Raw genomic sequence first — 111907 nt, forward strand, 5'->3', positions numbered from 1 at the left:
ATCTGATAGATGCCTGGCTGGATCGCCCGCAACCCTACCTGCGCATACTCGACCGGAATACCGGCGCCGTATGCGTTTCACTCGAAGGGGATGCACTGGAAGAGTTGCGAGAACAAGGTGATCTCGATGTGCAGGAGTTGAGCACGAGTGAACCCTGCGTGCTCAAGGAACAGGTTCGAAACCTGTTCCTCTTCAGCTATGCCCGCGCGCTGCGGCCCTGACCAGTACGCAATACCTAGATCGAGAGCCGCACACGGGCAAGGCGGTCAGGGCTCACCAGCAGCTTGTCGGTAACCGATTAGTCGCCGACCACAGACGCTACGCCCCAGCAGCCGGACTCAGAGCACGTCCAGCAGTTCGACGTCGAATACCAGCGTGCTGTGCGGCGGGATACTGCCAACGCCCTGAGCACCATAGGCCAGCTCGCTCGGTACATACAGGCGCCACTTGCTGCCGGCATTCATCAGCTGTAGTGCTTCGGTCCAGCCGGCGATCACGCCGCCTACCGGGAACTCGGCAGGCTGGCCACGCTGGTAGGAGCTGTCGAACACACTGCCGTCGATCAGCGTGCCGTGGTAATGCGTGCGCACACTGTCCTCGCGGGACGGTTTGGCGCCCTCACCGGTCGTCAGCACTTCGTATTGCAGACCCGACTCCAGCACCACAACGCCTTCGCGCTTGGCATTCTCGACAAGGAAGGCGCGACCTTCGGCGGCGGCGGCTTCAGCCTTCTGCTGCGCTTCAGCCTGCATGCGCTCGCGGATCACCGCGAAGCTCGCATTCAACGCTTCCGGGCTGACCTGGCTGGCGATGCCGGCGAAGGCATCACGGATGCCGGCGATGACTGCATCGAGACTGACGCCCGGCGGGGGATTGTCACGCAGCTGGTCGCCCAGCTGGCGGCCGATGCCGTAGCTCACACGGGTTTCGTCAGTGGATAGATTGAGGTCGGTCATGCCGGGCTCCGAGAGGAAAAAAAGGTCGGCCAGCCTAGCACAGCTGAAGCGAGCGGACGCAGCCACCCACGCCGCATTGCCGCCGGCAGTGCCTCCATTACCTGCCCTGCCGATTGCACCGACAGCGTTCGGAGCAATAACGCACCTCATCCCAGCAGCGCGACCACTTCTTTCGCCAGGCAAACGGCAGGTTGCAGGCGGCACAGCACTTGAATGGCAGGTCCGCTTTCCTTCTCACAGCGCGTCCTCGGCATCCAGCCGCGCCAGCAGCGACTCGCCACGCTCCCACAGCGCCTGCTGCTTGCTGCCTTCCATGCGCGCGAGGTTGCGATAGACCATGCTCATCCGCGGATTACCCTGCAACTGCTCGCGGTGGCGCATGAGAAAGTGCCAGTACAACGCGTTGAACGGGCAGGCATCGTCTGTCGTGCTCTCGCGCACCTTGTAAGAGCAATCCTGACAATAGTTGGACATGCGTTTGATGTACTGGCCACTGGCACAGTAGGGCTTGGAGCCCAGGTAGCCGCCGTCGGCGTGCAGCACCATGCCCAGCACGTTGGGCAGTTCCACCCAGTCGAACGCATCCATATAGACCGCCAGGTACCAATCGCACAGCGCGGGCGGCGCGATGCCGGCGAGCAGCGCGAAATTACCGGTCACCATCAGCCGCTGGATATGGTGAGCGTAAGCATGCTCCAGCGTCTGCCCGATCACCTGGCGCATGCAGTTCATGCGCGTCTGCCCGGTCCAGTAGAACTCCGGCAGCGGCCTGGAATTGCCGAGGGCATTGCGTTGCGCATAGTCAGGCATCTGCAACCAATAGATACCGCGCACATACTCACGCCAGCCAATCAACTGGCGAATGAAGCCTTCGGCAGCGTTCAGCCCGACTCGCCCCTGCCGGTAGGCCGCATCCACGTCATCACACAGGCGGCGCAGGTCAAGCAGGCCGACGTTGAGCGCGGCGCCGACGCGCGCATGGAATAGGAACGGTTCGCCGCTGGCCATGGCGTCCTGGTAGTCACCGAAAGCGGCCAAGCCGAAATCGAGAAAATGCAGCCAGAGCTGTTCGGCCTCGGCGTGGGTGACGGGGTAATCGAAGCCGTCCAGACGGCCGTAGTGATGCGCGAAATGCTCGCTCACCAACGCCTGCACAGCGCGCGTGGTTTCGTCAGCGGCGAAGCGCAAGGTGATCGGGCCGTGCAATCCGCGTGGCAGCGGCTTGCGGTTGTCCGTATCGAGATTCCATACACCGCCCTCCGGTGTACCATCCGGATTCAGCAGAAGGCCCGTTTGGCGACGCATCTCGCGATAGAAGAACTCCATGCGCAGCTGTCGCTTGCCACTGGCCCAACTGGCGAACCCGGTCCGCGAGCAGAGGAAGCGGCGGTCGGCATGCCAGGTGATCGAAAGTCCACTGCTCTTGAGCGCCTGTTCGACCCGCCAGTCACCGGCCTCGGTGACGTGGATTTCGTCAGGTCGATACCATGCGGCGAAGCGCGCCAGCTCCCCGGCCAGCGAACCGCTGTTGGCAGGATCGTCGAGTGTCACGTAATCCACCGTGATTCCGCGTTTGCGCAATGCCTCAGCGAAGTGCCGCATGGCGCTGAACAGAAAGATGATCTTCCGCGGGTGATGCGGAACGTGCCCGGCTTCTTCAGCGACCTCAGCGAGCAGCACTCGGTCACGCGTCGGATCGAGTCCATCCAGGGCGGAGAGCTCGAAGCTCAACTGGTCGCCGAGCACCAGGCGCAGTGCGGCGACGCTCACGACCAGTTCTCTTGATGCTTACCGAACAGGGCGCTACCGACGCGCCTGCCGCCGGCCGTCACCACTGGGACCGCATGCCGACCGGCACGCGCAACGGCTCGCGGACGCCCTCGGCAAGACCGCACATCTCGTCGTACGGTGATTGCTGCACCAGATGAAAGGGCAGCTCCGGTAGCTCGCGTAACAGATCACGAGCGTGCTCGACGGACCGCAGATGCCACACATCGCCGCGCGCGTCGATCAGACTATGGCGCTGACCCTGCAGGTAGATGTCGAGAAGATAGATGCCGCCCTCGAGCGAAATCAGCTCGAGAGCGTCGATACGCCCAGCGTGGGCATGAGTGGTGAGATTCTGAAGGTTCATGGCGCTTGCCCATTTGAAAAGCAGTACAGAATATTTAACAAAAAACCAATTCTGTACAGCTTTTCAGCTTTAGCACCTGCGGAGGGACGCTCAGTGCTTGGTGAGCTTGTCGAGATAGCCCATGGCGAACGCCGAGACCACAAAGGTCAGGTGGATGATCACGTACCACATCAGCTTTTCGCTATCGAGCTGCTGGGCATCCATGAACATGCGTAGCAGGTGAATCGACGAGATTGCGACGATGGAGGCAGCGACCTTCATCTTCAGCGATCCGGAATCCATCTTGCCGAGCCAGTCGAGCTTTTCCTTGCCTTCCTCTATATCGAGCTGAGAAACGAAGTTCTCGTAGCCGGAGATCATCACCATCACCAGCAGCCCGCCAACCAGCGCCATGTCGATCAGCGACAGGAGCTTGAGAATCAGCTCGGCCTCACTGAGCGCGAGAATCGCCGGGAGGATATGGAAGATTTCCTGAAAGAACTTGATCGCCAGCGCCAGCAGCGCGAACGCCAGACCGAAATAGATGGGCGCCAGCAGCCAGCGGGCGGCGTACATGGCATTTTCGAGGATGCGCTCCATGAGGTCTCACAGCAGAAATGAGGAAGGCGCGAGTATACGCAGCCGCGCCGAGCGCACCAAGGCAGGCCAAGGTGCGTTCGGCGCATGTGGATAAGAAATTCATCGGCTCCGGTGAGGCCCCGCTGCAGCCAGCCAGAAACGCGAAAGGTTTGCAATGAGGCACGCTTAGGGGCGCGACTCCCAGCCACCGAGAAAGCGCGCCTGGTTGGCGTTCACTCGACGCAGCTCAGCCTGCATGTGCAACTGCCAGATGGACGGGTCATCGGATTCGCAGTAGCCCTGCCCCATCAGGTTGTCGGCGATCGCCGCCAGCACCGATTCGGCCATCGCAGGCCCGTGGAATGGGCCCTGGACCTTGATTGCCGTGGGCTGCCCGTCTGCCAGTCCAGCCGCACAGAGCAACGTCCACAGCCCATTGCCGCCGGCAAGCGGGCGTATGACGCATTCGATTCGGGTAACCAGGCCCAGGCACTGGCGGTTCAGACAAAGATTGTGTGGCATGACGGCAGTCCTCGCGTCGGGCCGACGCGGGAACATCCTGTGCGGATGTAGCGCGAGAGCCTGTTTATCCCCTGAAGCTGTGGATAATCCTGTGGATGGAGGGTGGATGCCCTCCTCCACTGCAGACCCGCCGCGCGCGCTATCGTTCCGTTCAAAAACCGCACAATGGCGAGCGTTACTTGCTCCCCTCGGACTCGGACGTTCCTTGCTCCGCTTGTGCCGGCTCGCTCTTGCCTTCTTCCACGAGCTCGATCTCGGCAATGTCGCGCAACCGCTCGACCACCCGGGCATTCACGCTGCCCTTGGGGAAATGGCCCTGCTCGTTGGTTGCACCCACATCTTCACCGACCAGCAGCGACAACGCTTCGTCCACCTGCCTGACAGCATAGACGTGGAACTGCAGCTGGCGTACGGCCTCCAGCACGCGTTCGTCGAGCATCAGCGTGGTGACATTGGCGAAGGGAATGATCACCCCCTGCTCGCCGGTCAGCCCGCGTGCCTCGCACAGGCGGAAAAAGCCCTCGATCTTCTCGTTGACCCCGCCGACCGCCTGCACTTCGCCGAACTGGTTGATCGAGCCGGTGATGGCGAAGCATTGCTTGAGCGGCGTGCGTGAGAGCGCCGAGATCAGCGCGCAGCACTCGCCCAGCGAGGCACTGTCGCCGTCGACGTAGCCGTAGGACTGCTCGAGCGCGATGCTTGCCGAGATTTCCAGCGGAAACTCCTGGGCGTAGCGGCTGCCGAGGTAGCCGGTGAGGATCATCACGCCCTTGGAGTGAATCGGTTGACCGAGATTGACCTCGCGCTCGATGTCGACGATCCCTGAACCGCCGGGATAGACGGTGGCAGAGATACGCGCCGGCATGCCGAATGCCGAGTCGCCGACTTCCAGCACGGTCAGCCCGTTGCACTTGCCGATCGCCGCACCTTCGCTGTCGATCAGAATCACTCCGGCCAGAATGTCTTCGAGAATCCTCGCCGAGACGCGACCGGTGCGCGTGGCCTTGGCTTTCAGTGCACGCTCGATATGGCCGACGTCCGTCACTTCGTCCTTGGCCAGCTGGCGAATGAAATCGGCTTCGCTGACCAGCTGGAACAGATCGCCGATACGCGCCGACAGCCGCCCCTGATGTTCAGCCAGGCGCGCGCTATAGGTCGCCAGACGCGCAACGGCAGCGGCAGTAAGCGGCGCCATGCCCTCTTCGGAGGTGCGGGTCTTCATCAGCTGGGCGAACTGTTCGAGGCTGTCTTCGGCCAGCGGGATGTCCTCGTCGAAGTCCACCAGCACGCGGAACATTTCCTGGAAGTCCGGATCCAGGTCCTGCAGCGTGTAATAGAGCTGGCGCGAGCCGATGATGATCACCTTGACGTTAAGCGGGATCACCTGCGGCGTCAGCGTCACGGTGGCCAGGCGGCCGAGCTCGGCGAGTGGCGACTCCATCTTCAGCTTGCGCGATTGCAGGGCGCGCTTGAGCGCTTCCCAGACAAATGGCTCGCTGAGCAGCTTCTCCGCCTCCAGCATCAGAAAGCCGCCGTTGGCGCGGTGCAGCGCACCGGGGCGCAATTGCCGATAGCTGGTATAGAGCGCCCCCTGGTCGGTGTTGTACTCGATGCGACCGAACAGATTGTCATAGGTCGGGTGCGGCTCGAACACCACCGGCGCGCCACCATCGACCGGGTGACCGACCACCAGGCTCGGGCTGTATTGCTCTTCCAGCAATACACGGTTCTGCGCTTCCGGACGGTTTTCGTCCACCAGCTGCTCGACCACAGTCTTCAGCAGATTGACCTGCACGGCCTGCAGGTACGCTTCGATACCGGCGTTCTCCGCATACTTCTCCGACAACGGTGCCAGCAGCGGCTGCAGTGCCTGGCTGATGGTCTCGTCATTGAGCTGGCGCAGCTGGTTGGTCGACTCACGCTTCCACTGCGGCAGGCTGGCGAGCTCCTCGTTCAGACGCACTTCCAGCGCGGAAATGTCTTCGTGATAACGCTCGCGCTCGGCTTCGGGCAGCTGGGCGAACTCGGTTTCGTCCAACGCCTTGCCTTCCTTCATGGGCGTGAAGGCGATGTTTGTGCTGTCGCGATAGAGAGCGATCTCCTTTTCCAGGGCGAGCTTCTCGATCACATCCAGCGCCTTGTCGTAGCGCTGATTGAAGCCGCGGTCGATGGCGCTCTTCTTCTGCTGGAAACTCGGATGCTCGAATACCGCCGGAAAGGTCGCCAGCAGGTTGTCGATCAACTGATTGATATCGGCGATGAACGCCGTTGCGCCGCCGTGAGGCAACTCCAGCACACGCGGCTCGCGAGGCTCGTCGAAGTTGTTCACGTAAACCCAGTCCGACGGAGTATCCAGACGCTTGCCTTCGGCCTTGAGGTAGCGCCGTACGAACGAGAAGCGCCCGGTGCCCGGCTCTCCCATCACGTAGACGTTGTATCCCGGACGCGGCATGGCCACGCCGAACTGCAGCGCCTCGACCGCGCGCTCCTGGCCGAGCACACCGAGAAACGGCTCCAGTTCAGAGGTGTCGTTGAAGTTGAATTGGCTGGGCTCGAAGGGACGGGTCAGCGCATCGGGTGCCAGGCGCAAGCCGGCAGCGACAGTTTCAGGCATCGGGAATCCTTGCTGGGGTGGCTCGTTGGCCACGATTGATGCCGTCATTCTGGCGCTGCGCCGGTCGCGCCGCAAGGCTGATACCCGGCTAACCCAGCCTCGCAACGACGCTGCATAGCCGAGCCACATGGATGGAAATCGCGAGCCGGCTGCGAATCGACACAAGCAGAAACATTTCGTCGCGCCCACTACGCCCGACCGCCTTGATGCAGGTCAAGCGGTCGCTTGACGAAAAGGCGCCTCCTAGAGCCAGCCAACACAAAAGGAGCTTCCGTGATGCACCCTTCTATTCCGCTATTGCTTAGCAGCCTACTAATGACCAGCGCAGCGAACGCTGATGAGCTGCGTGAGCGCGCCAACGCGATGTTCAAACCGATTCCCGACAAGGTCACCGAGGTCCGCGGTCAGAAGGTCAGCGAAGATCAGGCAATGCTCGGTCACAAACTCTGGTTCGATCCGCGTCTGTCCAGCAGTCACGTCATCAGCTGCAACACCTGCCACAACCTGAGCATCGGCGGCAGCGACAACGTGCCAACCTCGATCGGTCACGGCTGGCAGAAGGGCCCGCGCAACTCGCCCACCGTGCTGAACGCCGTATTCAACGCCGCGCAGTTCTGGGACGGACGCGCCAAGGATCTGCAGGAACAGGCCAAGGGCCCGGTCCAGGCAAGCGTGGAAATGAACAGTACGCCCGAGCGTGTCGTCTCGACGCTGCAGAGCATTCCGGAGTACGCCGCCGAGTTCAAGAAGGCCTTCCCCAACGACAAGGAGCCGGTCAGTTTCGACAACATGGCCTACGCCCTGGAAGCCTTCGAAGTCAGCCTGACCACGCCGAACTCGCCGTTCGACCGCTTCCTCAAGGGTGAGGACGGGGCGCTGGACGACAAGCAGAAACAGGGTCTCGCCCTGTTCATGGACGCCGGCTGCTCTTCCTGCCACAACGGCGTCAACCTTGGTGGCCAGGGTTACTTCCCCTTCGGCGTGATCAAGAAGCCCGGAGCCGAAGTGCTGCCGACCGGCGACAAGGGTCGCTTCGCGGTGACCAATACCGCTAGCGACGAGTACGTCTTCCGTGCCGCGCCGCTGCGCAATGTCGCGCTGACCCCGCCGTACTTCCACAGCGGTGAGGTCTGGGAGCTCGAACAGGCCGTTGCCATCATGGGTGACAGCCAACTGGGCCGTAAACTGGACAAGGACGAAGTCAGCGCGATTACCGCGTTCCTGCACAGCGTGACCGGCGAGCAGCCGCAAGTCGCCTATCCGGTACTTCCCGCCAGCACCGCGAACACTCCGAAGCCCGAGTGATCGCTCCCCGTTACCCGGCGCCAGCCGCCGGGTAACTGCCCCCGTTTCAGCTTCCCTTCTGCTCCTTGAGCAGGTCGCGTATCTCGGTCAGCAACAACTCTTCCTTCGAGGGCGCAGGCGGTGCGGATGGCGCCTCGGCTTCCTTGCGCTTGAGATGGTTGATCGCCTTGATCGCCATGAAGATGGCGAAGGCGATGATCACGAAATCCACCACGGTCTGAATGAATGCACCGTACCGCAGCACCACCGCTGGGGCCTCGCCGACGGCGTCCTTGAGCACTATGGCCAAATCCGAGAAGTCCACTCCGCCGATCAGCAGCCCCAGCGGCGGCATGATCACCCCGTCGACGAACGACGACACGATCTTGCCGAACGCAGCGCCGATGACGATACCCACGGCCATGTCGACGACATTTCCCCGCACGGCAAACGCCTTGAATTCGTTGATCAGACTCATACGTAGATTTTCCTTTAGTGGATGACCGGGCCGCCCGCCATGCCCCCGCGGACATGGCGGTGAACGCCGTGGTAGAGCATAGGCGAGCTTGCCGGCGCAGGCCACGACAGAACGCCTTTCATCGACCGGTTATTGCGAATGAGGTTCGCTTGATCGCCGTCAACCGGTTCTCGGAGGAAGGAGACTAAGGTGAACGCCTTCCTGACAAACCGGAGCGGTTTCCATGCACGTCGAACATCACCCACTGATCAAGGATTTCCCTGAGAAACGCGAGCAGTTGCAGAAACTGCGTCAGGAAGATCCGGCGTTCGCCCGCAAAGCGGATGAATACGAAGCGCTGGACAAGCGCATCTGCCGCGTCGAAGACGGTGTCGAAACTCTAGACGACAGCGCGCTCAATGCCCTCAAGCAGGAGCGCGTGGCGATGAAGGACGACATCGCCCGCGACATCAAGCGCGCCTCGGGCAGCTGCTGCGGCGGTTGCTGCGGCTGATAGCGCCTACCCGTGAAGGGAAGCCCGCCATGTGCGGGCTTCTTGCTGTCTGGCCCGCTAGAACAATCCACCGAAGCGGAACCCGGAGCCGACCCAGACGAAGGCAACCGCAGTCAAGGTGATCAGCACGATGTGTAGCCCCAGTTGCGGCAGGCGCTGCGCATCCAGCTTGGGAATCAGTGCCAGCCGCGCATGCACGCCGAGCAGCGCGGTAAATCCGAGCAGTACCAGCTTGGCTTGCACCAGATGCGCCATGGGCGACGAATCGAACCATTGCCCATGGGGCAGCCAGAGGCTGGCCAGCCAGAGCCCGCTGACGATCTGCACCAGCAGCGCAGGTATCCCGACGCGCTCGTAGAGTTGTTCGAACTGGCGTACCGGTTGCACATCGCGGCGACGCAGGGCACCCGGCAGCACACTGAACAGCAGTACCAGATGCCCGCCAACCCAGACACTGGCGCCCAGTAGATGCAGAAACAACAGATGTCGCATGGCGCTCACTCCTGTTCGATTTGTTTACAGTCTGGCCGCTGCCTCGCCGCTTGTGGCTGATGGCGATCAAGTCAGCCGTTATCATGCGACACCACCAATCAGACCCGGAGTTTCCCATGGCCAAGGCCAAGCGCATGTATGGCTGCACCGAATGCGGCTCGACCTTCCCGAAATGGGCCGGCCAGTGCGGTGACTGTGGCGCCTGGAATACGCTGGTGGAAACGATCATCGAGGGTGCGGCACCGCCATCCGGCCGCGCAGGCTGGGCCGGGGAGCAGGCCAACATCAGGACGCTCGCCGAGGTCAGCGTCGAGGAAGTACCGCGCTTTTCCACCGCTTCCGGCGAGCTGGATCGCGTACTCGGAGGGGGGCTGGTGGACGGCTCGGTAGTGCTGATCGGCGGTGATCCGGGTATCGGCAAGTCGACGATCCTGCTGCAGACCCTCTGCGCCATCGCCCAGCAGTATCCGGCACTCTACGTCACCGGTGAAGAATCCCAGCAGCAGGTGGCCATGCGTGCGCGTCGTCTGGACCTGCCGCAGGACCGGCTCAAGGTGATGACCGAGACCTGCATCGAATCAATCATCGCTACCGCGCGGCTGGAAAAGCCCAAGGTGATGGTGATCGACTCGATCCAGACCATCTTCACCGAGCAGCTGCAGTCCGCGCCGGGCGGTGTGGCTCAGGTGCGCGAGAGCGCGGCGCTGCTGGTCCGCTTCGCCAAGCAGAGCGGCACGGCAATCTTCCTCGTCGGCCACGTGACCAAGGAAGGTGCACTGGCCGGCCCGCGCGTGCTTGAGCACATGGTCGATACGGTGCTGTATTTCGAGGGCGAGTCCGACGGTCGCCTGCGCCTCTTGCGCGCAGTGAAGAACCGCTTCGGCGCGGTCAACGAGCTCGGTGTTTTCGGCATGACCGACAAGGGCCTGAAGGAAGTCACCAACCCCTCGGCGATCTTCCTCACCCGCGCTCAGGAAGCGGTGCCCGGCAGCGTGGTCATGGCCACCTGGGAAGGCACCCGCCCCATGCTGGTGGAGGTGCAGGCGCTGGTGGACACCAGCCACCTGGCCAACCCGCGCCGCGTCACCCTGGGCCTGGATCAGAACCGTCTGGCCATGCTGCTGGCCGTACTGCATCGGCATGGCAGCATTCCCACCTACGATCAGGACGTTTTCATCAACGTGGTCGGCGGCGTGAAGGTGCTGGAAACCGCGGCGGACCTGGCGCTGATGGCCGCGGTGATCTCCAGCCTGCGCAACCGGCCGCTGGATACCGATCTGCTGGTATTCGGTGAAGTGGGCCTGTCGGGCGAGATCCGCCCGGTGCCAAGTGGTCAGGAGCGTCTGAAGGAGGCCGCCAAGCACGGCTTCAAGCGCGCCATCGTGCCCAAGGGCAATGCGCCGAAGGAGGCCCCCGCCGGTTTGCAGATCATCGCCGTGACGCGCCTGGAGCAGGCGCTCGACGCGCTGTTCGAGTGATCGTTACTGGCCGCCAAGTGCGGCCAGCTCGCGTTCCAGCAGTGCCTCGTCGCCGAGGTTGAGTTCGACCAGGCGCCGCAGGTGGGCGATCGAGTCGAGATCGATATGCTGGCAGACGAAGCCGATCAGATCGCCCTCTTCATGGGTCATCGCCACCTCCATGCGCAACTCGGCATCATCGGCCAGGCGCACCCGCGCTTCGAACGACTGTTCAGCATCGGCATCCCAGCCTTCCGGGCGGCGAACCAGCAGGCCTTTCAGGGACAGGTCATGCAGCTCGACCGGCCAGCGCCGGTCACCCTGCACCAACTCAGTGGCGGCATCGAACTCGATACGCTGGAAGCGCCGGCGATCACTGGGGGAATCAGTCATGAACATCACTCCGCGGTGTCTGAATTCACTATAGGACAACAACTCTCGACATCGCCGTTACAACCAGCGGCGCACCCGTCCACAGTACGCCAGATAGTCGTCGCCAAACAGCTGGGTCAGCAAGCGCTCCTCGTGCACGATCACGGCGCGCTGCATGGTGAAGATCAGGGCGGGCAGCAACAGCCAGGGCCACAGCGTGCCCCAGAGCAGCGCGATGCCACAGTAGATCAGGCTGTCGGCCAGATAGATCGGGTTGCGCGAGAAACCGAACGGCCCCTCTTCCAGCAGCTTCGCGGGCTTGCCGTAGGGATTGACCGTGGTCCTGCGCCAGAGCATCAGCAAACCGGCCCAGAGCATCAGCAACACGCCCGCGTCGATCAGCCCCCAGCCCAGGTAGTGAGTCCAGAGATTGCGCGGCAAGGCGATAGGCAACACCGACTCCAGCAGCCAGGCTGCCGCGAGAAACAGCAGATAGATGACCGGTGGCGGAAGGATTACACCCGTGGCGCGCTTGAACATTTCGGACTCCGGAGGAACAGGACACGGCAGTCTAGCGCGACGCGTCGCCGGGGATCAGGAAGATGTGTCGCGACAACCGCCAGACAGCAAAAAGCCCGCTTTCGCGGGCTTTCGATGCAGCGATGTAACGTTTTTAGTTGCCGTATACCGGGAACTTGGCGCAGACCGCTTCGACCTTGCCACGAACCGCTTCGATCACCGACTCGTCGCCCATGTTGTCGAGGATGTCGCAGATCCAGCCGGCCAGGTCGCGGCACTCGGTCTCCCCGAAGCCGCGAGTGGTGACGGCCGGGGTGCCGATGCGCAGACCGGACGTCACGAACGGCGAACGCGGGTCGTTCGGCACGCTGTTCTTGTTCACGGTGATGTGGGCGTTGCCCAGGGCAGCGTCAGCATCCTTGCCGGTGATGTCCTGCTTGATCAGGCTGAGCAGGAACAGGTGGTTCTGAGTACCACCGGACACCACGTCGAAGCCGCGCTGGATGAACACGTCGGCCATGGCCTGAGCGTTTTTCACCACCTGCTGCTGATAGGCCTTGAACTCAGGCTGCAGCGCTTCCTTGAAGCACACAGCCTTGGCGGCGATGACGTGCTCCAGCGGGCCACCCTGGGCACCGGGGAACACGGCAGAGTTGAGCTTCTTCTCGATCTCGGCGTTGGCACGCGCCAGGATCAGGCCGCCGCGGGGGCCGCGCAGGGTCTTGTGGGTGGTGGTGGTGACGACGTCAGCGAACGGAACCGGGTTCGGGTAAACGCCTGCGGCAACCAGACCGGCCACGTGAGCCATGTCGACGAACAGGTAGGCACCGACCTTATCAGCGATTTCGCGAAAACGGGCGAAGTCCAGGATCTGCGAATAGGCGGAGAAACCGGCAACGATCATCTTCGGCTTGTGCTCGACGGCCAGGCGCTCGACTTCGTCATAGTCGATCAGGCCCTGGTCGTTGATGCCGTACTGCACGGCGTTGTACAGCTTGCCGGAGGAGGAAACGCTGGCGCCGTGGGTGAGGTGGCCGCCGTGGGCCAGGCTCATGCCGAGGATGGTGTCACCGGCCTGCAAAAGCGCGAGGTAGACGGCGCTGTTGGCTTGAGAGCCAGCATGCGGCTGGACGTTGGCGTAGTCGGCGCCGAACAGTTCCTTGGCGCGATCGATGGCCAGCTGCTCGACCACGTCGACGTACTCGCAACCGCCGTAGTAGCGCTTGCCCGGATAGCCTTCGGCGTACTTGTTGGTGAGCACCGAACCCTGGGCTTCCATCACCGCCGGGCTGGTGTAGTTCTCCGAGGCGATCAGCTCGATGTGGTCTTCCTGACGCTTGGCTTCCTGCTCCATGGCAGCGAAGAGATCGGCGTCGAAACGGGCGAGGGTCAAATCACGGCTGAACATGGCAGTCCTCTGAGATCAGCTGGCGGTATAAAAGAGAGGCGCGGATTCTACCTCATCCGACCGGTTGCGGGTATGAGCGATAGTCATGCACAAGATGAACAGCCGCCGCTTCCGCAGCCGCGACGGCGCACTGTCGCGGTTTGCCCTGACCGGTGCATTCGGGTAGCTTTGCGCCCTTTCCATGCCACCCCATTTTCGGCCCCCCACGGCCTGGGTCAGGCATCATTCACCACTGTCACGGGCATTCGTTTCCATGGCTCAATACGTCTACACCATGCACCGGCTGAGCAAGGTCGTTCCGCCGAAGCGTGAGATCCTCAAGAACATCTCCCTGTCGTTCTTCCCCGGCGCCAAGATCGGCGTGCTCGGCCTGAACGGCGCGGGTAAATCCACCCTGCTGCGTATCATGGCCGGCGTCGACACCGAGTTCGACGGCGAGGCCCGCGCCATGCCGGGCATCAATGTCGGCTACCTGCCGCAGGAACCGCAGCTCGATCCGGAAAAGACCGTGCGCGAAGTCGTCGAGGAGGCGGTTGGCGTGATCAAGGACGCCCAGGCCCGCCTGGATGCTGTCTACGCCGCCTATGCCGAGCCGGACGCCGATTTCGATGCGCTGGCTGCCGAGCAGGCCAAGCTCGAAGCGATCCTGCAGGCATCCGACGGCCATAACCTGGAGCGCCAGCTGGAGGTCGCCGCAGATGCACTGCGTCTGCCGGCCTGGGATGCCAAGGTCGCGCACCTGTCCGGCGGCGAGAAGCGCCGCGTCGCCCTCTGCCGCCTGCTGCTGTCGGCCCCGGACATGCTGCTGCTGGACGAACCGACCAACCACCTGGACGCCGACTCGGTGGCCTGGCTGGAGCGCTTCCTCCACGACTTCCCCGGCACCGTGGTGGCGATCACCCACGATCGTTACTTCCTCGACAACGTCGCCGGCTGGATCCTCGAACTCGACCGCGGCGCGGGCATCCCGTACGAAGGCAACTATTCCGGCTGGCTGGAAGCCAAATCGGCGCGTCTCGCGCAGGAATCCAAGCAGCAGTCGGCCCATGAAAAGGCCATGAAGGAAGAACTGGAATGGGTACGTAAAGGCGCCAAGGCCCGCCAGTCCAAATCCAAGGCTCGCCTGCAGCGCTTCGAGGAAATGCAGTCGCAGGAATTCCAGAAACGCGCCGAGACCAACGAGATCTACATCCCGGCCGGCCCGCGCCTGGGCGACAAGGTCATCGAATTCAAGAACGTCACCAAGGGCTATGGCGACCGCGTACTAATCGACGACCTCTCCTTCAGCGTGCCGAAAGGCGCCATCGTTGGCGTGATCGGTGGCAACGGTGCCGGTAAGTCGACCCTGTTCCGCATGCTGATGGGCAAGGAAACACCGGATTCCGGCAGCATCGAAATCGGCGATACCGTGCAGTTGGCCTGCGTGGACCAGAGCCGCGACGACCTGGACGGTGGCAAGACCGTATGGGAAGCGGTCTCCGATGGCTTGGACCAGATTCGCATCGGCAACTACGAGGTGCCATCGCGCGGTTACGTTGGCCGCTTCAACTTCAAGGACGCCGACCAGCAGAAGTTCGTCAAGGATCTCTCCGGCGGTGAGCGCGGTCGTCTGCACCTGGCGCTGACCCTCAAGCAGGGCGCCAACGTGCTGCTGCTCGACGAACCATCCAACGACCTCGACGTGGAAACCCTGCGCTCGCTGGAAGAGGCACTGCTGGACTTCCCCGGCTCGGCCATCGTGATCTCCCACGACCGCTGGTTCCTCGACCGCGTCGCCACCCACATCCTCTCCTACGAGGACGATGGCGGTGTCGTGTTCTTCGAAGGCAACTACACCGAGTATGAAGCCGATCGCAAGAAGCGCCTCGGTGACGCGGCCTCCCAGCCACACCGCGTCAAGTACAAGAAGCTGGCGCAGTAAGCGGTAGATCACAACAACGGAGCCGGACAGGCTCCGTTGTCGTGTCTAGAGAAAGCACCCACAAATAGTGGCACAATGCCGCCTGCGTGAATTACTGATCCCTCCGGCAGGCGCGGCAATCGCACCATGCCGACCCCCGCGACCGACAAAGGACAATTCGCATGGCGGCACTTGGACTGCGCGGCAAATCACTGCTGGCATTGTTGCTCAGTTGCCTGCTTGCTTTCGTCTTTGCCGGTTTCATTGGCCGAGAGGCGTTGCTCGGCGTGCAGAGTCGCTTCGGCGAGGCCTATGCGCGCAATGTGGTCCAACTCAACCGCGAACGCCTGTTCGCACCGGTTTCACGCGAACTGGCACTGGCTCAACGGCTGGCGGCTTCGCAGCTGACGCTGGCCTGGTTGAACGACGAGCAGGACCCGGCCAAGCGCAAGATCTTTTTCCAGGAAGCGGCCGGCTACCAGCAGGCCTTCGGCGACCACGCCTACTTCGCCGCCTCGGCGAGCAGCAACGGCTACTACTCGAACGGACCCGACCAGCCACCCAGCGATGCGCCTCGCTATGTGATGGCCCCAGACGCCCCGCGCGACGAATGGTTCTTCCAGACACTGCAGGCCGATACCCCCTACGCCATCAACGTCGACCGCTCGGTGGTCACCGAGGAGCTCAAGGTGTGGTTCAACGTGCAGGTGCGTGACGGCGATCGACGCCTGGGCCTGGTCGGTTCCGGCATCAGCCTGCAGGCGTTTCTGGATGACTTCATCGAGGCGAACAAGGTCGGCGTCGAGTCGATGGTGCTCGATGCCTACGGCTCCATCCTCGTTCATCCTAATCAGAATCTGGTCACGCTCAACGCCGAAACCGCGCGTGGACGCTCCTTGTCGACGAGTATCCTCGGCCAGCTCGACGACCTCGGCGCGGCCTCGGCAGTGCGTCAGACCATGGCGGAAAGCCGCGAGAACCCCGGCACGGTGGCGACGTTGCGCGTCACCCTGGATGGCGCGCCCCGCTTGCTGGCGCTGAGCTGGATTCCCGAGCTGCAGTGGTTCGTCGCCAGCGCCGTGGACCTGGGCACCGCACAGGTCGTCGAGGTGCGTCCGCTGCTGCCGGCCATCGCCCTGTTTCTGGTGCTGTTCCTGCTGCTGATCGGTGGTGGTGCCTGGCTGGTCGAGAAACGTGTGCTCAAACCGCTGCGCCAGCTGAGACGCAGCGCCCAGGCCCTGGCTGCGGGACAGTACGATGCCCCCCTGCCCCTGCACCGGCAGGACGAGATCGGCGAACTCAGCGCAGCCTTCGGTGCCATGGCGCAGCAGGTTCGCAGCCACACCAGCGAGCTGGAGAATCGTGTGCGTGAGCGCACCCGCGACCTGGAACAGGCCAACCTGGAAATGGCCGCCGCGCACAAGAAGATCGACGACTCGATCGACTACGCCAGCCTTATCCAGCGCTCGATCCTGCCCAACCGGCAACTGGTCACCGCCATGGGCGATCGTCATGCGGTGCTCTGGCGGCCACGTGATGTCGTCGGCGGCGACTTCTATGTGTATCGCGCCGACGAGCATGGCTGCCTGTTCGGAATCGTCGACTGCGCGGGTCACGGCGTGCCCGGCGCGTTGATGACGATGCTGGCCCACGCCGCCATCGATCAGGCGCTCGGCGCGACCGGTCTGGACGACCCCGCCGCCGCGCTCGCGCGTACCGATGCGATCGTGCGCAACATGCTGCGCGAAGAGCAGGACTCCCATGCCCTGGCGACCAACATGGATATCGGCCTCGCCTATGTCGATTTGCGCCAGCGCAAGGTGCATTATTCCGGCGCGAAGATTGCGTTGTACTACTGTGATGGCGAAGAGGTGCACGAGATCAAGGCAGCGCGGCGCGCCATCGGCGATAAACGCATCGGCGACTACCGCAACACCAGCGTCAACCTGCAACCGGGGCGGACCTTCTACATGACCACCGACGGTTTCCTCGACCAGGCCGGCGGCGACGACGGGTTCGGCTTTGGCAACAGCCGCTTCGCCAGCATGATCCGCGAGCATGCACGGCTTCCCCTGGCCGAACAGGGCGAAGCCTTCAGCCTCGCACTGGCGCGCTATCAGGGTGAATTCCCACAGCGCGATGACATCACGATGTTATGTTTCCGCTTCGATTGAGACAGGGAGTTGGCCATGGCCCCCATTGACATGTTCGCGATGCGCGAATGCTACAACCAGCAACAGATCATGCTGTGCTTCAACGGCCCCATCTCCCGCAGCCTGATCGAAGAGATCGGCAATGCCCTGCGCAATTACATGAGCGAAGAACAGGCGCACCCGTCCTCGGCCATGGACGTGTTCGCCGTGTACATCGAGATGACGCAGAACATTCGCCACTACACCCGCGAAAAGAACTGGTCCGATCAGCAGGCCGGCGCCACAGTCGTGGTCGCACGCGATGACCAGGGCCGCTACGTGGTTTCGGCCGGCAACCTGATCGAAACCGCCGACGGCCAGCAACTGCTTACCGCCGTCGCCGAACTGGCAAAAAAGGACAAGGCCGGCCTCAAGGCCCTGTACAAGGAACAATTGCGCAGGCCGCGTGACGAACACGTGGCAACCGGCGCCGGACTCGGCCTGATCGATATTGCCCGCAAGTCCAGCGAGCCGCTCAAGGCTTCGTTGCAGCCGGTCTCCGACGAGCTTTCCTTCATCAGCCTGAGCGCCGTCATCTGAAACTCAAGAGCATCCCCATGAACGATTTTTCAATCCCCGGTAGCCAGTCCACTCCCGCCATCCAGTCCGACTGGGAAAAGGGCATCGTCTCGATGCAGGGCGACTCGTACCCGGAAAACTCCTACGAGCTGTTCCACCAGGTCTACGAATGGATCGAGCGCTTCCTCGGCGAAGCCGCACATCCGCTCAGCCTCGAACTGCGCCTGCTGTACCTGAACACCAGCAGCATCAAGGCGATGATGGACATCTTCGACCTGCTCGAAGCCGCCTATCAGGAAGGCCGGCAGGTCGCGGTCAACTGGTACTACGACATCCGCAACGAGCGCGTCGTGGAGTTGGCCGAAGAGTTCAAGGAAGACTGCACCTTCCCCTTTTCCATCCAGAGTCACGACTGACAGAAGGTCGATATGCGTGGGCCATCGCCGCTAGAGCAAGAGGTCATCAATCTCCTCGCCGATCCGCAGTTCGAGGGGCACCCGCTGAAGGAAGCGCTGAGCCAGCTGTGGGGAGCGCACCATGACCTGCTTGGCCGAATCGAACGCATCGCCCGCGTATCGGACGGCTACCAGAGCATCGCCCGCGAGCGCGAACTGAGCCTTTCGGCGCGCTTCGACAAGCAGTTGCGCCAGCTGGAAAAGGTCGCACGCATCTCCGATCGCTACCAGATGATGATGCAGGACCTGAATGCCTCGCTGCGCGAGGCCTCGACCCTCGACACCCTGACCGGCATCGCCAACCGCCGCCTGCTGACCGAGCGCCTGCGTGAGGAAAGCGAGCGCGCCAAACGCTACGGCCGCCCGCTGGCCGTGGTCATGCTGGACATCGACCGTTTCAAGGTCATCAACGACGAATACGGCCACGAAGTCGGCGACCGCGTGCTCATCGAAGTGGTGCGCGTCATGGAATCGGAGATTCGCGAGCACGACCTCTGCGGTCGCTGGGGCGGCGAGGAGTTCCTCATCCTGATGCCGGAGAGCAGCGCCGAAATGGCCTGCACGGTGATACGCCGTCTTGGCGACAGCATTGCCGCGCTCGGCGTGCGGGTAAACGATGACCTGCTCGGGGTAACCGCCAGCATGGGTATCGCCGAGCTGCGCGCCGACGAAACCTACTCGAGCACCATCAACCGCGCCGACATCGCGCTGCTGAGAGCCAAGCGCAGTGGTCGCAATCGCTGTGAGCTGGCCGACTAGCCATCACCCCACCTGGCACAAGAATGACGCACCCATCGCTCCAATTCCGTGCAAATCGAGCAACGCCTCCGCCCTGTGAAGTCTGAAGCATCGGGAAACATAGAAACCAGACGCCACGCGCGGAGCCGAGACCTTCAGCACCACAACCCTCAAACGCACCATTTGGCGGCATGCCAGACTCATATCGCACTTCCGCGGTGCAAATCAGGTTTGCTACAGTCGCCGGCCAAAATTATTAATGACTGCCGACACGCGGTCGCCGAGGGCCTACCTGATGATCGAAACCGTTGATGCCTTTCTCGCGCGGTTGAAGCAACGCGACCCCCACCAACCCGAGTTCCACCAGGCGGTGGAAGAAGTGGTTCGCAGCCTCTGGCCCTTCCTCGAAGCCCATCCGCATTACATGCAGGCCGGCATTATCGAACGCATGGTCGAGCCGGAGCGCTCGATCATCTTCCGCGTGCCCTGGGTCGACGATCAGGGCCGTGTGCAGGTCAATCGCGGCTTCCGCATCCAGATGAACAGCGCCATTGGCCCATACAAAGGTGGTCTGCGCTTCCATCCGTCGGTGAACATCGGCGTCCTCAAGTTCCTCGCCTTCGAACAGGTCTTCAAGAACTCCCTGACTTCGCTGCCCATGGGCGGCGGCAAGGGTGGCTCGGACTTCAACCCCAAGGGCAAGAGTGACAACGAAGTGATGCGCTTCTGCCAGTCGTTCATGACCGAGCTGTACCGCCACATCGGCGCGGATCTCGACGTGCCGGCCGGTGACATCGGCGTCGGCGGCCGCGAGATCGGCTTCCTCTTCGGCCAGTACAAGCGCCTGTCCAACCAGTTCACCTCCGTCCTGACCGGCAAGGGCCTGGCCTATGGCGGCAGCCTGATTCGCCCGGAAGCCACCGGCTACGGCTGCGTGTACTTCGCCGAGGAAATGCTCAAGAGCAGCCACAGCAGCTTCGACGGCAAGCGCGTGGCGATCTCCGGTTCCGGCAACGTCGCGCAGTACGCGGCGCAGAAAGTCATGGAACTGGGTGGCCGGGTCGTCTCGCTGTCCGACTCGGGCGGCACCCTGCACTTCGCGGACGGCATGACCGCCGAGCAGTGGACATACCTGATGGACCTGAAGAACGTCCGTCGCGGTCGCCTCGAGGAGATGGGCACGCACTTCGGCGTCACCTACCTGGCCGATCAGCGTCCGTGGAGCCTGCCGTGCGATATCGCCCTGCCTTGCGCCACGCAGAACGAACTGGATGGCGAAGACGCCCGCGCGCTGCTGAAGAACGGCTGCATCTGTGTGGCCGAAGGCGCGAACATGCCGTCGACCCTGGAAGCCGTCGACCTGTTCCTCGAGGCCGGCATCCTCTACGCACCGGGCAAGGCATCCAACGCCGGTGGTGTGGCCTGTAGCGGACTGGAGATGAGCCAGAACGCCATGCGCCTGCACTGGACCGCCGGTGAGGTGGACACCAAGCTGCACGGCATCATGCAGTCGATCCACCACGCCTGCGTCGCCCACGGCGAGGAAAACGGTCGGATCAATTACGTGAAGGGCGCCAACATCGCCGGCTTCGTCAAGGTTGCCGATGCCATGCTGGCCCAGGGCGTCGTGTAACGGCTGCGCCCGCCGCCAAGCCTCAGCCAGAAAGACAAAGCCCCCGTCGGATCGTCCGGCGGGGGCTTTTGTTTTGTTGCGCGAGACTCCGCGCGGCAATCGCCTACCAGTAGTTCTCCACCGCCACCTGGCCGGGCCTGCGCGTCATCGCCAGGTTCAGATCACGCGCTTTCAGCACCGCTCGGGTGTCCTCGATCATCTGCGGGTTGCCGCAGAGCATGATCCGCGAATGCTCGGGCGTCAGCTGCAGATCGGCGGCGCGCTCCAGTTCGCCGTTCTCGATCAGCGTGGTGATGCGTCCGTGCAGCGCACCGGGTATCTGTTCGCGCGTTACCACCGGCAGGTACAGCAGCTTCGAGCCCAGACCATCCAGGTAGTCGCGTTGCGGCAGTTCGGCGATCAGCTGCTGATAGGCCAGCTCACGCGCCTCGCGCACGCTGTAGACCAGAATGATGCGCTCGAAGCGCTGCCAGGCCTCGAAGTCCTGCAGGATCGAAAGGAACGGCGCGATCCCGGTGCCAGTTGCCAGCAGCCAGAGGTCGCGGCCGTCGGGAAAGCGATCGAGGGTGAGAAAGCCGAAGGCCTGCTTGTCCACCAGCAGCTCGTCGCCGACTGCCAACCGGCTCAGCTCGCTGGTGAATTCGCCGTCCGGCACGACAATGGAAAAGAAATCGAGAAACTCGTCGTGCGGCGCCGAGACCATGGAATAGGCGCGCCAGACGATGCAGCCGCTTGGCTTGCGCACACCGAGGCGGGCGAACTGCCCGGCGGTGAAGCGAAAACCGGGATCGCGGCTGGTACGCAGGGTGAACAGGTTAGGCGTCAGCGTCTGCACCTCTAGCAGGCGCTGGCGGGTGAACTTCTCTTCGCTGGCGGTCATACTTCGCTCCCTCCGGGCATCTTCGGGCCCACTGCACGCAGCGCCCGCATGGGTCCTTGATACTCCTTTACGCAGCCGACAAACACCGCCAGTTCTCATGCCTATTCTCGATACCCCCTATGCAAGCCTCGATCTGATCCGTCAGCCGGAGCAGCCCAACGAGCCGCTGCAGGCCTTCGATGCCGCCGACGAATACCTGCTGGCCCAGCTGCATGAGCAGGGATTTCCAGCGGCCACGCGAGTGCTGATCCTCAATGACAGCTTCGGCGCCCTGGCTTGCTCGCTGGCCGCACACGTCGCGGTCACCAGCAGCGGCGACTCGCACCTCGGCCACCTGGCATTGCAAAAGAACCTGGCACGTAACGAGCTGCCCGCCGAGCGCGTGCGCTTCGTACCTGCCAGCGAGGTCACCCAGGGCCCGTTCGACCGGGTGCTGATTCGCGTACCGAAAACCCTTGCCCTGCTGGAAGAACAGCTGATCCGCCTGCGCGGCCAGCTGGCGCCCGGCGCGCAGGTGATCGCTGCGGCGATGATCAAGCACCTGCCGCGCGCCGCCGGTGATCTGCTGGAGCAGTACATCGGCCCGGTGCAGGCCTCGCTGGCGGTGAAGAAGGCACGTCTGCTCAGCGCAACGCCGAGCGCGAAACCGGCGCCGCAGTCACCCTACCCTACCCGCTACCAGCTCGATCAGCCGAAGCTCGAACTGCTCAACCACGCCAACCTGTTCTGCCGCGAAGGCCTCGATATCGGCACCCGCGCCTTCCTGCCACATCTGCCGCAGGCACTCGGTGCGCTGCGCGTCGCCGATCTCGGCTGCGGCAACGGTGTGCTCGGCATCGTCTACGCGCTGGGCAACCCGCAGGCGGAACTGACACTGGTGGACGAGAGCTACATGGCGGTGCAGTCGGCGCGCGAGAACTGGCAGGCAATCCACGGTCAGCGTCCGGTCGAGATTCGCGCCGGCGACGGCCTGGCTGAGCAACCGCCTGCCTCGCTGGACCTGGTGCTGTGCAATCCGCCGTTCCACCAGCAGCAGGTGGTCGGCGATTTCCTCGCCTGGCGCATGTTCACCCAGGCCAAGACGGCACTGGCCAAGGGCGGCGAGCTGTGGATCGTCGGCAATCGCCACCTTGGCTATCACCTCAAGCTCAAGCGCTTGTTCGGCAACGCCGAGCAGGTGGCCGCCACACCGAAGTTCGTCATTCTGCGGTCGATCAAGGCATGAGCGAGGCGCCGGTCCGCCTCAGCATCCGGCAGTTCGCCGCGCGCTGCGGCCTGTCCGCCGATACGCTGCGCTACTACGAAAAGATCGGCCTGCTACGGCATGTCAGCCGCGATGCAAGCGGCTATCGCGTCTATGGCCCACGCGACCTGGAGTGGATCAGCTTCATCCTGCGCCTGAAAGACACCGGCATGGCGCTGGACGACATCATCCGCTATGCCGAACTGCGCGAATGTGGCGACGCAACCCTTGCGGCACGTCAGGCGCTGCTCGAGCAGCATGCTGCCAGGCTGCACGAACGCATCCAGCGCGACCATCAGCATCTCGACGCGCTGCGGGCGAAGATCGCGCTGTATCGCCAGCAAACTTCCGCTTGACCTGGAGTCGACTCCAACCCGCAGGCTTTCCTCTGACCTATTGAGAGGAACGCTCCATGTCTGTATCAGCCCGCTATACCGAAGGCCTGGCCAAGCTCGACGAGATCGACGGCGAGGCCGGGCGCAAGGTCATCGACAGCCTGCAAGCCATTGCGCCGGACCTGGCGCGCTACGTGATCGAATTTCCCTTCGGTGACATCTACCAGCGCCCCGGCCTCGACCTGGCCCAGCGTGAGCTGGCAACCGTGGCGGCGCTTACCGCGCTCGGCCACTGCCAACCGCAGTTGGCCGTGCACGCTCACGGCGCGCTGAACGTCGGCTGCACGCCGGAACAGATCGTCGAGGTGGTCATTCAGATGGCGGTTTACGCCGGCTTCCCGGCCGCGCTCAACGGCATGCACACGGTCAAGGCGGTGTTTGCCGAACGGGGCCTTTTGCCGGATGCGTGATCGGCAAACCAGCACACCACGTGGCTAAGCCGGCCGACAACAGGTTCTGTGCCCTGGCGCAGGGGCGGTTGGCGGGAGCCCACCAACCGTACGGACATCGCAGCCGCCGTCGAAGGCGCGTTACAGCACCTTGTCCAGGGTGATCGGCAGATCCCGCACGCGTTTGCCCGTCGCGTTGTAGATCGCATTGGCCACCGCCGCCGCCACGCCGACAATGCCGATCTCGCCCACGCCTTTGGACCCCAGGTCGTTGACGATCTCGTCGTGTTCCTCGACGAAGATCACGTCGATCTCGGGAATGTCCGCGTTCACCGGGATGTGGTACTCGGCAAGGTTGTGGTTCATGTAGCGGCCGAGCCGGTGGTCGATCAGCGTCTCCTCGTGCAGCGCCTGGCCGATGCCCCATACCACGCCGCCGACGATCTGGTTGCCGGCCGTCTTCGGGTTGACGATCCGTCCAGCGGCGATCGCGCTGACCACACGGCTGACCTTGATGGTGCCAAGGTCCTCATCGACGCGCACCTCGACGAACACCGCCGAATGGGTCGCGGTCGCCCAGGCGTCGCGCTTCTCGTCGGGCTTGACGCTGGCTTCAGCGTCCAGCGCCCCGCTGACCTGGACGATGTCGCGCAGCGCCACGGCATGTTCGCCGGTTTTCAGCCGCAGCTGCCCATCGACGAACTCCACCGCGTCCAGACTCGCCCCGGTGAACGGCGAGGCCGGCGACTGCTGCACGGCGTCCAGCAGCTTCTGCCGCAGGCCGGCGCAGGCGCGCTGCACGGCGCTGCCCACCGATGACACGGTGGCCGAACCGCCTTCCAGCGGCGCCTGCGGCAGGCTGGAGTCGCCGAGACGGAATTCCACCTCGCTCATTGGCAGGCCCATCGCGTCGGCGGCGATCTGGGTCATCGCGGTGTAGGTGCCGGTGCCGATGTCGGCGGTGGCGCTGGTTACCAGCAGCCTTCCGTCCGCGTCGAGACAGGCGCGAGCGGAGGCTGGCATCTGCATCGCCTCCCAGACCCCAGTGGCCATGCCCATGCCGACCAGCTGATGACCGTCGCGCAGGCTGCGTGGCTGCGCCGGGCGCCGCGACCAGCCGAAGCGCTCGGCGCCCTGCTGGTAGCAGGCACGCAGCTCCTTGCTGGAATAGCGCTTGCCCTCGTTGCCGTTGATGTCGGTGTAGTTGCGCAGGCGTAGCTCCAGCGGATCGATACCGACTTCATACGCCAGTTCGTCCATCGCGCACTCCAGCGCATAGACGCCGATGGTCGCCCCCGGAGCGCGCATGTCCAGCGGGGTATAGACGTCCAGCGGTGCCAGACGGTAGCCGAGGCGCACGTTGTCGCAGGCGTAGAGCATGCCGGACCACTCCACCTCGTGCTCGGTGAAGTCCTCGAAACGCGAGGTCTGGCCGATGGCCCTGTGCTCGATGGCCTGCAACCGCCCTTCGCCATCGGCGGCGAGCTTGAGCTGCTGGACGGTCCGCGGGCGATAGCCGAAGGTGAACATCTGCTGGCGGGTCAGCTCGACGCGCACCGCGGCCTTGAGCTTGAGCGCGGCCATCACCGCCAGCGGCAGCTGGTATTGCGGGCGCAGGCCGGAGCCGAAGGCACCGCCGACGAAGGGCGACAGCACGCGGATTTTGCCCTGCATGTCGAACACCTGTTCCAGGTAGCGTTGGCAGTTCTGCACGCCCTGGGTCTTGTCGTGGATCAGCAGCTCCCCGCCCGGCTGGTACTGGACGATGGAAGCATGCGGCTCCATGGGGTTGTGGTGTTCCACCGGGGTTTCGTACTCACGGTCGATGCGCTTTGCCGCCGCCGAGAACGCCGAGTCGAAATCACCACGCGGCTCGGGCAGCTCGGCAGGCGCATCGTGGGCCTGGTCGCGCACGACCTGCAGATCGGTCTGGTGCGCCTCGACGTCGTATTCGATGCGCACCAGGCTCGCGGCGTGGCGCGCCAGCGCCTGGGTCTCGGCGACGACCAGCGCCAGCGGCTGGCCGCTGTAGAGCACGCGGTCGTTGTACAGCGGGCGGAACGGCGAGCCGTCGGCGGCATCGTCGTCCTCGTAGGGCTCGTCGTAGCTGGCCACCGGCGGGCGGTTCTGATGGGTCAGCACCAGGCGCACGCCGGGCAGTGCCTCGGCCGCGGCGGCATCGATGTGCGTGACTCGGCCACGGGCGATGCGGCTCGAGACCACCGCGCCGTAGAGCAGCCCCGGCACCTCGGCTTCGGCGGCATAGCAGGCCTTGCCGGTGACCTTGAGCGGGCCGTCGACGCGGTCCAGCGGCTTGCCCAGTGGAGAGTTGGCGCTGTTCATCGGACGGTTCCTCCGGCGGCTTCGGTGAGCGCGCGCACGATGGCGCGATGGGCCAGGTCGATCTTGAAGGCATTGTCGGCAAGCGGTTGCGCACCTTGCAGCAGGCGATCGGCCGCCGCGGCGAAACATTCGGATTCGGCACGCTTGCCGCTGAGCAGTTCTTCGGCCTCCTCCAGGCGCCAGGGTTTGTGCGCCACGCCACCGAGCGCGATACGCCCGCGGCGAATGATGTCGCCATCCATCTCCAGCGCCGCCGCGACGGACACCAGGGCGAAGGCGTAGGAGGCGCGGTCACGCACCTTGAGATAGGCGCAGTGGCTGGCAAAACCTTCCACCGGCAGCTCGATGGCGGTGATCAGCTCGCCCTCGACGAGTACGTTGTCCTGCTGCGGCTGGTCGCCGGGCAGGCGGTGGAAGTCCACCAGTTCCAGGCGTCGCTTGCCGTGCGGCCCCTCCACATGCACCCGGGCATCCAGCGCCGCCAGCGCCACGCACATGTCCGACGGATGCACGGCGACGCAGTGTTCGCTGGCACCGAGAATCGCGTGGATGCGATTGCGCCCGTCACGCGCACTGCAACCGGAGCCCGGCTCGCGCTTGTTGCAGGGCGTGGCGGTGTCGTAGAAGTAGTAGCAACGGGTGCGTTGCAGCAGGTTGCCGCCGGTGCTGGCCATATTGCGCAGCTGCGGCGAAGCCCCGGCGAGAATCGCCTTGCTCAGCAGCGGATAGCGCTGTTCGATCTGCGGGTGCCAGGCCAGGTCGGCGTTGCTAACCAGCGCACCGATGCGCAGGCCGCCCTCGGCGGTCTGCTCGATCTCGCGCAGCGGCAGGCCGTTGATGTCGATGAGCTGGCCGGGTTGCAGCACATTCTCTTTCATCAGGTCGAGCAGGTTGGTGCCGCCGGCGATGTAGCGGCTCTGCGGCCCGTGCAGGGCGATGGCCTGGTCGATACGTTCGGGGCGCTGATAGCTGAACGGCGTCATTGCGCACCCTCCTGGCCGCGCAGCGTCGGCAGTGCGTCCTCGATGGCGGCGAGGATGTTGGGATAGGCGCCGCAGCGGCAGAGGTTGCCGCTCATGTGTTCGCGAATCTCGTCGCGGCTGCTGGCACGGTTCTCCGCTACTAGCCCGGCCGCCGAGCAGATCTGCCCCGGCGTGCAGTAGCCGCACTGGAAGGCATCGTGCTTGACGAACGCAGCCTGCAGCGGATGCAGCGTCGCATCGCTGGCCAGGCCTTCGATGGTGGTCAGGCTGGCGCCGTCGTGCATCACCGCCAGGGTCAGGCAGCTGTTGATACGCCGGCCGTCGAGCAGCACCGTGCAGGCACCGCACTGGCCGTGATCGCAGCCTTTCTTGGTGCCGGTCAGGCCGAGCTGGTCGCGCAGCAGGTCGAGCAAGGTGGTCCAGGGTTGCACCTGGAGCTCACGGCGTTCGCCGTTCAGCTCCAGGCTGATGGTGCAGGTCTGGCCTGCGGCTGAAGAATTTTCGCTCATGGCGGCCTCACGGTTTGGGCGTTGGTATGCGCTGTCCGTGCGTCTTGGGGTACGACTGGCGTGCCGCGAAAATCGTTCAGCCCTGCCGGTCGAGTGGCTGCCGCTGGCTGAGGGTCATCTCGCCGCGAACGGCGTGGCGCTGCGCGGACCGGCCAATTGATTCGTGCCGGTTTCCGGTAACCGCCACGGCGATTGGCGTTCAGGCCTGCCGGCGATCATCGGGATGGTCGATGTCCTGCAGTACACCGGGATCGTTCAGGGCGAGCTCCAGTACCGGGTGCGCCGCGAAAAGCACCTGGGCACCGCGATCACCATCCAGCTGCAGCAGCGCATCGCGATGGGCGCTGCCGATGCCGCGCGGATGGCCGGGGCGGCCGTCATAGGTCGGCACAACCAGGTTGTCTTCGCGGATTGCCGCCGCGATCTCGCGCAGGGTCCGCGGCTGCACATAGGGCATATCGGCCAGCGCCACCAGCCAGCCACGTCCTGCCGGCGCCTGGGCCACGGCCTGCGCAAGGCTGTGGCCGAGCCCGCGGGATTCCAGCGCAAGCACCTCGCAGTCGGCAGCGTTGGCGCTCAGCCAGTCGCGCAGAGGCAGATTGTCTGCACGGGTCACCACCAGCAGCGGTTCGGCGACACCACGAAGGTTGGCCAGCGTGGCCGCCAGCACCGGCGGCGAAGACGCAGCAGCCAGGCTGGCCGCCAGCAGCTTGTCCGCCCCACAGGCCGCGCGATAACGGCTGCCCTGCCCCGCGGCGAGAACGATGGCGCAGACGCCCGGTTCAGGCACAGCGCTGTTGTTCCGGCAACGCCTGGCTGACCAGAGCGCCGTTTTTCAGCGCAACCACCTCGGCCATCAAGGACAGCGCGATTTCCGCCGGTGTACGGCTGCCGATGGGCAAGCCGATGGGTCCGTGCAACCGCTGCACCTGGCGCTCGCCGAGGCCCAGCGACAGCAGTCGCGCCTTGCGCTTTTCGCTGTTGGCCCGCGAGCCCAGCGCGCCGACGTAGAAAGCCTCCGATTGCAGCGCGGTAAGCAGTGCCATGTCGTCCAGCCGCGGGTCGTGGGTCAGCGCGACGATGGCGGTGTGCGCATCCGGCTCGATGGCCAGCACGGCATCGTCCGGCATGCCGGGGACGAAGCGCACCGTCGCCGCATCCCAGTCGTGGGCATAACCTTCGCGCGGGTCACAGATCAGTACTTCGAAGCCAAGGCCATGTGCCAGGTCGGCGACATAACGCGACAGCTGCCCGGCGCCGATCATCAGCAGGCGCCAGGCCGGGCCGAATGGGGCGCGCAGGGTATGGCCATCGAACTGCAGCGCGGCGTCGCGGCCGGCGGTTTGCAGCGTTACGTCACCACTGGCGATATCCACGCAGCGCAGCAGCCGCTCGTGTGCGGCGCAGCGCCGCAGCAGCTCGTCGATCCAACCGGCATCGCGCAATGGCTCCTGCAGCAGGCGCAGGGTGCCACCACAGGGCAGACCGAAACGCGCGGATTCTTCCTTGCTCACGCCATAGGTGATCAGCTGGCAGGTCGACGGTGGCTGGTCAGCCATGACCCGGGCGAGCAGATCGTCCTCGACGCAGCCGCCAGACACCGAGCCTTCAACGCGGCCATCGCCGCGCAGCGCCAGCAGCGAACCCACCGGACGTGGCGCACTGCCCCAGGTTTCCAGCACCGTGTAGAGCACCACCGCGTGGCCGTCGCGCAACCAGTCGCGGGCGCGCCGCAGCACCGCCAGATCGACACTGTCCATCGTTCTCCTCGGCTCTAGCCAGTTGCCGCCGGGACTTCCGGCAATGCAAGGAGTGACCGATCCGGGACGAGGTTAGTTCGTCGCCGGCACCAGCATGGCGTCGGCCACCTCGCGCCGCTTGCCCCGTCCGGCCAGGCGCTCCACCAGGCTCAGGGCGAATTCCAGGGCGGTCGCCGGGCCCTGACTGGTGATGCAGTTGCCGTCCACCACCACCGGCTGGTCGAGGAAATGTGTGCCGGTGAGGTTGTCGCTCATGCCCGGATAGCAGGTCACCTGGCGGCCTTTGAGCACGCCGTAGGGATGCAGCGCGACCGCCGGTGCGGCGCAGATCGCGGCGAAATCGAGCCCGGCACGGGCCTGCTGGCGAACACGCTCGGCCAGCGGCTCCAGCTCGCCGAGGGTCTTCGCGCCCGGCATGCCGCCGGGCAGCACGATCAGGTCAAAATCCTGCGCCAGCACGTCGAGCAGCATGGCGTCGGCGGTGATCCGGGTACCGCGCGCGCAGGTCAGCATGCGCCGCTCTTCGGCACTGGCGACCAACACCTCGAACTCGGCACGCCGTAGCACGTCGATCAGGGTGACGGCCTCCAGGTCTTCGGAACCGTCGGCGATCGGAATCAGGACTCGTTTGCTCATGGCCTTCACCTGCTCAATGGAAATTCAACCGCGCTGCCGCCCGGTGTAAGATGCGCGGCTTTTGCGATGACACGCGAATCGCCCGCCAGAGGCGACAGCCCTCACACTGACCGGCACATAGAGGATCGACCATGCTGGAAAAGCTATTTCAACTCAAGGCGCACAACACCACGCTGCGCACCGAGGTCCTGGCCGGTATCACCACCTTCCTGACGATGGCCTACATCCTCTTCGTCAACCCGAGCATCCTCGCCGAAACCGGCATGGATCACGGCGCGGTGTTCGTTGCCACCTGCCTGGCCGCGGCCATCGGCTCGGCGATCATGGGCCTGGTTGCCAACTACCCGATCGCGCTGGCGCCGGGCATGGGCCTGAACGCCTTCTTCACCTACACCGTCGTGCTGACCATGGGTTACACCTGGCAGACCGCGCTGGGTGCGGTGTTCCTCTCCGGCGTGATCTTCTTCGGCCTGTCGATCTTCAAGATTCGCGAGTGGATCATCCACAGCATTCCGCTGGCCCTGCGCGCCGGCATTGCCGCGGGTATCGGCCTGTTTCTGGCGATCATCGCGCTGAAGAACGCCGGCATCGTCGTCGATAACCCGGCCACCCTGGTCGGCCTCGGCGACCTCAGCGCCGGCGGCCCGCTACTGGCCTGCCTGGGCTTCTTCCTGATCGCCGCGCTGGCCTACCGGCAAGTCACCGGGGCGGTGATGATCGGCATTCTGGTGGTCACCGGCCTGTCGATCCTGCTCGGCCTGTCGCAGCTCAACGGCGTGGTGTCGATGCCGCCGTCGCTGGCGCCGACCCTTATGCAGCTGGACATCATGGGCGCGCTGGATATCGGCCTGATCAGCGTGATCTTCGCCTTTCTCTTCGTCGACCTGTTCGACACCTCCGGCACCCTGATCGGCGTGGCGCAGAAGGCCGACCTGCTGGACAAGGACGGCAAGATGCCGCGCCTGGGCCGCGCCCTGCTGGCTGACAGCACCGCGACCATGGCCGGCGCCGCACTGGGCACCTCGACCACCACCAGCTACATCGAATCCGCCGCCGGTACCGCCGCCGGTGGCCGCACCGGCCTGACCGCCTGCGTGGTCGCCCTGCTGTTCCTGCTCAGTCTGTTCTTCGCCCCGCTGGCCGGTGCCGTGCCGGCCTATGCCACCGCCCCGGCGCTGCTGTTCGTCGCCGTGCTGATGATGAGCAGCCTGGCCGGCATCGACTGGGACGACCTCACCGTCGCCGCGCCGGTCGTGGTTGCCGCGCTGGCCATGCCGCTGACTTTCTCCATCGCCAACGGCATCGCCTTCGGCTTCATCGCCTGGACCGCGATCAAGCTGCTGGCCGGCCGCTGGCGCGAGCTGAGTCCGGCGATGTGGATTCTCTCCGCACTGTTCGTGGTCAAGCTGGGCTGGTTCGCCGGCTGATCGCAGCGTAGGGTGGATGTGGCTTTTCTCATCCACCTTCCGTGCGGCAACGGTGGATGGATGAAGCGTCAGCTGCGCGCACCGATCCACCCTACGATTTACCTACCATTCCAGAGTCTTCATGAGCGCTCCGCAATTCGACCCCGCCACTTACGACGCCCAACTCGCCGAGAAAGCCGCGCGGCTGGGGGAATTGCTGGCGCCCTTTGACGCACCCACCCCGGAAGTCTTCGACTCCCCACGGGAACACTATCGTCTGCGCACCGAGTTCCGCCTGTGGCGCGAAGACGGCCAGCGCCACTACGCGATGTTCGAGCAGGGCGAAAAGCACAAGGCGATCCTGATCGACGACTTCCCCATTGCCAGCCGTCGCATCAACGAACTGATGCCGCAGCTGAAAGCCGCCTGGCAGGCGTCGGAAGTCCTCAGCTTCAAGCTGTTCCAGGTGGAATTTCTCACCACCCTGGCCGGCGATGCGCTGATCACCCTCGCCTATCACCGCCCGCTGGACGAGGCCTGGCAGGCCGAAGCCGAGCAGCTCGCCGCCAACCTCGGCGTCAGCCTGGTCGGCCGTTCCAAGGGCAAGCGCATCGTCATCGGGCGCGATTACGTGGAAGAAGAACTGGTAGTCGCCGGCCGCAGCTTCCGCTACCGCCAACCGGAAGGGGCCTTCACCCAGCCAAACGGTGAGGTCTGCCAGAAAATGCTGAGCTGGGCCTTCGAGGCGCTCGGCGAGCGCGACGACGACCTGCTCGAGCTCTACTGCGGCAACGGCAACTTCACCCTGCCGCTGGCCACCCGCGTGCGCCGCGTGCTGGCCACCGAGATCAGCAAGACTTCGGTCAACGCCGCGCTGGCCAATATCGCCGACAACGGCATCGACAACATCGAGCTGGTGCGTCTCTCAGCCGAGGAGCTGACCCAGGCGCTGAACGAGGTGCGCCCGTTCCGCCGCCTGGCCCATATCGACCTGAAGAGCTACGACTTCGGCAGCATCTTTGTCGACCCACCGCGCGCCGGCATGGACACGGACACCTGCGAACTGGCCCGTCGCTTCGAGCGCATCCTCTACATCTCCTGCAACCCGGAAACCCTGGCGCAGAACATCGCCCAGCTGGCCGATACCCACCGCATCGAGCGCTGTGCGCTGTTCGACCAGTTCCCCTACACCCACCACATGGAGTCCGGGGTACTGCTGGTTCGCAAATGATCGCCGAGTGAACACCGGCCACCCGTCGACGTTCCACATCCGTAACCATTCAGCCGTTACGGAGGTGCAACCATGCTGGTCTTCGAGCCGATCTATACCGACGGCCTGGAGCAGATTTCCTACCTGGTGGGCGACAGCAAGGCCGCGGTCGCCGCAGTGATCGACCCGCGACGCGACGTCGATGTCTACCTCGACCTGGCCCGAGAGAAGGGCCTGCGCATCGCCTACGCCATCGAAACCCACATCCATGCCGACTTCGTCTCCGGCGCCCAGGCGCTGGCCGAACGCAGCGGCGCAGAGATCATCGGTGGCTGCTCGCCGGACTACGCCTTCAAGCTGCGCCAGGCTGCCGATGGCGAGGTGCTGGAACTCGGCCAGGTCAGCCTGGAAATCATCTACTCGCCCGGCCACACGCCGGAACACATCTCGCTGCTGCTGCGCGACGGCCAGCAGGGCGATGAGCCCTTCGCCCTGTTCACCGGCGACACCCTGTTCAACCTCGACGTCGGCCGCCCCGACCTGCTCGGCGAGGACAGCACCAAGCAACTGGCCGCCCAGCTCTATGCCACTCTGTTCACCCGCTACCTGCCGCTCGGTGAGCGAGTCGAGATCTACCCCTGTCACGGCGCGGGCTCGGCGTGCGGCAAGTCGATCGGCGACCGGCGGCGCTCCACGCTTGGCAACGAGTTGTTGTTCAACCCGGCGCTCAACCAGCGACGCAACGAAGCCGAATTCATCGACTGGCTGCTCAGCGGCATGCCCGAGCCGCCGCGTCACTATGCACGGCTGAAAAAGCTCAACGTGCGCCCGGCCACGCGCATGCACGGGCCGATGCTGCCAATGCCGCTGTCGCCGGAAGAGTTCGCCGAGCGCAGCGCCGACCACAGCGCCGTGCAGCTGGTGGACCTGCGCTCGATCCTCGCCTTCGGCGGCGGCCATGTGCCCGGCGCGCTGAACATCGCCCTGCAGAACGAATTCGTCAGCTGGGCCGGCTGGATGCTCGACGATCAGCGACCGATCTACCTGATCGGCGAGGACAGCGAGCAGATCCACCAGGCCACGCTGCAGCTGTATCGGATCGGTCTTGATCGGGTGGAAGGCTATCTGCGCAACGGCATGACCGACTGGCAGAACGCCGGCCTGCCTCTGGCCAGTGTCGGCCAGTGGACGGTGCACGAGCTGAACCGTCGCCGCGACGATACCGAGGTCCAGGTACTCGACGTGCGCGCCCCCGAGGAGGTCGAGCAAGGCCGCGTACCCGACGCCCGCCACGCCTTCGTCGCCCATCTGCCCGAAGGACTGGAGCAACTGGACAAGAACAGGACCGTGGCGACCTATTGCGGCAGCGGCTACCGCGCCTCGATTGCCGCCAGCATCCTCAAGCGCCAGGGCTTTCGCCACGTGGTGAACGTGCCCGGCTCATGGATCGCCTGGCAGAAGCACGATCTGCCGGTGGCGGAGCGCTAAGCCCGCCGCCGGGTAACCCGCCAAGGGTGGAAAACGGCCGACGGCCTTTTCGACTGCCCGGGCGCTTCCGCCCGCCGGATAAAGGCTATGCCGCTATCCGGCGGACGCTGCGTCAAATCATGCAAACTAGGGCCTTTTGCATCTCAGTACTCAACCTGCAATTCGGCGCTGCGCGGTTCGGCCTGACAGGCCAATGCCCAGCCCTGACGCACTTCGCTCTCGCTCAACACCTGATTGCTGCGCATGCTTACGCTGCCTTCCAACACCCGGCACTTGCACGCGGCGCAGACGCCCGAGCGGCAGGCGCTCGGCGGCCGCAGACCGGCGTGTTCCATAGCCTCCAGCAACACCTCGCCGCGCGGCACGTCCAGCTCATGGCGGCGACCGTCGAGCGCGACCCGCAGGCGGCTGGGGCGACCGCCCGGTACGGCCGTCGGTGCTGTGGCGGCAAAGCGTTCCAGATGGATGCGCGCCGCATCCACACCCAGCTCGCCCAGCGCGGCACCGGCGGCATCCATGAACGGTTGCGGCCCGCAGACAAAGGCGTCGGCAGCAGACCAGTCGGCAATCCTCTCGGCGATCGCCCGTCCGCTCGGCACGCCCTGCTCCGCATCCAGCCAGATGCGCAGCTGCAGACGCTCGGGGTAACGCACGGACCATTCAGCCAGTTCTTCGGCAAAGATCAGCGAAGCGGCATCGCGGCTCGCGTAGAACAGACACACTCGCCCGCAGCCCTCGACCAGCGCCGCCTGCAGGATCGCCATCAACGGCGTGATGCCGCTACCGGCACCGAGCAGCAGCAAATCACTGTCCAGGCTGCGCGGCACGAACACGCCAGCCGGTGGCAGCGCCTCGATGCAGTCGCCCGCCTGCAGGTTATCCAGCAGCCAGTTCGATGCACGCCCGCCAGACACGCGCTTGATGGTGATGCGCAACGCGCCATCACCATCCGGCCGTTGCGACAGCGAATAGCAGCGCAGCAGCGCTGCCTCGCCACAGGGAACCTTCAGCGTGAGGAACTGCCCCGGCCGCGCGGCAAAGCGTACGCGCTGAGCCGCAGGCACCTGCAGAGTGAACGAACAGCTGTCGGCGGTTTCGGACTGACGCGAGGCGATACGCAGGCGAGTGAATTCATCGGCGACAGGGGTCGGTGAAGATGCGTGGGAAGTCGCTACCGAAGCCGGTGCCAGAGTCGAAAACGAAGCCGGCCCCGACTTGGGCAGTCCACGCAGCATCGGCCATGCCGCCTTGCGGCGGAACAGCAGCACGTAGCCGATATGCAGGCCGATCAGCCACAGCCCCAGGTTGGCGAAGAACTCGTGCACCTCTTCGGCGTCGCCCATCCAGCCAATAAAGTCGACGTCGCTGGCGGCGCCGAACACGTCCGGCCCGACGCCCGGCAGCGTGGCCAGTACGTCGCCGTTATCGACCATGCCCAGCCCGACCAGGCTGGCGATAGCAAAACCGCCCAGCGCACCCACCGTCAGCCACTTGCCAATTGCCGACAGGCCCGGCTTGCGGCGCTGTCCCTGCGGCGGCAGCAGCTTCGGAAAACCCCGCAGGCGCAGCGGCTCGATCAGCAGCCGCCACACCAGCAACGCCACAAGACCGTAACCCAGCCAGATGTGCAGCGCCTCGGCGTCGTCGCCAGTCAGGTACACCGCGAGGAAGAAACCGGCCAGCAGCCAGTGGAACAAGCGAAAGCGGTTGTAGGCAGCCACGGTGGCAATCCTCGATACAGGGAATGCCTACCTTGTATGCCCCGCAGCTGAAGCCAAGCTGAACGCCATCATTCGGCCACGTTCAGCTTGGCGTAAGGCTGCGCGCCTAGGCTGCGCTCATCCGTCCTGGAGACCGCACCATGAACGCTTACTGGATCGCCCTCGCCTGCTGCCTGAGCCTGCCGGCGCTGGCCGAAACCGAACACCCGCTGCTGGCCGGCTACGCCGCTCAGGCCCGCCAGCAGGACGCGAACTTCACCGGCTTTTCCGCCGAGCACGGCAAGGCGCTGTACTTCGCCGAGGAGCAGCGCAACGGCAAGAGCATGAGCTGCACCACTTGTCACACCAGCGACCCGCGCCAGCCCGGCAAGACACCCGCCCATCGCAAGGTTGATCCGCTGGCGCCAGCCGCCAATCCCGAGCGCTTCACCGACCTGAAGAAGGTCGAGAAGTGGTTCCGCCGCAACTGCGACGACGTCTTCGCCCGCGAATGCACGGCGCAGGAAAAAGGCGACTTCATCAGCTGGATCGACAGCATCAAGTAAGGAGCTCGCCATGAAGATTGCACCCCTCGCTGCCGTCGCCGGGCTGGGCCTGACCCTGGTACTGGCCGGCCTCAGCTTCGCCGATGACGACGACCATCACGAGCGCCAGAGCTACAAGCGCCCCAAGCGCCTGGCGGTTCCGAGCGACGCATCACTGGTGTGGAAGGAAGAATGCGCCGCCTGCCACATGCTCTATTCCCCCGGCCTGCTGCCTGCCGATGCCTGGCGCGAGCAGATGCGCACCCTGGGCGACCACTACGGCAGCAACGCGTCGCTGGACCCGGTGCAGGAAAAGGAAATCCTCGACTTCCTGGTCCGCGCCTCGGCCGCCAACCGCCTGCCGGTGGAGCCGTCACCCACCGTCGGCGAGCAACCACGGATCAGCCAGACCCGCTGGTTCGAGCGCAAGCATGACGAGGTCAGCCAAGCCAAGTTCAAGCGTGAATCGGTGGGCGGCCGCGCCAACTGCGTGGCCTGCCACCGCGACGCCGAAAGCGGCGACTTCGATGAAGATCGCGTGAAGATTCCGCGCTAAGCGGCCGTTTTCCCACTGAGGTAATTCATGATGACGACTTCCACTCTGCGCGGAGCCCTGGCGCTGTCGCTACTGGTCAACTGTGGCGTGCTGGGCGCGCTCGCCTGGCAGAAACTGCAAACCGACGGGCTGCCCATGCCGTCCGGCGCACCAACCGAACTGTCGCACCAGCTGGAGCTTAGCGCCAACCAGCTCGGGCGCTGGCATGACGGCCAGGCGCCCTATCTGGCCCGGCTGCGTGCCCTCGACAGTGACCTCGATGCCCTGCGCAGCAAGTTGCTACAGGCGCTGCTCGGCGAGCGAGTCGACCCCGCGCAGATCGCCAGCGAGCAGGCAAAGCTCGGTGAACTGCGCGACGCTCGCCAACAGTTGCAGATCGAGCAGCTGCTGAACGAACGCGAGCTGCTCGACGCCCGTCAGCGGCAGAAGCTGGTGAACTTCCTCGCCAGCAAGAACGCGTCGGCCGAACTGACGTCGCTGCACGCTCGGTAGCCGTCATCCAGGCTAACGCCCCCAACCTTCGGCGTTCGCCGCCGATCCGCTGAATCTCAGCCCTCGCGCGCCTTGCGCGCCTGGTTCGGCATCTTGGGCGGTTCTGTGGGGACGCCCGCGCTGGCCAGCGGTACGCTGCCCGGCGCGGCCTCGCGCTCGCGATCACCGCTGCGGTTGGCCAGCAGGCTGGCAGTCGCGGTCTGCAGGTAGGCTTCGAGCTGGCGCTGCAACTGCGCTGCGTCGGCATCCGGCGCGAGGCGTTCGCCCTGCGGGTTGGCCCCCAGGCGATAGCGATACAGGCGCGCCGCTTGCTCCTTGGGCTGTACCAGCACGCGGTCACCGCGAATCATCGCCACCGTCTGGTCGCTGCCCGAGGGTTTGATGATGCCGAAGCCCGGATCATCCACCGCCAGGCTGAGCAGATCGCGACCCCAGCACTGGTGTCGAACCTCACCGCCGAGGCGGCCCATGATCGTCGGCACCACGTCGACCTGGGTACCCACTACATCACGGCGGCTGCCGAAGCGCTCGCTGATACCCGGCGCGATCAGCAGCAGCGGTACGTTGAAGCGGAACAGGTCCATCTCGGTCACCTCCTCCGGCACCCCGAAGCCGTGATCACCGACTACCACGAACAGCGTCTGCTTGAACCAGGGCTCGTCACGCACCTGATCGAAGAACTGGCCAAGCGCCCAGTCCGAATAGCGCATCGCGGTCAGGTGCTGATCCAGCGCGCCATGCCCCTCGACGACGGCAATCGGCAACCGCTCCGGCAGGGCATAGGGCGTGTGATTGGACAGCGTCTGCAACAGCGCATAGAACGGCTTGCTGCGGTCCAGCTGCGCTAGCTCCTCGGCAGCGCGGGTGAACATGTCCTGATCGGATACGCCCCAGGTCGGGTCGGCGACGACCGGGTCGACGTAGTCGCCGCGGCCGATAAAGCGCGTCATGCCCTGATTGCTGAAGAAGCCGGCCTGGTTGTCCCAGGCGAAATCACCGTTGTAGACGTAGAGGTCGTTGAACGCCCGTGTGCTGAGCAACTGTGGCAACCCGGAGAAGCGGTTGCCGCCTTCCGGCGTCTGCATCAGGTACTCGAAGCCCGGCAGGTTGGGAAAGCAGGCCATGCTGGCGAACATGCCCTGGTGGGTGTGGGTGCCGTTGGCGAAGAAGCGCTCGAACAACAGCCCCTCGCCGGCCAGGCGGTCGAAGTTCGGCGTGATGCCGTCGGCACTGCCGAGCGCGCCGACATAGCGGCCGGCGAAGCTCTCCATGAGGATCACCACCACGTTGCGCACCGCCAGCTGGCCGTCCGCCGGCGGCTGGAAGTCACGGCGCACCGGCGCCAGCTCGGCGTCCACCAACCGGTCGTTGGCGGTCAGCAGCAGCTCGCGGGTGATAGCCTGCGCATCCGCCACCGGCAGTGTCGCCTTCCAGCTATTGTCGCGGTGGCTGGAAAAGCGGTTCTTCGCCGCGTCATACAGCGACAGTGTCGCGTTCAGGCCGAGGTGATTGGCGAACATCGACTCGGTGGTAAAGGCATCGCCCCAACGCAGCGGCGGTCCCTGGCGCAGCGTGCCGCGGGCAGCCACCACGCAGACCAGTATCAGCACGCCGAATACCGCCGCGCGGGTATACCAGGCCGAGCCGCGGCGGCGCGCGCCGGTCTCGCGCACAGCCGGCGCGCCACGGGTCAGCCGCTCCAGCCAGCCGAACAGGGCGTACATCGCCGCGCTCGCCACACCCCAGCTCGCCAGCAGTTGCAGTACCGGGAAGCCGTGCCAGAGCATGCTCAGCACCGTCGCCGGGTCTTCCTGCAGGTACTGGAACACCAGACTGTTCAGGCGCTGATGGAACTCGCGATAGAAGTTCAGCTCGATCAGCCCGAGCAGGATCGTCAGGCTGGCACACACACTCAACCACAGCCGCAGCAGGCCCCGGGCGGCCATCATGCGCATGCTCAGCACGCCGAGCAGCAGTGGCAGCAGGATGTACACCGTTACCCGCAGGTCGAAGCGCAGGCCGTTGCCGAACGCCTCGACGAAGCTGGCAAGCGGCGTGCTGCCGATCAGTTCGCGGTTGAACAGCAGCAAGCCCAGCCGCAGCAGCGCAAAAAGCGCCAGCAGGGCCAGCGCACTGGCGAACGTGAAGCGCAGGTGCGCGGCCAGGCAATTGAAGCCGGACGCCGGGCGCTCTCGAGCAGGGCGTCGCAAAGAGGAAAGCATGGGTACGTCCTTCAGGGGATGAGGATCACCGCCCAGACCAGACCGATCAGGCACAGCGCCAGCAATTGCGCGGCGCTTCCCATGTCCTTGGCCTGTTTGGCGAGCGGATGCAGTTCGAAAGAGATGCGGTCGACCGTCGCCTCGATGGCCGAGTTGAGCAGTTCGACGATCAGGCCGAGAAACACCACGGCAATCAGCACGGCGCGCTCGACGCGGCTGACGTCGAACAGAAACGCCAAGGGAATCAGCAGCAGATTCAGCAGCACCAGCTGGCGAAACGCCGCTTCGCCTCTATAAGCGGCCTTGAGACCTGCAGCCGAATAGCCGGACGCGTACCAGATGCGCGCCAGTCCGCTGCGCCCCTTCAGCGCCGCACCGTCGGCCGGCACGTCGACGCTGGCCACGGCATCGGTAGCCGCGCAGGTCGGCTCAGATGACATCGCAGCGCAACTCGCTGAAGGTGCGGTGGGCGGCCAGTAATCGTTGCCAGTCCTGTTCCGGCATGGCCTGGCGATGACGCTTGAGCTGGCGCAGGTCATGCCGTGCCGCGGCGCTACGCCGCAAACGGCGACGACTCTTTTCCAGATCGAGCAGCGCGACTTCGACGCTGGCCGCGTCACCTTCACCCTGAACCCTGATGAAGATGTGCTTGGGGTAGCAGCAGCCATGCTGCCAGCGTGCCTGGTGGATGCGACCGAGGCTAATTCCGACCGCTGTCAGCATGCGCTCCTGTACCGTCGGACCGAAGCGCCCCCCCAAGTCCTGTTGATACCAGTCCTCCAGGCTGACGAAGCCTTCCAGCTCCGCCGTCACCAGCAGCGCCTGCCACTGCCCGGCCTGTTGTCGCGTGCCGCAGTAGACCAGTTCCGGCACCTGCACGCCGAGCCGGGCGAATGCTTGCAGCGCCTGCAATTCGCGCAGCACCGTGGGCCGGCCGAACGGATGCAGCAGCGAGCGATACAGGTGGCCAATCTGCCGTTTGCAGTACAGCAGCGGCTGCTGCGGATCGCGCAGCCGTATCCGTTGCACACCGCTTTCGCCGGCGCGGCGCTGGTTAGGTTCCTCGACCCATTCGCCCTGGGTGTTCCACCAGCGCTGGAAGGTGCTGGTACGCGCTTCGCGGGCCGGCAGTACGAGTGGTCGGCTCATGTTCAACCCCGCTTGCGCAGCACGTAGACCCGCCACATGGCGTAGCCCGGGAGGAAGTCATTGCGGTCGAGGATGTCGAAGCCGGCCTCGGCGAATTCCGTCTCGATCACCGAGCGCGCGACGACGAAGCGGTTCTGGTTGTCCTTTGCCGGCCGGCGACGCTCCAGGCGCTTGCGCTTCCAGGCCTTGTAGTTGCCATCGACCCACAGCGAGACGATCAGCGTGTCACGGGTGACGCGGTGGAACTCACGCAGCATCGCCAGCCGGTGCTCCGGGTCGGCGATGTGGTGCAGTAGGCGCATGCAGAAGATGTTGTCTACCGCGTTGTCACCCATGTCGATGGCGAAGGCGGAGGTCTGAAAGGTCTCGACCCGCTTGAGCACTTCCAGCGAATGCGCCGATTCGGCGATCGCCAGCATGTCGGCGGAGTTGTCGGCGGCAAAGATCATCCGGCTTGGGTGCTCGGCCAGCAGCGGCCAGAAGCGCCCGGCGCCGCACGGCAGGTCCAGCACCAGATCAGGATCGCCGGCGATCTTCAGTGCGCGGCGCGCCATCTGCTCGTCACGCCAGTGCGACAGCCGCCGGGCCGGGCCATCCTGATGCTTGTGCAGGTATTCGTAGGCGTGCTGGCGGTCGTACTTGCGCGAGAACTCCAGTTCGATAGGGCTCGATGTGGTCATGGCGGGCATTCCGGTTGGAAACGGAACGCCAAACTAACCAGGCAGACATCAAGGGCACGTCAACGGAATGTGAAAAAAACGTCAAACCGCGCCGTCATGAAAGCGCACCTGAAAACAGCTGCCCTGCGGTTGCCGCGGCACCACACCTACCTGCCAGCCCTGGTGCGCGCAGATCCGCTTGACCAGCGACAACCCCAGCCCCAGCCCTTCGCCGCGCCCCTCGGCACCCCGCACGAACGGCTGGAACATGCGCTCCTGCTCCGCCAGGGGAATGCCCACGCCGCTGTCCTCGACGCGAAAGCCACCTTCGTCGAGGACCAGCCGCACCGTGCCGCGGTCGGTGTAATGCAGTGCGTTGCGCAGCAGGTTAGACATCACCGTGCCGAGCAGGGTGTGGTTGTAGACGCCGCGGTCCTCGCCCTCCTCCAGCAGCTCGAAGGCCAGGCCCTTCTCCGCCAGCAACGGTGCCCAGCGCTCGCTCTGCTCGGTCGCCACGCTCCGCAAGCTGGCGTCGCCGGCCAAGGACGTCTGTTGCGGACGCGCCCGCGCCAGCATCAGGAAGGTTTCCACCAGCTCGTGCATTTCCCGCGCGGCGCGCTGGATGCGCGCCAGCGGTCGCTGCGCAGCTGGCGACAGCTCGGCCTGCTGCTCGAGCAGCTCGCAGGCGCCGAGCACCACCATCAACGGGGTGCGCAGTTCATGGCTGACATCGGCGGTGAATAGCCGCTCGCGCTCCAGGGTCTGGCGCAGCTGGCCGAGGGTGCTGTCGAACGCCGCGGCCAGATGGCCGACCTCGTCATCGGGATACTGCAGGGCCAGCGGCGGCGCCAGCGGATGCAGTTGGTCGCGGTGGCGCACCTGGTTGGCCAGGCGACTGACCGGCGCCAACACCCGGTTGGCCATCAGCCGCCCCAGCGCCCAGGCGCCGAGCACGCTGAGCAGAAAGCCGGCCAGCACGACGTTGAACAGCGCATCTTCACGGGCCTCGAACTCGTGCTGCTCCCGCACCAGCACGTAGCGGTCAGCGCCGACATTGCGCACATAGACGTAGTAGGCATCGTCACCGCGAACCAGCTCGGTGAACCCCTCACCGAGCCCGGCAAACGCCTTTGGCATCGGGTGCTCGGGCAGATGCGAGGCGAAGAAGTGGGTGCTGGTGTCCAGCTGCGGTGTCCGTCCCTTTGGCAGGTCCTCGTTGAGCACGATGTCCAGGTGGCGACTCAGCTCCTCGGTGACCAGCTGCTCCTCGATGAAGTGCACGACGCCGACGATGCCGAGGGCGAACGCACCGCTCACCACCAGCGTCATCAGCGTGAAGGCGATGACGATCCGCCGCGCCAGCGGCTGCTTAGCGAGCATCGCAGTCCTCCGCCAGGCGGAAGCCAAGGCCGTGCACGGTATGCAGCAACGGCTTGGCGAACGGCTTGTCGAGCACCTGGCGCAACTGGTGGATATGGCTGCGCAACGCATCGCTGTCCGGCACGTGATCACCCCAGACGGCATCTTCCAGCGCTTCGCGGCGCACCACCGCCGGGCTGCGCTGCATGAGGATCGCCAGCAGCTTGTGGCCGATAGGGTTGAGGCGAATCGGCTGGCCACCACGACTGGCCTCTAGGGTGTCCAGGTCGTAGCAGAGATCGGCCACCTGCAGCTGCCGGCGACGCGATCCCTGGCAGCGACGCAGGATCGCCTCGATACGGGCAACCAGCTCGGACAGCGCGAAGGGCTTGATCAGATAGTCGTCGGCACCGGCCTGCAGCCCCTTGATGCGGTCAGGCAGGGCATCGCGGGCGGTGAGCATGATGATCGGCGTATCACGCCCGGCATCGTCACGCAGGCGCTTGCACACCTGCAGTCCGTCGATGCCCGGCAGCATCAGGTCCAGCACGATCAGGTCGTAGTCCTGGGTGGCGGCCAGGTGCAGACCGCTGAGGCCATCCTGCGCGCAGTCGACCACGTAGCCCTTGAGCTCGAGGTAATCGAGCACGTTGGCCAGGATGTCGCGGTTGTCTTCGATGACGAGAATGCGCATATCGGTTCGCTAGCAGGCAAATGACGGAATTTTCACGCCTTCTTTACGAAGGGCTCACAGGCGGGTGCGCAGACTTCGGCGCGTTCGTCCTTAGCCGTGGATCATACGATGCCTTTTCCCCGACATGCTCAGCTTCGTTATCTCGCCCTGCTTCTGGGCCTCTGGCTCGGCACCTTCGTGCTGACCCGCTCGGCGTTGCTCGTCGCGCACTGGCAGGAGGCGACCGCCGGCCCGCTCGACATCCTGCGCATCTATGCCGAAGGCGCGATCTACGACCTGGCCTACCTGGCCTTTGCCGCCGTGCCGCTGGCGCTGTATCTCGCGCTCTGCCCGCGAAAGATCTGGGCCAGCCGCTGGCACCGCTTCGGCCTGCGCCTGCTGCTGGTGCTGAGCCTCTACGCGATGCTGTTTACCGCGGTGGCCGAGTGGCTGTTCTGGGACGAGTTCGGCGTGCGCTTCAACTTCATCGCAGTGGATTACCTGGTCTACTCCGACGAGGTCATTCACAACATCATGGAGTCCTACCCGCTCTTCACCCTGCTCGGCCTGCTCGCCGCCCTGGCCCTGGCTCTCGGCCTGGCCCTGCAGCGGCCGGTCAGCCGCGCCCTTGCCGCGCCGAGCCTGCCCTGGCGCGGGAGCCTGGCGACGCTGGCCGGCGTAGCGGGCCTGGCACTGGCCGCGGCCCTGGTGGTTGGCCAGGACTTTCCGCGCGGCAGCGGCGGCAACGCCTACCAGCGCGAGCTGGCGAGCAACGGCCCGTTCCAGTTCTTCGCCGCCTTTCGCAACAACGAGCTGGACTATCCGCAGTTCTACGCCACTCTGCCCGACGCCGAGATCGGCAGCCGCCTGCGCCGGGAAGTCGCCGAGCCGAATGCGCGCTTCCTCGGCAAAGACCCGCTGGACATCCGCCGGGCGATCGACAACCCCGGCCAGCCACGTCATCTGAACGTCGTGCTGGTGACCATCGAGAGCCTCAGCGCCAAGTACCTGGGCAGCTTCGGCGACGCGCGCGGGCTGACCCCCAACCTCGACGAGCTGCGCAAGCACAGCCTGACGTTCACCAACTTCTATGCCACCGGCACGCGCACCGACCGTGGCCTGGAGGCGATCACCCTGTCCGTGCCGCCGACCCCGGGGCGCTCGATCGTCAAGCGCATCGGTCGCGAGAGCGGCTTTGCCAGCCTCGGCCAGCAACTCGGCGCCCAGGGTTACGACAGCGTGTTCCTCTACGGTGGGCGCGGCTATTTCGACAACATGAGCGCCTTTTTCGGCGGCAACGGCTACCGCGTGGTCGACCAGAGCAGCGCCGACGAAGCGGACATCCACTTCAAGAATGCCTGGGGCATGGCCGACGAGGACCTCTATGCCCTGGCCATGCGCGAGGCCGATGCCGACCACGCCGCCGGCAAGCCGTTCCTGCTGCAGCTGATGACCACCTCCAACCACCGCCCCTACACCTACCCGGACGGCCGCATCGACATTCCCTCGGGCGATGGCCGCGAAGGTGCGGTGAAGTACACCGACTACGCCATCGGCCAGTTCCTCGACAAGGCGCGGCGCAAGCCCTGGTTCAAGGACACGCTGTTCGTCTTCGTCGCCGACCATACCGCCGGCAGCGCCGGCTCGCAGGACCTGCCGGTGGCCAACTACCACATTCCGCTGTTCGTCTACGCGCCGGGTCTGGTCGAGCCGCGCGAGTTCACCGGGCTGGCCAGCCAGATCGACCTGGCCCCGACCCTGCTCGGCCTGCTGAACATGGACTACGTGTCGACCTTCTTCGGCCGCAACCTGTTGCGCGAGGATGCCGCGCCGGGACGCGCACTGATCGGCAACTACCAGCACCTGGGCCTGTTCGACGGCCAGGACCTGGCGATCCTCAGCCCGCGCCTGCAGGTACGCCGGCATGACGAGGCGCTGCGCTCGAGCCGCGAATCCGAGGCGCCGCTGAGCGACCCGCTGGTGCAGCGCGACATCGCCTACTACCAGGGCGCGAGTCACAACTACCGCCAGGGCCTGCTGAGCTGGCGGGCGCCAGCACCGCACGCCGATCAGCTCAGCCAACCCTAGACCGACCCGGCGCCCGACCAGGGCGCCTCTGGAGTTCCGATGCCCCGCCTACCCGACCGCTGCGAAAGCAGCCGCCCGTACAATTTCGTCCTTGGTTTCGGCGTGCCCGCCGCGCTGATGCTGGCACTGCTGATCGGCGACCCCAGCGAACTCGACTTCGCCTTCTCCCGGCTGTTCTACGAGCCGGGCGTCGGTTTCGTCGGCCGACACAGCTGGCTGCTCGAGGACTTCCTGCACGACCGCGTCAAGCAGGCGGTGATCGTCATCGGCGTGCTGGCCATCGCCGGCTTTCTGGTCAGCCTGCTGCCGACGCGCCTGGCGCGCTGGCGCCGTTCACTGGGTTACCTGGTGCTGGCACTCGGCGTGTCGACCAGCATCGTCACCCCGCTCAAGGCCCTGACCGGCGTGCATTGCCCCTGGAGCCTGACCGACTTTGGCGGCCAGGAGACCTTCACGCCGCTGCTGGCCGAACGCGCACCTACGCTCAAGCCCGGTCGCTGCTGGCCCGGCGGGCACGCCTCGGCGGGCTTCTCACTGCTGGCGCTGTTCTTCGTGTTGCGCGACCGCCGCCCGCGCCTGGCGCGCTACGCGCTGGGGCTGGCACTGGGCCTGGGCACGGTGATGTCGCTGGGCCGGGTCATGCAGGGCGCGCACTTCCTCTCGCACAACCTGTGGACGCTGCTGTTCGACTGGACGATCTGCCTGGCCTGCTACCGCCTGGTGCTCTATCGGCCGGCGCCGGTTCTGCAAGGTGCCGTCGCCGTCGAGCCCGCGCTCTAGTCAGCCGCCGGAAACGACAAAGGCGCAGGGTGCGGTTGCCCCTGCGCCTTTTTTTCGTCTGGACCTCAGCCGCTGGCTCAGCGATGGAAGGCCTCGGCCCGGTCCTGGTCGACCTGATGACGCCACTCGCGGTCACGCTGGCGCTGCCAGGCATCGCCACGCCGCGACGGCAGGCCACCGCTGCCCAGCGGCAGCGCCTCGCACTGGCGATAGCCGTCATCCCAGCCCTGCGCATAGAGCGGCTGGCTCAGGTAGCGCGACACGTCCTTGCGAAATGCGGCCATGGCGCCGGCGGCCTGGCGGCCGCTGCTGCAACCGGCGCCATAGCCCTCGAGGTAGGCCGGCGGATAGCCGTCGCCGGCGGGCTGGCCGGGGTCACTCTGACAGCCCACCAGCACCAGTGCGGCGAACAACAGCGCCCGCGGCGCAGCGGCAGGCCGCCCCGCGCGAGACCGGGTCGAGGAGCAATCAGGCAAGCGGCGCATGAGCATCGAATCACCCTGCAGGAGGCGACCGCACGCAGGCAGCGCGCGGCATCCGAGGCAGTCTGCGCGGGGCGCCGTCAGGGTTCCGTCAAACCGGCGTGAATGAAACGTGAAGCCGCGGGCGCCGGCCTGCCACTCGACCAGCGGCGAGGCCGCTGGCTTCAGCCCTCGCGGCGAAAGCTGTAGAACAGGTTCGGTTCGCTGACTACGTATAGCGTGCCGTCATTGTCGATCGTCACGCCTTCGGGCTGCGGTGCCGAGCGTTTCAGATCGCTGAACAGGCCGTTGAGGCTGCGGTAGCTGAGCATCCGCCCGTCGCCGCTGAGCTCCATCACCAGATGCGACTCGTCGCTGAGCAGAATCAGGTGGCCGGTGGCGGCATCGAAGTGGATGTCCGAGAGGTCGGTGGCGAACACCTGGCCCGTGATCCAGTCGCTGCGGTCGCGCACCTTCAGCTGCAGCCCCCCGTCGAGGCTTGCCGCCACGCCATCGACCTCGTAGAGCTGGCGCGGGTCGCGCTCTTTGACGATGAACATGCGGTCGCCCGCGGCATCGTAGGTCACCCCTTCGAAACCCTTGTTGCCGTTGAGGTTGATGCCCAGGGAAAAGAACCTGGCCTCGGCGCTGTCGATGGTGCGCGGCACGGACGGCAACTGGAAGATGCTCACCTGCTGGGCCCGTTCGTCGGACACCGCCACGCGCCCGCCGCCCATGTAGGTGAGGCCTTCGATGTCGCCAAAACCCTGCAGCGGATAGCGCTCGAGCAGCTCGCCGGTCTTGCTCAGCGCGACGATTTCGGTCGGCCCGCCGTTGACCACGCCCAACAGGCGGTCAAGGTCGGTGTCATAGGTGATGGCCGACAGGTTGCGTGCGATGCCCTCGATCGGCTTGGCGTCGATCTGCACCCGGTAGGCGGGCAGCCAGCGATTGGCGACGCCCTGGTCGGTGACGTTCATCTGCCGGGTCAGGTAGAAGTACAGCCGCTCGTCCCAGTGCAACGCCACACCGACGCCCAGGCCGACCAGCAGCGCCAGCAGGCCGAACAGCCGACGCCGGCCGAACCGCAGCTTCAGGCGTTGCCCGGGGTAAAGGGAGATCTGCATCATCGTGGTACTTCCTCGTCCTGGCGCCGCCAGTTCTGTTCGGTAAGGAGCGTCCAGTGCCCGTGCTGTCCCGTTTCATGGCCCGCCTGCAAGGCTGGGCCCGTGCCCTCAAGCGCGACGTCATGGCGCTCTGGTTCTGCGCCCGCCACCCGGCGCTGCCCTGGTGGCTGCGCCTGCTGACCCTGGCCATCGTCGCCTACGCCCTGAGCCCGATCGACCTGATCCCCGACTTCATTCCGCTGCTCGGCTACCTCGACGACCTGCTGCTCCTGCCGCTGGGCATCTGGCTGGTACTGCGCCTGACGCCGCCGCAGGTGCTGGCCGAAAGCCGTGAGCAGGCGCTGGCCTGGGAGGCACGGCGTGCGGCCCGTCCGACCAGTCGCGCCGGTGCCGTGGCAGTCGTGCTGATCTGGCTGCTCGGCGCCGCGCTGGCCGGCTACTGGCTGCTCGGGCAAGGCCGACCATAACCAGCACCTTGTGAAAAAAACGTAACGGCCGAGCGCCGCCAGAACAGCGCTCGCCGCTTAAGACTGCCTTAAGTTTGCCGCCGCAGACTCCAGCCCAGATTCCTGAACCGAGGTTCCCCGAATGGAACTCCCCTGGGTTGATCACACTGACGTACTGGCACGCATCGGCCGCGAGCGGCCGATGACCCTGCAACTGGCCCAACCCGATCAAGGCGAGCGCCGCATGGCGCTGGAAGCCTTCATCCACCAGCGCTTCGCCGAGCACTACGGGGCGCACGTGAAGCACTTCATGCCCTGCCTGCTTGGCCTGCACGACGAAGACGGCACCGTGCAGGGCGCGGTCGGCCTGCGCAGCGCGCGGCGCCGCCCGCTGTTTCTCGAGCGTTATCTGGACGCACCGATCGAAGAGGCCGTCAGCCTGCGCAGCGGCCGGGCGATCCCCCGCGAGGAGATCGTCGAGGTCGGCAACCTGGCCGCCTTCGGCAATGCCTCGGCACGCCTGTTGATCGTCGCGCTGACCGACCTGCTGGTCGCCCAGGGCTTCCGCTGGGTGGTGTTCACCGGTACTCCGGCGCTGCTCAACAGCTTCCAGCGTCTGGCGCTGACGCCGCTGCCCCTGGGCCTGGCCGATCCGGCACGAATGGGCGACGAGCTGCCGGACTGGGGCAGCTACTACGCCAGCCGCCCGCAGGTGATGGCCGGCGAGATCCTGCCCGGCCACCAGCATCTGCTGCAGCTCGGCGTGTACGCCAGGCTTGGCTATCAGCCGCTGTTCGATACCAGCGAGGTGCCCCATGCAGCCTGCAGCTGAACGCTTCTGGACGGCCCTTGAACAGCACAGCGGTATTGCCCTGAGCGAGGGCACGCGCCAGCTGAGCTATGCCGAACTGCGCCACGAGGTCGCCGCCCGTGCCAGCCGGCTCGAAGCGCTCGGCGTCGCGCGCGTCGCGCTGGCCCTGGACAATGGCCTGGAATGGGCGCTGTGGGACCTCGCGCTGCTGCGCGCCGGGCTGGTCTGCGTACCGCTGCCGGGCTTTTTCTCGCCGGCGCAGCAGGCGCACGTGCTGGAGCACGCGGGCATCGATTGCCTGATCGGGGCGACCCCGGCACCGATCGAGCGCAGCAGCTTCACCGCCCAGGAGCCCGGCCTGTACCTGCGTCAGCCGGGCGCCGTCACCGCGGTGCCGCCCGGCACCCTGAAAATCACCTATACCTCCGGCACCACCGGCCAGCCCAAGGGCGTGTGCCTGGATGCACGCGCACAGCTCGCGGTGGCCGAGAGCCTGTGGCAGGCCAGCCTGCCCTGCGCGGTGGAGCATCACCTGTGCGTGCTGCCGCTGGCGACCCTGCTGGAAAACATCGCCGGGCTCTACGCACCGTTGCTGGCCGGCGCCCGCGTCGAGCTGCGGCCGCTGGCCGAGGTCGGCTTCAGCGGTGCGGCGGGATTCGATCTGCCGCGTTTTCTCGGCACGCTCAACGAGAGCCGCCCGCACAGCCTGATCCTGCTGCCGCAGCTCTTGCTGGCGCTGATCAGCGCTGCCGAGCAGGGCCTGCCGCTGCCACCGGCGCTGCGCTTCATCGCGGTCGGCGGTGGCCGCGTCGCGCCGCAACTGCTCGAGCGTGCCGAGCGTCTCGGCCTGCCGGTGTTCGAGGGCTACGGCTTGTCCGAATGCGCCTCGGTGGTCTGCCTGAACACTCCCGTGGCACGGCGCATCGGCACGGTCGGCCGACCGTTGCCACACGCCGAGCTGCGCTTGGCCGACGATGGCGAGGTACTGGTGCGCGGCCCGCATATGCTCGGTTATCTCGGCGAGCCGCCGCTGACGGGCGACTGGCTGGCGACCGGCGACCTCGGCCATTTCGACGACGGCTTCCTGGTCCTGCATGGGCGCAAGAAGCACCAGTTCGTCACCGCCTACGGGCGCAACGTCAATCCCGAATGGGTGGAGGCCGAGCTGATCCAGCAGGCGCCGATCGCCCAGGCCTGGCTGCATGGCGAGGCGCTGGCGCAGAACGTCGCGGTGCTGGTGCCGCGACGCGCCGAACTCGGCGATGCCGAGCTGCAGGCGGCAGTCGAACGGGTCAACGTCGGCTTGCCGGACTACGCCCGCGTGCACCACTGGCTGCGCGCCGCCGAGCCCTTCACCGCCGGTAACGGCCTGGCCACCGCCAACGGCCGGCTGCGCCGCAACGCCCTGTTCAACCATTACCAATCGGCGATCAACGCCCTTCTGTCCTGACTTTCGAGGTTCATCATGGATTTCTTCGACCAGCTGCAACACCAGACCAATGCCGAGCGCGAATACCTGCTTGGCGCGCCGATCATCCACGCCGCGCTCGCCGGCACCGCGACCCGCGCGCAGTACATCGCCTTCCTCACCCAGGCCTACCACCACGTCAAGCACACCGTGCCGCTGCTGATGGCCTGCGGTGCGCGCCTGCCCGAGCGGCTCGAGTGGCTGCGCGAGGCGATTGCCGAATACATCGAGGAAGAGATCGGCCACCAGGAGTGGATCCTCAATGACATCCGCGCCTGCGGCGGCGATGCCGAGGCGGTGCGCAACGGCCAGCCCGCGCTGCCCACCGAACTGATGGTGGCCTACGTCTACGACCGCATCGCCCGGCACAATCCGGCGAGTTTCTTCGGCATGGTCAACGTGCTGGAGGGCACCAGCATCGCGCTGGCGACCCAGGCCGCCGGCGTGCTGCAGGACAAACTCCAGCTGCCGGCCAAGGCGTTCAGCTACCTGACCTCGCATGGCAGCCTGGACCTGGAACACATCGAATTCTTCAAGAGGCTGATGAACCGCCTCGACGACGAGGACGACAAGGCCGCCGTGGTGCACACCGCGCGCGTCGTCTACCGCCTCTACGGCGACATCTTCCGCAGCCTGAGCGCGCCGGAGCACGACCATGCAACTGCGTGACGCGCGCATCCTGCTGACCGGCGCCAGCGGCGGCATCGGCCAGGTGCTGGTCGAGCGGCTCTGCGCGAACGGCGCACGGCTGTTACTGGTGGGACGCGACAGTCTTGCCCTGGAAGCGCTGGCGCGCCGCTATCCGGGGCAGGTCAACTTGGTCTGCGCCGACCTCACCCAGCGCAGTGGCCGGCATACGGTGCTCGATGCCGCGCGGCGTTTCGGCGGCCTCAACTGCGTGATCAATGCCGCCGGGATCAACCAGTTCAGCCTGCTCGAACAGCAGGACGAGGATGCCATCGCCCGCCTTATCGGCGTCAACGTCACCGCCACGCTGCAGCTGACCCACCTGCTGCTGCCGCTGCTGCGCCAGCAACCGCAGGCGCTGCTGGTCAATCTCGGCTCGACCTTCGGCTCCATCGGCTACCCGGGTTTTGCCGCTTATTGCGCCAGCAAGTTCGCCCTGCGCGGCTTTTCCGAGGCGCTGCGCCGCGAGCTCGCCGACAGTCACGTCAAGGTGCTCTACATCGCCCCGCGCGCGACCCGCACGGCAATGAACAGCGCCGACGTGGTGGCAATGAACGATGCGCTGAAGGTCGGCATGGACGATCCGCAGGCCGTCGCGCGGCAGATCGTCCACGCCATCGCCACCGAACGCGAAGAGCTGTATCTCGGCTGGCCGGAAAAACTCTTCGTACGCCTCAACGGGCTCCTGCCGCGGCTAGTCGACCAGGCCTTACGCAAACAGTTGCCGGTGATCAAGCGCTTCGCCCGTGCTGAACAACCGCTGCCTCCCTCCCAAACCACTTCGACCGGAGATCACCCATGAAGCATCTGCTCGGCCTGTGCACCCTTGTGCTGGCGCTGGCCTGCCAGCCGTCCTTCGCCCTCAGTCCGGCCGGCGAATCGTCGCTGCGCCAGATCCAGGCGCGCTGGGCGGAGATCAACTACCAGCTGCCGGCGGCACAGCGCGAAGCGGCCTTCGCCCGGCTCGCTTCGGAAGCCGAAAGCGCGGTGGTCGGCGAACCGCAGGCCGCCGAGTTGCACATCTGGCACGGCATCGTGCTCAGCACCTGGGCCGGCGCCAAGGGCGGGCTCGGCGCGCTGGGTCTGGTCAAGCAAGCTAAAGCCGAACTGGAAAAAGCTATCGAACTTGAGCCACAGGCGCTGGATGGCTCGGCCTACACCAGCCTCGCCAGCCTCTACTACCAGGTGCCCGGCTGGCCGATCGGCTTCGGTGACGAGGACAAGGCTGAGGCGCTGTTCAAGCAGGCGCTGGCGCTGAACCCGAACGGCATCGACCCGAACTACTTCCACGGTGATTTCCTGCTGCGTCAGAAACGCTACGGGGAAGCGCGCGCGGCGCTGGAAAAGGCCCTTGCCGCGCCCGACCGTGCGGGTCGTGAAGTCGCCGATGCCGGTCGCCGCGACGAAGCCCGCGCGCTGCTCGCGCAGGTCAAGGAAAAGCTGGAATAACCGGCTGCGGCGGCGTTGAATGCACAGCAATGCCGCAAACCCTTCAGGACGACAGGAACGACATGCGCATTCTGCTGGTGGAAGACGATCGCGCCCTCGGCGAGGGCATCCGTACCGCACTCAAGCCCGAGGGCTACACGGTGGACTGGCTGCAGGACGGCGCCAGCGCGCTGCATGCGCTGAGCCACGAGAGCTTCGAGCTGGCCATCCTCGACTTGGGCCTGCCGCGTATGGACGGTCTGGAAGTGCTCAAGCGCCTGCGCGCCAGCGCCAACCCGATCCCGGTGCTGGTACTCACCGCGCGCGATGCCACCAGCGACCGCATCGCCGGGCTGGATGCCGGCGCCGACGACTACCTGGTCAAGCCGTTCGACGTCGCCGAACTCAAGGCCCGCCTGCGCGCACTGCTCCGGCGCAGCTTCAATCGCCCTGAGCCGGTACTGGAGTACCGCGGCATCCTGCTCGACCCGGTCAATCAGCAGGTCAGCTACCAAGGCACCCCGATCAACCTGCCGCGCAAGGAATTCGTCCTGCTGCATGAGCTGATCGCCCAGCCCGGTCGCGTGCTGACCCGCGATCGGCTGCAGCAGGTGCTCTACGGCTGGGACGAGGAAGTCGAGAGCAACGCGCTGGAGGTGCATATCCATCACCTGCGCAAGAAATTCTTCCCCGAGCTCATCCGCACCGTGCGTGGGGTCGGCTATCTGGTGGACAAATGCTGAGGCGCTCTATCCGCAACCGCACCCTGGTGCTGGTGCTCGGCATCCTGCTGCTGTCGCTGAGCCTGATCTCCTGGCGCAGTTATCGCGACGCCCGCCACGAGATCGAGGAGCTGTTCGACGCCCAACTGGCGCACAGTGCTCGACTGGTGCAGGGGCTGGTGATGCGCGACATGAACCCGCAGGCCCGCAATGCGCTGCAGCAGGCGCTGGACGCCGCGGTGAATGCGCGGCGCGATCAGGGCGTGCCGGGGCACGACTACGAAACCAAGCTGGGCTTTCAGGTCTACGCCACGGATGGCAGCAGCCTGCTGCAGTCAGCCGGCGCGCCGCACGGCGCCTTGCAGCGGCTGGCCGGCGCTGACTCCGCGTCACCCTTCAGCCATCTGAGCGGCGGCTATCACGACGTGCAGCTCGACGGCCATGCCTGGCGGCTGTTCCTGCTACACGACCGCGAGGACGATCTGTGGATTCTGCTCAGCGAGCGCGGCGACGTACGCGGCGAGCTGGTCGGCAAGATCGCCCGGCGCAGCCTGCTGCCCGACCTCATCGGCCTGCCGCTGCTGGCGCTGCTGATCTGGCTGGCGGTGGGCTGGGGTCTGCGGCCGCTGGCGCACATGGCGCAGCTTCTGAAGAGTCGCGATCCGGACAACCTCGCGCCGCTGCTGCTGGCGCCGCTGCCGCAGGAGCTGGAGCCGGTGGCCGCCTCGCTGAATCGCCTGCTGCAGCAGGTCAATCAACTGGTCGAGCGGGAAAAACGCTTCATCGCCGATGCGGCCCATGAACTGCGCACGCCCCTGGCAGTGCTGCGCATCCATGCGCAGAATGCGCAACAGGCCGAGCAGCCGGAGGACCGTGAAGCCGCGCTGCAGCAACTGCTGACCGGCGTCGATCGCACCACCCGCGTGGTCACTCAGCTGCTCACGCTCGCTCGCCTGGAACCCAATGCGCAGCCGCGGCATCCACAGCAGCTGGACCTGCTGCCGCTGTGCCGCGAATGCCTCGCCGAGCTGACGCCGCTGGCCCTGGCGCGCGATCAGGAACTGACGCTGGAAGCTGACGACGTGGCCGATCACCGGCTTCCCGGCGATGCCGCCGCGCTCGCCACGCTGCTGCAGAATCTGGTCGGCAATGCCCTGCAGTACACGCCCGATGGCGGGCAGATTCAGGTCAGCCTCCAGACCATGGAAAACGGCGTCAGCCTGTGCGTGGATGACAGCGGTCCGGGCGTGCCGGCAGCGCAGCGCGACAAACTGTTCGAGCGCTTCTACCGCCAGGGCGACGGCCAGGGCGCGGGGCTCGGCCTGGCCATCGTCGCACGCATCGCCGAACTGCACGGCGCGACCATCGAACTGGCGGACTCACCGCTCGGCGGGCTGCAGGTCGCCGTGCACCTGCCCCGCCAGTCACACCACTAGCCTAGAACGACCAGCGGCGAGCTGCCGCGACCGTCCGCCGCAGGCGCAACGGGCATTCGCTAAGGTTCGCTTAAGGCTGGCGCCCTAGACTGCCGACATTCCCCTACTCGGAGTGAGTGAAATGACTGCATCGAACCCTCTGGCACGCTACGGTCGCCTGAGCATTGCCCTGCACTGGCTGATGCTGCTGTTGATCGCAGCGGTCTACGCGACCATCGAACTCAAGGGCAATTTCGCCAAGGGCAGTGAACCGCGCGAACTGCTCAAGCACTGGCATTTCATGCTGGGTCTGACGGTATTTGCACTGGTCTGGCTGCGCCTGATTGCACGCTGGCTGCATCCCGCACCCAAAGCGGTCGCCGGGGCCGGCTGGGAACGCGCGCTGGCCAAGCTTATGCACCTGGCGCTGTACGGCCTGATGATTGGTCTGCCGCTGCTCGGCTGGCTGACGCTGAGCGCGGCAGACAAGCCGATTCCCTTCTTCGGCCTTGAGCTGCCGGCGCTGATCGGCGCCAACAAGGAGCTGGCCGGCGAGTTCAAGGAGCTGCATGAAACGCTGGCGGTGGCCGGCTACTGGCTGATCGGCCTGCACGCGGCGGCGGCCTTGTTCCACCAATACGTGCGCCGCGACGGCACCCTGTTGCGCATGCTGCCGCAGCGCCACCAGGCCTGAGGCGCAGACACGACAACGCCCGGTCGACTCACCATCGACCGGGCGTTTTTGTTTGTCAGCCGAGCAACTCGCTGAACGGCAGATACTCCACCGTCTCCCCTTCTTCCAGCGTGCGGTTGCGCTCGACGATGGCCAGGCCTTCGGCCCAGCTGGCCGAGGTCAGCATCGCTGAGCCCTGACGCGGATGCAGGCACACGCGCATCTCGCCATCGACCTGTTCCAGCCGCGCGCGCAGGTACTGGCGACGGTTGTTCGGCTTGCGCCAGGCGAAGCCGGCGGTCAGGCGCAGCGGCTTGGGCAGCACCTCGGTGCAACCCTGGGCACTGAGCAGGAACGGTCGCGCCACCACCAGCGAGGTGATCAGCGCCGCAGCCGGATTGCCGGGCAGGCCGATCCACGGCTTGCCATTGACCTCGCCAAAGGCCAGCGGCTTACCCGGCTGGATCGCCAGGCGCCACATGTGCAACTCGCCCAGCTCGCGAATGGCCTGCTTGAGATGGTCCTCCTCGCCGACCGAGACGCCGCCGGAGGTGATCAGCATGTCCCATTCGGAGGCGGCCAGCGCCAGGGCGTCACGGCTAGCAGCCAGCTCGTCGACGAGGATTTCGTAGTCGTGCACTTCCATTCCGATGCTGCGCAGCACGCTGAGCAGGCAGTAACGGTTGGAGTTGTAGATCTGTCCCGGCGCCAGCGGCTCGCCGGGTTCGCGCAGTTCGTTGCCGCTGGAGAGCAGGCCGATGCGCAGGCGCCGATAGACCGCCACGCGGGCAACGCCGAAGCTCGCCAGCAGGCCGATCTCCTGCGGGCGCAGACGCTTGCCCGCCTGCAGCACGGGGGCGCCAGCCTGCAGTTCCTCGCCCTGACGACGCACATGGGCGCCCTGGATAACGCCGGGGAAATGCACGCGATCGGCCTCGATCTGGCAATCCTCCTGCGCCACCACGGTGTCGGCGCCCGGCGGCAGCGGCGCGCCGGTGAAGATGCGCACGGCGTGGCCGGCAGGCAGTTGCTGGTCGGCGGCATCACCGGCGGCGATGCGCCCGGCGAGTGGCAGCCAGCCGCCTTTAGCCGGCAGGTCGGCGGCGCGCAGGGCGTAGCCGTCCATTGCGCTGTTGTCCCAGGCCGGCACCGGGAAGGGCGCGTCTAGCGATTCCGCCAGCACCCGGCCAAGGGCATCGGACAGCGCGACGTGTTCCACTGGCGGCAGCGCCGGCACCCGTGCCAGCAGCTCGGCGATGGCCTCGTCGACCGGCTTCAGGCCACTGGTGTCGCAGCCACAGGCGCTCATGAGCGTGGCCCGCAGTATTCGACTGCGCTGGCCTTCAGGTGCGGTACGAAGTTGCAGGGCTTGGTGCGGCTGTCCAGCTGCTCGACGAGGATCTTGTTCCAGGCGGTGCGGCAGGCATTGGTCGAGCCGGGCAGGCAGCAGACCAGGGTGCCGTTGCTCATGCCGGCCAGCGCGCGGGACTGCACGGTGGAGGTGCCGATCTCGCTCAGCGAAACGTAGCGGAACAGCTCGCCGAAGCCGTCGACATCTTTGGCCAGCAGCGGCTGCACCGCCTGCGGGGTGTTGTCACGGGCGGTGAAACCGGTGCCGCCGGTGATCAGCACCACCTGCACGTTTTCGCTGGCGATCCAGCTGCACACCCGGGCGCGGATCTGCCAGATGTCGTCCCTGACGATGGCCCGCTCGGCCAGCGTGTGGCCTGCGCTCTGCAGGCCGTCGATCAGCGCCTGGCCGGAGGTGTCGGTGTCCAGGTTGCGGGTATCGCTCACCGTGAGCACGGCGATGTTCAGAGGCTGGAATTCGGTGTTGGACAGGTGAGCCATGGCTCGAAACTCCCTTGAAGATGTGTGCGCAGGCTGCACCGGCGCCGCGGGCCAGCCCATTCCCCGTTGGAGGTAGGCGCGCGGCAGGCGGTGCCGGCAGGTCGACCAACGCGCATGGCGTTGGCCAGCGAGCGTTGCGACAGCCCGACTGCAACGCAGCGGGGCATGGGTCAGACCGGCAGTGCCGGCCGATGGTAGCGAATAAAACGGTCGGCCCGCAGCCCGTTCGGCGCGGGCAGTCAACCGCCGCTGGCGTTCATGAAGCGCAATACCTGGACCTCGCCGCCGCTGGAGAATTCGTGGCGCAGCGGTTTGCGTTGCAGCGCGGCGTGAATGGCGTCGATCACCGGCTGGTCGCTGGTCGGATGGCGGCGCAGCAGTGCGCGCAGGTCGATGGAATGCTCGTGGCCCAGGCACAGCAGCAGGCGACCTTCCACGGTCAGCCGCACGCGGTTGCAGGTGGCGCAGAAGTTGTGCGAATGCGGCGAGATGAAGCCGATGCGCGTCTGCGGGTGCTCCGGCAGGCGCACATAGCGCGCCGGACCGCCGCTCTGCTCGGCCGAATCGATCAGCGCGTGACGCTCGGCGATCAGCGCCTTGACCTCGTCGCTGGAGCAGAAGCTCTCACCGCGCGAACGGCCGACGTCGCCCAGCGGCATTTCCTCGATGAAGCTCAGGTCCAGCCCGCCGGCGATGGCGAAGTCCACCAGGTCGGCGACCTCCTCGGCGTTGCGGCCCTTCATCACCACGGCATTGAGCTTGATCCGCTCGAAGCCGGCGGCGCGCGCCGCATCGATGCCGTCGAGCACCTGCTGCAGCTGGCCGGTGCGGGTAATGGCGTGGAATTTCTCGGCGTCCAGGCTATCCAGGCTGATGTTCAGCCGCTTGACCCCGGCCCGAGCCAGCGGCGCGGCAAGCCTGACCAGCTGCGAGCCGTTGGTGGTCATCACCAGTTCACGCAGACCGGGCAAGGCCGCGATGCGCTCGCAGAGACCGACGATGCCCTGGCGTACCAGCGGCTCGCCGCCAGTGAGGCGGATCTTCTTCACGCCCAGCCCGACGAAGATGCGCGCGATGCGCTCCAGCTCCTCCAGACCGAGCACCTGCTGACGCGGCAGGAAGGTCATGTCCTCGGCCATGCAGTAGACGCAGCGGAAGTCGCAGCGGTCGGTGACAGACATGCGCAGGTAGTCGATCTGGCGGTTGTGGGCATCGCGTAGTTGAGTCATCGATAACACCTCTAAGCCTCGTAGGGTGGATGACGTTTGTCATCCACCATGGCCCTGCTCGATGGAACAGCGCCTGCGCAGCGATTTCGATGCGGCGGTCGCGGAGTTCGAGCGCGGCCTGGACGAGCTGAACAAGGCGCCGCAGAACACCGAGCAGATCAACCGCCAGCTCGATCAGATCGGCGCACAATGGCGTTTCGCCCGCGCTGGTTTCAGCCTCGCCGACGACGCCCGTTTCGTCCCGACGGTAATCGTCACCACCAGCGATTCGCTGCTGCGCAAGATCGAACAACTGACGCTGGACTACGAGCGACTGGCCGGCAGCACCCGCTGATCGACTACCTACCCTGCCCAGAAAGAGGTATGGCCTGCCCGCACGGCGCGACCTAGCATGCCGTTCATCGAAAGGAAGGGGGATGGCCATGCTGACCGGCTCTGCAGTGCTCAATACGATGCGCCGTCATCATCTGTTCAATGGGCTGGCCGAGACGGCTCTGCTGAACCTCGCGGCGCATACCACGGTCAAGCGCCTGCCAGCCGGCTGCACGCTGTTCCACCAAGGCGACGCCGCCGAGCACTTTCACGTGCTGATCAACGGCCAGGTCAAGCTGCACCGGGTCACCTGCGATGGTCAGGAGAAGGTCATCGAGGTAGTCCGGCCGGGCGAGGCCTTTGCCGAGGCGATGCTCTTCAACAAGCAGCCCGAACATCCGCTGAGCGCCACCACCCTCAAGGAAAGCCTGGTGCTCAACGTGCAGAACGCCCACTACCTGCGTCTGCTCGAGACCCAGCCACAGCTGTGCATGCAGCTGCTCAGCAGCCTCAGCGACCGACTCAACCAGCGGCTGCACCAGATCGACAGCCTGACCTCATCCAACATCTGCCAGCGTGTGGTGCGTTACCTGTTCCAGGAACTGCAGGCGGCACGCAGCGGTGTGATCGACCTCGACCTGCCCAAGCGCCTGATCGCCTCGCAACTGGGCATCCAGCCGGAAACCTTGTCACGCATCCTACATCGCCTGACCGACGCAGGGCTGATCGCCGTGCAGCGGCGGCGCATCGAGATCCTCGACCAGCGCAGCCTCTCGGCCTACCTCGAAGCAGCCGCCTGATCAACCCTGGGCGTCGGGGTCACCACGACGGAACGGCTGCGGGGCGACTTCAACCGGTGCAGGCTCGACCGGCGGCGGACCATCGCCAAGCTTGAAGGGTTTCGGCGGCTCGCTGACCAGTCTCCGCGTGGCCGGCTCGAGGCGCTCCGGCTCAGGCTCCGGGCGCTCGCGGACAAGATGCCAGGCAGCGGCGGCAAGGGCGGCGGCCAGCACACGATAGAACAGCGATGCCAGATCGAAACCGACCAGCTCACCGCCATCCAGCCACAGCGACACCAGGCGCCCGAGCACCAGCGCGGTCATGGTGATCATCAGCATCATCAAGGCCGGTCGCGCACGCTCGGGGGCACGCGCGGCCCAGATCAGAAACAGTGCCAACCCCAATTGCAGGCCACCGTAGTAGACCCGCATGTGGCTGACCGAGGCGCCCTCCATCAGCAGCATGCCGTTCAGATTGGCCATCTCGTAGGGGCGAAACCAGTAGGCCAGGCTCAGGCTGGCCATCACCAGCGCCTGCGCGAGCAGAACGAAACGGGCAAAACGCATCGAAAACTCTCCTGATGTGCGACTCGCTATTCCGATTGGCATGGGACTGTCAGGCGGCCGGTTTGTTCTGCGCCCGGCACTTCGGCCATCTCTCCGGCGCGGCGTCGGCAGGTGATAATTGCCCGCTCGCCGCACCTTGGGTATGGGCGCAACCCGGCGTATTCTGGGCCTCTCGCTCGTAGGAGGTTCCCATGCGCCGTCTTCTGTTGCTGCTTCCCGTCCTGCTCGCCGGGTTCGCCCAGGCCGTCGAGCCCATTGCTATCGACGTCTATCGCGACCCCAACTGTGGCTGTTGCGAAGCGTGGATCGATCACCTGGAGGACAACGGTTTTTCCGTGAGCGATCACGTGGTCAACGACATGACCTCGGTAAAGATGGAACACGGCATCCCGCACCGCCTCGGTTCCTGTCACACCGCGGTGATCGACGGCAAGTTCGTCGAAGGCCACGTTCCTGCCGCCGACATCCTCAAGCTGCGTGCGCAACCGGACCTGATTGGCGCAGCCGTACCCGGCATGCCGATCGGCTCGCCGGGCATGGAGATGGGCGATCGCAAGGACGCCTTCAAGGTGATCGGCGTCAGCAAGGCGGGCGAGGAACGCGTGCTCTCCGAATACCCCGGCGACTGAACCGTCGCGCCGCTGCGAATGCAGTGCGGTCCGCGCTGCAGCTTTTTCGAGCCGTGCGGGTCTTAACGGGAGGCAAGGCGCCGCTTCGGTGCTGCGCACTCAACCCGTCAACCGTTCAGAGGGACACCCCATGCGCTGGAAACGAGCCCGACGCAGCGACAACGTAGTGGACGCCAGGGGCCGCAGCGGCATGCGCCTTGGCGGCGGACTGGGCCTGGGCGGCATCGCCATCGTGGTGATCATCGGCCTGCTCTCCGGCCAGGACCCGCTGCAGATCCTCGGCCAGCTGGCCAACCAGAGCGGACCTGCCGTCTCCCAGCAAAGCCAGCCGCCGGCCGGCGATGACCCGCAGACCGAATTCGTCCGGGCGATTCTCGGCGACACCGAAGACACCTGGCGTGCGTTGTTCCAGCAAGCTGGCGCTCAGTATCGCGACCCGACCCTGGTGCTGTTTCGCGGCGGCGTGAACTCGGCCTGCGGCTTCGCCAGCTCGGCGGTGGGCCCGTTCTACTGCCCCGGCGATCAGCAGGTCTATCTCGATCTGCAGTTCTTCGACGAGATGGCCCGGCGCTTCTCCGCCGCCGGCGACTTCGCCCAGGCCTATGTGATCGCCCATGAAGTCGGCCATCACGTGCAGACCCTGCTCGGCGTTTCCCAGCAGATGCAGAGCGCCCGTCAGCGCGGCGCGAAGATGGAAGGCGACAACGGCCTGCTGGTCCGCCAGGAGCTGCAGGCCGATTGCTTCGCTGGAGTCTGGGCCTATCACGCGCAGCAACGCCACGACTGGCTGGAAGAAGGCGACCTGGAAGAGGCGCTGAACGCCGCCAATGCCATCGGCGACGACAACCTGCAGAAGCGCAGCCAGGGCCGTGTGGTGCCCGATGCCTTCACTCACGGCACTTCGGCGCAACGGGTGCGCTGGTTCCGTGATGGCTTCGAGCATGGCGATCCGGCGCGCTGCGACACCTTCAAGGTGACGCGGCTGTAATAGACGGCCACGGGAGCCTCGCCAGCAAGGCGCTTCTACGTGGTCATGCGGGTTCGGACCGGCTGCACGCGACCTGCTGCAGGCGGCGGGAGAACAGGGTTGGCGACGGGCTTGTGCACGACCTGACTCGTGCTCGGCCCGAATGCGGCAGCGGCCTCGCCCGCGAATGGCTGTGACTTCGGTGTGCGCCCCGCTCCCCGTCGCGCCGCGCTCAGACTTCGCCCGAAGACAGCAGCCCGTGCAGCACCCGGCAATCCGGGGCATAGAGATCGGCCAGTTCCGGCCATTCGTTGTGCGGCACGTTGACCAGTACGCCACGCGCGCCGGCCGCCCGAGCGCACTCCAGGTCGAAGCGGTAGTCACCGACCATCAGCATCGCCGACGGCGCCACGCCCCAACGTTCCGCCAGATGCAGCAGCCCGCCCGGATGCGGCTTGGGCGGCGCTTCGTCGCGACCGAGGATGTCCTCGGGCAGGAAACAGTCCCCCATGCCGACCGCGTCCAGAGTCACCCTGGCCAGTTCCTGGGCATTGCGAGTGAGCACTCCAAGCCGGCAGCCGCGCTCGCGCAGAGCATGCAGCAGCTCGCGAGCGCCTTCTGCCGGGCGCGCCGCGCAGGCCAGCTCGCGCTCGTGCTCCAGCAGCCAGGCGTGCTTGGCGGCGGCCTCCTCGGCAGGTAGCGCCGCCAGGTGATGGAGGATGTCGTCCTCCTCGGGGATTGCCAGCGCGCGGCGGATCGCGGCGAAATCGTGCACGGCGATCGTCAGGGTGCCGTCCATGTCGAACACCCAGTGACGGACCTCGGCGATCTTCACATCCAGTCCTCGCGCACGCGGATCAGCCCTTCCTGCGCCACGGACGCGACCAGCTGGCCCTGGCGATTGAAGATGCTGCCACGGGCGAAGCCGCGCGCATTGCCGGCCCAGGGGCTGTCGATGGAGTACAGCAGCCAGTCGTCCAGCTTCACCTCACGATGGAACCAGATGGCATGGTCGAGGCTAGCCAGCTGGATGAACTTGCTCCACGAACTGACACCGTGCGGCTGCAGTGCGGTGCCGATAAAGCTGAAGTCCGAGGCGTAGGCCACCAGGTACTTGTGCAGCGCCGGGCTGTCGGGCAGCGCGCCGTCGGCGCGGAACCACAGGTGGCGGACCGGTTCGATGGGCTGCGGGTTGGCAGGATCGACCAGGGTGACCGGGCGGATCTCGATGGGCTTGGGACGGCGCAGCTTTTCCATCACCCGCTCGGGCACCATCGGCGACAGCTTGTGCAGCAGCTCCCACTCGTTGGGCAGATCGTCCGGCCCGACCACGTCCGGCATCGGCAACTGATGCTCGTAGCCCGTTTCCTCGGCCTGGAACGAGGCGATGCCGGTGAAGATGGTCTGGCCCTTCTGGATCGCACTGACCCGCCGCGTGGTGAAGCTGCCGCCGTCGCGTACGCGATCGACGTCATAGACCACGGGCTGGTGCGAGTCGCCGGGGCGCAGGAAATAGCCGTGCAGCGAATGCACATGGCGCTCCGGCGTCACCGTCTGGCTCGCGGCGGAGATGACCTGGCCGAGCACCTGGCCGCCGAACAGCTGGGGAAAGCCGAGGTCCTGGCTCGCGCCACGGAACAGGTTCTCCTCGATGCGTTCCAGGGTCAGCAGGTTGACCAGGGCGTCGAGTATCTGGGTCATTTCGGCTTCCTTGATAGGGGGCTCGTACGGGCGCGCCATGTTACGGATTTCGCCGGCAACGCTCCAGCAACAGTGCTCATTGTCGCCAATCGTCCCGCCGCAGCCGGTAGAGCACCTGGGTGTGCAGCGGGTGCTCGGGCGAAACGTCCGGATGACCGAACGTGGTGGCCGGGTCCGGGCGCATGCCGAGCCCTTCCAGCAGTTGCCTGCCCGGTTCGTTGATCTGCGAGACACAGGCCACGACCTCGTCCAGCTCCAGCGCGCCGAATGCGCATTTCAGCGCCGTCTGCGCGGCCTCGCGAACAAGGCCCTGCCCCCAGTGCTCGCAGGCCACCGCCCAGCGCAGCTCGGCGACCGCGTTCGGCAGCGGCAAGGCGGACCAGACCAGCCCGCAATAGCCGATGAAGGCGCCGTTGTCCTTGCGCTCCAGCGCCCACAGGCCGAAACCATTGCGCAGCAGATGCAGCCTGCTGCGCACCATCAGCGCGGCGCAGTCATCCCGGGACCACCGCGCCGGGTTGTAGCGCATCACCTCCGGGTCGGCACAGAGCCGCACCAACGGATCGAGGTCTTCGTCATGCCAGTTGCGCAGCCGTAGGCGTGTGCTTTCGAGTGCGAGTCGTTCAACCATCCCTGCTCCTTGAGCGCTCCGACGGCCAGCCTGCATACTGCGACGCACATCCATCGAACACGCGTGGTTCATGTCGCTTCCCCTGGTATTTCACGACGATTACAGCCCGCCATTGCCACCGGGTCATCGGTTTCCCATGGAGAAGTTTCGTCTGCTGCGCGACCATCTGGTCGCCCTGGGTTTGACCACAGACACAGCGCTATTGCGCCCCGAGCTGTGCAGCCATGACATTCTGGCGCTGGCGCACGAGCGCAACTACGTCGAGCGCTACTGCAGCGGCGCGATGGGTCGCGACGAGCTGCGCCGCCTCGGCCTGCCCTGGAGCCCGGAGCTGGCGCAGCGCACCGTGCGGGCGGTAGGCGGTTCGCTGCTGGCCGCCGAACAGGCGTTGCAGCATGGCCTGGCCTGCCACCTGGCCGGCGGCACCCACCATGCCCATCACGACCATGCGTCCGGCTTCTGCATCTTCAACGACCTGGCGGTGATCGCGCTCTACCTGCTGGAAAGCGGACGCGTCGGCCGCGTGCTGATCTTCGATTGCGACGTGCATCAGGGCGACGGCACCGCACGCATCCTGGAGAACGTGGCGGACGCGGTGACCGTCTCGCTGCACTGCGAAAAGAACTTCCCCACGCGCAAGGCCCATAGCGACTGGGACATCCCGCTGCCACCCGGCATGGGTGATGAGGCCTACCTCAAGGTGGTGCACGACACCCTGAACTACCTGCTGCCGATCTATCAGCCTGATTTGGTGCTCTATGACGCCGGCGTCGACGTCCACCGCGACGACGCCCTGGGCCTACTCTCGCTGACCGACGCCGGGCTCGCCGCACGCGACAGCGCGGTGCTCGATCACTGCCTGGGTCGCGACATTCCCGTGGTCGGCCTGATCGGCGGCGGCTACGACAAGGACCGCGCCCTGCTCGCGCGTCGCCACGCGACCCTGCATGTCAGCGCCCACTCGGCCTGGCAGCGCCACGGACTCGGCTGAGCACCCGTCAGCGGCTACAATGCCCGCCCTGCTCGCCTGCCCGGTTGCCGCCATGCCCCAGCCCGCTTCTTCCTTTCGCGTCGCCATCATTGGTGGTGGCCCGGCCGGCCTCATGGCCGCCGAAGTGCTCGGCCAGGCGGGCGTCAGTGTCGATCTGTACGACGCCATGCCCTCGGTCGGCCGCAAGTTCCTCCTGGCCGGCGTCGGCGGCATGAACATCACCCACGCCGAGGACTACCCCGCCTTCGTCAGCCGCTACGGCGAACGCGCCGGCGAGCTGCGCCCGCTGCTGGACGCCTTTACACCCGCCGCGCTGCGCGAATGGATTCACGGGCTGGGTATCGACACCTTCGTCGGCAGTTCCGGCCGGGTATTTCCCACCGACATGAAAGCCGCGCCATTGCTGCGCGCCTGGCTCAAGCGCCTGCGTGAAAACGGCGTACACATTCATACCCGCCAGCGCTGGCGGGGTTGGGACGAGCACGGTGCGCTGCGCATCGCCGGGCCGCAAGGCGAAAGCCTGATCGACGCACACGCCACCCTGCTCGCCCTCGGCGGCGGCAGCTGGGCACGACTGGGCTCCGATGGCGCCTGGGTGCCGCTGCTCGCAGCCCGCGGTATTGCCATCGAACCGCTGCAGCCGGCCAACTGCGGCTTCGAGGTGGAAGGCTGGAGCGCCCATCTGCGGGACAAGTTCGCCGGCGCGCCGCTGAAGACGGTCAGCCTCGCCCTACCGGGTAGCGCGCCGCGCAAGGGCGAGTTCGTACTTACCGCGACCGGTATCGAGGGCAGCCTGGTCTATGCGCTTTCGGCACCGATCCGCGAGGCCATCAACCGTGACGGCGGCACCACCGTGCTGCTCGACCTGCTGCCGGATCGCACCCTGGCGCAGGTCGCCAGCGCCCTGGCCAGACCGCGGGGTTCGCAGTCCATGGCCAAGCATCTGCACCGCCAGCTGAAGCTCGATGGGGTCAAAGCGGCGCTGTTGCGCGAGCTGAGCGATGCCGCGTCCTTTCAGGATCCGCAGACCCTGGCCACGGCGATCAAGGCGCTGCCCATCCGCCTGGTCCGCCCGCGCCCGCTGGACGAGGCGATCAGCAGCGCCGGCGGCGTGCCCTTCGAAGCGCTGGATGCCAACCTGATGCTGCGACAGATGCCCGGGGTGTTCTGCGCCGGGGAAATGCTCGACTGGGAGGCACCAACCGGCGGTTATCTGCTGACCGCCTGTTTTGCCAGTGGCCGAGCCGCGGCCGAGGGAATGCTGCGCTGGCCGCGGGCTGATCGGCCCACAGCCGCGCAGGCTTGATCGACGGGTGAGCGGCGGCCGGATGCACCGGCCGCACCCAGCGCTCTACATCTTCATCACGATACGGCCCTCGATGCGCCCGGCACGCATGTCGTCGAGGATCTGATTGATGTTGTCGAGGTTGTCGGTATGGATGGTCGCCTTGACCAGCCCCTCGCCGGCGAAGTCCAGCGCCTCCTGCAGATCGGCGCGGGTGCCGACGATGGAGCCGGTGATGCTGATCGCCTTGAGCACCACATCGAAGATCGGCGTCGGGAAGTCTCCCGGCGGCAGCCCCACCAGCGCGACAGTGCCACGCCGCCGGGCCATGCCGATGGCCTGACCGAAGGCACTGTTGGATACCGCAGTCACCAGTACACCGTGGGCACCGCCGATGTCGCGCTGCACCACCTCCACGGGATTCTCCGTACGTGCATTGATGGTCAGGTTGGCCCCCAGACGCTTGGCCAGCTCGAGCTTGGCATCGTCCACATCGACTGCCACCACGTGCAGCCCCATGGCCTTGGCGTATTGCACCGCGACGTGTCCGAGGCCGCCGATGCCCGAGATCACCACCCATTGGCCGGGCCGCGCTCCGGTGACTTTCAGCCCTTTGTAGACAGTGACTCCGGCACAAAGAATCGGCGCAATCTCGTCGAACTCGACGTTCTTCGGCAGGATGCCGACGTAATTCGGGTCCGCCAGCACATACTCGGCATAGCCGCCGTTCACCGAGTAACCGGTGTTCTGCTGGCCTTCACAGAGCGTTTCCCAGCCGGTCAGGCAGTGTTCGCAGCAACCACAGGCGGTGTACAGCCAGGGTACGCCGACGCGATCACCCTCTTTCACGCGCGTGACACCGGCGCCAACAGCGGAGACATGGCCCACACCTTCATGGCCGGGGATAAACGGCAGTGACGGCTTGACCGGCCAATCGCCTTCGGCCGCGTGCAGGTCGGTGTGACACACACCGGAGGCGGCAATCTTCACCAGAATCTGGCCGGGGCCGGGCATCGGCACCTTGACTTCCTCGAGGCGCAGCGGCTCGCCGAAGGCGTGTACCACTGCAGCTTTCATGGTCTGGGTCATGGGCTAGCTCCTTCATGCGGGACGTTCGAGTCTGCATTGGCGCAGACCCGATCAGCCTAGACCCGGATCGATCGTCGCGTGACCCTCTGGACCGCCGGTCGGCGGCGAAGACGCGTGTGTTCCACTACGCCATGACAGGGTTGTTGATGTCGGCACCATCGAGTCTGTGACGGGAGCAGCTGTGGAAATGGCTTCGCCGATTCCACCCTGCGCTGCGATCAGCGCTTCTTCGCCGGCTTGCCACCGCCCAGGCTCGGCACCTTGCGAATCGGCCTGGCGTTGGGCTTTTCGCTCTCGTCGAACCAGTTGCCGAGATGAATCTTGCCCTTGCCGCCGCCGTCCTTGGGCTTTTTCGGTTTCTTCGGCTTCTTGATGATCTGCCCGCCCAGCGTGGTGGTCGGCACGCGATGGTCCGGCACGAAACCCAGCTCTTCGTGGCGCGGCAGCACCTGGTTGATCAGGGTTTCGATGGCGGCGAGCTGATCGACTTCATCGGCACTGACCAGGGAAACCGCTTCGCCCGTGGCGCCGGCGCGACCGGTACGGCCGATGCGGTGTACGTAGTCTTCGGCGACGATCGGCAGGTCGAAGTTGACCACTTGCGGCAGATCATGGATGTCCAGCCCGCGCGCGGCGACGTCGGTCGCCACCAGCACCTGCACTTCGCCCGCCTTGAAGCGCTCCAGCGCGCGCAGGCGCGAGGCCTGAGGCTTGTCGCCGTGGATCGCATCGCTGGAAATGCCCGCAGCCTGCAGCTCGTCCACCAGCTGATCGACGCCCTTGCGGGTTTTGACGAACACCAGCACCTGGCCCCAGCGCTTCTCCGCCAGCAGATGCAGGAACAGCTCGCTCTTGCGTTTCTTGTCCACCGGCACCAGCCACTGCTTGACCGTCTTCGCCGCGGCGTTGCGTGGGCTGACCTCGACCGATAGCGGGTCGCGCAGCAGCTCGCGGGCCATCTGCCGGATCGCCTCGGAGAAGGTCGCGGAGAACAGCAGGGTCTGGCGCTTCTTCGGCAGTGCGGCGAACAGCTGGTCCAGCTCGTCGGCGAAACCGAGGTCGAGCATGCGATCGGCTTCGTCGAGCACCAGCGCCTGCAGCTGATTGAAACCCACGGCGTTCTGCCGGTAGAGATCGAGCAGGCGACCGGGCGTCGCCACCAGCACATCGATGCCCTTGCGCAGCGCCATCATCTGCGGGTTGATGCTGACCCCGCCGTACACCGCGTAGGTGCGCAGCGGCAGGTTCTGCCGATAGACACGAAAGCTCTCGTGGACTTGCTCGGCCAGCTCGCGGGTCGGCACCAGTACCAGCGCGCGTACCGAATTGCTCGCCACCTTGGCGCCTTCCATGGTCAGGCGCTGCAGCAATGGCAGGGCGAAGCCGGCGGTCTTGCCGGTACCGGTCTGCGCCGCCGCCATCAGGTCGCGGCCCTTGAGCACGGCGGGAATGGCTTCGATCTGCACCGGCGTCGGCTTGCGGTAATCGAGGGTTTCCAGGGTCCGCAGCAGCGGATCGATCAGGCCCAGGGAGGCGAAGGTCATGGCAGGCTCGCAGCGCCGTTTCGGCGGGATGAAAAAGGGCGGATTCTAGCAGCAGGCCGGGCACATCGGCTCACCAGCCGATTGCAGGCGGGCCAGGCGATGCCTTGCTGTCACAGTTTCATACGCTGCCGCGCTGGTAGCTGGCCAACGCCTGCCGCAGGATAGGCACAGCGCCGCGACGCCGTCACATCAACCGCACGGAGACCCTGATGGAAGCGCTGCTCGCCCACGGCCCCTTCGCCGAATTCGCCCTGCTGCTGATCGTTTCCGCGGTGGTCGGCGCGATTGCCGTGAGCCTGCGCCAGCCGCTGCTGATTTCCTACATCGTGGTCGGCATTCTGCTTGGCCCGGCGGTGTTCGGCCCGGTCAACGCCGCCGAGCAGGTCCATCTGCTGGCCGAGATCGGCGTCGCCGTGCTGCTGTTCGTGGTTGGGCTCAAGCTGGACCTCGCGCATATCCGCAATATCGGGCCGGTGGCGCTGGCCACGGGGCTCGGGCAGCTGACCTTCACCATCGTCTTCGGCTTCGCGCTCACGCTGCTGATGGGCAAGAGCACCATGGAGGCGATCTACATCGCCGTGGCGCTGACCTTTTCCAGCACCATCATCATCGTCAAGCTGCTCTCGGACAAACACGAGCTGGACTCGCTGCACGGACGCATCGCCGTGGGTTTCCTGATCGTCCAGGACCTCGCCGTGGTGCTGGCGATGATGACCATGAGCGCCCTGCGCGGCGCCGGCGATGCCGGCTGGGCCGAGGTCTCGGGCTCGCTGCTGCTGCGTCTGGCAGGCGCGGCCATCCTGATGTACGTGCTGATGCGCTACGTGCTGCCGCCGCTGGTCAGCCGCATGGCGCGCTCGCAGGAACTGCTGCTGATCTTCGCCATTGCCTGGGACACCGGGCTCGCCGCGCTGGGCGACTACATCGGTTTCAGCAAGGAGGCCGGAGCCTTCGTCGCCGGCTTTTCGCTGGCCTCGACGGCCTATCGTGAAGCGATGAACGCGCGCCTGACCGGCATCCGCGACTTCATGCTGCTGTTCTTCTTCATCGACCTCGGTGGCCGGCTGGATTTTTCCACGCTCGGCAACGAGATCCTGCCCGCCATCGTGCTGGCGTTGTTCGTGCTGATCGGCAATCCGCTGATCGTCATGGCAATCATGGGCTACATGGGTTATCGCAAGCGCACCGGCTTTCTCGCGGGGCTGACCGTCGCGCAGATCAGCGAGTTCTCCATCGTTTTCGTCGCCATGGGCATCACCCTCGGCCATATCGGGCCGGAGGCGCTGGGCCTCACCACGCTGGTCGGTTTGGTGACGATCATGCTGTCGACCTACATGATCCTGTTCTCGCAACCGCTCTACGAGCGGCTGGCGCCCTGGCTCGGCCTGTTCGAACGCAAGCGTCCCTATCGCGAACTGGAAGTGGAGGCCCAGAGCAGACCGCAGGGCCATCCGCGCATCATCATCTTCGGCCTGGGCCGATATGGCTCGCGTCTGCTGCAGCAGCTGGCCGCGGCACGACTGCCGGTGCTCGGCGTGGACTTCGACCCGGAAGCCGTGCGCACGCTGCGCCGCAGCAAGCTGCCGGTACGTTTCGGCGACGGCGAGGACCCGAGCTTTCTCGAATCGCTGCCGCTGCAGCATGCCGAATGGGTGGTCACCAGCTTTCCGCAGTGGGAGGCCAATCGCGCCTTTCTGCATGCGCTCAAGCATGCAGGGTTTCAGGGCAAGATTGCCGGCGTGGTGCGCGACGACCAGCATGGCAAGGCGCTGGATGCAGCCGGCGTCGCCCGCGTACTGAACCCCTTCACCGATGCGGCGGACTTCGCCGCGCGCAGCCTGATCGACGAGCTGGGGCAGAGGCCAAGCCACTGACCCGCGACCGCAAGGGATTCGAGGGCCATCCCGCACACAGTACTGGCAGACCAAAGGCATTCAGTGATCGAATGCACAGCCGCTAACTTGCTATCAGTCGGTCCAATCGAGTGCGCCCATGAGTTCGAGCAACACCAGCAGCATCCCTGCCCCAGATGCCTATCCGTGCCACGGCGCCGCCGAGCACGGCGCCTGCCCCAGCTGCGCCAGTGGCGAGCGCCTGGGCTTCAGCTTCAGTTACGCCTTTCAGCCGATCGTCGATCTGCGCAGCCGGCAGATCTTCGCCCACGAGGCGCTGGTGCGCGGCATCGGCGGCGAGCCGGCACCCACTGTGCTGTCGCAAGTCACCGAGCAGAATCGCTTCCGTTTCGATCAGGCCGGCCGGGTCAAGGCGATCAAGACCGCCTCCAGGCTGGGCATGCAGAGCAAGCTGTCGATCAATTTCATGCCCAACGCGATCTACCGCCCCGAGCTGTGCATCCGCTCAACGCTGGAAGCCGCCCGTGCCCACGATTTTCCCATCGAGCAAATCATCTTCGAGACCGTCGAAGGCGAGCGCATCAACGACGGCAAGTGGCTGACCGAGGTGTTCCGCGAATACCAGCGCATCGGCTTTCTTACCGCCATCGATGACTTCGGTGCGGGCTTTGCCGGGCTCAATCTGCTGGCCGATTTCCAGCCGGACATCATCAAGCTGGACATGGACCTGATCCGCGGCATCGACCAGAGCCGCATGCGTCAGGCCATCGTCCGGGCGACGGTGGGGATGTGTGAGGAGTTGGGTATCAAGGTGATCGGCGAAGGCGTGGAAACCGCCGACGAATGCAGCGCCCTGTTCGATCTGGGCATCCATCTGATGCAGGGCTACCTGTTCAGCCGGCCGCTGTTCGAGGCCTGTGGCCAGGCGGAACAGCTCGCCTGGCCGCAGTGAGTTCAGCCGCGCAGCAGCTTGAGCAGTTGCTCTGCCGCCGCTTCCGATGAGGCCGGGTTCTGCCCGGTCACCAGCAGCCCGTCGACCTGCACGTAAGGCGCCCAGTCCGCGCCCTTGCTGTACTGGCCGCCACGCTCGCGCAGGCGGTCCTCGAGCAGGAACGGCACTACATCGGTCAGCTCCACACCCGCTTCCTCGCCATTGGTGAAGCCGGTGACGCGCCTACCCTTGACCAGATACTCGCCATCTTTGCCGCGCACCTCGGTCAGCGCCGCCGGTGCGTGGCAGACCGCGGCCACCGGCTTGTCGGCCTTGACGAAGGATTCGATCAGGGCAATGGAGGTCGGGTTGTCCACCAGGTCCCACAGCGGGCCGTGGCCGCCCGGATAGAACACCGCGTCGAAATCCTCGACAGACACCTGATGCAGACGATAGGTGTTGGCCAGCAGCGTCTGCGCCTCGCCATCCCCGTTGAAACGCTCGGTGGCCTCGGTCTGGGCGTCGGGCTCGTCGCTCTTCGGGTCCAGCGGCGGTTCGCCACCCTCGGGCGACGCGAGCACCACCTGCGCCCCGGCATCCAGGAAGACGTAATACGGCGCGGCGAATTCCTCCAGCCAGAAGCCGGTCTTTTTGCCGGTGTCACCCAGCTGGTCGTGGGACGTGAGCACGATAAGAATTTTCATGGAGCCTCCTTGTTGAAGCGCGACGTGAACAGTTGAGACTGTAGTCACGGGCACATTGCTCCGCTGCCGAATCACATCCATGAAAAAGGGCGCCGCAGCGCCCTCTAGAACCACCGTTCCGGTCAGATCCGGAAGCTATCCACCAGCTGCTTCAGCCGGCGCGCCTGCTGGTCCAGGTCGCCACAGGCGCGCAGTGTCGACTGCAGGTTCTCCACGCCTTGCTGGTTCAGCGTGTTGATCTCGGTGATATCCATGTTCAGCGACTCGATCACCGCGGTCTGCTCCTCGGTGGCGGTGGCCACTGACTGGTTCATGCCATCGATCTCGCCGATACGCTGAGTGACCTCGCCGAGGCGTTCGCCGGCGCGGTCGGCGATGGAGACGCTGGACTCACTCTGCCGCTGGCTTTCGGTCATGGTCTGCACCGAAGCGCCGGCACCGACCTGCAGCTGCTCGATCATCTGCTGGATTTCCTGCGCCGAGCTCTGGGTGCGATGCGCCAGGTTGCGCACCTCGTCGGCGACCACGGCAAAGCCGCGTCCCGCCTCGCCGGCCCGCGCCGCCTCGATGGCGGCGTTCAGCGCGAGCAGGTTGGTCTGCTCGGAAATGCCCTTGATCACCTCGAGAATCTGGCCGATGTCCACGGTCTTGGCGTTGAGCGCCTCGATCTGCCCGCAGGACGCGCTGATCTTCGCCGACAGCTCGCGCATCGCGGCGATGTTCTGCTCCACCACCTGACGACCGTCTTCGGCCTGATGTCGCGCGCCACTGGCGTGCTGCGAGGCATCTGCCGCGTTGCGGGCGATCTCCTGGGCGGCGGCGCCAAGTTCGTTGATCGCCGCCGCCACGCTGTTGGTGCGACTGGCCTGCTCGTCGGAGTTGGCCATCGATGCGTTCGAAGCGCCGAGCACGCGCTGTGCCACTTCGTTGACCTGCAGCGTGGCCGATGACACCTCGCGGATCGATTCATGGATACGCTCGACGAAGCGGTTGAAGGCGGTCGCCAACTGACCGAACTCATCCTTGGACTGCACCGCCAGGCGCCGGGTCAGGTCGCCCTCGCCCTCGGCGATGTTGGCCATGGCGCGGCCCATGTCGGTGAGCGGACGCATCAGTACACGAATCAGCATGCCCAGCAGCAGCAGGATGAACGCCACGGCGGCAACCGTGGCGACCAGCGCGGAGGTGCGGAAACTGGTCAGCGCGGCATAGGCCTTGTCACGATCCAGCGAAATACCCACGTACCACTGCACCGAAGGCAGGCCCTTGACTGGGCTGAAGCCGAGGATGCGCGGATTACCCTCAAGCTGCGCCTCGACATAGCCACTACTGAGCGACGGCGTATTCTGCGGGTAAATATCCTGGAGCGACTTCATGACCATCTGCTGATCGGGATGGACCAACACCTTGCCGTCGCCGCTGACAAGAAAGGCGTACCCCATGCCATCAAAATCCAGCGCGTTGAGCATATCCACCAGAGTTTTCAGGCCTAGGTCGCCACCAACTACACCCGTCGCGCCCTGGCCGCTTTTGACCGGGGTTGCGACTGTCACAACCAGCTCGTTCAGCGTGGCATCCAGGTAAGGTTCGGTCAGCGTCGTGCCATCTGCAGACAGCGCATCCTTGTACCAGGGGCGAGTTCTCGCATCGTAGTCGTCCGGCATGGCCTCGTAAGGGCGGAGGATATAGCTGCCATCGGCTCCGCCGAGATAGGTGAACATGAACGTAGAGGTCAGTGCACGTTGTTCGAGCAGACTGCCAACAGACTCTGCCGAGTCATCCCGGCCGATGGTCTGCGCAGCGCTTTCCACCAGCAGGATACGGCCTGACAGCCAGTTCTGAATGTTGTGGGCGGTAACCTCGCCCATTTCCCCCAGGTAGCTTTCGAGGTTGGCGCGAATGGCGCTCCGCTGCAGATAATCGTTATAGAGGGTAAACAGCGCAAAAGTTGCGATCACCACTAACGAGGCGGCCAGCAGAATCTTGTGGCTGAACTTGAGATGACTAGACATTTGAGGCGCATCCGAATGACTGAACGGGGTGCTGGCATCCTGCGCACTGTGCATTCCTTTGATCTCAATCACTTTTTCGGCCGCTCCCAAAGAAACTTGACCTACTAGTCGCAATGCGGATGTTTCCCCATAAAAAACGCCAGCCTGCTGGCTGGCGTTCTTCACGCGAAGGGGCCGCGCCGTGGTCAGCGACCGGCCAGGGCCGGCATCACCCGCGGACGCAACATCTCGCCAAGCACCGCCAGCGCACCGATCGCTCCGGCGATCCAGTACCAGCGCTGCAACGGGTCGAAGCCCAGCCAGCCAAGGGCATGCAGGAAGACCATGAGGATCAGCACTGGACAGACATAGCGAACCATGAACAGCCACAGCGCGTAGCCCAGCGGCGGCAGGTTCAGCTCGTCGCGCATGATCTCGCTGCGCAGCGCGTAGCCGGCCAGCAGCACGGTGAAGATCCCGCCCAGCGGCATCATCCAGCGCGAGGTCAGGTAATCCAGCCAGTCGAAGAAGTTCTTGCCCATCGGCGTCCAGCCCGACATCAGGTTGAACGAGAGCATCGCCAGCAGGCTGATCACCAGCAGCACCACGCCGGAACCCATTGCCGCCTTGATCCGCGAGATGCCGTGCTTCTCGTTGAGGTAGGCGACGGTTGCCTCGATCATGGAGATCGCCGAGGTCAGCGCGGCGATCGACACCATGGCGAAGAACAGCACGCCGAAGGCGGTGCCGAACGGCATCTGCTGGAAGGCCAGTGGCAGGCTCATGAAGATCAGACCCGGGCCTGCAGTCGGGTCCATGCCGTTGGCGAAGATGATCGGGAAGATCGCCAGGCCCGCCAGCAGCGCGACGCAGGTGTCGGCGATGGCGACCATGAAGGTGGTGCGGGCGATGGACTGGTCATCCGGGATGTACGAGCCGTAGGTGAGGATCGCACCGGAAGCCAGGCTGAGGGTGAAGAATGCGTGGCCAAGCGCGGCCAGCAGCGCCTCGCCGGTGATCTTCGAGGTATCGAAGCTGAACAGGAAGGCGAAGCCCTGATCGAAGCCGCCGCTGGTGACCGCGTAACCCACGAGGATCAGCAGCAGCACGGCCAGCCCCGGCATCATCCAGCGCACCGCGTTCTCGATGCCCTTCTGCACGCCCTTGGCGACGATCCACAGGGTCAGCAGCGCTACCAGCAGGCTCCAGCCGCCGAGTTCCCAGGGGTTGGCGTTATGCGCCTCGAATACGCCGCCCAATGCCTCGACGCTGGTCGCGGCCAGGGAGCCGTCGAGCATCTTCACCGTGTAGGCGAAGGCCCAGCCGGCGACCACCACATAGAAGCAGAGGATCAGGAAGCCGGCCGTCATCGCCATGCCGCCAACCGCCTTCCACAGCGGGTTGCCGTTGTTCTCGCGGACTACCCGGCCGATGGCGTCGATCGGGCTGCCACGGCCGCGGCGACCGATGGCGATCTCGCACATCATTACCGGTACGCCGATGGCGAGGATGCACAGCAGGTACATCAATACGAAGGCACCACCGCCGAACTCGCCGGTGATGTAGGGGAATTTCCAGATGTTGCCCAGGCCCACGGCGGAGCCGGTTGCCGCGAGGATGAAGCCCCAGCGCGACAGCCAGAGGTTCTTCGGTTTTTCACGAGTCATACGTCACCTGTTTGTTGTTATCTGTGACGGGATCGGGACCGTCGCGCAGGGCGCGACGGCGTGCAAGGCGAATTCAGTCGTTCATTGAGCGTCGGGCTGCACCTCCGGCGCGGCCTGCTGGAAGGCCGGAAGCGTCTCGCAGCGTGCAACGATCTCGAGAATGCGTGGATACGCCGCGAGGTCACAGGCAAAACGGCGCGCATTGTATACCTGCGGCACCAGGCATGCCTCCAGATAACCTGGCCGATCTTTCAGGGAAAGCCTGCCATCGAAACATTCCAGGCCCGCTTCCACGGCGGCGAGACCCTGACCGACCCAGTGCTGATACCACGCGTTCCTGGCCTCGTCGTCGACACCCAGTTCGGCGGAGAGGTACTGCAACACACGCAGGTTGTTCAGCGGATGGATCTCGCAGGCGATGTGCATGGCCAGGGCGCGCACCTGGGCGCGGCGAACCGGATCGTCCGGCAGCAGCGCCGGCACCGGGAACACCTCGTCGAGGTATTCCAGAATCGCCAGCGACTGGCTGATGCGTGCCCCACCGTTGGCTTCGTCAACCAGCAACGGCACCAGCTGCTGCGGGTTGAGGGCGCGGTAATCGGCCGCACGCTGCTGGCCGCCATCCTTGACCAGATGCACCGGCACCTGCCGGTAGGCCAGCCCCTTGAGGCTCAGCGCGATGCGCACCCGGTAGGCGGCACTGGAGCGCCAGTAACCGTAGAGCGTCAGCTCAGTGCTCATAGCGCTCGACCTGCTGATCGATGGCGCCAAAGATGCTCTGCCCGGCGGCGTCGAACATCTCGATGCGCACCCGATCGCCGAACTTGAGGAATGGCGTCTTCGCCTCGCCGTGCTCGACCACCTCGAGCATGCGCTTCTCGGCCAGGCAGGACGAGCCGGCGCTGCGGTCGTAGTTCGACACGGTGCCCGAGCCGATGATGGTCCCGGCGCCCAGTGGGCGGGTGCGCGCGGCGTGGGCGACCAGGGTCGGGAAGTTGAAGGTCATGTCGGTGCCGGCATCCGGCTGGCCAAACAGCTCACCGTTGATGTGCGAAACCAAAGGCCGATGCACCTTGCCGTCGCGCCAGGTTTCGCCCAGCTCGTCCGGCGTCACCGCCACCGGCGAAAAGCTCGACGACGGCTTGCTCTGGTAGAAGCCGAAGCCCTTGGCCAGCTCGCCGGGAATCAGGTTGCGCAGCGAGACGTCGTTGACCAGCATCAGCAGCTGGATGTGCGACGCCGCCTCGGCCGGCGTCGCACCCATGGGCACGTCGTCAGTGATCACCGCCAGCTCGCCTTCCAGATCGATGCCCCAGGCCTCGTTGGCCAGGCGGATCGGGCTGTGCGGCGGAATGAAGGCATCGGCGCCGCCCTGGTACATCAGCGGATCGTGCCAGAAGGATTCCGGCATCTCGGCGCCGCGCGCCTTGCGCACCAGCTCGACGTGATTGACGTAGGCGCTACCGTCGGCCCAGTGATAGGCACGCGGCAGCGGGCTGTGGCAGGCGGCCTGATCGAAGGCGAATGCGCCCTCCTCCAGCCCGTCGTTGAGGCGCTGGTAGACCGCCTCCAGCTTCGGCTTGCAGTAGTTCCAGTCATCCAGCGCGGCCTGCAGCGTGGCGGCGATCTGCGGCACTTTCACCGCCTGGGCGAGATCACGGGAAACGACGACGAGCACGCCGTCGCGGCCCTGGTTGAGGGTTGCGAGTTTCATCAGGATTCCTTGCCCGGCGCACGCCAGGAGTTGACGTATTCGGGGACATCGACGGCTGCAGCGGCCTCGCCGACCTCCAGCGCGCGGCGGGTGTCGATCATCACCGCCACCTCGTCGGCAAAGGTCGCCGGGTCGGTGCTGGCCTTCTTCAGCGCCTTCGGGTGCGGCCCGTGGGGGAAGCCGCAGGGGTGGAAGGTCACCATGCCCTGCTCGATGTTGTCGCGGCTGAAGAAGTTGCCGCGGTGGTAGAACAGCACTTCGTCGTAGTCGTCGTTGTTGTGGAAGAACGGCACCTTCAGCGCGCCCGGATCGGACTCCACCGGCCGCGGGGTAAAGGTGCAGACCACGAAACCGTTGGCGACGAAGGTGGTGTGCGCCGACGGCGGCAGGTGGTAGCGATGGCTCATCAGCGGGCGGATGTCGCGCCAGTTGAGCCGTACCACGGTGTTGTCGCCGTGCCAGCCGACCACGTCCAGCGGGTTGTACGGGTAGGTCACGGTGGTGATCTGCTCTCGCCGCTTGATGCGGATCTGCCAGGGGTTCTCGTCCTGCTGCGCACGAAAGGCGTCGTCCAGGCGCGGGTGGTCGAGCACCGCGGCGTCGAAGATGGCGTGCGGGCCGACCAGGCCTTTTTCCGGCAGCTGGTAGGCGCCGTCGGTGTTCTCGATCAACAGCATGAACACCGGCTGCGTCGCCTCGATGCGCCAGGCGGTGCCGCGCGGGATCATCAGGTAGTCGCCGTCGCGGAACTCCAGGTGGCCGAAGTCGCAGTACAGATACCCGGCGCCCTCGTGGATGAACAGCAGTTCGTCACCATCACCGTTGCGCACCAGATGGCGCATGGCGCCGTTGGTCTTCCACAGGCGCAACTTGACGTCGGCGTTGTGCAGCGCCAGCGGCGCCTGCAGCGGGCAGTCGCCTTCGCTGGGGATGTGATTGAAGTTGAAGGCGTGCGGGCGCAGCGGGCCTTCCCAGTCGATCCAGCCGGTCGGCGGATGCTTGTGATGCAGGTGCGAAGCCGGGCCGAAGAAGCCTTCGCGGCCCATTTCGCGCTCGTAGGTGCCCTGCGGAAAATCGCAGTGCGCCTGACGCGAACTCTCACCCTCGCGGATGGGGAAACTGATCCATTTGCGGCTCATGTGCCTCTCCTCGTGATACCGCGTGATCTCAATGGCGGCGTAGGGTGGAAGACTGCGAAGCATCTTCCACGCGTCTGAACCGGATCGGACCCATGCGGGCCCGTCGTTCCCGCTATACGCGTGGATGTGCTTCGCGACATCCACCCTACCCACACCCACCCTGGTCCTGGCTCTCGACTTACTCGTCCGCCTTGATCACGCCGCGGCGCACTTGGTCTTCCTCGATGGATTCGAACAGCGCCTTGAAGTTGCCTTCGCCAAAGCCCTGGTTGCCCTTGCGCTGGATGATCTCGAAGAAGATCGGGCCGATCACCGTGTTGGTGAAGATCTGCAGGAGGATGCCGTCGTCCCCCGGCGCGCCGTCGATCAGCAGGTTCAGCTCGCGCAGCACATCGGTTGGCTCGCCGTGGCCGGCAACGCGCGTATCGACCTTCTCGTAATAGGTGCCCGGGGTGGTCATGAAGTCCACGCCGTTGGCACGCAGGCGGCGGACGGTCTCGTAGATGTCGTCGGTGGACAGCGCGATGTGCTGGATGCCCTCGCCGTGGTATTCGCGGATGAATTCCTCGATCTGCGACTTGTCATCGGCCGACTCGTTGATCGGGATGCGGATCTTGCCGCACGGCGCGGTCATGGCGCGGGAGAACAGGCCGGTGAGCTTGCCCTCGATGTCGAAGTAGCGAATCTCGCGGAAGTTGGCGATGCGCTCGTAGAAGCCGGACCAGACATCCATCTGCCCGCGCATGACGTTGTGGGTCAGGTGGTCGATGCACATCAGGCCGACGGCATTGTCGTTCGGCGTGCGCCCTTCGATGTACTCGAAGTCGACGTCGTAGATGCTCTTGTCGCCGTAACGATCGACGAGATACAGCAGCGAGCCGCCGATGCCTTCGACGCAGGGGATGTTCAGCTCGCCGAAGTTGGCGTGGCTGCCGACCAGCTTGGCGCCTTGGGATTCGACGTAGGCAGCGGCCTGGGCGGCATTCTTCACCCGAAAGGCCATGGCGCAGGCGCTCGGCCCGTGCTTTTCGCCGAAGGCGCGTACATGCCCGGTCGGGCTGCCGTTGAGTACGATATTGATGTCGTGCTGCTGGAACAGCCAGACCTCCTTGGAGCGGTGCTTGGCGGTTTCGGTAAAGCCCATCTGGGTGAACAGCGTGCGCAGCTGCTCGATGCCCTCGGCATTCGGCGCGGTGAATTCGACGAACTCGAAGCCGTCGGTACCGATGGGATTGTGCTGTTCGATCTTGTTCACGGCGTTCATATCGCCTCCTGATTATTGTTGTGAGGACTGCCGCTGCACGGCTTGGCTGGCCCCATCACACCCCAGGGCCGAGCGCCGAACAATGCTGTTTACGGGCACGGCAAGCAGCCGGCGCCATCCCTGCTGTCAGGTTTTCCTTACAGCGCCTGTTTCGCTGAAAAGCCTGGCCCGGCGGCTTGCCAGGCGTAACGAAAAGCTGACAGAGCGGTGCGACAACCTGCCGCACATGTCATCTCCCGCTTAACCTGGCGCATAAAAAAAGGTGGGCTGAAGCCCACCCCATGAAGGCCTGCGTCGGCCGGCCTATGGGATGGACCTGAGCCCACCAAAACGGCTTCCTGAGAAGCCCGCAGCATTCTTGTAGGGTGGGCTTCAGCCCACCAGTGCGTACTGCACGGACGACCGTGATCGCGCTAGATCAAACCCATGAGGTTGAGGAACACCAGCACGATGGCCACCGGCGTGCCGTAGCGCAGCAGGCTCCACCAGGCTCGAAAAACCCCAGCGCTGCGAATGCCGATAGCTTCGGCGACGACCTGTTTCTGCAGCACCCAGCCGGTGAACAGCACGGTGCCCAGCCCGCCCAGCGGCATCAGCCAATTGGTGGTCAGGTAATCGAGGGTGTCGAAGAACGTCTTGCCGAACAGCTGGTAGTCGGCCCAGTGGTTAAAGGAGAACACGCTGCCCAGGCTCAGTAGCCAGAGCACCAGACCGCTGCCCAGCACGGCCTTGGTCCGGCTGATACGGAAGCGTTCGGTGAGCCAGGCGATGCTCGGCTCGGAGAGCGAGATGGCCGACGTCAGCGCGGCGATCACCAGCATGATGAAGAACAACCCACCGACGACCTGCCCCAACGGCATCTGGCCAAAGGCTATCGGCAGCGTAACGAAGATCAGCCCCGGCCCGGCACCCGGCTCCAGGCCGTTGCCGAACACCAGCGGGAAGATCGCCAGGCCGGCCAGCAGCGCCACCGCGGTATCGGCCAGCGCCACCAGAATCGAGGTCTTGGCGATCGAGGTGCCTTCCGGCAGGTAGGAGCCGTAGACCATCATCGCGCCGCAGCCCAGGCTCAGGGTGAAGAAGGCATGACCGAGGGCGATCAGCACGCTCTGCGCGGTCAGCGCGGAAAAGTCCGGCACGAAAAGAAACTGCAGCGCCTGGGCGAATTCGCCTTCGATGGCGGCGTAGACGACCAGCACCAGCATCAGCACGAACAGCCCGGGCATCAGAAAGCGCAGCGATCGCTCCAGCCCGCCGCGCACGCCGAAGCCGACGATCAGCATGGTCGCCGCCAGCACCAGCGTGGCGCAGACCACCAGGCGCAGCGGGTCCGCCAGCAGCGCGCCGAACAGCTCGCCGCTGGCCTCGCCGCTGACCCCAGCGAAGCCGCCGCTGAAGGTCGCCGGCACATAGGCCAGCGCCCAGCCAGCCACCACCAGATAGAAACTCAGGATGAGAAAGCCGGTCAGCCCGCCGAGCCAGCCGACCACGCGCCAGCGCGAACTGGCTCCGGCTTCACGGGCCAGCCGAGCGACGGCGCCATCAGGATTCGCCCGACCGCGGCGGCCGATCATCACCTCGGTCATCAGCAGCGGAATGCCGATCAGCAGGATGCAGGCGAGGTAGACCAGAACGAAGGCGCCGCCGCCGTTCTGCCCGGTCACGTAGGGGAATTTCCAGATATTGCCCAGGCCCACCGCCGAGCCGGTGGCGGCGAGGAAGAACACCCAGCGCGAGGACCACAGGCCGCGGCTGGCGTTGTCTTGGATGCGTGCGCGCGCGCCGGCGAAGGTGCCGGCCGCGAGGCTGGTTTTATCGGTCATTGCGGATTCCTGCTTGTTGTTTTTGTCAGGGATGGTGCGAACGAACGGAGCGGGCGCAGCGCTGGCATTCAGAGCCCGCCGCCCCGCTCAGCGAAGGCCGGCGCACTCAGGCGCCCGGCCTGGATCACTCATGAAGCCTGGCGCTTGAACGCTTCGGTTTGCGGCACGCCACCGGCGTGCAGCCGCTCCAACGCCAGGCGATCGGCGATCACCGAAGTCGGTTCACCGCTGGCAGCGGAGCGGGTGAAGATCTCGCCCAGCGTGTCGCCGATGGCTTTCACATGGGCGTCGATCTGCGCGGCGCTGCCGCCGGTGCGCTGGTAGTAGACGTCGATGATGCCGCCGGCGTTTATCGCGTAGTCCGGCGCGTAGAGCTGGTTGCGCCGCTGCAGTTCGATGCCAATCTCGGCGGTTGCCAGCTGGTTGTTCGCCGCGCCGGCGATCACCGGGGCGCGCAGCACTTCCAGGGTCTGCTCGTTGAGGATGCCGCCCATGGCGCAGGGCGCGAAGACATCTACATCGAGACCGTAGATGTCCTGCGGGCGCACCACGTTGGCGCCCACTTCCTCCATCGCCTGCTTGACGTTGGCATCGAAGATGTCTGCCACCCACAGCTCGGCGCCGGCAGCTTTGAGGTGCCGCGCCAGGCCTAGGCCGACATGGCCGACGCCCTGGATCGCCACCTTCAGCCCGGCCAGGTCATCGCGACCGAGGCGCTGACGCACCGCTTCCTTGAGGCCGACGAACACGCCATAGGCGGTGGATGGCGAGGGGTCGCCGCTGGCGATACTGCCATCCAGCGTGGTGCGCGGCGTGGCGCCCACCACATGGCGGGTGCGCTGGGCAAAGGCCTGCATCTCGGCATCGCCGGTGCCCGAGTCGGCGGCGGTGATGTAGCGCCCGCCGAGGCTGTCGACGAAGTCGCCCATCGCATGCAGCAGCGCCTGGCTCTTGCCGGTATGCGGGTCGCCGATGATCACCGCCTTGCCGCCGCCGAGCTTGAGCCCGGCCAGCGAAGATTTCAGGGTCATCCCGCGCGACAGCCGCAGCACATCGCGCAGGGCGTCGTCGTCATTGGCATAGGGAAACATCCGGCAGCCACCCAGCGCCGGACCGAGGCGCGTGTCGTGGATGGCGATAATGGCTTTCAGGCCCGACGCCTGGTCATGGCAGAAGACCACCTGTTCGTGGCGATCGAAGTCGGGGTGAGCGAAGACGGACATTTGGGTTACCTCGTTCTTGTTGGTCTGGTTCCCTGCCGTGGGCAGGGCCTACTTGTCTGGTACCGGGGCCACCGCTATTCGGGCGATCCCGGCCGCGAAAAACTGGCTGTCAGTCGTTACTCCTGCGCCAGTAACTTCGCGACCATCGCGCTAGGCCGCCGGCTGGAACAGCCGCACGCTCTGTACCTCGTCGCCCTTGGCCAGCTGCTCGCGGAGCAACTTCTCCTGCTGGCGGGCCCTGGCGATGGAGCGCTCCTTCACCGGGCCGTAGCCGCGGATCTGTTCCGGCAGCGCGGCGATGGCCACGGCGGTGCGGTAGTTGGTCGGCTTGAGCTGGGCCAGCAGCTCGTCCACGGTCTTCTCGTACTCGCTGATCAGCTGGCGCTCGACGCGGCGATCGTGGCCATAGCCGAACGGATCGAGCGGCGTGCCGCGCAGGAAGCGGAACTTGGCCAGCACGCCAAACACATTGAGCACCCATGGCCCCAGCTCGCGCTTGCGCGGCTCGCCAGTGACGGGGTCACGCTTGGCCAGCCAGGCCGGGGCGAGGTGGAACTGCAGCCGGTAGTCGCCCTCGAACTGCGCCTCGAGCTGCTGGCGGAATTCCGGCTCGCTGTACAGCCGCGCCACCTCGTACTCGTCCTTGTAGGCGAGGAGCTTGAAGTAGTAGCGGGCGACGGCCTTGGACAGCGCCAAGTCATCGGCGCTATCGGCCTCACGCACCCGCTCGACCAACTGGCGATAGCGGCGCGCCAGCCCGGCACTCTGGTAGCGGGTGAGGAAATCCACGCGCCAGTCGACGATCTCTTCCAGGGTCTTGCAGATCGGACCGGCCAGGCTAGGCTCGGCCACTTCGGCCGGGCGCGCCAGCCCTTCCACGGCCTCGCGCTCGAGCACGGCACGGCGGCCCCAGCGGAAGGCCTGCAGATTCAGCTTGGCCGACACGCCGTTGAGCTCGATGGCCTTCTCGATGGCCTCGGCGCTGATCGGCAGCAGCCCCTGCTGATAGGCGAAGCCGAGAAGGAACAGGTTGGTGGCGATGCTGTCGCCCAACAGCCGCGTGGCGAGGCGGGTGGCGTCGACGAAGTGGGTCTTCTCGGCACCGACCGCATCGCTGATGGCCTGGCGCATGGCAGCGCCGGGCACCTGGGCATCGGGGTTGCGGGTGAACTCGGCGGTGGCGGACTCGTGACTGTTCACCACGGCATTGCTGATCTGCTCGTTGAGGCGGGTCAGCGATTCATCGCCCGCCGCGACGATCAGGTCGCAGCCGAGCAGCAGGTCAGCTTCACCGGCGGCAATGCGCACGGCGTAGATGTCGCTCTGCTTGGCGGCGATGCGCACGTGGGTGGTCACCGGGCCGAACTTCTGCGCCAGACCGGCCTGGTCGAGCACCGTGCAGCCCTTGCCTTCCAGATGCGCGGCCATGCCGAGCAGCGCGCCAAGGGTGGTCACACCGCTGCCGCCGACACCCGGAATCAGCACGTTCCATGGACGATCCAGCGTTGGGTGCTGCGGCTCGGGCAATGTCGCCGCCTCGATACCGCCGGCTACGGCTTCGGGCTTGCGCAACCCGCCGCCATGCACGGTGACGAAACTCGGGCAGAAGCCCTCGACGCAGGAGAAATCCTTGTTGCAGGCGTTCTGGTCGATCTCGCGCTTGCGGCCCAGTTCGGTTTCCAGCGGCAGCACCGCCAGGCAGTTGGACTTCTCACCGCAGTCGCCGCAACCCTCGCACACCGCCGGGTTGATGAAGGCGCGCTTGGCCGGGTCTTCCAGCTTGCCGCGCTTGCGTCGACGACGTTTCTCGGTGGCACAGGTCTGATCATAGATGATCACCGAGACGCCCTTGAATTCTCGCAGCTCGCGCTGCACCGCATCCAGTTCGCGGCGGTGGTGGAAGCTGGTGATCGGCGCGAAGCTATCGCGGGTCGGGTACTTGTCCGGCTCGTCGCTGACCAGGGCGATGCGCTTGACGCCCTCGTGGAAGATCTGCCGGCTGAGCTGATCGACGCGCAGCTCGCCGTCGATGGGCTGGCCGCCCGTCATGGCCACGGCATCGTTGTAGAGAATCTTGTAGGTCACGTTCACGCCGGCCGCGACGGCCGCACGCACGGCCAGGCTGCCGGAGTGGAAATAGGTGCCGTCGCCCAGATTCTGGAACATGTGCGGGGTGTCGGTGAACGGCGCCTGGCCGATCCAGTTGACGCCCTCGCCGCCCATCTGGGTAAAGGTCTCGGTGCGCCGGTCCATCCACTGCACCATGTAGTGACAGCCAATACCGGCCGAGGCGCGGCTGCCCTCGGGCACCTTGGTCGAGCTGTTGTGCGGGCAACCGGAGCAGTAGTGCGGCGTGCGCACAGTGTCGTAGCTACGCGCAGCCAGGGCTTTTTCCTTGGCGGCGAGGAAGGCCAGGCGCGCCTGGATGCTGTCGCTGGTATAGATTGGCGCGAGGCGCTTGGCGATGACCCGGGCGATCATCGCCGGGGTCAGCTCGGAGAGGTTCGGCAGCAGCGAATTGCCCTGCTCGTCGAACTCGCCGACCACCCGCGGACGCTTGCTGACCGGCCAGTTGTAAAGCTGCCCGGTGAGCTGGTCCTCGATGATGCTGCGCTTTTCCTCGACCACCAGAATCTCGTCCAGCCCCTGGGCGAACTCGTGCACCGAGACCGGCTCCAGCGGCCAGCTCATGCCGACCTTGAGCACCCGCAGGCCGACCGAGGCGCACAGCGCTTCGTCCAGGCCGAGGTCGTCCAGCGCCTGGCGCACGTCGAGATAGGACTTGCCGGTGGTGATGATGCCCATGCGCGGATTCGGCGAATCAAGCATCACCCGGTTGAGGTTGTTGGCCCGTGCGAAGGCACGGGCGGCATAGATCTTGTACAGGTTGAGGCGTTTTTCCTGAGCCAACGGCGGGTCCGGCCAGCGGATATGCACGCCGTCCTCGGGCAGTTCGAAGTCGTCCGGGATACGCGTCTGCATACGCAGCGGATCGACTTCCACCACGGCGGAGGAGTCGACGTTCTCGGCAATGGTCTTCAGCGCCACCCAGCAGCCGGAGTAGCGCGACAGTTCCCAGCCGATGATGCCGTAATCGAGAATTTCCTGAACGTTGGCGGGGTTCAGCACCGGAATCGAGGCGGCGATGAAGGCATGCTCGCTCTGGTGCGGCAGCGTCGAGGACTTGCAGCCGTGGTCGTCACCCGCCAGCAGCAGCACGCCGCCGTTGGGTGCAACACCTGCCGCATTGCCGTGCTTGAACACGTCGCCGGCGCGGTCGACCCCCGGGCCCTTGCCGTACCACATGGCGAACACGCCGTCGTACTTGGCGCCGGGGAACAGGTTGGTCTGCTGGCTGCCCCACACCGCGGTGGCGGCTAACTCTTCGTTGACGCCCGGCTGGAAGTGGATGGCGTGTTGCTTGAGGTAGTCGCGGGCTTCCCAGAGGCTCTTGTCCAGCCCGCCCAATGGCGAGCCGCGATAGCCGGAGATGAAGCCACCGGTATTCAAACCACGAGCCTGATCACGCTGATGCTGCAGCATCGGCAAGCGGGTCAGCGCCTGGGTGCCGGTGAGGTAAAGATGACCGGTTGCAAGCCGGTACTTGTCGTCCAGACGGATCTCGGCCAGAGACATGGGGCGCTCCTAATTTGTTGTTATCGGAGTCAGGGTTGCGTTGTTCGCTACCCGCCTGACGCAGTCATGGAGAAACCGCACGGTTGTCTCTCCACGCCGGCAATCGGCAGGGGATCACCCCACCGTCGCGTGTCGATTAACAGTCTGGCCGTGACGAAGAGAGATTTTCTTTCTACTTTTGCGGTAGAACAGCGCTTCTGTGCATGACCCATTCGCTAACAACAAGAAAACAGGCACGACCATGCAGACTTCGCCCCTAAGCAGCATCGATCGCAAGATCCTCCTTCTGCTGCAACACAACGCCGATCTCTCCGCGGCGGAAATCGCCGAGAAGGTCGAACTGTCGCAATCGCCGTGCTGGCGACGCATCCACCGCATGCAGGAAGAGGGGCTGATCGAGCGCAAGGTCGCCCTGCTCAACCCGAAGAGACTCGGGCTGAACATGACAGTGTTCGTCAACATCAAGCTCTCGGCCCACGGGCGCAGCAACCTCGACGAGTTCGAGCGGGCGGTGGTCGGGTATCCCGAGGTGCTGGAGTGCCACACCATGGCTGGCGAGTCGGATTACCTGCTCAAGGTGGTGGCGCGCGATATCGACAGCTACGAGCGCTTCCTGCGTGATCAGCTGCTGCAGCGCCCCCACGTGCAGGAGGCGCACTCGCATATCGCCATGAGCGAGGTGAAGCGGACCACGGAGTTGCCGCTGGATTGAGCGTTGAGACTGGCGGGACGTTCGCGGCAGGCGGTGGATAAGGCGGAGCCGTTATCCACCCTACGCTCAACGCACCGCTTGCAGCCTTACTCCCCAGGTATCCCGTCCAACCGCGCGTCCCGTCCGATCTGCCGCTCGGCGAACCAGCCCTGATCCATCTCCAGCGCGTAACGCGCCGGCCGCTTCGAACAACGAATCTCGGTGTTGAACGGCTCCAGATCGATCACATCGACCAGAACGCCGGCCTCATCGAAGAATGCCGCGGACAACGGCAGCGGCGTGTCCTTCATCCACAGGCAATGCCGGCGGACTTCGTCGAAGCGGAACAGCATGCCGCTGTCGGCGGCCAGTTCGCTGCGTCCCATCAGCCCGCGTTCGCGCTGGGCGACGGTCTGTGCGTATTCGGCGTGCAGCTCGTGCCCCTGAAGGCGCAGCCGCAGCGGTTCTTGCGCCTGAGCGGAGCCCGCAAGCAGCAGCGACAGTAAAAGCGCAACACGCATCGACCAACCTCCTCAAGCGCAGCGGGAACAGCCGGCCGCCGCCGCACTCATAAGCGAAGCGCCGCACCTGCGCGGCGACATAACGACAACAAGGGAGAACCCCATCGTGCTCAATAGAATAACCGCCGCCAGCGTCTACCTGGTGCAACGCTTCCTCCCCTCGCCCTTCGTCTTCGCCATCCTGCTCACGCTGATCGTGCTGATCGCCGCCATGCTCAGCACCGGTCAGGGCCTGACGGCCATGGCGCAGCACTGGGGCAACGGCTTCTGGAACCTGCTGGCCTTCACCATGCAGATGTCGCTGATCCTGGTCACCGGCCATGCCCTGGCACGGGCGCCGGCGATCAACCGACTGCTCGACCGCATGGCCCGCATCCCGCAGTCGCCGGGGCAGGCGATCATTCTCGTGACGCTGGTGGCGTTGGCCGGTTCCTGGATCAACTGGGGTTTCGGTTTGGTCATTGGAGCAGTCTTCGCCCGCGCGCTGGCACGCCAGGTGCGCGGCGTCGACTATCCGCTGCTGGTGGCCTCGGCCTACTCCGGCTTCCTGATCTGGCACGGCGGCTTTTCCGGCTCGATTCCGCTGTCGCTGGCCAGCGGCGGGGCCGATCTGGAGAAGATGACCGGCGGTGCACTGACCGAGGCCATCGGCGTTGGCCAGACGCTGTTCGCTTCCTACAACCTGATCATCATAGCCGTGCTGGTGGTCGGCCTGCCGCTGCTGAACTGGGCCATGCAGCCGAAGACGCCGAAAGTGGTCGACCCGGCGCTGCTGGAGGAACCCCAGCCGAGCGACATCCCGAGGGAAACCGCTACCCAGCGCCTGGACGACAGCCGCATCCTCGGCCTGATCATGGTCGCGCTGGCGGTGCTGTTCTTCTACCGGCACTTCAGCGAGAACGGCCTGGCGTTGAGCCTGAACATCGTGATCTCGATCTTTCTCTTCGCCGGCCTGCTGATGCATGGCACGCCGGAGCGCTACATGCGCGCCATCGAGGAGAGCATTCGCGGCATCGCCGGCATCGTCGTGCAGTTCCCTTTCTACGCCGGGATCATGGGGATGATGGTCGGCGCCAATGCGACCGGCGTATCGCTCGGCCGGCAGGTCACCGACACCTTCGTAACCTGGTCGACTACCGAGAGCTTCCCGGTGCTGGCCTTTCTCAGTGCCGGGCTGGTCAACGTCTTCGTGCCCTCCGGTGGCGGCCAGTGGGCAGTGCAGGGGCCGATCATGCTGCCGGCCGGCGCCGCGCTCGGCGTGGCACCGGAAGTCACGGCCATGGCGATCGCCTGGGGCGATGCCTGGACCAACATGATCCAGCCGTTCTGGGCTCTGCCGCTGCTGGGCATCGCCGGGCTCGGTGCCCGCGACATCATGGGCTACTGCCTGCTCTGCCTGGTGTTCTCCGGCGTGGTGATCGCCGGCGGGCTCTATTTCCTGACCTGAGGCCTGAAGCATTCCGGACGGCGACGTTGTCCGAAATGCTGGACCGCACTGTCCAGGATGCAAGACACAATCGCCGTCCAACGATCTGGACACTCAAGATAAAGACCATGCAAATCAGCGAGTTGCGTATCTGGCACGGAACTCGCTAAATCACCGTGCGGCCTGTCCGCAGCCGAAACAAGAAAAACAATGCGCCTGCCGTGCAGCAGCGAGTCCCCGAATGCCCTCGGCAGCGTTCGGTCGTGCCGCACGGGGCCAGGAGATCGTCCCCGATGAGCGTCGTCATCGCCCTTGCTGCATTGGCCCTGCTGATGCTCGCCGCCTACCGCGGCTACAGTGTCATCCTCTTCGCCCCCATCGCCGCCATGGGCGCGGTGCTGCTCACCGACCCGTCCGCGGTGGCGCCGGCGTTCACCGGCATCTTCATGGAGAAGATGGTCGGCTTCATCAAGCTGTATTTCCCGGTATTCCTGCTCGGTGCGGTGTTCGGCAAGCTGATCGAAATGTCCGGCTTCTCGCGCTCCATCGTCGCCGCGGCGATCCGCCTGCTCGGCACCAGCCAGGCGATGCTGGTGATCGTGCTGGTCTGCGCACTGCTGACCTACGGCGGCGTGTCGCTGTTCGTCGTGGTGTTTGCCGTGTACCCGTTCGCCGCCGAGATGTTCCGCCAGAGCAACATGCCCAAGCGGCTGATCCCGGCGACCATCGCCCTCGGCGCATTCACCTTCACAATGACTGCCATTCCCGGCACGCCGCAGATCCAGAACATCATCCCCACCACCTTCTTCAACACCACCACCTGGGCGGCGCCCTGGCTCGGCCTGATCGGCACGATATTCGTCTTTGGCCTGGGCATGCTCTATCTCAAGTGGCAGCTCGGCAAGGCCATTGCCGCCGGCGAAGGCTACGGCACCAACCTGCGCAACGAGCCGGAAACGCCCGCCGATATCGCCCTGCCCAACCCCTGGCTGGCGCTGTCGCCGCTGCTTCTGGTGCTGGTCGCCAACCTCTTGTTCACCCGCTGGATTCCCGAGTTCTACGGCACTAGCCACAGCCTGCAGCTGCCCGGCATGAGCGCCCCGCTGGTCACCGAGGTAGGCAAGCTCACCGCGATCTGGGCGGTGGAGGCCGCACTGCTGCTGGGCATCGCCCTGGTGCTGGCGACCAGCTTCGGCACCCTGCGCGGCAAGCTCGCCGAGGGCAGCCGCACGGCGGTCGGCGGTTCGCTGCTGGCGGCGATGAACACCGCGTCGGAATTCGGCTTCGGCGCGGTGATCGCCTCACTGCCGGGCTTCATCGTGGTGGCCGATGCGCTCTCGGCGATCCCCAATCCGCTGATCAACGAAGCGATCACCGTCAACCTGCTGGCCGGCATCACCGGCTCGGCCTCCGGCGGCATGAGCATCGCCCTGGCCGCGATGGCCGACAGCTTCGTCGCCGCCGCCAACGCCGCGCAGATTCCGCTGGAAGTGCTGCACCGGGTCGCCTCGATGGCCTCCGGCGGGCTCGACACCCTGCCGCACAACGGCGCGGTGATCACCCTGCTGGCGGTCACCGGGCTGACCCATCGCGAATCCTACAATGACATCTTTGCCATCACCCTGATCGCCACGGCCGCAGCCTTCTTCGTGATCGGCGTGTACTACGCTACCGGCATCGTCTGATCGCGGCGCTTCGCCGATTTCGGCGAGCATCACGACATCTGCGATTGCCTTCCGACAACAAGAAAAACGAGGCGCCGCCCCAGTGCGGTCGCCGCCAAGCGGGAGAAACCATGAACCTCACAGGCAAGACCGCACTGGTCACCGGCTCCACCAGCGGCATCGGCCTCGGCATCGCGCTGAAGCTGGCCGAAGCCGGCGCCAACCTGATTCTCAACGGTTTCGGCGATGCCTCGGCAGCGCTGGCCGAAGTCGGCCGCCACGGCCACAAGGTCGGCCACCACGGTGCGGACGTGTCCGACCCAGCGCAGATCGCCGAGCTGTTCGCCTACGCCGAGCGCGACTTCGACGGCGTCGACATCCTGGTCAACAATGCCGGCATCCAGCACGTGGCGCCGGTGGAGGAGTTCCCGGTCGAACGCTGGGACGCCATCATCGCCATCAACCTGTCCTCGGCATTCCACACCACACGCCTGGCGCTGCCCGGCATGCGCCAGCGCGGCTGGGGGCGGATCATCAATATCGCCTCGGTGCACGGGCTGGTCGGCTCGGAGCAGAAGGCGGCCTACGTCGCCGCCAAGCACGGGTTGGTCGGGCTGACCAAGGTGGTGGCACTGGAAACCGCCACCACGCCGATCACCTGCAACGCCATCTGCCCCGGTTGGGTGCTGACCCCACTGGTACAGCAGCAGATCGACGAGCGCGCGCGGGAAAGTGGTGACGAACAACGCGCCCGCCACGACCTGCTCGCCGAGAAGCAACCCTCGCTGGACTTCGTCACCCCTGCACAGCTGGGTGCCTTGGCGCTGTTTCTCTGCAGCGAGGCCGGTGACCAAGTGCGCGGTGCGGCATGGAACATGGACGGCGGCTGGGCGGCGCGCTGACGACGACTGGCCACCCCCGGCGAACGGCTGCGCATCGCAGGCTGTCTGTATCCCATTCAGGCGGACTGATCGCCAGAGGTTCAGGTCGGCAGCGCCGGACAGCCAAAAACCGTTTCGGGAGTGCCGATGCAAAGCCAGCTGCTGTATTTCGATGACGAGCGCGCCGCCGCCCTGCGGCTGGCCGAAGCCTCTGGGCTGGCCGCCGCGGCAGTCGAGCGCCACCGCTTTCCCGATGACGAACTACGCCTGCGTCTGCCACTGGGCGAAGGCGAGGCCATCGCCGAGCAGCTAGTGATCTACCGCGGCCTCGACCATCCCAACGAGAAGCTGGTCGAGCTGCTGCTGATCGCTGGCGAGGCGCGCCGACTGGGCGCCAGGCGACTGATCCTGGTCACGCCTTATCTGGCCTACATGCGCCAGGACATTGCCTTCAATCCCGGTGAAGTAGTCAGCCAGCGGGTGCTTGGCCAGCTGCTGGCCAGCCAGTTCGACGGGCTGATCACCGTCGACCCGCACCTGCACCGCGTCGCCACCCTGCAGGAAGCCGTGCCGCTGGAAGATGCCGTCACGCTGTGCGCGGCACCGGCGCTGGCACGGCTGATAGCCGAGCGGCATCCCGATGCCCTGCTGATCGGCCCGGATGCCGAGGCGCTGCAGTGGATCGAAGCCGCTGCCGTCGAACATGGTTTCGAACACGGCGTGTGCAACAAGGTGCGCCACGGCGATCGCCAGGTCGACATCGCACTGCCGGCGCTGGAGTTTTCCGGGCGCCATGTAGTGCTGCTCGATGACGTCGCCAGTTCCGGTCGCACCCTGGCCAGCGCCGCGGAGAAACTGCTGGCTGCTGGCGCTGCCTCGGTGGACGTCGCAGTGACTCACGCGCTGTTCGCCGACGATGCGCTGACGGTGATCCGCGCTGCAGGCGTAGGGCAGATCTGGAGCACCGACTGCATCGCCCACGAGAGCAACGCCGTGAGCATGGCACCGCAACTGGCTGAGGCGCTCAGGCCGCTGCTTCGCTGAGGCGATACTCAACGAGCGGCACATAGGGTGAAAAACGCGGCAGCTTTCCACTGTTCTTCCAAGCCAGCCGCGTGGACAAGGCGGTGCCGTTGTCCACCCTACGAGGGTCCTGCACCGGCGAACCATCTACGCCCCAACACCACGACTGCCGTAGGGTGGAAAACGCGCAGCTTTTCCACCAGAACCCGGCGACCACCTCGGCGGCGGCGAATCAATCGCGTGGACAAGGCGGTGCCGTTGTCCACCCTACGAGCATCCTGCACCGGCCGGCTACCTGCGCCCCAACACCAAGGCTGCCGTAGGGTGGAAAACGCGCAGCTTTTCCACCGGAACCCGGCGACCACCTCGGCGGCGGCGAACCAGCCGCGTGGACAAGGCCGCGCCGTTGTCCACCTCACCCCTCATCCACCGCGCTCGGCTCGTCGGCCACGATCTGCGCTGAGTCGCCATAGCGCTTCTGGCAGCGCTCGCAGAAGAATGCCCGGCGCTGGCTGCGCCCCAGCTCTTTCACCTTCACCAGCGGAATATGGCAGCGCACGCAGGTCGTCTTGCCGTGGGCCAGCCAGTGCGCCTTGAGCACGCCGGCCCGCTTCCACTGGAGAAATTCGAAGCTGTAGGTACGCGCTTCACGCACCAGCTCGCGCAGCTTGGCCGCCGGCAGCTCGCCGATCAGCGACAGTGGATGCACGCGAATGCGGTAGAGCACCTCGTTCTTGATGATGTTGCCGGAGCCGGCGAAAAGCGTCTGGTCGAGCAGCGCATCGCAGGCCACTAGCCGCGGACGTTCGCGCAGCCGCTTGAGCGTGGCGCGCGGGCTCCAGGCGTCGCTCATCAGGTCCATGCTCCAGTCGTACGTCGCATCCAGCGGCCCTTCGATCAACTGAACCGAGCAGGCATAGAAGTTCAGCTCGCCGTTGGCAAAGCCCAGGCTCAACCGTGCTACGGCGTCCTTGCGCTCATTGATGCGATAGCTGCCGAACAGCAGCAGCTGGATGCGGACGGAGACGTCCTCCAGCTCGATCAGGAAATGCTTGCCCCAGCTATGGAAGCCACGCACCACCTGACCGGCCAGCCGGGACATGTCGATCTTGGCGCTGCCCTCGGCACGTTCGATGGTGCGCCCGGCGAATGCCGCGACTTCTTCACGCAGGATGACGATGGAAGGACCTTCGGGCATGGCTGCACCAGGGGCTGGGCTGTCCATGTATGGACTGGAGCCCAACACAAAGGTGCCCGGCCCCCGCATGATCAGGCCGACAGATAGCCCCATATCCAGATGGTGCCGCCAAAGATGACCCCTAGGTAGCCCAGAATCAGCACCATGTAACCCATCACATCGCGCAGCTTCAGCTTGGAAATGGCCAGGACCGGCAGAATCCAGAACGGCTGGATCATGTTCGTCCATTGGTCACCCACCTGAACGCCCAGTGCCGTTGCCGCGAATGATGCGTTCAGTTCGCGCGCTGCCTCGATTACTACAGGCCCTTGCACTGCCCACTGCCCACCGCCCGATGGCGCGAGAATATTGATCAGGCCACCGCTGACGAACGACCAGATTGGCAAGGTCTCGGCTGTGGATATACGCACGAACAATTCCGCAAACGAAACGACCAGCCCGGACCCCACGAGGATGCCCATGATGCCGGCGTAAAACGGATATTGGATGATGATTCCGGAAACGATCTTGACTCCCTCGCCCAGCGCGGCGAGGTAGCGGGCAGGAGACGCGAATAACAGGATTCCAAGAAACAGGAAAATAAAATTGACCGTGTTCAGGTCCAGCGAACCGCCTTCGATAAAGTGCAAACCAATGTAGACCAACCCGAGCAGGCCGATGACGACACCGACTACCTTGCTGTGATTCATTCGGTCGGCCAGGGTCATGTCTTGCCTGCCATCCAGGCTCGGCTCGAACGGCACGGCAACAGTGGCCGGATCAATCTCGACGATATCCTTCGCGTTCTTCGGGTGCAGCCAGGCGTTGAACAGTGGCAGGGTCAGCACTACCAGCGCGGTGGCGATCAGCAGTGGCGCGCTGAATATGGTTTCCGACAGAGGCACCAGCCCCATCTGATCCTGAAGGAAATGCCCTTCCGTAGCGATGAGCAAGGGCACACTGCCGGACAATCCGATGCCGTAAACCGAGAAGCCGGAAAACGCTGCTGCGATGACCAGCGGGTAGTGCAGGCCCCGAACCTTGAGCGCCAGCTTTTGCGCAACGATACTGCCGATCACCAGGCCGAACCCCCAGTTCAGCCAACTGCCGATGGTGCCGATCAGCGTAGCGACCACGATAGCGGCGAATGGCGTCTGTACGGTAGCTGTGATGCGGTCGAGCATGCCGTCAACGAAGGGGGTACGGGCCAGGATATAGCCCGCCAACAGAATCACCGTCATTTGCATGCTGAAAGCCAGCAAGTTCCAGAAGCCGTCACCCCAATAGCGAGTCGCATCGAGCGGACTTGCGCCCTCGACCAGCACGGCCAGAAGCAATGTGAGCATGGTCAGGCCGATGGCAATCACCAACGGGTCAGGCATGTAGCGATTCACTAATCGCGTGAAAAAATTGGCTAACGCATTCATCGTGATCCCCGCCATTGTTGTTCTAGTTGAAGCCCAACGGTAGGCGGACGGCCACTGCGCCTGCAATTCGATAATCGATTTAATGTTCGATTATCGAACATTAAATAAGGTGCTCAATTTTCCATCGAGGGAGCGCGGTTCGGCGTTGGAGCCAGAACTCCTGTCCGCGATAAAGCGTTCGATTACCGAACAACTCGGCATAGAGGAGGATTGCATTGCGGACCATGCGCCTCGTACGGTCTAAGACCCGCCACTTTCTGGCGATCAACGGCCGGAGCCGTCTAATGCTCTTCCTCGTCCATATGCAAGTGAACATCCCCCATGACCTCGATCCGGCCGACGCCGCCGCGCTTATCGCCAAGGAAAAGGCCTACTCGCAGGAGCTGCAACGCAACGGCACGTGGCGTCATCTGTGGCGCGTAGTTGGCCAATACGCCAACTACAGCGTGTTCGATGTGGCCAGTAACGACGAGCTGCACCAGAAGCTCAGCGCTTTGCCGCTGTATCCCTACATGACGCTGGAGGTCACCCCGCTGGCCCAGCATCCGTCTGCGCTAGCTCCGAACTGAGGTGGTCCATGCCCTACCTGATCGAAACTTTCGACAAGCCTGGCCACCAACAGCTACGGCGCGATACGCGCGATGAGCACCTGCGCTTTCTCGAGGCGAACAAGGCATTGCTGCTCGCCTGCGGCGCCAAGCTCGCTGATGACGGCAGCGACTTGGGCGGCGGCCTGTATGTGGTCGACCTCGAAACACGCGACGAAGCCGAGCGCTTCATTGCAGACGATCCGTTCAGCCGCGTCGAGCTCTTCGAGCGAGTCACCATCACCCGCTGGCGCAAGGCCTATCTCGCGGGCCGGTGCTTTCTCTGATTCACGACCGCCTGGGAGCAGTGCATGCGTAACCGACGCTGGAAGCATCGTCCAGAGGGTTCGAACTGGGGCGACTATGGCGAAGACGATCAGCTCGGCAGGCTGAACCTGATCACCGCGGAGAAAGTGCTTCAGGGCATCGCCGAAGTGCGCGACGGCAAGACCTTCTGCCTCAGCCTGCCGCTGGACCATCCGGGCGGCTGTGCCCTCAATCCCAATCGCCATCCACCTGTGCTGCGACCCACGTTGCGCCAAGGCGGCGTCAACTTCAATTTCCGCATGGGCAACCTGCAGCCTGGGCGGCCAGACGTCGTGTGCGACGACCTGGCGATACTGCATCTGCAGTACTCGACCCAGTGGGACAGCCTGGCGCATGTGGGCGCGCTATTCGACGTGGATGGCAACGGCGCGCCCAGGCCCGTCTACTACAACGGCTACGCCGCCGATGAGCATATCCGCGGCCCGCAGCACCCGGACGATGCCGGCGTGCAGGAGCGTATGCGCTCGGAAAGCACGTCGCAGGCTGGCGCGCTGGGCATCGAGCGGATGGCTGAAACCGGCGTGCAGGGCCGCGCCGCACTGATCGACCTGCATGCCCACCTGGGGCCGGCACGGACACTGGTGGGTTATGACTCCTTGATGCGCGTACTTGAAGCCGACCGGGTCGAAATCGAACGCGGCGATATCGTCTGCCTCCATACCGGCTTTGCCGACGCGGTCCTCGCCATGGGCCGCCAGCCCGACGCAAAGACCCTGGCCGAGCGCTGTGCGGTGCTCGACGGACGTGACGGAAAGCTGCTGCAGTGGATAACCGACAGCGAACTGGCGGCAATAGCGGCGGACAACTATGCGGTCGAGGCCTATCCGGCCGCAGGCGGCGACGCCTGTTGCGCCGCCTTGCCGCTGCACCAGCATTGCCTGTTCAAGCTCGGCGTTCACCTGGGTGAGCTCTGGCACCTCGGCCCGCTGGCGGCATATCTGCGTCGCCAGGCCCGCTACCGTTTCTTCCTCACCGCCCCGCCGCTTCGGCTGCCGGGCGCCGTTGGCTCACCCCTGACGCCTGTGGCGACTGTCTAATCCCTGCGAGATCGTTATGAGCCTACCTAGAGTCCTGATCACCGGTGGTGCCGCCGGCATTGGTGCCGCCACCGCCGAGCGCTGCCGCGAAGAGGGTTACGATCCCATTATCATCGACCGTGAAGGCAGCGGCATTCGCGCCGACCTGTCCGATCCAGAGGCCACGGCCGAGGCGCTACACGTAGCCTTGGCGCGCGGCCCGATCACCCGCCTGGTGAACAATGTCGGCATGGTCTGCCCGGCGACCGCCGAAGCGCAGACGCTCGCCGAACTCGATCGGGTAATGGCGCTCAATCTGCGCTGCGCCATGCAGTGCATGCAGGCGCTGCTCCCCGGCATGAAGGCAGCCGGCTTCGGTCGCATCGTCAACATGGGCTCCCGGGCTGCGCTGGGCAAGGAGCTGCGCACCGCCTATGCAGCAAGCAAGGCAGCACTGGTCGGCATGACCCGCGTCTGGGCGCTGGAGCTGGGCGCACACGGCATCACCGCCAACGCAGTCGGCCCCGGACCGATCCGCACGGAGCTGTTCGACCGGGCCAATCCCCCCGGCTCACCGCGCACGCAACAGATCATTGACTCGGTGCCGGTCAAGCGCGTTGGAACCGCCGACGACGTCGCCCATGCCGTCGCCTACCTGCTCGACGAACGCAGCGGCTTCGTAACCGGCCAAACGCTCTACGTTTGTGGAGGCATGACGGTGGGCGTGGTGGATCTCTGAGCCTGCCCGCAGGCGGTGCTAGCCCCTCAAAACGCCGCCATGCTCAATCAAGCGCGCGCTGACGGCGACGAGCCACCATGACCATGACTACCGGCATTACCAGTCCAGTTGCAGCGTGCTCTCGAATTCGCGCAGCGCTCCGCTCAGCGGATCGCTAAAGCGCAATCCACGCGCCAGCAGCTTCAGTGGCCGCTCGTAGTCGTCGGCCTCACGCTCGCTGCGCTCGAGCAGCTCGGGATAGAACGGGTCGTTGCAGATACCGGCGCCGAAGGTGGCCATGTGCAGGCGCAGCTGGTGCTTTTTGCCGCTGATGGGGGAAAGCCCGTAGCGCCAGAGGTCGCCGCGCCGTTCGAGCACCTCGATCAGCGTTTCGCTGTTCGGTTCGCCGGCGCCCTCACGCATCAGGAAGAAGGGGTCGCCCGGCACCATGCACAGGCGTCGGCGCAGGGGAAATTCGAGATGCGGCAGCGCCGGGCAGATTGCCTCGTAGCGCTTGCTGATCTCCCGCTCACGGAACAGCGCCTGGTAGGCACCACGACTCTCCCGGTTGGCCGAGAACAGCACCAGACCGGCGGTGAGCCGATCGATACGATGAATCGGCACCAGGTCGGCGTTACCCAGCCGTTTGCTGAGCCGTGCCAGCAGGGTCTCATTGACGTATTCGCCAGCCGGCATCACCGAGAGAAAGTGCGGCTTGTCGGCCACCACCAGATGCTCGTCGACGTGCAGGATGCGTTCTTCGAACGGCACCGGGGTCTCATTCGGCACTTCGCGAAAGTAATGAATGCGCATGCCTACCCGATAGGCCTGCGCGGCATCGATCGGCTGCATCTGCGCATCCAGCACGCGGCCGCGGGCGATGCGATCGAGCCAGGTATCGCGACTGATCGCCGGGAAGTGCGCGCACAGGCAGTCGAGCACGGTAGGCCAATCACCTGGCGGCAGATGCAGGGTGCTGGGGCGGGAGCTGGAAGCGGACATGAATGCAGCTACACGGTAGCGACGAGGGAGGTGGATGATACCCGCTCTGTCGGTAGCTGCCTCCCGTTGCGGGAGCGCTGTGGCAAGTGGCTGCTGAGCGCAGCACCGACATAAGGCAGGCAATGCGCTCAGCGAAGACGCCAGGCGAGAGGGGCGCGTAGGCTCAATCAACCTTTTCCTTGGTCACCTCGCCGGTGCGGCCATCGATGCTGAACTCGTACTTCTTGCCATCCTGCTTCATGCCCTCGCCTTCCCAGCCATTGTCATCGGCCTCGATGCCATGCAGCTCGGTGTAGCCGGCGGCCTTGGCTTTCTCTACGGCCTGCTCAAGGCTGATCCAGTCGGCGCCGGGCTTGTCGGCGGCGAAGGCAGCACCAGAACCGAGGATGGCAACGGCGAGGGCGGCGGTCAGTGTCTTGTTGTACATCTCGTTTATTCCTTCTGCGAACGGGATCAGATCGGGCCATACGGTTGGCCCCTGCATGAATTACGAGCGCAGCGGCGGCCGCTAAGTTCAACCGCAGCGCCGCCAGGCGCCGGACGCTCACTGGCCCGATGTCGATTTCGCCCGGCGCCAATCGACTCTGTCACAGGGCCATTGCCGCGCGGCAGTGGCTCCGCGCTCGCTCCCCAATCCGCGCCCTGGAGGTCTACATGGCAACGCACAAGGTCGTATCCGATCAGGACTGGCTGGCCGCCCACAGCGCCCATCTGCAGGAAGAGAAACAGCTCACCCGCCAGCGCGATGCGCTCAGCGAAAAGCGTCGGCAACTGCCCTGACGACGCCTTGCGCAGGACTATCGATTTCACGATGCCAGCGGCGCGGTACGCCTGAGCGAGCTGTTCGAGGGTCGCAGCCAGCTGGTGATCAAGCACTTCATGTTCGGCCCGGACTGGACCGAGGGGTGCGTCGGCTGTTCGTTCGAGGCCGATCATATCGGCGGTGCGCTACTGCACCTGCTGCAGCATGACGTCAGCTTCGCCGCCATTTCCCGCGCGCCGTTCGACCGGCTGGAGGCTTTCCGCCAGCGCATGGGCTGGCAGTTCCGCTGGCTGTCGTCGGCCGGCAGCACGTTCAACCGCGACTTCCACGTGTCCTTCGATGCCGAGGAGGTCGTCGAGGGCAAGGTCTTCTACAACTACGCTTGGCAACCCTTCGTCTGCGAGGAGCTGTCGGGCTTCAGTGTTTTCTATCGCGACCCGCAGGGCGACATCTTCCACACCTTCTCGGCCTATGGTCGCGGCGCGGAAGAACTGCTCGGCACCTATGTCCTACTGGACATGACGCCCAACGGGCGCAACGAAATCGGGCCCCAACACAACCTCACCGACTGGGTACGCCTGCATGACCGTTACGACAGCGACGATCGCGTTGCCCCGACCGGCCGCTCCGAGCCCGCTGGCTGCTGCCATGAGCAGCGACGCTGAGGCTACTGCCGTCGAATGAAGACGATCTGCGGGTCCATCTCGCCGTTGCTGAAGCGGAACTCCACCGCATCGCCCACGGCCAGCCCGCCGAGCTGTGCGGCGTCCGCCTTGAACGGCATCACCATCGCCGGCCACTTCAACTCCGGCACCGGCCCGTGGGCGATGGTGACGCTGCCCTGCCGGGCATCGATGGCGCGGATCACGCCTTCGGCCTGGTAAGCGGGCTCGGCCTCCAGGCTGTTGCCAGCCGCCACATCATCGACCGGTGGCGGTGTGGTGGAGGGCTTCAGCAGATCCTCGGCAGAGGCCTGGCCACTCAGCCCGAGGGTCGCGAGCAGTACGAGAAACACGTTTTTCATGACGACTCACCCCGATCGATCGGTCGTGCTGACCTGCAGCAAGCGTAGTCCCCATGGCGCGGTTCGCCCTCGCCCGAACGGTGCATTCGCAGCCGCCTGGCGACGTTCAGTTTCGTTTAAGCAAGCCCCCGTAACCTGTGAATCGTCAAAACCCACACAGGAAAACGAACCATGAAAACACTGACTACGCTGTTCACCGCCGCCACCCTCGCCCTCGGTGCCAACCTGGCCATGGCCAAGGACATCGGTCCCGACGAAGCACTGAAGCTGCGCGATGCCGGCACCATTCAGTCGTTCGAGAAGCTCAACGAAGCGGCACTGGCCAAGCACCCCGGCGCTACCGTCGAGGAGACCGAGCTGGAAGAAGAGTACGGCCGCTACGTCTATCAGCTTGAACTGCGCGACGACAAAGGTGTGCAATGGGACGTCGAGCTCGACGCCAAGACTGGCGAAGTGCTGAAGGACCATCAGGACGACTGAGGCCATCCATGCGTGCCCCCCTTTTCGTAACCGTTCCACTGACCCTGCTGCTCGCTGCCACTCCGGCGGCGAGCCGCGACCTGGACCAGGATGAGGCCCTGCGGCTGCGCCGCGAGGGTCTCATCATGCCGCTGGAAGCCCTGCTCCAGCGCGCCATGGAGCGCTATCCGGGGGCCAGCCTGCTGGAAGCGGAGCTGGAAGAGGAAGATGGCATCTACGTTTACGAGATCGAATTGCTCACCACCGACGGCGTTGCCCGCGAGCTCGAACTGGATGCCCGCGACGGGCGCCTGCTCAAGGATGAAGAAGACTGATGCGTCTGCTACTGGTCGAAGACAACGTCCCACTGGCCGATGAGCTGGTCGCCAGCCTCAGCCGCAACGGTTATGCCATCGACTGGCTGGCCGATGGCCGCGACGCCGGATACCAGGGCGCCAGCGAGCCCTATGACCTGATCATTCTCGACCTCGGATTGCCTGGCAAACCGGGGCTGGAGGTGCTGCGCGACTGGCGTGCCGGCGGCCTCACCACACCGGTGCTGATCCTTACCGCGCGCGGCTCCTGGGCCGAGCGCATCGACGGCCTCAAGGCCGGCGCCGACGACTACCTGACCAAGCCCTTTCATCCCGAAGAACTGCTGCTGCGTATCCAGGCGCTGCTGCGCCGTGCCCACGGCCTGGCCAACCAGCCCATGTTGCAGGCCGGCGGCCTGGAGCTGGACGAGTCGCGCCAGTGCTGTCGCAAGGATGGTCAGGACATCGAACTCACCGCCGGAGAATTTCGCCTGCTGCGCTATTTCATGCTGCATCCGGGGCAGCTGCTGTCGAAAACCCAGCTGACCGAACACCTGTACGACGGTGAAACCGAGCGCGATTCAAACGTCATCGAGGTGCATATCAACCGGCTGCGCGGCAAGCTCGGCCGCGAACTGATCGAAACGCGCCGCGGCCAGGGCTATCGCTTCGGCGGCCAGCCGTGAAATCGATTCAGCGCAGCCTCAGCCTGGCACTGATCGCCACCCTGCTACTGGTCGCGCTGGTGCTGGTGCAGACCAGCCTGTGGCTCTTCGAGTCAGGCCTCAGGCGCAGTCTGGAAACCGATCTGCGCGAGGAAACCGAGGGCCTGCTGATTGCCCTGGTGAAGGGGCCGAACGGCGATCAGCTGGACGTGCAGCGCCTCAACCCGCGCTATCAACGGCCGTTCTCCGGCCACTATTTCAAGATCGAACTGCCCGAGCGCACCTGGCGCTCCCGCTCGCTGTGGGACGCCTCACCAGAATGGCCGGAACGCGCGGGCCTGGCGGACGAGCTGCTCGACGGCCCGCAGGAACAGCGACTGCTGGGTTATCGCGCCGAGTACCGCCGCGACGGCCAGCCGATCATCATCAGCGTGGCGCAGGACTACACGCCGGTCCTCGAAAGTTTTGCCCGCGTGCGGCTGAGCGGTCTGGGCCTGGTCGGTTTCGCCCTGCTCGCCCTGCTGCTGTTGCAGCGCTACGCCATGGGGCTGGCACTGCGCCCACTGGAGCGCGCGCGGCAGCAGATCGCCCAGCTGCAGCAGGGCCAGCGCCAGCAGCTGGACCAGCAGGCGCCCGTCGAGCTGCAACCGCTGGTCGAGCAGATCAACCACCTGCTCAGCCACACCGAGGACACCTTGCAGCGCTCGCGACATGCCCTGGGCAACCTCGGTCACGCGCTGAAGACGCCACTGGCAGTGCTCGGCAGCCTGGTGCAACGCGAAGAACTCGCCGCCCACCCCGAACTGCAGGCCAGCCTGCAGGAGCAGCTGGAGCAGATCCAGCAACGGGTCAGCCGCGAACTGGGCCGCGCGCGGCTATCGGTGGACGTGCTGCCCGGTGCGCATTTCGACTGCGACGCGGAACTGCCGGCACTGTTCGATACGCTGGCGATGATCCACCGCAGCGGCCTCGACCTGCGCTGGCAGGCGCCCGCCGGCTGCCGCCTGCCGCGTGATCGCGAGGACATGCTCGAGCTGCTGGGCAATCTGCTGGATAACGCCTGCAAGTGGGCCCGTAGCCGCGTCGACCTGAGCATCGAGCGCAGCGGCGATGGCTTCGTCCTGCTGGTGGACGACGACGGACCGGGGATTCCGGCGGCACAGCGCGAGCAGGTCATCAACCGTGGCGTACGGCTGGACGAGTCGGCGGAAGGTCACGGTCTGGGGCTGGGAATCGTCAGCGATATCCTGACGGCCTGGGGTGGCGAGTGGAGTCTTGAAGAAAGCCCGCTGGGCGGTTTGCGGGTGCGCATCGCACTGCCGGCGACGCGCTGAGCATCATTGCGGACGAGCCAGTTCGTTACGCATGTCTTCGAGTATGGTTTCGACCAGCAGGGTGTTCTGCACCTGGTGCCCGGCCATGATGCGCGTGGCGTGGGTGCCATTGATCGGGTAGCCGACATGCACCAGCAGGCGACCGTCCGCTTGCGGCTCGACGCGCGTGCGGTACTGCGAGGTGAAGGTTTCGGCCAGGTAGCGGGAAAGAGTCTTCATGAAGCATCTCTAGCAATGAGCCTGAGACAAAGACCCTGTTCATCGCTCGGAGATTCATGCCGTCCATCGGGAATCCACTGATCTTCATAGAACTGTAACGCTCATCACCCCTTCCGATCGCCGCTGCCATAGGCCAGCCAGGCCAGAAACAGCATCACGACGAACGCCATGCAGGACATCACCATCGCGTTGATCATCAGGCTCATGTCAGGGTCTCCTCATCCACCGGATCGAGTTGAAACATACCCCGAATATATGTAGCGTTGCGCGACACGTCGACCTGCTCGACATAGGCATGTAAATCTTTGGAACAGGTGCAGAGGCGATGAAACGCAAGCAATCGATCAGTCAGATTCGCTGGGACCTGGCGCTGCGCTACCGGCTGATCGAGACCATCGCCTGGTGGGAAGGCCGCCTGACCACGGGCCACCTGATGCAGAGTTTCGGCATCAGCCGCCAGCAGGCATCGAAGGACATCAACACCTACCTGAACGAACATGCGCCCAAAAACCTGACATATGACCGCCACCTGAAGGGCTACAAGCCGACCAAAGGCTTCCAGCCGCTGTTCATCGACGGCAGCGCCAGCGCCTACCTGCATTTACTCGACCAGAACCGTGTGCGCGCCCCGCATATCGAGGGCCTGGCGCTGGCCTACGCGCATACCGAGGTGCTGCAGGTGCCGGACCGCAGTATCCGACCCGAGGTGCTGCGGCCGATCCTGCTGGCCTGTCGAGAGGGGCTGCGGCTGGAAAGCGAGTACGTCTCGCTGGCCAATCCCGAGGTGGAAATCCGCGTGATGGCGCCGCACACGCTGGTGTTCACCGGCATGCGCTGGCATGTGCGCGCCTACTGCGAGAAGAACCGCGAATACCGCGACTTCGTGCTCAGCCGCTTCCGCGGCGAGCCGGACCTGATGGACGCCAGCGAACACACCCGCGAACAGGACGAGGCATGGAACACGCCGGTGACCGTGCTGATCGAGCCGGACGCGCGATTGAGCCCTGCGCAGAAGGCGATCATCGAGTTGGACTTCGGCATGCTCGAGGGCCAGCTGCCGGTGGAGACGCGCGGAGCGCTGGTGCAGTACGTGCTGCAGCGCTTCGGCATCGACCCGAATACCGTGCAGGCGAATGCGGCGGCGCAGCAGCTGCAGGTGGGGAATCTGCAGGCGTTGAAGGGGTGGTTGTACTCGTGAGGGCTTGTGGGGGTGGTTTTGTGCGCGAAGAGCGTCGGCACGGATTTCGGTATGTGAGCGCCGCGCTTTTCGCGGCCGGGACTACAGGTTGCGCCTTGCACGGCGCCTCGCTGGCTTTCGCTCCGCGCTCACACTCGACTGGCCCGTCTGGCGGAAGCATTGGTTTCGCCCTGCTGGGCGACTCACTTTTTCCAAACGCCGGACGGCCGGCCCCAAAAAAAGTAAGCAAAAACGCTTGCCCCTGCATCCGGGTCTCGCTGCGCTCGACTTCCCTCACTCCATCCGCGCTCCGGCGGCCGGCGTACAAGGGCCATCCCTGGCCCTTTATCGCGGGAACGCCTAGTTCTCTCGCGGCATCCATGCCGCTCGCTCCCCTCCGCGCGGATTCCGTTCGACATCCTGAAAGGGGCATTCGGTGGGGACTGATAGCTTCTTCGTCAACAAACAAGCAACGCGTGCTTGTTCCGCTGTTTGCGAATTTTCAGGCGGCTCGGACTCGACTCCCCTTCAGGAGGCCGAGCGTAGGTGCTGCGCAGGGGGACGCGAGGCATGGACGCCGAGCGAGGAGCGAAGGGACAGGGACGTCCCTTCGCGACGGCCCCCGGAGCAGCGCCGGAGGGAGGGAAGTTTTGCGAAGCAAAACCCGGATGTCGGGGTGGCCTTCTTTTTGGTTACTTTTTCTTGGCCAAGCAAGAAAAAGTGACGCGCCGTGCAAGGCGCAACCTGTAGTCCGGGCCGAGGAAAGCGCGGGGCGCCCAAACCGTCCGCCGAAGCCCGCGACAGTCACGAGTTCCACAAGCCTTACATCTGACGCAACCACCCGCCGCACAACCCAAGCCAGCGGTTCGCCACTGCACCCGCCCACAATGAGCCTGAGCCCATGCGCCTGATCCACACCTCCGACTGGCACCTCGGCCAGACCCTCCACGGCCAGGACCGCGACTACGAACACGCGCAATTCCTCGCCTGGCTGCTCGACCAGCTGGTCGCCCAACGCGCCGACGCCCTGCTCATAGCCGGCGACGTGTTCGACACGGTCAACCCGCCACTCAAGGCCCAGGAACGCCTCTACGATTTCATCGTCCGCGCCCACGAAAAGCTCCCGCAGCTGGACATCGTGATGATCGCCGGCAACCACGATTCCGGCGGTCGCATCGAACTACCGGCGCCGCTGATGAAGCGCCTCAACGCACACGCCGTCGGTCGCATCAGCTGGGTCGCCGAGGGCCAGTTGGATCACCAGCGGCTGCTGGTGCCGCTACATGACTCCGCCGGCAACACCGCCGCCTGGTGTCTCACCCTGCCCTTCCTGCGTCCGGCCGAAGTCACGGGAATGGAACTGGGCGATGACTACATGGCCGGCATTCGCCAGGTCCACGAGCGGCTGATCGCTGCTGCCGAAACCGCACGCCAGCCCGGCCAGGCGCTGGTCGCCATGAGCCACGCGCACATGGCCGGCGGTGCGGTGTCGGAGGAATCCGAGCGCAATATCGTCATCGGCAACGCCGAAGCGCTGCCGGCCAGCCTGTTTCCCGAATCGGTCGCCTACGTCGCCCTCGGCCATCTGCACAAGCCGCAGCAGGTCGCCGGGCAGGCGCGCATCCGTTACAGCGGCTCGCCGCTGCCGCTGTCCTTCGCCGAGGTCAATTACCCGCATCAGGTGCTGCTGGTCGAACTGGACGGCGACCAATTGAAAAACGTCGAACAGCTGCCGGTGCCGCGCGCGGTGGAGATGATTCGTATCGGCCGCGCGTCGCTGGCCGAGGTGATCGCCGCGCTGGAGGCGCTGCCGCCCACCGGCCTGTTCGACGACCACCAGCCCTGGCTGGAGGTACGCGTGCTACTCGACGAACCATTGCCGGACCTGCGCCAGCGCATCGAAACCGCGATAACCGGCAAGGCCTGCCGACTGGTGCGCATCGCCAGCGAATACGCCGGCAAACGCGGCGAGGCGGAATCGGAAGTATTGCTCGGCCTGGATCAGATCACCCCGCAGGAGCTGTTCGCCCGCGCCTGGGAAGCCGAATACAGCAACCCGGCGGACGATCAGGCGCTGGACGACTTCGCCACGCTTCTGCAACGGGTCGAGTTCGCCCATGCGGAGGGCGACCAATGAAAATCCTCGCCATCCGCTTGAAGAACCTGGCATCGCTGGCCGGCGAACAGATCATCGATTTCACCGCCGAGCCGCTGGCCAGCGCCGGCCTGTTCGCCATCACCGGGCCTACCGGTGCCGGCAAGAGCACCATTCTCGACGCCTTGTGCCTGGCGCTGTTCGGCAGCACGCCGCGGCTGGACAGCGTCTCGCCGCTGAACAAGGTCCCCGACGTCGAAGCGGAGATCGGCGGCGGAGACGAGCGCAACCTGCTGCGCCGTGGCTGCGGCAGCGGCTATGCGGAGGTGGATTTCGTCGGCGTCGACGGCCACCGCTACCGCGCGCGCTGGGAGGTCAAACGCGCCCGCGAAAAGGTGGACGGCCGCCTGCAGGCCAGCAGCCAGAGTCTCACCGACCTGGACAGCGGCACGCTCCTGGCCAGCGGTAAAAAGCGCGAGTTCAAGGAATTGCTGGAAGCGCGCCTGGGGCTGACCCTGGCCCAGTTCACCCGCGCCGTGCTGCTGGCGCAGAGCGAGTTTTCCGCCTTCCTCAAGGCCGACGACAACGAGCGTGGCACCCTGCTGGAAAAGCTCACCGATACCGGCCTCTACAGCCGTCTCGGCCAGGCCGCGTTCGAGGCCGCCAAGCAGGCGAAGGAAAGCCTGACTCGCCTGGAACAGCAGGCCGGCGGCCTCCAGCCGCTGGAGCCCGGGCAGCGTGAAGTACTGGAGCGCGAACATCAGGCCCAGCTCGAAGACTTGAGAAAGCTGCAACAGCAGCTCAAGGAGCTGGAAGCCCAGCGGCAATGGCTGAGCGAACTGCAGCGCCTGGAAAACGAGCGCGAAGCAGCGCGCCAGCAGCTGCAGGACACAGAAGACGAGCGCGAGAGCCTGACCGAGGCCCGCCGTATTCTCGACCTGTTCGAACGGCTCGCACCGCAGCGCCATCGTTTTCTGCGTCAGCAGGAACTCGAACCCCTGCTCGGCAAGGCCGCCGACAGTCTCACTCGCCTGCAGCACGAGGTACAAAGCCTGCAGCAACGTCTCGACACCTTGCAGAGCCAGTGCGAAGCCGCCGGCAACGACCTGCGCGCAGCCGAACAGGCGCGCCAGGCGGCCGAGCCGAGGCTTGCGCAAGCGCGCCGCGAAGAGGAGCGCCTCAGCCATCTGAACACCGACCTCGCCTCGATTCGCGAAGAAAGCGTCCAGGCCGATGCCGCGGCGAGCACCGGCGAGGCAACGCTCAAGCAGCTCGCTGAGCAGCAACAGCGCGCCGCCGAACAGCTAGCAGCGCTGACGCAGCAACTCGAGACGAACGCAGCGCTGCAACCGCTCTGTGCAGCCTGGGGCGGTTACCGTCCGCGTCTGCAACAGGCCGTCCAGCTGGCGGCACGGCTGCAGCAAGGTCAGGGCGAACTCCCGGCACTGGAAGCGCAGGCCAAGGCTGCCGAAACCCGGCAAAGCCAGGCGCGCGAGGCGCTGGACAATCTGCAACGCGAGCGCGACAGCCATGTCGGCCTGGCCGAACAGCTGGCCCAGCTGCATCAACAGCTCGACGAATGGCGCCAGGCCGAGCGCGAAACCGAGGCCCTGCGCGAACTCTGGGCGCAGCAGCTCACGTTCACCGCCAGCCAGCGCGAACTGAGCGACGCCCACATCCGCCAGCAGGCCGAGCTGGACAGCCTGGTGCCGCAGGGCAAACAGCTTCGCAGTGACCGTGATGCTGCCGAGCAGGCGCTCAAGGTCACCCTCGCCCTGCTTGAACGCCAACGTCTGGCACGCAGCGAGAATGTCGAAGCGCTGCGCGCGGCGCTGGTCCCGGGCGAGCCCTGCCCGGTCTGCGGCAGCGACAAGCATCCCTGGCAGCACACCGACGCGCTGGTCGCCAGTCTCGACCGCCACGACAACAGCGAGGCCGAGCGTGCGCAGCAGGCGCTACAGGAACAGGATCAGCGTCTGCAGGAGCTGCGCGATCGCCATGTCGCGCTCAGCACGCAGTTGCGCCAGACGCAACAACGCCAGGGCGAAGTCGAGGTGCAGCTGCAGACCCTGGCACCGCGCCTGCTCGCCCTGCCCGTCCACACGCGATTGCTTGAGCAACCGGAAGCCGAGCGTTCGCAATGGCTGGAAGCGCAGCTGACCAATCTCAAAGACCAGATCGCCAGCGCCAGTGAGCGTCAGCAGCAGTTGCTCGCCCTGCAACAGCGCAGCGAAACCCTGCAGCAGGCCTGGCAGGCCGCGCGCGAGGCCTGTGTCGAGGCGACCCAGCAATTCGCCCGCCAGCACGATGCCCTGGCCCGCGACAGACAACAGCTCGACGAGGAGCTGGCGGCCTTCGCCGAACTGTTGCCCGTCGAGCAACTGCAGCGCTGGCGTGAAAATCCGGCGCAGACCTTTATGCAGTTGGACGTCAGCATCGCCACGCGCCTACAGCAACTGCAGGCGCAGACCGAGCTGGCCGAGGAGCTGCGCCAGTGCGAGCAGCGCCGCAGCGACGAGCAGTTGCAACAACACCATCGCCAGGAGAAACAGGCAAGCTGCAGCGCACGACTGAGCGAGCGCGAGAAACTGCTGCTGGCCTGCCAGCAGGCGCTGCGTACCAGCCTTGGCGAACAAACCAGCGCCGGCACCTGGCAACAGCAGCTGGACGCGACCATCCAGGCGGCGCGTCAAACCCGGGCCGAGATTGATCAGCAGCTCAACGAGAGCAAGCTCGGCCTGACGCGCCTGCACAGCGAGCAGCAGAACTGCCGCCAGCGCCAAGCCGAACTGGAACAGGAACGCGACGCGCTGAATGCGGAATTGGCCACCTGGCGCACCAGCCACCCGCAGCTGGACGACGCCACCCTCGCCCAGCTGCTGCACATGGATGACCAGCTGATCGCCGAGGCGCGCCAGCGCTTGCGAGAGAACAGCGAAAACCTGACCCGCTGTCGCGAGCGTCTCGACGGCTGCCTCAACCGCCTTAACCTGCACAAACAGCAGCAGAGCGAAGCCCTGGATGCCGAGCAGCTGCAGCAGCGCCATGCCGAGCAACTGCACCAATGCGAGCAGGCCGACCAGCGCTGCGCGGAAACCCGCGCCCAGCTGATCGACGACGACAAGCGCCGCAGCCAGAGCCAGGCGTTGCTCGCACAGATCGACGTCGCACGGGCCGAGCATCAGCGCTGGGGGCGCATCGCCGCCTTGATCGGCTCCAGCGACGGCGGCGCCTTCCGCAAGATCGCCCAGGCCTACAACCTCGACCTGCTGGTGCAGCACGCCAATGTGCAGCTGCGCCAACTGGCCCGGCGCTACCGGCTCAAGCGCGGCGGCAGCCCGCTGGGCCTACTGATCATGGATACCGAGATGGGCGACGAGCTGCGCTCGGTGCATTCGCTGTCCGGCGGCGAGACCTTCCTCGTTTCGCTGGCCCTGGCGCTGGGCCTGGCCTCGATGGCCTCGAGCAAGCTCAGGATCGAGTCGCTCTTTATCGACGAAGGCTTCGGCAGCCTCGACCCCGAGTCGCTGCAGATCGCCATGGACGCGCTGGATTCGCTGCAGGCCCAGGGCCGCAAGGTGGCGGTGATCTCCCATGTGGCGGAAATGCACGAGCGCATTCCAGTGCAGATCCAGGTGCGCCGGCAGGGCAATGGGCAGAGTGATCTACAGATTGTCGGGGGGCTTTCATAAAGCTCGGCGCTGTCGCGCGGACATGCCGCCGTCGCTTGGCGACAGTCGGCACGACCTCGGCGGCTTCGAGCCCAATGTAGGCGCCCGCAAGTCAGCGCCGATCGCTGAACATTGCGCACCATCGAGGCTGGATGTTTTTCGAGCAACGCTCGAGCGGCCCTGGGACGCGGCTTTGCTTGGAAACCACTGTCCTTGCGGCCATTCGTCCGCTTGTGTTTCCCCAGCACCGGCCGTAAGGTTCGCGCGTTTTCTTATCCGCCCAGGTGTGCACGACCGCAAGGTCCGCATTAATCGGGAAGCCGGTGCGCTCGATGAGCAAGGCCGGCGCTGCCCCCGCAACGGTAATCGACCGCGATCCTCAGGGATCGCCGTCCGCTCGACAACCACTGTGTTCCGACATGGGAAGGTGAGCGTGATGCGTGTCGAAAGCCCGGAGACCGGCCTGACGGATTCGACTGGTGTTGCGGAGGGCAGCACCGTCAAGCGCTGCTGCCCGTCATCCCCGCGCTTGTTCCTGCCCTCCTCAAAAGTCTGCGATCTTTTGAGGAATTCCAAGAATGAAACTGTCCCGACTTGCCCTGGCTGTGGCGTTGTTGCCTGGCGTGCAGGTGTTTGCTGCTGAGCAGCAGCTGCCAAGCATGCTCATTACCTCCGCCCGCCAGGCTGAACCCCGCGCCCAGGCGACGGCAGCCAATACCGTATTCACTCGCGCCGATATCGAACGGCTACAAGCCCGCAGCGTGCCCGAGCTGCTGCGG

108 protein-coding genes, 2 pseudogenes and 1 riboswitch (2 of these 111 only partly in view) are annotated in these 111907 nt (G+C 65.4%); of the genes and pseudogenes, 56 read left to right on the plus strand and 54 right to left on the minus strand.

What is annotated here, in order from left to right; translation table 11 throughout:
• On the plus strand, positions 1-221 hold the 3' portion of the coding sequence (locus BM275_RS03635; protein ID WP_003302130.1) for a PA4570 family protein. 7 nt of this gene lie to the left of the window's left edge; the window shows 221 of its 228 coding nt (coding positions 8-228); the start codon falls outside the window, past its left edge; it ends in the stop codon at positions 219-221.
• 117 nt (positions 222-338) lie between these two features.
• On the opposite strand, the gene BM275_RS03640 is transcribed toward BM275_RS03635, so the two are convergent.
• The 7 genes from BM275_RS03640 to BM275_RS03670 form a co-directional block, all read right to left on the minus strand.
• On the minus strand, positions 339-956 hold the full coding sequence (locus BM275_RS03640) for a BamJ family beta-barrel-assembly machinery protein (RefSeq protein ID WP_015278106.1): 618 nt from the start codon (positions 954-956) through the stop codon (positions 339-341).
• A gap of 97 nt (positions 957-1053) precedes the next feature.
• On the minus strand, positions 1054-1194 hold the full coding sequence (locus BM275_RS03645; protein ID WP_090519328.1) for a DUF2256 domain-containing protein: 141 nt from the start codon (positions 1192-1194) through the stop codon (positions 1054-1056).
• Complete coding sequence (locus BM275_RS03650; RefSeq protein ID WP_090519330.1) at positions 1191-2726, minus strand: cryptochrome/photolyase family protein; 1536 nt, start codon at positions 2724-2726, stop codon at positions 1191-1193. Before BM275_RS03650 ends, BM275_RS03645 begins: the two co-directional genes overlap by 4 nt.
• Positions 2727-2784: 58 nt before the next feature.
• Positions 2785-3090 (minus strand): DUF6482 family protein, encoded by a 306-nt coding sequence (locus BM275_RS03655; protein ID WP_042927717.1) that lies wholly within the window; start codon positions 3088-3090, stop codon positions 2785-2787.
• A 90-nt stretch (positions 3091-3180) separates the two neighbouring features.
• Positions 3181-3669 (minus strand): TIGR00645 family protein, encoded by a 489-nt coding sequence (locus BM275_RS03660; RefSeq protein WP_003302125.1) that lies wholly within the window; start codon positions 3667-3669, stop codon positions 3181-3183.
• A gap of 165 nt (positions 3670-3834) precedes the next feature.
• A complete protein-coding gene (locus tag BM275_RS03665; protein WP_014821453.1) occupies positions 3835-4170 on the minus strand; it encodes a PA4575 family protein in 336 nt (111 codons plus the stop codon).
• Between the two features lie 175 nt (positions 4171-4345).
• Positions 4346-6784 (minus strand): Lon protease family protein, encoded by a 2439-nt coding sequence (locus BM275_RS03670; RefSeq protein WP_090519332.1) that lies wholly within the window; start codon positions 6782-6784, stop codon positions 4346-4348.
• Positions 6785-7060: 276 nt separating this feature from the next.
• Here BM275_RS03670 and BM275_RS03675 point away from each other — a divergent pair, with 276 nt between their 5' ends.
• Complete coding sequence (locus BM275_RS03675; protein WP_090519334.1) at positions 7061-8089, plus strand: cytochrome-c peroxidase; 1029 nt, start codon at positions 7061-7063, stop codon at positions 8087-8089.
• A gap of 46 nt (positions 8090-8135) precedes the next feature.
• Here BM275_RS03675 and mscL read toward each other — a convergent pair whose 3' ends face one another.
• The gene (mscL, locus tag BM275_RS03680; protein WP_014821456.1) at positions 8136-8546 is read right to left on the minus strand and encodes a large-conductance mechanosensitive channel protein MscL; all 411 of its coding nucleotides are present in this window, start codon (positions 8544-8546) and stop codon (positions 8136-8138) included.
• A 223-nt stretch (positions 8547-8769) separates the two neighbouring features.
• On the opposite strand from mscL, the gene BM275_RS03685 reads away from it, so the two are divergent.
• A complete protein-coding gene (locus BM275_RS03685) occupies positions 8770-9039 on the plus strand; it encodes an HP1242/YdcH family protein (protein WP_003281602.1) in 270 nt (89 codons plus the stop codon).
• A gap of 57 nt (positions 9040-9096) precedes the next feature.
• Here the strand turns inward: BM275_RS03685 and BM275_RS03690 are convergent, their stop codons facing one another.
• Complete coding sequence (locus tag BM275_RS03690) at positions 9097-9531, minus strand: CopD family protein (RefSeq protein ID WP_014821457.1); 435 nt, start codon at positions 9529-9531, stop codon at positions 9097-9099.
• A 116-nt stretch (positions 9532-9647) separates the two neighbouring features.
• Between BM275_RS03690 and radA the strand changes: the two genes are divergently transcribed.
• Positions 9648-11009, plus strand: a complete 1362-nt coding sequence (gene radA, locus BM275_RS03695) for a DNA repair protein RadA (protein ID WP_041014892.1) — start codon at positions 9648-9650, stop codon at positions 11007-11009.
• Between the two features lie 3 nt (positions 11010-11012).
• Here radA and BM275_RS03700 read toward each other — a convergent pair whose 3' ends face one another.
• The 3 genes from BM275_RS03700 to glyA form a co-directional block, all read right to left on the minus strand.
• Positions 11013-11381 (minus strand): PilZ domain-containing protein, encoded by a 369-nt coding sequence (locus tag BM275_RS03700; protein ID WP_090519337.1) that lies wholly within the window; start codon positions 11379-11381, stop codon positions 11013-11015.
• 57 nt (positions 11382-11438) lie between these two features.
• Positions 11439-11900: a methyltransferase family protein gene (locus BM275_RS03705; protein ID WP_042927725.1), complete on the minus strand. Its 462-nt coding sequence runs from the start codon at positions 11898-11900 to the stop codon at positions 11439-11441.
• A gap of 133 nt (positions 11901-12033) precedes the next feature.
• Positions 12034-13287, minus strand: a complete 1254-nt coding sequence (gene glyA, locus BM275_RS03710; RefSeq protein ID WP_090519339.1) for a serine hydroxymethyltransferase — start codon at positions 13285-13287, stop codon at positions 12034-12036.
• A gap of 253 nt (positions 13288-13540) precedes the next feature.
• Here glyA and ettA point away from each other — a divergent pair, with 253 nt between their 5' ends.
• From ettA to gdhA, 6 genes are all read left to right on the plus strand, one after another.
• A complete protein-coding gene (ettA, locus tag BM275_RS03720) occupies positions 13541-15208 on the plus strand; it encodes an energy-dependent translational throttle protein EttA (RefSeq protein WP_090519341.1) in 1668 nt (555 codons plus the stop codon).
• A gap of 161 nt (positions 15209-15369) precedes the next feature.
• Positions 15370-17361 carry a biofilm regulation protein phosphatase SiaA gene (gene siaA / locus BM275_RS03725; RefSeq protein ID WP_090519343.1) on the plus strand — a complete coding sequence of 664 codons (1992 nt, stop codon included), beginning with the start codon at positions 15370-15372 and terminating at the stop codon, positions 17359-17361.
• Positions 17362-17376: 15 nt separating this feature from the next.
• Entirely contained in the window at positions 17377-17919 is a 543-nt protein-coding gene (siaB, locus tag BM275_RS03730; RefSeq protein WP_046617862.1) for a biofilm regulation protein kinase SiaB, read from the plus strand.
• A gap of 17 nt (positions 17920-17936) precedes the next feature.
• Positions 17937-18314: a biofilm regulation phosphoprotein SiaC gene (gene siaC / locus BM275_RS03735; RefSeq protein ID WP_090519344.1), complete on the plus strand. Its 378-nt coding sequence runs from the start codon at positions 17937-17939 to the stop codon at positions 18312-18314.
• Between the two features lie 12 nt (positions 18315-18326).
• Positions 18327-19112: a biofilm regulation diguanylate cyclase SiaD gene (gene siaD / locus BM275_RS03740; RefSeq protein ID WP_090519346.1), complete on the plus strand. Its 786-nt coding sequence runs from the start codon at positions 18327-18329 to the stop codon at positions 19110-19112.
• Between the two features lie 274 nt (positions 19113-19386).
• A complete protein-coding gene (gene gdhA, locus BM275_RS03745) occupies positions 19387-20724 on the plus strand; it encodes an NADP-specific glutamate dehydrogenase (RefSeq protein WP_014821467.1) in 1338 nt (445 codons plus the stop codon).
• A gap of 103 nt (positions 20725-20827) precedes the next feature.
• Here the strand turns inward: gdhA and BM275_RS03750 are convergent, their stop codons facing one another.
• The gene (locus BM275_RS03750) at positions 20828-21604 is read right to left on the minus strand and encodes a ferredoxin--NADP reductase (RefSeq protein ID WP_014821468.1); all 777 of its coding nucleotides are present in this window, start codon (positions 21602-21604) and stop codon (positions 20828-20830) included.
• A 97-nt stretch (positions 21605-21701) separates the two neighbouring features.
• Between BM275_RS03750 and BM275_RS03755 the strand changes: the two genes are divergently transcribed.
• Genes BM275_RS03755 through BM275_RS03765 form a run of 3 tightly spaced genes read left to right on the plus strand, consistent with a single transcriptional unit; the run spans position 21702 to position 23652 of the window.
• Complete coding sequence (locus BM275_RS03755; RefSeq protein WP_090519347.1) at positions 21702-22829, plus strand: methyltransferase; 1128 nt, start codon at positions 21702-21704, stop codon at positions 22827-22829.
• Positions 22826-23203 carry a MerR family transcriptional regulator gene (locus tag BM275_RS03760; RefSeq protein ID WP_090519349.1) on the plus strand — a complete coding sequence of 126 codons (378 nt, stop codon included), beginning with the start codon at positions 22826-22828 and terminating at the stop codon, positions 23201-23203. Before BM275_RS03755 ends, BM275_RS03760 begins: the two co-directional genes overlap by 4 nt.
• 56 nt (positions 23204-23259) lie before the next feature.
• A complete protein-coding gene (locus BM275_RS03765; RefSeq protein ID WP_090519351.1) occupies positions 23260-23652 on the plus strand; it encodes a carboxymuconolactone decarboxylase family protein in 393 nt (130 codons plus the stop codon).
• A 120-nt stretch (positions 23653-23772) separates the two neighbouring features.
• Here BM275_RS03765 and BM275_RS03770 read toward each other — a convergent pair whose 3' ends face one another.
• The 6 genes from BM275_RS03770 to BM275_RS03795 form a co-directional block, all read right to left on the minus strand.
• Entirely contained in the window at positions 23773-25974 is a 2202-nt protein-coding gene (locus BM275_RS03770) for a xanthine dehydrogenase family protein molybdopterin-binding subunit (protein ID WP_090519352.1), read from the minus strand.
• Positions 25971-26957, minus strand: coding sequence for an FAD binding domain-containing protein (locus BM275_RS03775; RefSeq protein ID WP_090519353.1), 987 nt, complete (start codon positions 26955-26957; stop codon positions 25971-25973). The genes BM275_RS03770 and BM275_RS03775 overlap by 4 nt, the downstream gene beginning before the upstream one ends.
• Positions 26954-27466: a (2Fe-2S)-binding protein gene (locus BM275_RS03780; RefSeq protein WP_090519354.1), complete on the minus strand. Its 513-nt coding sequence runs from the start codon at positions 27464-27466 to the stop codon at positions 26954-26956. The genes BM275_RS03775 and BM275_RS03780 overlap by 4 nt, the downstream gene beginning before the upstream one ends.
• A gap of 199 nt (positions 27467-27665) precedes the next feature.
• Entirely contained in the window at positions 27666-28256 is a 591-nt protein-coding gene (locus BM275_RS03785; protein WP_090519357.1) for a nucleotidyltransferase family protein, read from the minus strand.
• Entirely contained in the window at positions 28249-29226 is a 978-nt protein-coding gene (locus tag BM275_RS03790; RefSeq protein ID WP_090519358.1) for an XdhC family protein, read from the minus strand. The genes BM275_RS03785 and BM275_RS03790 overlap by 8 nt, the downstream gene beginning before the upstream one ends.
• Before the next feature lie 72 nt (positions 29227-29298).
• Positions 29299-29862, minus strand: a complete 564-nt coding sequence (locus BM275_RS03795; protein WP_090519360.1) for a DJ-1 family glyoxalase III — start codon at positions 29860-29862, stop codon at positions 29299-29301.
• A gap of 131 nt (positions 29863-29993) precedes the next feature.
• Between BM275_RS03795 and BM275_RS03800 the strand changes: the two genes are divergently transcribed.
• From BM275_RS03800 to BM275_RS03810, 3 genes are all read left to right on the plus strand, one after another.
• Entirely contained in the window at positions 29994-31289 is a 1296-nt protein-coding gene (locus tag BM275_RS03800) for an NCS2 family permease (protein ID WP_003302078.1), read from the plus strand.
• Positions 31290-31410: 121 nt separating this feature from the next.
• Positions 31411-32499: a tRNA (uridine(54)-C5)-methyltransferase TrmA gene (gene trmA, locus BM275_RS03805; protein ID WP_090519362.1), complete on the plus strand. Its 1089-nt coding sequence runs from the start codon at positions 31411-31413 to the stop codon at positions 32497-32499.
• 72 nt (positions 32500-32571) lie between these two features.
• Positions 32572-33966 carry an MBL fold metallo-hydrolase gene (locus BM275_RS03810; protein WP_090519364.1) on the plus strand — a complete coding sequence of 465 codons (1395 nt, stop codon included), beginning with the start codon at positions 32572-32574 and terminating at the stop codon, positions 33964-33966.
• Between the two features lie 143 nt (positions 33967-34109).
• Here the strand turns inward: BM275_RS03810 and BM275_RS03815 are convergent, their stop codons facing one another.
• Positions 34110-35687: a 2Fe-2S iron-sulfur cluster-binding protein gene (locus tag BM275_RS03815; protein ID WP_090519367.1), complete on the minus strand. Its 1578-nt coding sequence runs from the start codon at positions 35685-35687 to the stop codon at positions 34110-34112.
• A 140-nt stretch (positions 35688-35827) separates the two neighbouring features.
• Between BM275_RS03815 and BM275_RS03820 the strand changes: the two genes are divergently transcribed.
• From BM275_RS03820 to BM275_RS03830, 3 genes are read left to right on the plus strand one after another with little or no spacing between them, the layout of a single operon-like run.
• Complete coding sequence (locus BM275_RS03820; protein ID WP_090519371.1) at positions 35828-36232, plus strand: DUF1924 domain-containing protein; 405 nt, start codon at positions 35828-35830, stop codon at positions 36230-36232.
• Positions 36233-36242: 10 nt separating this feature from the next.
• Positions 36243-36767 carry a diheme cytochrome c gene (locus BM275_RS03825; RefSeq protein WP_090519372.1) on the plus strand — a complete coding sequence of 175 codons (525 nt, stop codon included), beginning with the start codon at positions 36243-36245 and terminating at the stop codon, positions 36765-36767.
• Positions 36768-36794: 27 nt separating this feature from the next.
• Positions 36795-37259, plus strand: a complete 465-nt coding sequence (locus BM275_RS03830; RefSeq protein WP_090519374.1) for a periplasmic heavy metal sensor — start codon at positions 36795-36797, stop codon at positions 37257-37259.
• A 56-nt stretch (positions 37260-37315) separates the two neighbouring features.
• Here BM275_RS03830 and BM275_RS03835 read toward each other — a convergent pair whose 3' ends face one another.
• The 6 genes from BM275_RS03835 to BM275_RS03860 all read right to left on the minus strand — a co-directional run bounded on the left by BM275_RS03835 (position 37316) and on the right by BM275_RS03860 (position 43342).
• Positions 37316-39481 carry an LTA synthase family protein gene (locus tag BM275_RS03835; RefSeq protein ID WP_090519377.1) on the minus strand — a complete coding sequence of 722 codons (2166 nt, stop codon included), beginning with the start codon at positions 39479-39481 and terminating at the stop codon, positions 37316-37318.
• A gap of 11 nt (positions 39482-39492) precedes the next feature.
• Entirely contained in the window at positions 39493-39921 is a 429-nt protein-coding gene (locus BM275_RS03840; RefSeq protein WP_046617841.1) for a diacylglycerol kinase, read from the minus strand.
• Complete coding sequence (locus BM275_RS03845; RefSeq protein WP_041014917.1) at positions 39911-40630, minus strand: lipopolysaccharide kinase InaA family protein; 720 nt, start codon at positions 40628-40630, stop codon at positions 39911-39913. Before BM275_RS03845 ends, BM275_RS03840 begins: the two co-directional genes overlap by 11 nt.
• A 2-nt stretch (positions 40631-40632) precedes the next feature.
• Entirely contained in the window at positions 40633-41310 is a 678-nt protein-coding gene (locus BM275_RS03850; RefSeq protein WP_041014918.1) for a class I SAM-dependent methyltransferase, read from the minus strand.
• A gap of 81 nt (positions 41311-41391) precedes the next feature.
• Complete coding sequence (locus BM275_RS03855; RefSeq protein ID WP_090519378.1) at positions 41392-42669, minus strand: sensor histidine kinase; 1278 nt, start codon at positions 42667-42669, stop codon at positions 41392-41394.
• Positions 42659-43342, minus strand: coding sequence for a response regulator transcription factor (locus tag BM275_RS03860; protein WP_003302056.1), 684 nt, complete (start codon positions 43340-43342; stop codon positions 42659-42661). Before BM275_RS03860 ends, BM275_RS03855 begins: the two co-directional genes overlap by 11 nt.
• A 108-nt stretch (positions 43343-43450) precedes the next feature.
• Between BM275_RS03860 and BM275_RS03865 the strand changes: the two genes are divergently transcribed.
• Complete coding sequence (locus BM275_RS03865; RefSeq protein ID WP_065983057.1) at positions 43451-45409, plus strand: LTA synthase family protein; 1959 nt, start codon at positions 43451-43453, stop codon at positions 45407-45409.
• A gap of 117 nt (positions 45410-45526) precedes the next feature.
• On the plus strand, positions 45527-46189 hold the full coding sequence (locus BM275_RS03870; protein ID WP_376752123.1) for a phosphatase PAP2 family protein: 663 nt from the start codon (positions 45527-45529) through the stop codon (positions 46187-46189).
• Positions 46190-46266: 77 nt separating this feature from the next.
• Here BM275_RS03870 and BM275_RS03875 read toward each other — a convergent pair whose 3' ends face one another.
• Positions 46267-46680, minus strand: a complete 414-nt coding sequence (locus BM275_RS03875) for a hypothetical protein (protein ID WP_224742695.1) — start codon at positions 46678-46680, stop codon at positions 46267-46269.
• A 155-nt stretch (positions 46681-46835) separates the two neighbouring features.
• The gene (locus BM275_RS03880) at positions 46836-47777 is read right to left on the minus strand and encodes an SdiA-regulated domain-containing protein (RefSeq protein ID WP_046617995.1); all 942 of its coding nucleotides are present in this window, start codon (positions 47775-47777) and stop codon (positions 46836-46838) included.
• A 77-nt stretch (positions 47778-47854) separates the two neighbouring features.
• On the opposite strand from BM275_RS03880, the gene BM275_RS03885 reads away from it, so the two are divergent.
• The 9 genes from BM275_RS03885 to BM275_RS03925 all read left to right on the plus strand — a co-directional run bounded on the left by BM275_RS03885 (position 47855) and on the right by BM275_RS03925 (position 55448).
• On the plus strand, positions 47855-48244 hold the full coding sequence (locus tag BM275_RS03885; protein WP_061337042.1) for a YkvA family protein: 390 nt from the start codon (positions 47855-47857) through the stop codon (positions 48242-48244).
• Between the two features lie 121 nt (positions 48245-48365).
• Positions 48366-49055, plus strand: a complete 690-nt coding sequence (locus BM275_RS03890) for a thermostable hemolysin (RefSeq protein WP_023445713.1) — start codon at positions 48366-48368, stop codon at positions 49053-49055.
• Entirely contained in the window at positions 49039-50484 is a 1446-nt protein-coding gene (locus tag BM275_RS03895) for an AMP-binding protein (RefSeq protein WP_023445712.1), read from the plus strand. Before BM275_RS03890 ends, BM275_RS03895 begins: the two co-directional genes overlap by 17 nt.
• A 15-nt stretch (positions 50485-50499) precedes the next feature.
• Positions 50500-51171 carry an iron-containing redox enzyme family protein gene (locus BM275_RS03900; RefSeq protein ID WP_065983055.1) on the plus strand — a complete coding sequence of 224 codons (672 nt, stop codon included), beginning with the start codon at positions 50500-50502 and terminating at the stop codon, positions 51169-51171.
• Positions 51158-51991, plus strand: coding sequence for an SDR family oxidoreductase (locus BM275_RS03905; protein WP_090519383.1), 834 nt, complete (start codon positions 51158-51160; stop codon positions 51989-51991). Before BM275_RS03900 ends, BM275_RS03905 begins: the two co-directional genes overlap by 14 nt.
• Entirely contained in the window at positions 51988-52638 is a 651-nt protein-coding gene (locus BM275_RS03910; RefSeq protein ID WP_065983053.1) for a tetratricopeptide repeat protein, read from the plus strand. The genes BM275_RS03905 and BM275_RS03910 overlap by 4 nt, the downstream gene beginning before the upstream one ends.
• A gap of 62 nt (positions 52639-52700) precedes the next feature.
• The gene (locus tag BM275_RS03915) at positions 52701-53360 is read left to right on the plus strand and encodes a response regulator (protein WP_014821503.1); all 660 of its coding nucleotides are present in this window, start codon (positions 52701-52703) and stop codon (positions 53358-53360) included.
• Positions 53354-54775, plus strand: a complete 1422-nt coding sequence (locus BM275_RS03920) for an ATP-binding protein (protein WP_090519385.1) — start codon at positions 53354-53356, stop codon at positions 54773-54775. Before BM275_RS03915 ends, BM275_RS03920 begins: the two co-directional genes overlap by 7 nt.
• Before the next feature lie 121 nt (positions 54776-54896).
• On the plus strand, positions 54897-55448 hold the full coding sequence (locus BM275_RS03925) for a cytochrome b (protein ID WP_090519388.1): 552 nt from the start codon (positions 54897-54899) through the stop codon (positions 55446-55448).
• A gap of 55 nt (positions 55449-55503) precedes the next feature.
• On the opposite strand, the gene BM275_RS03930 is transcribed toward BM275_RS03925, so the two are convergent.
• The 3 genes from BM275_RS03930 to moaA all read right to left on the minus strand — a co-directional run bounded on the left by BM275_RS03930 (position 55504) and on the right by moaA (position 58507).
• On the minus strand, positions 55504-56736 hold the full coding sequence (locus BM275_RS03930; protein WP_090519391.1) for a molybdopterin molybdotransferase MoeA: 1233 nt from the start codon (positions 56734-56736) through the stop codon (positions 55504-55506).
• Positions 56733-57278: a molybdenum cofactor biosynthesis protein B gene (moaB, locus tag BM275_RS03935; protein WP_090519392.1), complete on the minus strand. Its 546-nt coding sequence runs from the start codon at positions 57276-57278 to the stop codon at positions 56733-56735. The genes BM275_RS03930 and moaB overlap by 4 nt, the downstream gene beginning before the upstream one ends.
• Positions 57279-57517: 239 nt before the next feature.
• Positions 57518-58507: a GTP 3',8-cyclase MoaA gene (moaA, locus tag BM275_RS03940; RefSeq protein ID WP_013981802.1), complete on the minus strand. Its 990-nt coding sequence runs from the start codon at positions 58505-58507 to the stop codon at positions 57518-57520.
• 64 nt (positions 58508-58571) lie between these two features.
• Here moaA and BM275_RS03945 point away from each other — a divergent pair.
• Positions 58572-58841 (plus strand): annotated as a pseudogene (locus BM275_RS03945) (type IV pili methyl-accepting chemotaxis transducer N-terminal domain-containing protein); the annotation flags it as partial.
• Positions 58842-58923: 82 nt separating this feature from the next.
• The gene (locus tag BM275_RS03950) at positions 58924-59619 is read left to right on the plus strand and encodes a Crp/Fnr family transcriptional regulator (protein ID WP_090519394.1); all 696 of its coding nucleotides are present in this window, start codon (positions 58924-58926) and stop codon (positions 59617-59619) included.
• Here the strand turns inward: BM275_RS03950 and BM275_RS03955 are convergent, their stop codons facing one another.
• Positions 59620-60165 (minus strand): DUF4345 domain-containing protein, encoded by a 546-nt coding sequence (locus BM275_RS03955; protein WP_014821520.1) that lies wholly within the window; start codon positions 60163-60165, stop codon positions 59620-59622. It lies immediately after the preceding gene.
• A 191-nt stretch (positions 60166-60356) separates the two neighbouring features.
• Here BM275_RS03955 and BM275_RS03960 point away from each other — a divergent pair, with 191 nt between their 5' ends.
• Positions 60357-60794, plus strand: coding sequence for a DUF411 domain-containing protein (locus tag BM275_RS03960; protein WP_090519396.1), 438 nt, complete (start codon positions 60357-60359; stop codon positions 60792-60794).
• Between the two features lie 130 nt (positions 60795-60924).
• Positions 60925-61782: a KPN_02809 family neutral zinc metallopeptidase gene (gene ypfJ, locus BM275_RS03965; protein ID WP_090519398.1), complete on the plus strand. Its 858-nt coding sequence runs from the start codon at positions 60925-60927 to the stop codon at positions 61780-61782.
• Positions 61783-61993: 211 nt separating this feature from the next.
• On the opposite strand, the gene BM275_RS03970 is transcribed toward ypfJ, so the two are convergent.
• The 3 genes from BM275_RS03970 to BM275_RS03980 all read right to left on the minus strand — a co-directional run bounded on the left by BM275_RS03970 (position 61994) and on the right by BM275_RS03980 (position 64093).
• Positions 61994-62596: an HAD family hydrolase gene (locus tag BM275_RS03970; protein WP_090519401.1), complete on the minus strand. Its 603-nt coding sequence runs from the start codon at positions 62594-62596 to the stop codon at positions 61994-61996.
• Positions 62593-63462, minus strand: a complete 870-nt coding sequence (tesB, locus tag BM275_RS03975) for an acyl-CoA thioesterase II (RefSeq protein WP_090519403.1) — start codon at positions 63460-63462, stop codon at positions 62593-62595. The genes BM275_RS03970 and tesB overlap by 4 nt, the downstream gene beginning before the upstream one ends.
• Positions 63463-63538: 76 nt before the next feature.
• Positions 63539-64093: a GNAT family N-acetyltransferase gene (locus BM275_RS03980; RefSeq protein ID WP_044314949.1), complete on the minus strand. Its 555-nt coding sequence runs from the start codon at positions 64091-64093 to the stop codon at positions 63539-63541.
• A 70-nt stretch (positions 64094-64163) separates the two neighbouring features.
• Between BM275_RS03980 and BM275_RS03985 the strand changes: the two genes are divergently transcribed.
• Together BM275_RS03985 and BM275_RS03990 are read left to right on the plus strand one after the other, a co-directional pair.
• Positions 64164-65084: a histone deacetylase family protein gene (locus tag BM275_RS03985; RefSeq protein ID WP_090519405.1), complete on the plus strand. Its 921-nt coding sequence runs from the start codon at positions 64164-64166 to the stop codon at positions 65082-65084.
• A 19-nt stretch (positions 65085-65103) separates the two neighbouring features.
• A complete protein-coding gene (locus tag BM275_RS03990) occupies positions 65104-66390 on the plus strand; it encodes a BaiN/RdsA family NAD(P)/FAD-dependent oxidoreductase (RefSeq protein ID WP_090519407.1) in 1287 nt (428 codons plus the stop codon).
• 45 nt (positions 66391-66435) lie between these two features.
• Here BM275_RS03990 and adhP read toward each other — a convergent pair whose 3' ends face one another.
• A complete protein-coding gene (gene adhP, locus BM275_RS03995) occupies positions 66436-67458 on the minus strand; it encodes an alcohol dehydrogenase AdhP (RefSeq protein ID WP_090519409.1) in 1023 nt (340 codons plus the stop codon).
• Positions 67459-67676: 218 nt separating this feature from the next.
• Positions 67677-69002, minus strand: a complete 1326-nt coding sequence (locus BM275_RS04000) for an RNA helicase RhlE1 (protein WP_090519411.1) — start codon at positions 69000-69002, stop codon at positions 67677-67679.
• 209 nt (positions 69003-69211) lie between these two features.
• Here BM275_RS04000 and BM275_RS04005 point away from each other — a divergent pair, with 209 nt between their 5' ends.
• Together BM275_RS04005 and rimA are read left to right on the plus strand one after the other, a co-directional pair.
• A complete protein-coding gene (locus tag BM275_RS04005) occupies positions 69212-70876 on the plus strand; it encodes a cation:proton antiporter (protein WP_090519414.1) in 1665 nt (554 codons plus the stop codon).
• Positions 70877-70994: 118 nt separating this feature from the next.
• A complete protein-coding gene (gene rimA / locus BM275_RS04010) occupies positions 70995-71807 on the plus strand; it encodes a S6 modification regulatory phosphodiesterase RimA (RefSeq protein WP_090519415.1) in 813 nt (270 codons plus the stop codon).
• 2 nt (positions 71808-71809) lie between these two features.
• Here rimA and BM275_RS04015 read toward each other — a convergent pair whose 3' ends face one another.
• From BM275_RS04015 to BM275_RS04060, 10 genes are all read right to left on the minus strand, one after another.
• Complete coding sequence (locus tag BM275_RS04015) at positions 71810-72490, minus strand: type 1 glutamine amidotransferase domain-containing protein (protein ID WP_090519417.1); 681 nt, start codon at positions 72488-72490, stop codon at positions 71810-71812.
• A gap of 122 nt (positions 72491-72612) precedes the next feature.
• Positions 72613-74502 carry a methyl-accepting chemotaxis protein gene (locus BM275_RS04020; protein ID WP_090519526.1) on the minus strand — a complete coding sequence of 630 codons (1890 nt, stop codon included), beginning with the start codon at positions 74500-74502 and terminating at the stop codon, positions 72613-72615.
• A gap of 185 nt (positions 74503-74687) precedes the next feature.
• Entirely contained in the window at positions 74688-76148 is a 1461-nt protein-coding gene (locus tag BM275_RS04025; RefSeq protein ID WP_090519419.1) for a sodium-dependent transporter, read from the minus strand.
• Between the two features lie 81 nt (positions 76149-76229).
• Positions 76230-76889: a maleylacetoacetate isomerase gene (gene maiA, locus BM275_RS04030; RefSeq protein WP_046617793.1), complete on the minus strand. Its 660-nt coding sequence runs from the start codon at positions 76887-76889 to the stop codon at positions 76230-76232.
• Positions 76879-77862 (minus strand): fumarylacetoacetate hydrolase family protein, encoded by a 984-nt coding sequence (locus BM275_RS04035; protein WP_090519421.1) that lies wholly within the window; start codon positions 77860-77862, stop codon positions 76879-76881. Before BM275_RS04035 ends, maiA begins: the two co-directional genes overlap by 11 nt.
• Positions 77862-79001, minus strand: coding sequence for a homogentisate 1,2-dioxygenase (locus BM275_RS04040; protein ID WP_090519423.1), 1140 nt, complete (start codon positions 78999-79001; stop codon positions 77862-77864). The genes BM275_RS04035 and BM275_RS04040 overlap by 1 nt, the downstream gene beginning before the upstream one ends.
• 178 nt (positions 79002-79179) lie before the next feature.
• On the minus strand, positions 79180-80265 hold the full coding sequence (gene hppD / locus BM275_RS04045) for a 4-hydroxyphenylpyruvate dioxygenase (protein ID WP_090519424.1): 1086 nt from the start codon (positions 80263-80265) through the stop codon (positions 79180-79182).
• 413 nt (positions 80266-80678) lie between these two features.
• On the minus strand, positions 80679-82088 hold the full coding sequence (locus tag BM275_RS04050) for a sodium-dependent transporter (protein WP_041014955.1): 1410 nt from the start codon (positions 82086-82088) through the stop codon (positions 80679-80681).
• Positions 82089-82216: 128 nt separating this feature from the next.
• Positions 82217-83311, minus strand: coding sequence for a Glu/Leu/Phe/Val dehydrogenase dimerization domain-containing protein (locus tag BM275_RS04055; RefSeq protein ID WP_090519425.1), 1095 nt, complete (start codon positions 83309-83311; stop codon positions 82217-82219).
• 150 nt (positions 83312-83461) lie between these two features.
• Entirely contained in the window at positions 83462-86947 is a 3486-nt protein-coding gene (locus tag BM275_RS04060) for an indolepyruvate ferredoxin oxidoreductase family protein (protein ID WP_090519426.1), read from the minus strand.
• Positions 86948-87188: 241 nt separating this feature from the next.
• Here BM275_RS04060 and BM275_RS04065 point away from each other — a divergent pair, with 241 nt between their 5' ends.
• Entirely contained in the window at positions 87189-87659 is a 471-nt protein-coding gene (locus tag BM275_RS04065) for an Lrp/AsnC family transcriptional regulator (protein WP_090519428.1), read from the plus strand.
• 86 nt (positions 87660-87745) lie between these two features.
• Here the strand turns inward: BM275_RS04065 and BM275_RS04070 are convergent, their stop codons facing one another.
• Positions 87746-88159, minus strand: a complete 414-nt coding sequence (locus BM275_RS04070) for a DUF192 domain-containing protein (protein ID WP_090519431.1) — start codon at positions 88157-88159, stop codon at positions 87746-87748.
• 106 nt (positions 88160-88265) lie between these two features.
• On the opposite strand from BM275_RS04070, the gene BM275_RS04075 reads away from it, so the two are divergent.
• The 4 genes from BM275_RS04075 to BM275_RS04090 all read left to right on the plus strand — a co-directional run bounded on the left by BM275_RS04075 (position 88266) and on the right by BM275_RS04090 (position 93174).
• On the plus strand, positions 88266-89606 hold the full coding sequence (locus BM275_RS04075; RefSeq protein WP_090519433.1) for a short-chain fatty acid transporter: 1341 nt from the start codon (positions 88266-88268) through the stop codon (positions 89604-89606).
• Between the two features lie 272 nt (positions 89607-89878).
• On the plus strand, positions 89879-91270 hold the full coding sequence (locus BM275_RS04080) for a GntP family permease (RefSeq protein ID WP_090519434.1): 1392 nt from the start codon (positions 89879-89881) through the stop codon (positions 91268-91270).
• 110 nt (positions 91271-91380) lie between these two features.
• Entirely contained in the window at positions 91381-92151 is a 771-nt protein-coding gene (locus tag BM275_RS04085; RefSeq protein ID WP_090519436.1) for a 3-hydroxybutyrate dehydrogenase, read from the plus strand.
• A 126-nt stretch (positions 92152-92277) separates the two neighbouring features.
• Positions 92278-93174 (plus strand): ribose-phosphate diphosphokinase, encoded by an 897-nt coding sequence (locus BM275_RS04090; RefSeq protein WP_090519438.1) that lies wholly within the window; start codon positions 92278-92280, stop codon positions 93172-93174.
• A 394-nt stretch (positions 93175-93568) separates the two neighbouring features.
• Here the strand turns inward: BM275_RS04090 and BM275_RS04095 are convergent, their stop codons facing one another.
• Together BM275_RS04095 and BM275_RS04100 are read right to left on the minus strand one after the other, a co-directional pair.
• A complete protein-coding gene (locus BM275_RS04095; protein WP_090519440.1) occupies positions 93569-94351 on the minus strand; it encodes a DNA-formamidopyrimidine glycosylase family protein in 783 nt (260 codons plus the stop codon).
• A gap of 71 nt (positions 94352-94422) precedes the next feature.
• Complete coding sequence (locus BM275_RS04100; RefSeq protein ID WP_090519528.1) at positions 94423-95757, minus strand: short-chain fatty acid transporter; 1335 nt, start codon at positions 95755-95757, stop codon at positions 94423-94425.
• 284 nt (positions 95758-96041) lie between these two features.
• On the opposite strand from BM275_RS04100, the gene catC reads away from it, so the two are divergent.
• From catC to BM275_RS04120, 4 genes are read left to right on the plus strand one after another with little or no spacing between them, the layout of a single operon-like run.
• Positions 96042-96326, plus strand: a complete 285-nt coding sequence (catC, locus tag BM275_RS04105; protein ID WP_090519441.1) for a muconolactone Delta-isomerase — start codon at positions 96042-96044, stop codon at positions 96324-96326.
• An 8-nt stretch (positions 96327-96334) separates the two neighbouring features.
• A complete protein-coding gene (locus tag BM275_RS04110; protein ID WP_090519443.1) occupies positions 96335-96631 on the plus strand; it encodes a YciI family protein in 297 nt (98 codons plus the stop codon).
• Positions 96632-96655: 24 nt separating this feature from the next.
• Positions 96656-97708, plus strand: coding sequence for a cyclase family protein (locus BM275_RS04115; protein ID WP_090519445.1), 1053 nt, complete (start codon positions 96656-96658; stop codon positions 97706-97708).
• Between the two features lie 16 nt (positions 97709-97724).
• Positions 97725-98426, plus strand: coding sequence for an SDR family oxidoreductase (locus BM275_RS04120; RefSeq protein WP_090519447.1), 702 nt, complete (start codon positions 97725-97727; stop codon positions 98424-98426).
• 96 nt (positions 98427-98522) lie between these two features.
• On the opposite strand, the gene BM275_RS04125 is transcribed toward BM275_RS04120, so the two are convergent.
• A complete protein-coding gene (locus tag BM275_RS04125) occupies positions 98523-99407 on the minus strand; it encodes an RluA family pseudouridine synthase (RefSeq protein ID WP_090519448.1) in 885 nt (294 codons plus the stop codon).
• 163 nt (positions 99408-99570) lie between these two features.
• On the minus strand, positions 99571-99834 hold the full coding sequence (locus tag BM275_RS04130) for a PepSY domain-containing protein (RefSeq protein WP_014821553.1): 264 nt from the start codon (positions 99832-99834) through the stop codon (positions 99571-99573).
• A gap of 227 nt (positions 99835-100061) precedes the next feature.
• On the opposite strand from BM275_RS04130, the pseudogene BM275_RS04135 reads away from it, so the two are divergent.
• Positions 100062-100835, plus strand: a pseudogene (locus BM275_RS04135) (DUF899 domain-containing protein).
• A gap of 2 nt (positions 100836-100837) precedes the next feature.
• Here BM275_RS04135 and BM275_RS04140 read toward each other — a convergent pair.
• Positions 100838-101194 carry a copper-binding protein gene (locus tag BM275_RS04140; protein ID WP_090519450.1) on the minus strand — a complete coding sequence of 119 codons (357 nt, stop codon included), beginning with the start codon at positions 101192-101194 and terminating at the stop codon, positions 100838-100840.
• Positions 101195-101365: 171 nt separating this feature from the next.
• Between BM275_RS04140 and BM275_RS04145 the strand changes: the two genes are divergently transcribed.
• Genes BM275_RS04145 through BM275_RS04160 form a run of 4 tightly spaced genes read left to right on the plus strand, consistent with a single transcriptional unit; the run spans position 101366 to position 103966 of the window.
• Complete coding sequence (locus BM275_RS04145) at positions 101366-101674, plus strand: PepSY domain-containing protein (RefSeq protein ID WP_003301967.1); 309 nt, start codon at positions 101366-101368, stop codon at positions 101672-101674.
• An 8-nt stretch (positions 101675-101682) separates the two neighbouring features.
• Positions 101683-101988 carry a PepSY domain-containing protein gene (locus BM275_RS04150; RefSeq protein ID WP_003301964.1) on the plus strand — a complete coding sequence of 102 codons (306 nt, stop codon included), beginning with the start codon at positions 101683-101685 and terminating at the stop codon, positions 101986-101988.
• Positions 101988-102653 (plus strand): response regulator transcription factor, encoded by a 666-nt coding sequence (locus tag BM275_RS04155; RefSeq protein ID WP_014821557.1) that lies wholly within the window; start codon positions 101988-101990, stop codon positions 102651-102653. The genes BM275_RS04150 and BM275_RS04155 overlap by 1 nt, the downstream gene beginning before the upstream one ends.
• Positions 102650-103966 carry a sensor histidine kinase gene (locus BM275_RS04160; RefSeq protein WP_090519452.1) on the plus strand — a complete coding sequence of 439 codons (1317 nt, stop codon included), beginning with the start codon at positions 102650-102652 and terminating at the stop codon, positions 103964-103966. The genes BM275_RS04155 and BM275_RS04160 overlap by 4 nt, the downstream gene beginning before the upstream one ends.
• Positions 103967-103969: 3 nt before the next feature.
• On the opposite strand, the gene BM275_RS04165 is transcribed toward BM275_RS04160, so the two are convergent.
• Complete coding sequence (locus tag BM275_RS04165; RefSeq protein WP_003281738.1) at positions 103970-104185, minus strand: hypothetical protein; 216 nt, start codon at positions 104183-104185, stop codon at positions 103970-103972.
• A gap of 325 nt (positions 104186-104510) precedes the next feature.
• Between BM275_RS04165 and BM275_RS04170 the strand changes: the two genes are divergently transcribed.
• From BM275_RS04170 to BM275_RS04190, 4 genes are all read left to right on the plus strand, one after another.
• A complete protein-coding gene (locus BM275_RS04170; RefSeq protein WP_014821559.1) occupies positions 104511-105383 on the plus strand; it encodes a helix-turn-helix transcriptional regulator in 873 nt (290 codons plus the stop codon).
• Positions 105384-106263: 880 nt separating this feature from the next.
• Positions 106264-107499 carry an exonuclease SbcCD subunit D C-terminal domain-containing protein gene (locus tag BM275_RS04180; RefSeq protein ID WP_090519454.1) on the plus strand — a complete coding sequence of 412 codons (1236 nt, stop codon included), beginning with the start codon at positions 106264-106266 and terminating at the stop codon, positions 107497-107499.
• Positions 107496-111149, plus strand: coding sequence for an SbcC/MukB-like Walker B domain-containing protein (locus BM275_RS04185; protein WP_090519457.1), 3654 nt, complete (start codon positions 107496-107498; stop codon positions 111147-111149). Before BM275_RS04180 ends, BM275_RS04185 begins: the two co-directional genes overlap by 4 nt.
• Positions 111150-111392: 243 nt before the next feature.
• Positions 111393-111609, plus strand: a riboswitch (cobalamin riboswitch).
• A gap of 97 nt (positions 111610-111706) precedes the next feature.
• Positions 111707-111907, plus strand: partial view of a TonB-dependent receptor domain-containing protein gene (locus BM275_RS04190; RefSeq protein WP_090519459.1) — the 5' portion only. 1644 nt of this gene lie beyond the right edge of the window; the window shows 201 of its 1845 coding nt (coding positions 1-201); its start codon is at positions 111707-111709; the stop codon falls past the right edge of the window.

Source organism: Stutzerimonas kunmingensis (genome assembly GCF_900114065.1).
Lineage (GTDB): Bacteria > Pseudomonadota > Gammaproteobacteria > Pseudomonadales > Pseudomonadaceae > Stutzerimonas > Stutzerimonas kunmingensis.

Excerpts from the sequence above, each read along its gene's own strand:
- BM275_RS03925 (WP_090519388.1), top strand. The coding sequence starts at position 54,897 with ATGACTGCATCGAACCCTCTGGCACGCTACGGTCGCCTGAGCATTGCC.
- BM275_RS04090 (WP_090519438.1), top strand. The coding sequence starts at position 92,278 with ATGCAAAGCCAGCTGCTGTATTTCGATGACGAGCGCGCCGCCGCCCTG.
- maiA (WP_046617793.1), bottom strand. The coding sequence starts at position 76,889 with ATGAGCACTGAGCTGACGCTCTACGGTTACTGGCGCTCCAGTGCCGCC.
- hppD (WP_090519424.1), bottom strand. The coding sequence starts at position 80,265 with ATGAACGCCGTGAACAAGATCGAACAGCACAATCCCATCGGTACCGAC.
- BM275_RS03845 (WP_041014917.1), bottom strand. The coding sequence starts at position 40,630 with ATGAGCCGACCACTCGTACTGCCGGCCCGCGAAGCGCGTACCAGCACC.
- BM275_RS04025 (WP_090519419.1), bottom strand. The coding sequence starts at position 76,148 with ATGACTCGTGAAAAACCGAAGAACCTCTGGCTGTCGCGCTGGGGCTTC.
- BM275_RS04100 (WP_090519528.1), bottom strand. The coding sequence starts at position 95,757 with ATGAATGCGTTAGCCAATTTTTTCACGCGATTAGTGAATCGCTACATG.
- BM275_RS03685 (WP_003281602.1), top strand. The coding sequence starts at position 8,770 with ATGCACGTCGAACATCACCCACTGATCAAGGATTTCCCTGAGAAACGC.
- BM275_RS04165 (WP_003281738.1), bottom strand. The coding sequence starts at position 104,185 with ATGAAGACTCTTTCCCGCTACCTGGCCGAAACCTTCACCTCGCAGTAC.
- moaB (WP_090519392.1), bottom strand. The coding sequence starts at position 57,278 with ATGGCTCACCTGTCCAACACCGAATTCCAGCCTCTGAACATCGCCGTG.
- catC (WP_090519441.1), top strand. The coding sequence starts at position 96,042 with ATGCTCTTCCTCGTCCATATGCAAGTGAACATCCCCCATGACCTCGAT.
- BM275_RS04185 (WP_090519457.1), top strand. The coding sequence starts at position 107,496 with ATGAAAATCCTCGCCATCCGCTTGAAGAACCTGGCATCGCTGGCCGGC.
- BM275_RS03790 (WP_090519358.1), bottom strand. The coding sequence starts at position 29,226 with ATGGACAGTGTCGATCTGGCGGTGCTGCGGCGCGCCCGCGACTGGTTG.
- BM275_RS03755 (WP_090519347.1), top strand. The coding sequence starts at position 21,702 with ATGCCTATTCTCGATACCCCCTATGCAAGCCTCGATCTGATCCGTCAG.
- siaB (WP_046617862.1), top strand. The coding sequence starts at position 17,377 with ATGGCCCCCATTGACATGTTCGCGATGCGCGAATGCTACAACCAGCAA.
- BM275_RS04040 (WP_090519423.1), bottom strand. The coding sequence starts at position 79,001 with ATGAGCCGCAAATGGATCAGTTTCCCCATCCGCGAGGGTGAGAGTTCG.
- BM275_RS03905 (WP_090519383.1), top strand. The coding sequence starts at position 51,158 with ATGCAACTGCGTGACGCGCGCATCCTGCTGACCGGCGCCAGCGGCGGC.
- BM275_RS04085 (WP_090519436.1), top strand. The coding sequence starts at position 91,381 with ATGAACCTCACAGGCAAGACCGCACTGGTCACCGGCTCCACCAGCGGC.
- BM275_RS04060 (WP_090519426.1), bottom strand. The coding sequence starts at position 86,947 with ATGTCTCTGGCCGAGATCCGTCTGGACGACAAGTACCGGCTTGCAACC.
- BM275_RS03900 (WP_065983055.1), top strand. The coding sequence starts at position 50,500 with ATGGATTTCTTCGACCAGCTGCAACACCAGACCAATGCCGAGCGCGAA.
- BM275_RS03850 (WP_041014918.1), bottom strand. The coding sequence starts at position 41,310 with ATGACCACATCGAGCCCTATCGAACTGGAGTTCTCGCGCAAGTACGAC.
- BM275_RS03760 (WP_090519349.1), top strand. The coding sequence starts at position 22,826 with ATGAGCGAGGCGCCGGTCCGCCTCAGCATCCGGCAGTTCGCCGCGCGC.
- BM275_RS04080 (WP_090519434.1), top strand. The coding sequence starts at position 89,879 with ATGAGCGTCGTCATCGCCCTTGCTGCATTGGCCCTGCTGATGCTCGCC.
- BM275_RS04055 (WP_090519425.1), bottom strand. The coding sequence starts at position 83,311 with ATGTCCGTCTTCGCTCACCCCGACTTCGATCGCCACGAACAGGTGGTC.
- BM275_RS03830 (WP_090519374.1), top strand. The coding sequence starts at position 36,795 with ATGATGACGACTTCCACTCTGCGCGGAGCCCTGGCGCTGTCGCTACTG.
- moaA (WP_013981802.1), bottom strand. The coding sequence starts at position 58,507 with ATGACTCAACTACGCGATGCCCACAACCGCCAGATCGACTACCTGCGC.
- BM275_RS03765 (WP_090519351.1), top strand. The coding sequence starts at position 23,260 with ATGTCTGTATCAGCCCGCTATACCGAAGGCCTGGCCAAGCTCGACGAG.
- BM275_RS03985 (WP_090519405.1), top strand. The coding sequence starts at position 64,164 with ATGTCGCTTCCCCTGGTATTTCACGACGATTACAGCCCGCCATTGCCA.
- BM275_RS04125 (WP_090519448.1), bottom strand. The coding sequence starts at position 99,407 with ATGTCCGCTTCCAGCTCCCGCCCCAGCACCCTGCATCTGCCGCCAGGT.
- BM275_RS03775 (WP_090519353.1), bottom strand. The coding sequence starts at position 26,957 with ATGACGCCGTTCAGCTATCAGCGCCCCGAACGTATCGACCAGGCCATC.
- BM275_RS03840 (WP_046617841.1), bottom strand. The coding sequence starts at position 39,921 with ATGTCATCTGAGCCGACCTGCGCGGCTACCGATGCCGTGGCCAGCGTC.
- BM275_RS03690 (WP_014821457.1), bottom strand. The coding sequence starts at position 9,531 with ATGCGACATCTGTTGTTTCTGCATCTACTGGGCGCCAGTGTCTGGGTT.
- BM275_RS03890 (WP_023445713.1), top strand. The coding sequence starts at position 48,366 with ATGGAACTCCCCTGGGTTGATCACACTGACGTACTGGCACGCATCGGC.
- ettA (WP_090519341.1), top strand. The coding sequence starts at position 13,541 with ATGGCTCAATACGTCTACACCATGCACCGGCTGAGCAAGGTCGTTCCG.
- BM275_RS03990 (WP_090519407.1), top strand. The coding sequence starts at position 65,104 with ATGCCCGCCCTGCTCGCCTGCCCGGTTGCCGCCATGCCCCAGCCCGCT.
- trmA (WP_090519362.1), top strand. The coding sequence starts at position 31,411 with ATGAGCGCTCCGCAATTCGACCCCGCCACTTACGACGCCCAACTCGCC.
- BM275_RS04050 (WP_041014955.1), bottom strand. The coding sequence starts at position 82,088 with ATGACCGATAAAACCAGCCTCGCGGCCGGCACCTTCGCCGGCGCGCGC.
- BM275_RS04170 (WP_014821559.1), top strand. The coding sequence starts at position 104,511 with ATGAAACGCAAGCAATCGATCAGTCAGATTCGCTGGGACCTGGCGCTG.
- tesB (WP_090519403.1), bottom strand. The coding sequence starts at position 63,462 with ATGACCCAGATACTCGACGCCCTGGTCAACCTGCTGACCCTGGAACGC.
- BM275_RS04140 (WP_090519450.1), bottom strand. The coding sequence starts at position 101,194 with ATGAAAAACGTGTTTCTCGTACTGCTCGCGACCCTCGGGCTGAGTGGC.
- BM275_RS03980 (WP_044314949.1), bottom strand. The coding sequence starts at position 64,093 with ATGGTTGAACGACTCGCACTCGAAAGCACACGCCTACGGCTGCGCAAC.
- BM275_RS03915 (WP_014821503.1), top strand. The coding sequence starts at position 52,701 with ATGCGCATTCTGCTGGTGGAAGACGATCGCGCCCTCGGCGAGGGCATC.
- BM275_RS03920 (WP_090519385.1), top strand. The coding sequence starts at position 53,354 with ATGCTGAGGCGCTCTATCCGCAACCGCACCCTGGTGCTGGTGCTCGGC.
- rimA (WP_090519415.1), top strand. The coding sequence starts at position 70,995 with ATGAGTTCGAGCAACACCAGCAGCATCCCTGCCCCAGATGCCTATCCG.
- gdhA (WP_014821467.1), top strand. The coding sequence starts at position 19,387 with ATGATCGAAACCGTTGATGCCTTTCTCGCGCGGTTGAAGCAACGCGAC.
- BM275_RS04020 (WP_090519526.1), bottom strand. The coding sequence starts at position 74,502 with ATGTCTAGTCATCTCAAGTTCAGCCACAAGATTCTGCTGGCCGCCTCG.
- BM275_RS03835 (WP_090519377.1), bottom strand. The coding sequence starts at position 39,481 with ATGCTTTCCTCTTTGCGACGCCCTGCTCGAGAGCGCCCGGCGTCCGGC.
- BM275_RS03660 (WP_003302125.1), bottom strand. The coding sequence starts at position 3,669 with ATGGAGCGCATCCTCGAAAATGCCATGTACGCCGCCCGCTGGCTGCTG.
- BM275_RS04145 (WP_003301967.1), top strand. The coding sequence starts at position 101,366 with ATGAAAACACTGACTACGCTGTTCACCGCCGCCACCCTCGCCCTCGGT.
- BM275_RS03665 (WP_014821453.1), bottom strand. The coding sequence starts at position 4,170 with ATGCCACACAATCTTTGTCTGAACCGCCAGTGCCTGGGCCTGGTTACC.
- BM275_RS03930 (WP_090519391.1), bottom strand. The coding sequence starts at position 56,736 with ATGAGCGCCTGTGGCTGCGACACCAGTGGCCTGAAGCCGGTCGACGAG.
- BM275_RS03880 (WP_046617995.1), bottom strand. The coding sequence starts at position 47,777 with ATGCAGATCTCCCTTTACCCCGGGCAACGCCTGAAGCTGCGGTTCGGC.
- glyA (WP_090519339.1), bottom strand. The coding sequence starts at position 13,287 with ATGTTCAGCCGTGATTTGACCCTCGCCCGTTTCGACGCCGATCTCTTC.
- BM275_RS03875 (WP_224742695.1), bottom strand. The coding sequence starts at position 46,680 with ATGCTCATGCGCCGCTTGCCTGATTGCTCCTCGACCCGGTCTCGCGCG.
- BM275_RS04150 (WP_003301964.1), top strand. The coding sequence starts at position 101,683 with ATGCGTGCCCCCCTTTTCGTAACCGTTCCACTGACCCTGCTGCTCGCT.
- BM275_RS03655 (WP_042927717.1), bottom strand. The coding sequence starts at position 3,090 with ATGAACCTTCAGAATCTCACCACTCATGCCCACGCTGGGCGTATCGAC.
- BM275_RS04065 (WP_090519428.1), top strand. The coding sequence starts at position 87,189 with ATGCAGACTTCGCCCCTAAGCAGCATCGATCGCAAGATCCTCCTTCTG.
- BM275_RS04005 (WP_090519414.1), top strand. The coding sequence starts at position 69,212 with ATGGAAGCGCTGCTCGCCCACGGCCCCTTCGCCGAATTCGCCCTGCTG.
- radA (WP_041014892.1), top strand. The coding sequence starts at position 9,648 with ATGGCCAAGGCCAAGCGCATGTATGGCTGCACCGAATGCGGCTCGACC.
- siaD (WP_090519346.1), top strand. The coding sequence starts at position 18,327 with ATGCGTGGGCCATCGCCGCTAGAGCAAGAGGTCATCAATCTCCTCGCC.
- BM275_RS03780 (WP_090519354.1), bottom strand. The coding sequence starts at position 27,466 with ATGAGCGAAAATTCTTCAGCCGCAGGCCAGACCTGCACCATCAGCCTG.
- BM275_RS03800 (WP_003302078.1), top strand. The coding sequence starts at position 29,994 with ATGCTGGAAAAGCTATTTCAACTCAAGGCGCACAACACCACGCTGCGC.
- siaA (WP_090519343.1), top strand. The coding sequence starts at position 15,370 with ATGGCGGCACTTGGACTGCGCGGCAAATCACTGCTGGCATTGTTGCTC.
- BM275_RS04120 (WP_090519447.1), top strand. The coding sequence starts at position 97,725 with ATGAGCCTACCTAGAGTCCTGATCACCGGTGGTGCCGCCGGCATTGGT.
- BM275_RS03960 (WP_090519396.1), top strand. The coding sequence starts at position 60,357 with ATGCGCCGTCTTCTGTTGCTGCTTCCCGTCCTGCTCGCCGGGTTCGCC.
- BM275_RS03810 (WP_090519364.1), top strand. The coding sequence starts at position 32,572 with ATGCTGGTCTTCGAGCCGATCTATACCGACGGCCTGGAGCAGATTTCC.
- BM275_RS03670 (WP_090519332.1), bottom strand. The coding sequence starts at position 6,784 with ATGCCTGAAACTGTCGCTGCCGGCTTGCGCCTGGCACCCGATGCGCTG.
- mscL (WP_014821456.1), bottom strand. The coding sequence starts at position 8,546 with ATGAGTCTGATCAACGAATTCAAGGCGTTTGCCGTGCGGGGAAATGTC.
- BM275_RS03950 (WP_090519394.1), top strand. The coding sequence starts at position 58,924 with ATGGCCATGCTGACCGGCTCTGCAGTGCTCAATACGATGCGCCGTCAT.
- BM275_RS03820 (WP_090519371.1), top strand. The coding sequence starts at position 35,828 with ATGAACGCTTACTGGATCGCCCTCGCCTGCTGCCTGAGCCTGCCGGCG.
- BM275_RS03955 (WP_014821520.1), bottom strand. The coding sequence starts at position 60,165 with ATGCGTTTTGCCCGTTTCGTTCTGCTCGCGCAGGCGCTGGTGATGGCC.
- BM275_RS04035 (WP_090519421.1), bottom strand. The coding sequence starts at position 77,862 with ATGAAACTCGCAACCCTCAACCAGGGCCGCGACGGCGTGCTCGTCGTC.
- BM275_RS03885 (WP_061337042.1), top strand. The coding sequence starts at position 47,855 with ATGGCCCGCCTGCAAGGCTGGGCCCGTGCCCTCAAGCGCGACGTCATG.
- BM275_RS03640 (WP_015278106.1), bottom strand. The coding sequence starts at position 956 with ATGACCGACCTCAATCTATCCACTGACGAAACCCGTGTGAGCTACGGC.
- BM275_RS03865 (WP_065983057.1), top strand. The coding sequence starts at position 43,451 with ATGCCTTTTCCCCGACATGCTCAGCTTCGTTATCTCGCCCTGCTTCTG.
- BM275_RS03855 (WP_090519378.1), bottom strand. The coding sequence starts at position 42,669 with ATGCTCGCTAAGCAGCCGCTGGCGCGGCGGATCGTCATCGCCTTCACG.
- BM275_RS03770 (WP_090519352.1), bottom strand. The coding sequence starts at position 25,974 with ATGAACAGCGCCAACTCTCCACTGGGCAAGCCGCTGGACCGCGTCGAC.
- BM275_RS03675 (WP_090519334.1), top strand. The coding sequence starts at position 7,061 with ATGCACCCTTCTATTCCGCTATTGCTTAGCAGCCTACTAATGACCAGC.
- BM275_RS03795 (WP_090519360.1), bottom strand. The coding sequence starts at position 29,862 with ATGAGCAAACGAGTCCTGATTCCGATCGCCGACGGTTCCGAAGACCTG.
- ypfJ (WP_090519398.1), top strand. The coding sequence starts at position 60,925 with ATGCGCTGGAAACGAGCCCGACGCAGCGACAACGTAGTGGACGCCAGG.
- BM275_RS04015 (WP_090519417.1), bottom strand. The coding sequence starts at position 72,490 with ATGAAAATTCTTATCGTGCTCACGTCCCACGACCAGCTGGGTGACACC.
- BM275_RS04155 (WP_014821557.1), top strand. The coding sequence starts at position 101,988 with ATGCGTCTGCTACTGGTCGAAGACAACGTCCCACTGGCCGATGAGCTG.
- BM275_RS03910 (WP_065983053.1), top strand. The coding sequence starts at position 51,988 with ATGAAGCATCTGCTCGGCCTGTGCACCCTTGTGCTGGCGCTGGCCTGC.
- BM275_RS03750 (WP_014821468.1), bottom strand. The coding sequence starts at position 21,604 with ATGACCGCCAGCGAAGAGAAGTTCACCCGCCAGCGCCTGCTAGAGGTG.
- BM275_RS04000 (WP_090519411.1), bottom strand. The coding sequence starts at position 69,002 with ATGACCTTCGCCTCCCTGGGCCTGATCGATCCGCTGCTGCGGACCCTG.
- BM275_RS03700 (WP_090519337.1), bottom strand. The coding sequence starts at position 11,381 with ATGACTGATTCCCCCAGTGATCGCCGGCGCTTCCAGCGTATCGAGTTC.
- BM275_RS03705 (WP_042927725.1), bottom strand. The coding sequence starts at position 11,900 with ATGTTCAAGCGCGCCACGGGTGTAATCCTTCCGCCACCGGTCATCTAT.
- BM275_RS03895 (WP_023445712.1), top strand. The coding sequence starts at position 49,039 with ATGCAGCCTGCAGCTGAACGCTTCTGGACGGCCCTTGAACAGCACAGC.
- BM275_RS04180 (WP_090519454.1), top strand. The coding sequence starts at position 106,264 with ATGCGCCTGATCCACACCTCCGACTGGCACCTCGGCCAGACCCTCCAC.
- adhP (WP_090519409.1), bottom strand. The coding sequence starts at position 67,458 with ATGACCCAGACCATGAAAGCTGCAGTGGTACACGCCTTCGGCGAGCCG.
- BM275_RS03860 (WP_003302056.1), bottom strand. The coding sequence starts at position 43,342 with ATGCGCATTCTCGTCATCGAAGACAACCGCGACATCCTGGCCAACGTG.
- BM275_RS03870 (WP_376752123.1), top strand. The coding sequence starts at position 45,527 with ATGCTGGCACTGCTGATCGGCGACCCCAGCGAACTCGACTTCGCCTTC.
- siaC (WP_090519344.1), top strand. The coding sequence starts at position 17,937 with ATGAACGATTTTTCAATCCCCGGTAGCCAGTCCACTCCCGCCATCCAG.
- BM275_RS04115 (WP_090519445.1), top strand. The coding sequence starts at position 96,656 with ATGCGTAACCGACGCTGGAAGCATCGTCCAGAGGGTTCGAACTGGGGC.
- BM275_RS04095 (WP_090519440.1), bottom strand. The coding sequence starts at position 94,351 with ATGCCCGAAGGTCCTTCCATCGTCATCCTGCGTGAAGAAGTCGCGGCA.
- BM275_RS04130 (WP_014821553.1), bottom strand. The coding sequence starts at position 99,834 with ATGTACAACAAGACACTGACCGCCGCCCTCGCCGTTGCCATCCTCGGT.
- BM275_RS04110 (WP_090519443.1), top strand. The coding sequence starts at position 96,335 with ATGCCCTACCTGATCGAAACTTTCGACAAGCCTGGCCACCAACAGCTA.
- BM275_RS03825 (WP_090519372.1), top strand. The coding sequence starts at position 36,243 with ATGAAGATTGCACCCCTCGCTGCCGTCGCCGGGCTGGGCCTGACCCTG.
- BM275_RS04070 (WP_090519431.1), bottom strand. The coding sequence starts at position 88,159 with ATGCGTGTTGCGCTTTTACTGTCGCTGCTGCTTGCGGGCTCCGCTCAG.